Raw genomic sequence first — 113,290 nt, forward strand, 5'->3', positions numbered from 1 at the left:
CGAAGAACTGGTCGAGCCAGAGGTTCAGGCCCTCCAGGTACGGCACCAGGACGAGAGCGCCCCAGATGCCGTAGACGATGCTGGGGACGGCGGCGAGCAGGTCGACGACGTACGCGATCGGGGCGGCCAGCTTGCGCGGCGCGTAGTGCGAGATGAACAGCGCGATGCCGACAGCGACCGGGACCGCGATGACCATCGCGATGATCGAGCTGACGACCGTGCCGAAGAGCAGGACGGCGATGCCGAAGACCGGCGGGTTGCCGGCCGGGTTCCAGTCGAAGGTGGTGAGGAAGTTGCCCTCGTTCTTCGAGATGGCGATGACGGCCCGGTAGGTGAGGAACACGGCGATCGACGCCATGATCGCGAGCAGCAGGATGCCCGAGCCGCGGGAGAGGGCCAGGAAGATCTTGTCGCCCGCGCGCCCGGTGGACCGGGGGCGCTCGGCCTGTTCCGGTGGGGCCGGCGGGGCCGGTGGTGTGTCTATCGGTGTGGTGGAAGCCATGGTCTTTCCGGTCTGTGTGGGGGAGCCGTGGGCTCCCCTGGCGGCGGTGCACCGGATGGTTGGGGCTGGGACGGGGTGGTACGGGGCGGAGCCCGGGTCGGCGGGCCGGTCCGGAGGGGTGCGCCGGGCCGGCCTGCCGGGGTGGCGCGGAGCGCGGAGTGTGCAGCGTGTGGTGTGGCCTCCGCGCTCCGGGCCGTTGTTACGAGAGGCCGTTGATGGTCTCGCGGACCTTCGCGTTGATCTCGGCCGGGATCGGGGCGTAGCCCGCCTCGGTCAGGATCTTCTGGCCGTCGTCGGAGGCGGCGTAGGAGAGGAAGGACTTGACGGTGTCGAGCGTCTCGGGCTTGTTGCCGGTGTCGCAGACGACCTCGTAGGTGACCAGGACCAGCGGGTAGGCGCCGTCGGCCTTGGTGGCGTAGTCCAGCTCCAGGGCCAGGTCCTTGCCGGTGCCGACGACCTTGGCGGCGGCGATGGCCTTGGAGGCGTTCTCCGAGGTGGCCTCGGCCGGGGCGGAGCCGCCGTTGTCGATGGCGACCGTGGAGATGCCCTGGGACTTGGCGTAGGAGAGCTCGAAGTAGCCGATCGCGCCGTCGACCTGCTTCACCTGGGCGGCGATGCCGGACGAGTTGGACGCAGCCTGGCCGCCGGGGGCCGGCCACTTCTTCTCGGCCTCGTACTTCCACTCCTTCGGAGCGGCGGCGCCGAGGTACTTGCCGAGGTTCTGCGTGGTGCCGGAGTCCTCGGAGCGGTGGAACGCCTGGATGGCCTTGTCCGGCAGGTCGACGCCCTCGTTGAGCTTGGCGATCGCCGGGTCGTTCCACTTCTTGATCTTCGTGTCGAAGATCTTGGCGAGGGTCGGGGCGTCCAGCGTGAGCTTGTCGACACCCTCCAGGTGGTAGCCGATCGCGACCGGGCCGCCGACCATCGGGAGGTTGATGCCCTGGCCGGTCTTGCAGGACTTCTTCGACTCGGCGACCTCTTCCGGCTTCAGCGCGGAGTCGGAACCGGCGAAGCCCACGGTGCCCTGGTTGAAGGCGACGATGCCCTCGCCGGAGGAGGAGGAGTTGTAGTTGATCTCCACACCGGAACAGGCGGCCATGTAGTTCTTGACCCAGAGGTCCATGGCGTTCTTCTGCGCACTGGAGCCCGAGGCGCGGAGCTGGCCCTTGGCCTTGCCGCAGTCGATGCTCGACGCCGCGGTGGTCTTGCCGCTGTTGCCGGGCGTGTCGCCGCCGCCGGTGTTGTCGTCCGAACCGCACGCCGTGAGGACCAGGGCGCCGGAGACGGCGAGGGCACCGAGCGCGGTGGCACGAAGCCGGTTCTTGCGCTGAAGCTTCACTTTCGGGTGTTCCTTCCAGGAGCCGCCGTGGTCTGTTTCGTTCTACGACGGCGTGCGATGAGGAGGGGTGCTGTGGCTTGGCGCCGCGCACCTTGTGCGTCCGAAATTAGGCAGAACAGGTGAAGCCGCCTACGGGGGAGAGTGAACGGGAGGTGAACCTTGACGAACGGTGGAGTTCCGCCCCGCCGCCATCGTGTGCGCCCTGTGCGCCGGGGCCCGGTGGGCGCCCCGTCCGGGCGCTTCGGCCGCGTGGTGCGGGGCGGGGCATCCGGAATCGCGGGAGCGTCGCAGGAGGGGCGGGCGGGGCTTGGGGGGAGGGAAAGGACGAAGTCTTTCCGGTGCCGAAGCGGAAGGAGGCGAGGTGGATGGAGGGGTTATCCGATGGCTGAAAAGTGGGGGCGAATAATCGACGTGCGAGGTATTGCCGAAGCGGATTGTCGGATGCGCCGCGGCGTTTTTATTTTTCTTGACATGGTCGCGATCGGGGGTGAAGCTCTGTCGTGCTCGACGCCTTTTGGAAAACTTTTCGAGGAAAGAGGTAGGGGAATGATGAAGCGAGCCCTGGTCGTGCTCACGAGTCTTGCGGCAATCTCCGGTGGCGCGTTGGTCGCCGCTCCCGCCGCGAGTGCCGCGGGGCACGGGTGTGCCGGCAGCCAGATAAACGTCTATCCCGTGACGGAGCGCAACACGGGTGCCGTGATCAGCAACATCTTCCTGTACTACGACGCTTCGACCGGCAGGAACTGTGCGTCCAACGTCCGGACCGCCGCCGGCGGGGCGGGGACGGCCGCGCGGATCTCGGTCTCGATCTGGGCGGACGGCGGCAGCGCGGTCACGGACGACGGCAACTACGCCCAGTACGCCGGGCCCGTCTCGGCCTACGCGCGCGGGAAGTGCATCAACGTCAAGGGTGTCACCTACGCGTCCGGCGGCCGATACGGGTCGGTGCAGCGCAGTGGCCACTGCGGCTGATTCCGGTTCTCGCGATGACGGGTGAGATGGCTGTGTGAGATCTGAGCTGTGTGAGATCTCGATGGGTGAGATCTGATCGTGCGCGGCATTCGGCGGGGCAGAAGTCGTCGCTGAATGCTGCGCACGGCTGTTTCTCTTTTCCGGCGCCTGTGGGCGTCGGTGAGCTGTTTATGCTTATTCCGTCGGCTGTTCCCTTTCCGGCTTCCCGGCCTCGGGCGTGCTGTTCGGTGAGGAACTCGGTCGCCGGTTTTCCGGTCGGACGGTGCCGGGGAGACGTTCCGTTCCCAGGAGAGCTGTTACCAGCCACTTGTCTCTCTCCCAGGTGAGCTGCTCCCGTGCGTCGGCGGGCGGCAGCCACCGGACCGCGGTCACCTCGCGGTTCGGGCTGAACGAGCCGCCCGTCGCCTCGGCGGCCCAGTACCGGACCTCCTTGGGGCGGCCCTCGGTGACATAGCGGGTGGTCGGCAGCTCCGAGCCCGGATCACAGGTCATGCCCGTCTCCTCCAGGACTTCGCGGACGGCAGCCTCGCGAGCGGTCTCCCCCCGCTTCAATTTGCCCTTCGGATGGGACCAGTCATCCCATTTGGGCCGGTAGACGATGGCCAGCTCCACCCCGCCGCCCTCCGCCGCACGGCGCCACAGGACGCACCCCGCCGCCAGGACGGTGTCGTCCTCCGTGCGGTGGTGCGCGCGGCCGCTCATGGGGCCGTCACGGCGGGCTCGTACGGCCAGGTCTCCCGGAACACCGCCCGCGCCGCCTCCACCTCGTGCCGCTGGTCCGCGTGGAGCACCCCCAGCGCGTACGCCGTGGCCGGGGCGATCCGGGGCGTGCGGGCCGCCGCCGCTGCCGCCGCTGCCGCCTCCGCCGCGTCCCGGTGCAGGTCCAGGGCGTGCCCGGCGCCGGTGAGGACCGGGTCGGGGGCGCCGAGGACGACCTCGTGGGCGTACCGGTGGAGCCGCAGCAGCAGACGGGCCTGGTGCCACGCCGCGTCCTGCGCCTCGTTGTACGGCTCCGCCGACGCGTCCGGCGGGAGGGCCGTCACCGCGGCGATCAGCCGCTGCTCGGCACGTTCGGCGGGTTCGAGGAGCGCCTCGGTGTCCCGGCCCGTGGTGCCGGGGGCCAGCGGGACCTCGGAGGCGAGCAGCGCCACGGCGTCGGCGACCGCGTGGAAGCGGGAGGAGCCGAGGGCCTGGAGCGAGGCGGAGTGGGCCCGGGTCCGGGCCAGGGTGAGCTGGCGCTCCAGCAGCGCCCCGGCCCGCGCCGCCCCGACGCCGAGCACGGCCCGGTCCCGGTCGTCCGGGGCGGTGGCGGTCTTCGCGGTCTTCGCGGCGGGCTTCGCTCCGCGCGCCGCCGGGAGGGCGGCCCCGGAGAGCTGGTGCAGGGCGTCGACGAGGCGGGTGAGCCGGCCCGCGTAGGCGTGTTCGCGGGCCAGGGTGCCGGAGAGCCAGGCCAGTTCCGTACGGAGGTGGTCGGCCCAGACCGGGTCGAGCACGGTGCGGAAGGTGTGGAGGGAGCCGCTGATGCGCCGGGCCGAGCGGCGCAGCGCGCGGGCGGCGGCCTCCGCGCCCTGGCCGCCCGCGTCGGAGGGGGCGCTGTGCTCGCGGTGCAGGCGCAGGCTCCGCAGGAAGTCGGCGGCCTGCCCCCGCAGGTAGGGCGCGAGGACGGCTTCGGCGCTCACGCCGTCGGCGGGCCGTCTCCCGGAGGCGTACGGGAACGGGTCCCCGCCCTCGGGGGGCTCCGGGAGTTCCTGGCCCGGGGAGCCCCCGTTCACCGTGGTGGCGCCGGTCGTCGTCTGGTGGTCAGGGCGTCGCACGCCTGCGCCTCCGGGCATCGATGAGCATTTCCTGGACGTGCCGCAGCGGCTGCCCCTCGGCGTCCGTGGCGTGCCGGGTCCAGTTGCCGTCGGGGCCCAGGTGCCAGGAAGCGGTGGTGTCGGCCATACCGGTCTCCAGGAGTCGGCTGAGTGCGGCGCGGTGGGCGGGGTCGGTGACCCGGACGAGGGCTTCGATCCGGCGGTCGAGGTTGCGGTGCATCATGTCGGCGCTGCCGAACCAGACCTCGGGTTCGCCGCCGTTGCCGAACGAGAAGACCCGGGAGTGTTCGAGGAAGCGCCCGAGTATGGAGCGGACCCGGATGTTCTCCGAGAGCCCGGCGACCCCGGGGCGGATGGCGCAGATCCCGCGCACCCAGATGTCGACGGGCACGCCCGCCCGGGCCGCCCGGTAGCAGGCGTCGATGATCGCTTCGTCGACCATCGAGTTGACCTTGATGCGTACGTAGGCGGGGCGCCCGGCCCTGTGGTGGGCGATCTCCTTGTTGATCCGGGCGATCAGCCCGTCGCGCAGGGACTTCGGGGCGACCAGGAGGCGGCGGTAGGTCTCGCGGCGGGAGTAACCGGAGAGCCGGTTGAACAGGTCGGAGAGATCCGCCCCGACCTGCGGGTCCGCCGTGAGCAGGCCGAGGTCCTCGTACAGCCGGGCCGTCTTGGGGTGGTAGTTGCCGGTGCCCACGTGGGAGTAGCGGCGCAGGGTGTCGCCCTCCTGGCGGACGACGAGCGAGAGCTTGCAGTGGGTCTTCAGCCCGACGAGCCCGTACACGACATGGCAGCCCGCCTCCTCCAGCTTGCGGGCCCACTTGATGTTGGCCTGCTCGTCGAAGCGGGCCTTGATCTCGACGAGGACGAGGACCTGCTTGCCGGACTCGGCCGCGTCGATGAGGGCGTCCACTATCGGGGAGTCGCCGGAGGTGCGGTACAGCGTCTGCTTGATGGCCAGCACGTCCGGGTCGCCCGCCGCCTGCTCCAGGAACGCCTGGACGGAGGTGGAGAACGAGTCGTACGGGTGGTGGAGCAGCACGTCCCGTTCGCGCAGGGCCGCGAAGATGTCGGGCGCGGAGGCGGACTCCACCTCGGCCAGGTCCCGGTGGGTGCCAGCGACGAACTTCGGGTACTTCAGCTCCGGGCGGTCCAGCGAGGCGATGGCGAAGAGGCCGGTCAGGTCCAGGGGGCCGGGCAGCGGGTAGACCTCCGCGTCGGACACCTTCAGCTCGCGGACCAGCAGATCGAGGACGTACGGGTCGATGGACTCCTCGACCTCCAGCCGCACGGGCGGACCGAACCGGCGCCGCATGAGCTCCTTCTCCAGCGCCTGGAGCAGGTTCTCCGCGTCGTCCTCCTCGACCTCCAGGTCCTCGTTCCTGGTGACCCGGAACATGTGGTGCGCGAGCACCTCCATCCCCGGGAACAGCTCCTCCAGGTGGGCCGCGATGACGTCCTCGATGGGGACGTACCGCTGCGGGGACGCCTCCAGGAAGCGGGTCAGCAGCGGCGGGACCTTGACCCGGGCGAAGTGGCGGTGGCCGCTGACCGGGTTGCGGACGACGACGGCCAGGTTGAGGGAGAGCCCGGAGATGTACGGGAAGGGGTGCGCGGGGTCGACGGCCAGCGGGGTCAGCACGGGGAAGACGCGCTGCCGGAAGAAGGTGAAGAGGCGGGCCTGTTCCTTCTCGGTCAGATCCGGCCACCGGATGAGCTGGATCGACTCGTCGGAGAGGGCCGGGGCGATGTCCTGCTGGAAGCAGGCGGCGTGCCGGGCCATGAGCTCGCGCGAGCGGGTCCAGATGAGGTCGAGCACCTCGCGGGGCTGGAGGCCGGAGGCGGAGCGGGTGGCGACTCCGGTGGCGATGCGGCGCTTGAGCCCGGCCACCCGGACCATGAAGAACTCGTCCAGGTTCGAGGCGAAGATCGCGAGGAAGTTGGCCCGCTCCAGGATCGGCGTCGTCGGGTCCTCGGCCAGCTCCAGGACGCGTTCGTTGAAGGCGAGCCAGGAGCGCTCGCGGTCGAGGAAGCGGCCCTGGGGCAGCTCGTCGCCGTCCCGGTCGGGCTCGTACGCGTCCGCGTCGGCGTCGAGATCGGGGTCCAGGGCGGCGGCGGTGGAGAAGCCGCCGTTGCCGGAGGAGGAGTGCGCGACGGCGTGCGGCCGGTGCGCGGCGAGAGCGCCGACGGACGGCTGGGCCGGGCCGGCCGTCCGAGCGGGGCCGGTGGACGGCTGGGTGGGCTGGACCGGGACCTCGGAGCTGGGCTGCTGGCTCATGAACCCATTGTTCCGCGTGGAGGGCGAAGCAGGCGCGTCGGAGCCGGGAAAGATCGCGGAAGGCCCGGGAAACCCGGGGTCACGGCCGGGGGAGCCGGTCGGGGCGGTACCCCGGGCTCTCCCGTTGCGGCGGGGGGCTGGCAGAGCTGGCTGCATCCCGTGAGGGTCGCAAGGGTGTCTGAATGGCCGGTAACGGCGACATGACGTCCAGGAAGCGGTGTGCCTGCGGGTCGGTCGCTCGGTGACTGTACGTGACGACTGCCGGATACGTGTTCGCCGCGTACGGGCCTCCGCGCGGTGCCGTACGTGATCGCTGTCGGCGGGCGTTCGCCGTCCGGGCCCACCCCTCGTAGGGCCCGGACGGCGAAGTCGTGGCTCCCGGGTCAGCCGTGCAGGCTGCGCAGGACCCGGAAGGCGGCGAACAGGGCGAGCGCGGCGAGGGCGAGCAGGATGCCGGTCTCGACGAGTTGCAGGGGCCAGTAGTGGGAGGCGGGGTGGTAGTGCACGTAGCTCTGCACGTCGTGTCCGGCCAGGCACTCCCGGAAGTTCGGGGAGAAGGCGGAGCAGGTGCCGTCGGGAAGCGGGTCGCCCCCGGCCGTCACATAACCCTCCTCGACGACGTACGACCACTTCGGGGCGGGGGAGGTGCCCTCCAGGGGGTAGGTGGCCTTCACCATCGGCCAGAAGTGGAAGCGCACCGTGCTGAGCACGAGTGCCACCAGCCCGGATGCGGCCAGGGCCGCCACCAGCGCCGGGACCGTGCGGCGCAGCAGCAGTCCGGCGAGGGCGCCCAGCGCGAGGGCCAGCAGCGCACTGGCGACCGGGACCGTGCCCGTCGCGCCGAAGGCCGTCGCCTCCTCCCAGATGGCCGGGAACGGGTAGTCGAGATGGGTCCTGGACCAGGAGAGGGCGGCGGACAGCACCATGATCCCGCCGACCACCGGCACGGCGAAGGTGACGAGCCGCGCGGCCAGCCAGGCTGCGGGCGAGGCCGACTGGCTCCAGGACAGCTTGATGGTGCCGGTCTCCCACTCCCTGGCGATCAGCGGGCCCGCGACGAAGGCCGCGACGACGGCGGGGAGCACGATAAGGGCGAAGCCCGCGTACATGAGCGACTGGTCGATACGGATCATCCGTTCGACGAAGTCGCGTGCCGGAGCGAAGCAGGAGCTGGTGTCGCTGGACAGGGTGCAGCCGGCGCTCGCGAGGTCCGCGGCGGCCCGCTTGGCCAGGAGGGCCACCGCGACCAGGCCGGCGATCCCCACGGCGACGGCCGCTCCGGCCGCCCACAGGGTTCTCCGGTGCAGGCGCAGCACGACGCGGGCGGGCCCGCGCAAGGAGGTCACAGGAGTGCTCATACGGACGCCACCGCCTGGAGGGTGCGGTCGGGGCCCGCGCTCGGCGTGAGCAGCGGCGGGGCCTCCGGGGAGCGGAGGTGGGCGAGGAGGAGCTCCTCCAGGGAGGGGTCCGTGACGGCCCAGAGCGACTCGTCCACCGGGCCCTCCTTCCGTATGAGAGCGGTGAGCTGACGTCCCGTCGTACGGGATTCGACCACCGTGTGCGGGGCCAGGTCGCGGTCGGCCCGGCCGGTGACCAGGGCGTGGGCGGAGACGATGTCCTCGGCCTCGCCGCCGAGCCGGACGCGCCCGCCGTCGACGAGGAGCAGGAAGTCGCAGGCGCCCTCCAGCTCGGTGAGGATGTGCGAGGACATCACGATGGTGGTGCCGTGCTCGGCGGTCTCGGCCATCAGCACGCCCATCAGCTCGTGCCGGGCGAGCGGGTCGAGGTCGGCCATCGGCTCGTCCAGCAGCATCAGTTCGGGCCGCTTGCCCAGCGCGAGGGCCAGGGCGAGCCGGGTCCGCTGCCCGCCGGAGAGCGTACGGACGCGGGCCTTCGGCGGGAGCGGGGCGGCGATCCGCCGGGCGGTGGCGGCGTCCCACCGCGCCGGGTTGAGCTCGCCCCCGGCCCACAGCGTGTCGGCCACGGTGAGCTGCGGGTACAGGGGCTTGTCCTGGGCGACGTACGCGATCCGCCCGCGTACGGCGGCGGGTTCGGCGGAGCCGAGGACGGCCAGGGTTCCGGCGCCCGGCCGGGCGAGCCCCGCCGCCAGGTTCAACAGGGTGGACTTCCCGGCCCCGTTGGGCCCGACGAGAGCGCAGACGCGCCCGGCGGGGAGGCCGAAGGAGCAGCCGTCCAGGGCCGTGTGCGCACGCCTCCCGTGCCCGTAGGTCATGGTGAGGCCGTGCGCCTCGATCGCGGCACCTGTCATCGGTCCTGGTCCCCCTTGTGCGTGCTGTCGGGCTTCTGCGTGCTGCCGCCGGGCCCGTCCGGGCGGTACGTGCTGTCCAGTACGGCGGTGAAGAGCGCGCCGACGTCGTCCTTCTCCAGCCCGGCCGCCCGGGCCCGGCGGGCCCAGTCGGCGAGTTCGGTGCGCAGCGGTGAGTCGGCGGCGGATGCCCCGGCCGCGCCGCCGAGCGTCCGGCGGACGAAGGTGCCGAGCCCGCGCCGCGCCTCGACGAGCCCTTCGCGCTCCAGCTCCCGGTACGCCTTGAGGACGGTGTTCGGGTTGATGGCGGTGGCCTCGACGACCTCGCGGGCGGTGGGCAGCCGGTCCCCGGGCTCCAGAACGCCCAGGCGCAGGGCCTGTTTCGTCTGCTGGACGATCTGGAGGTAGGTGGCGACGCCACTGCGCCGGTCGATACGGAACTCGACCGCTGCGGATTCTGCCATGCTCACCACCCTTTCACTAATTGAGTAGTGAAAGGGTGTCCCAAAGAAGGGGCGGCGTCAAACCGGACACTGCTGGTGTCCGGTTGACGCCGCCCCTTCCGGGTGTCTGTGGGAGGTCTACCGCGTCCGTGCGGAGCGCAGTTCCTCGTTGATGCGCCGGGCCTCTTCGAGCTGGTCCTCGAGGATGACGATGCGGCAGGCGTCCTCGATCTTGGTGCCCTGGTCCACGAGCTCGCGGGCGCGGGCGGCGATGCGCAGCTGGTAGCGGGAGTAGCGGCGGTGGCCGCCTTCGGAGCGCAGGGGGGTGATCAGGCGGTTCTCGCCGAGTGCGCGGAGGAAGGCGGGGGTGGTGGAGAGCATCTCGGCGGCCCGGCCCATGGTGAAGGCGGGGTAGTCGTCGTCGTCCAGGTTGTCGGTGGCGCGGGTACTGCTAGGGGGCATAGCACCTCTTCTTTCGGGGCCGCGCCGGGTTTCGGCACGGGGACACGTCGGGGGGCCCGAGTGCCATCCGGCACTCGGGCCCCGAGCTTCAACACCATCTGCCGACGTGAGTTACGTCGGCCCTCTTTTTCCGCCGGTCCGCCGGTGAGGGCGGGTGAGCGGGGATCGCGGATGCGTGACCGGGGACCACCTTCCGATCTGGGGCCTGCGGTACCCGAGCGGTGTGTGCCTCGCCCGGGCGATCCTGATGGCGTCTGCTCCTTACCTCGTTCGGTTCGGTTCACTGACGCGGACAGGTCGGAGTACCGCTCCGCGGCCCCTGAAGGCCGCCCGGCCCGGCAATCAGCGGAGGAACCCACCGTTTCCGGCTCCACCACTCCACTGCCGTGCCGTCCTCACTGTCCGGCTACGGGAAAAACACTAGACCCGTCACCGAGGGGATGTCTACTCCCGCCATGACAGATTTTCTTCCTGCCGGAGGTGCGGGGTTCAGGACTCGGTGCGGTACATCAGGTCCACCTCGTGGGTGGCGAACCCCATCCGCTCGTACACTGTGACGGCCGCCGTGTTGTCCGCGTCGACGTAGAGCATCGCGGTGGGCAGCCCCTCGGCGGCCAGGCGGTGCAGGCCGATCGAGGTCAGCGCCTTGCCGAGGCCGCCGCCCTGGGCCTCGGGCAGCACGCCGACGACGTACACCTCGCCCAGCTGCTCCTCCGCGTGCACCTTCGTCCAGTGGAAGCCCACGATCTCCCCGTCCCGCTCGGCCAGGAAGAACCCCTTCGGGTCGAACCAGGGCTCCGCCTTGCGGTCGTCCAGGTCCTGCTGGGTCAGGGAGCCCTGCTCGGGGTGGTGGGCGAAGGCGGCGCGGTTCACGGCGAGCCAGGCGGCGTCGTCCCGGCCCGGCTCGAAGGTCCGTACGGTGACGCCTTCGGGCAGTACGGGCTCGGCGAGGTCGAGGGGGACCAGGCTCCGACGGAGCTGGCGCAGCTCGCGGAAGAGGGAGAGCCCGAGCACCTGGGCCAGATGCCGGGCCGCCGAGCTGCCGCCGTGCGCCCAGACCCGCAGCCGCTTGCCGGTCGCGGCGAGGAGCGCGGCGCCCAGGGCCCGCCCGTGGCCGGTGCCGCGCCGCTCGGGGTGGACGACGAGCTCGGCCGCCGGGGCCTCGACCGGGTCGGTGTCCTCCAACTGCGCGTAACCGGCGAGGGTCCCGCCACTGGTGAGCAGGAAGTGGCGTACACCGACGCGGTGTCCGCCCCGGATACGGAGCCTCCCCTGCTCCGAGACCGCCTGCCTGCCGTCGAACCGGGCCGCCTCGCCGAGGAGTTCGAGGACGGCGTCGGCCTGGGCGGGGTCGAGCGCGTCGAGGGCCTGAATCTCGCGTCCGGGGGAGGGGAGGGGTGCGTCAGTCGTCATGGGACGAGCGTACGGGGACGGGGGGCGCGGGCGGGGGTATGCCGGGGCGCCCGGCGCACGGAAGCCCTTCCCCCTCGTACGGCCTCATAGCGCGAGGAGATGCAGGGCCGCGATCACCAGGAAGGGCAGGGGCGTCCAGGCGATGTACGGGAGACCGCGGGTACGGGGGCCCGCCTTCCCGGTGGGGCGGAGCCCGGGGTGGCGGGCCAGGACCGTGAGGTGGTCGGCCACCTCCTCCACGGCCACCGGCCGCCGCAGCAGGCGGGCCAGTACCGGCGGCGTGAACGCCCCGGCTGTCCGGTGCCCCACGGAGACGAAGCCGTACCGGCGGGGTACGGCTTCGCCCACGTCGGCCCAGGGGATGCGCGCGACCGTGAAGAAGCCGGGAACCGACACCCCGTCACGGTCCGCGGTGATCCTCCACATCCCCAGCCGCCCGAGTATCCACAGGGCCACGGCCACCGCCCACACCCGGAAGAACCAGTCCACCGGCCGGAACGCCGCGAGGTCCTGGCCGTCCTGGCCGTAGAAGAAGGGGGTGAACAGCACCAGCACGCCGAACCACACGGCCGCGAGCACCCGGCAGCCCCACCCCGGCCTCCACACCAGGGGCGCGGAGGCCGGGGTGATCGTCCCGGCGAGTGCCTCGTGACGCAACCGGCGCTCACGGGCCTGCTCGCGGGCCTGTTCGCGGTGCCGGTCACGACGTCTGCTCTGCGGCTGCCCCATGAAGTCCGCCCCCTTCGGTTCGGTTGTGCGCCAGGTGGCCATCGGCCAGGGGAAGGGTGTGCCTTCCGCGCGGCGCTCTCTCCCTCCCCTGTACCCCACGTCGGTGTCCACAGCATGGCTGGGCGCGGTGGACGGAGTTCACGCGGTGAGAGGACGCGGCCGGTGCCGGGTCCGGTGGTGCCGCACGCGCGGGCGGACGCACACGCGGGGTGCGTCCGGCAGGGCGCCTCGAACCGTGCCGGTGGGCCCATTTGGCCGGATGGCAACCAGGTCGTAACCCCGGACACCTGTTGCGCTACGCGCGTTGACCCTAGGCTGCGGCACGCAGGATTCCGGAAGTGACACCACTGACTGACACACAAGGGGACCGATGTCAGCGACTCCGCAGAAGAAACGTGCCTCCCGGCGGGTGCTCGCCGCCGCGGCCGGTCTGGCCACCGTGGGCGCGCTCGTCGCCGCGCTGCCGGCCGGGGCCCATGACCGGGGCCAGGGGCACGGACACGGTCATGGCCACGGGCACGGCCACAAGCCCCGTACCGTCGATGTGCAGTTGCTGTCCTTCAACGACCTGCACGGCAACCTGGAGCCCCCGGCCGGTTCGGCGGGGAACGTCACCAAGACGCACCCGGACGGCACGGTGGAGGCCATCCCTGCGGGTGGCGTCGAGTACCTGGCGACCTCGCTGCGCACCGCGCGGAAGGGCAACCCGTACTCCGTCACGGCGGCCGCCGGTGACATGGTCGGCGCGAGTCCGCTGCTGTCGGGCCTCTTCCACGACGAGCCGACGATCGAGGCGCTCAACAAGCTGAAGCTCGACGTCTCGGCGGTCGGCAACCACGAGTTCGACGAGGGCGCGAAGGAGCTGGCCCGCCTCCAGAACGGCGGCTGTCACCCGGTCGAGGGCTGTTACGAGAAGGGCAAGAAGTTCAAGGGCGCGGACTTCCCCTACCTGGCGGCCAACGTCACCAAGGAGAAGACCGGCAAGCCGCTGCTGAAGCCGTACACGATCTGGAAGAAGAACGGCGTCAAGATCGGCTTCATCGGGGTGACCCTGGAGGGCACGCCGGACATCGTCACCGCCGAGGGCGTCAAGGGCCTCAAGTTCCACGACGAGATCAAGACGATCAACAAGTACGCCAAGGAGCTGGACCGCAAGGGCGTCAAGTCCATCGTCGCCCTGATCCACGAGGGCGGGGCCCCGGCCTCGACGTCGTACAACTACGACTGCGACAGCCCCGGCGCGGGCGACGGCATCTCCGGCCCGATCGTCGACATCGCCAAGGGCATCACGCCGAAGGTGGACGCCCTGGTCACGGGTCACACCCACCAGGCGTACGTGTGCACGGTCCCGGACCCGGCGGGCAAGCCGCGCATGGTCACCTCGGCCGCGTCGTTCGGCAAGCTCTACACGGACACCACGCTCACCTACGACCTGCGCACCAAGGACATCGTCCGTACGTCGGTGAAGTCCGCGAACCACGTCGTGACCCGGGACCAGCCCAAGGCCGGCGACATGACCCGCCTCATCGAGCGCTGGAACCGCCTCGCGGCCCCGATCGCCAACGCGCCCCAGGGCTGGATCAGCGCCGACATCAACGGCCGCGGCTCCACGGCCCCCGAGAAGCCGCTCGGCAACGTCATCGCCGACGCCCAGCTCGAAGGGCTCGCCCCGGCCGACAAGGGCGGCGCGCAGGTCGCGTTCATGAACCCGGGCGGCATCCGCGCGGACCTGGTGTACAAGGCGTCCGGCAGTGAGGGCGACGGGGTCGTCACGTACGGCGAGGCGTTCACCGTGCAGCCGTTCACCAACATGATGAACGTCGTCGACCTGACCGGCGCCCAGCTGGTCACCGCGCTCCAGCAGCAGGTCAGCGGGCCCAACGAGGCCGCCCCGAAGATCCTCCAGGTCTCCAAGGGCCTCACCTACACCCTGGACCTGACGAAGACCGGCGCGGCCCGCGTGGTCACCGACTCCATCAGGCTGAACGGCGAGGCGATCGACCCGGCGCGCACCTACCGCGTCGCGATGAACGAGTTCCTCGCGGGCGGCGGCGACGGTTTCCCGGCCTTCGCCCAGGGCACGAACAAGCTGGTCGGCGCCTCCGACCTGGACCTGTTCAACGCCTACCTGGCGGCCCACTCCTCGGCCGCCTCCCCGCTGGCCCCGCCCGCGACGGACCGGATCACGGTCATCCAGTGATGTCCGTCCCGTCCCGGAGGGTGATCGGTCCGTCCGCCCGCTGAGGGGCGGACACGAGGGCGAGGGCCCGGACTCGGTGGTGCCGAGTCCGGGCCCTCGTTTTTTTGGTCCTGCCGTCAGCGCGTGGTGGTCGGAAGGGTGACGGACGAGGCGGCGGGGTCCAGGGTGACCTTCGTTCCGGCCGGGAAGCGGAGGGTGTGGTCCCGGTCGGTGGTGGCGAGCACGATGCCGATGCGGTGGCCCGCGGGGACGATGTGGTCGAGGGGTTCGAGGTCGAAGCGGAAGGTGTAGGTGCGCTTCGGGTCGACGGGGGTCTGGTGACGGGGGGTCAGCCGGTTGCGGGTGTCCATCCAGCCACGCGTGATGATCTTGAAGTCCTTCTGTTCGGTCGTGAACTCCTTCAGCGGGCGGCAGCCGGTGTTGCCCGGCGCGCTGTCGCCGAAGCACCAGGATTCGGCCGTGGTCCGCATGCTCGTCGGATAGCTGGCCGGATAGGTGGCCGGTCCGTAGTCGACCAGGAAGGCGGAGAGGTACGGGGAGGGGCCGGAGACCTTGGCGCGCACGGTGACGGACGGGGTGCCCGAGATCCGGGTGGGGCCGGTGACCGGCGGGAAGAGGCGGGCGGAGCGGCCGGGGGCGTACGACTCCGGGGAGGAGACCAGGGTCTCGGCGGTCCGGGACGGGTCGTCGGTCCAGCCGGTCTCGCGGGCGCCGGAGAGCTGGGCGAGGCGCGTGGTGCGCGGGACGGCCCCGGGGGCGGGCCAGGTGTTCGCGGTGGACCAGGTGAGGTCGGGGCGCTGGATCTGTACGGACGGTTCCCTGTCGGCGCCGTTCCTGATGCCCTTCAGCTCCTGGTCGAACCAGGCCCCGACGGAGTCCAGCCACTCCTGGCGGCGGACGTCGAGGGGGTCGTCGTGCTGGCCCTGGGTCAGCCACAGGCGGGACTTGACGCCGTTGGCGCGCAGGGCGCGGAAGAGGTCGAGGGACTGCTTGGGGCGTACGTTCCAGTCGTTCTGGCCGGCGATCACGAAGACGGAGGCGCGGATGCGGTGCGCGCGGTCGGCGAAGTCCCGTTCCGCCCAGAAGGCGTTGTGGTCGCCGGTGACGTGGTCCTGGCGGGCGATCATCCGGTCGATCGCTCCGGAGCAGATCCCCGGGTCGGAGCGGGTGAGGACCCTCTTGATGTGCATGTCGGCGTCGTTGCCCGGGTATCCCTTGGGGCCGACGTTCCCGCCGTTGGCGCGGTAGTAGTCGTACCAGCGGGAGACGGGGAGCATGGGGACGACGGTGGTGAGGCCGCGTACGCCGGTCGTGGCGGTGGCCAGGGCGAGCGTGCCCTTGTAGCTGGTGCCCGCCATGGCGGAGCGGCCGGTCGACCAGGGCTGGTCGCGGACCCACTCCACGACCTTGGTCATGGCCTTGATCTCCTCGGGGGAGACGGTGCCGGGGCATCCGGTGGAGCCCCCGGTGCCGAGGGTGGACACGGCCAGGGAGGCGTAGCCGCGGGACACGAAGTGGTTGTCCCAGTAGGGCGGGTACTGGTCGATGTCCTCGGCGGCCTGGCCCGGGGTCCAGGGGGCGAGTTCAGGCCGGGTTCCGGTCACATCGGCCGGATGATGCTGTGCCTCGCCGAAACCTCCGTGATAGGGAGATGCCTCGATGATGGCTGGAACTCGTTGGGTGGTGGCGGGGCGGATGATCTGGACACGGACGCGGTCCTCGACCCCGTCGCTGTCGGAGTCGGTCCCGGTCGGAATGAAGACCGTTTCCTTGATGGCCTGGGCGAAGTCGTGCCGCGAACCGGTAGGAGCGGTTCCGGCGTGGACGACGGACGGAGTGGTGGACACGGCGAGTAGTGCGGCGCCGAGGACGGCTATTCGTCTCGCATTACGCATGGCGTGAAACACTACAAGGAGCCGGATCGGATGGGGCGCCTGATCAGGACGAACCGGTGGCGTGATTTCGTCGGTCCTGCAGCATGAATTGCGCACCGCGGCCGTATTCACGCATAAGGATGCGGCGCGGTGAAGGGGGCGGGTCGTACGGAAAAGTCGGTCATGGTCTGCGGAGAGCAAGCCGAGAGATCCAGAAGAGAACCGCCACCTAGGGTGTTTCCCGGCCATCCGCAGGGTGCGCGGGCCACTCCGCCCCGGAAGTCCGGCTCGCCGTATTCCGCTGCGGGGCACCTTTTGATAAGCGACGACCGACGGTGCGTGAACGGGCCGGGCGCGCGCCGTACCGCCGTGCCGGGGGCGCGGCGGCGGAAGTCGCGGACGCAGGCCGATCAGCGACAGGATGACCTAAACTCATGGCCATGTCTCACTACAGCAACTCCCGGACCCGGCCGGGCAGTAGCCGGATGAAGCCGATAGTCGGCACGTTCGTGGTGCTCTCGGTGCTGGGCGGCTTAGGGTACTGGGGATACACGTCGCTGGCGGCGCCCGGAGAGCCCGACAAAGACGTCCAGGAAGCCACCGAACGGGTTCAGGAGTTCTTGGATGCGTGGGCCGGGAGCAAGGCCGCGGAGGCGGGCAGTCTGACGGATTCGCCAGAGAACGCCGAATCCCTGGTGAAATCGGTCATGACGAACCTGAAGCCGAAAAAGGCGCTGATCAAGGCGTCCTCGTCCGAGGCGAAGAAGATCGACGGCGGAAAAGTTCAGGTGCCGTTCACCGTCGAGATGGATATCGCGTCGGCCGGAAAGCTGACGTATGAGTCGACGGCGAAAGTCCTGAAGAAGGGGGAATGGCAGGTGGAGTTCTCCACGCCGGTCATCTACCCCGAGATGGAGCCGGGCCAGACGCTCGCGCTGAAGACCAACGAGACCCGCGGCACCGTCCTCGACACACACGGCCGCGAGCTGACCGCCCCCTCGCTCGTCGGGGACGTGAACGAGGACGGCAAGGGCATTTCCGGGCTCCAGGCCCGCTACGACAAGGTGCTGTCCGGCGGCGCCGCGCACCCCCGCTCCGTCGTGGTGGTCGACCGCACGTCCGGGCAGCAGGTCAAGGCGGTCACCAAGGCGGGCGCCAAGCCCGGCGAGGACGTACGCACGACGATCGACCCGAAGGTCCAGGCGGCCGCCGCCGAGGCCCTCCAGGGCACGGACAAGAACATCTCCCTCGTCGCCGTCGACCCGAGGAACGGCCATATCCTCGCCGCCGCGAACCGCCCCGGGGGTATGAACCGGGCCCTGGAGGGGCGCTATCCCCCGGGCTCCACCTTCAAGGCCGTGACCGCGACCGCCCTGCTGCTGAAGGGCGTGAAGCCCGGGGACGAGGCGGCCTGCCCGAAGTTCCAGTCCGTCAACGGCCAGCAGTTCGAGAACCAGAAGCAGTTCGTGCTGCCCGCGGGCTCGACCTTCCGTGACTCCTTCGCCAAGTCCTGCAACACCTTCTTCGTCGGCGAGCGGGCCAAGGTGTCCGGCTCCGCCCTCAAGGACGCCGCCCGTTACTACGGCATGGGGGAGGACTGGGACATCGGCACGGCCTCGTACGACGGCTCGGTGCCCGTCCCCGAGTCGGACAACGAGCTGGCCGCCTCCACCATCGGCCAGGGCAAGGTGCTCGCCTCCCCCCTGGGCATGGCCGCCGTGGCGGCGACGATCAAGGAGGGCGAGTTCAAGCAGCCCGTCCTGGTCCCCGACCAGGTGAAGAAGAAGGCCACCGCGCCGAAGCTGCCCGGCGATGTCGTCGAGGCGCTGCGCGACATGTCCCGCGCCACCGTGACGTACGGCGCGGGCTGGGCGCTCAAGGACATCCCCGGCAGCCCGCACGCCAAGACGGGCACGGCCGAGTACGGTGCGGCGACCCCGCCGCAGACACATGCCTGGATGATCGGCTACCAGGGCGAACTGGACGTCGCCTGGGCCGTGATCATTGAAGACGGCGGGTCGGGCGGCCAGGACGCCGGACCCGTGGCTGCCCGGTTCCTGAGAAGCCTCCACTCCTAGGACAGGACAATCCGTGTCGTTCAACGCCGTAGTGAAAGAAGGAACGTTCAACCCCTCCACCCGTCGGGGCGGCACTCTGCGCCTCGCCCGTACCGACGACTTCGACTCCCTCGACCCGGCCGACACCTACTACGCCTACACCTGGAACTTCATCCGCCTGCTCGGCCGTTCGCTGGTCGGCTATGTCAACGGGAGATCCGGCGTCCCCGAACTCGTCCCCGATCTCGCCGAGTCGCTGGGCGAGGCGTCGGACGACGGCCGGACCTGGACCTACCGGCTCCGCCGCGGGGTGCTCTTCGACGACGGCACGCCCGTCACCTCCGAAGACGTCCGTTACGCGGTGCTGCGGTCCAACTTCCCCGGCTCGGTGTACGGGCCGGAGCCGGAGGTGGTCCGCGGCGGCCCCCAGTACCTGGCCCAGTACCTCACCGGCCCCGACGGCGTCGAGGCGCCCGACCCCCACACGGTCGTGTTCCGGCTGAAGGAGCCGTTCGCGGGGTTCGACTACCTCGCGGCCCTGCCGACCACCATCCCCGTACGAGCCGACCGGGACACCTACCCCGAGGAGCGCCCCGGCCCCGACGCCTGCGGGCCCTACCGCACGGCCGAGTACGTCCGGGGCAAGCTGCTGCGGCTGGAGCGCAATCCGCACTGGGACGCGGCGACCGACCCGATCCGCACCGCGCTGCCGGACGAGATCACGGTCGCGCTCGGCGTCTCCGGCGAGGAGGTCGACCGGCTGCTCCGGAGCGGGGAGGCCGATATCGACCTGGCCGGCGTCGGGGTGCAGCCCGAGACCCAGGACCAGCTGCTCGCCGACGCCGGGCTCCGGGAGCGGGTCGACAACCCGCACACCGGGTTCGTCTGGCTGTACTGCATCAATTCCCGGATCGGACCGCTCGCGGACGTGCACGCCCGCCGCGCGGTGCAGTACGCCACGGACAAGCTGGCGATGCGGGAGGCGTACGGCGGCGAGCCGGCCGGGGACATCGCGACCACCCTCCTCCCGCCCGGCATCCACGGCTACGCCCCGTACGACCGCTACCCCGTCGGCCCGGACGCCACCGGGGACGTGGAGGCGGCCCGGCGGGAGCTGCGCCTCGCCGGTCTCCCGGACGGCTTCGAGACGAAGATCGCCGCCCGCCGGGACCGCCGCAAGGAGTACAACGCGGCGCTCGCCCTCTCCGCCGCCCTGGCCAGGGTCGGCATCCGGGCGGAGGTGCTGCCCTTCAGTTCGGGGGAGTACTTCAACAAGGTCGCGGGCGTCCCGGCGTATCTCCGCGAACACGGCATCGGCATCGTGATGTTCGGGTGGGCGGCGGACTTCCCCGACGGCTTCGGCTACCTCCAGCAGATCTGCGACTCGCGGGCCATCAAGTCCGCGGGTAACCAGAACCTCGGCGAACTGAGGTCGACGCGGGTAGACACCCTGCTCGACAGCGGCTCCCGGGTGACGGACGCGGATGTGCGGGCCGGTATCTGGGCCTCGGTCGACCGGGCCGCCATGGACGAGGCGGTCATGTGCCCGTACATGTACGTCAAGTCCGTCATCTACCGGGGTTCCCGGGTGACGAACGTCCGCATGTCCCAGGCTTATGGGATGTATGACTATGCGGTGATGGGCGTCGAGGACGCCTCTTCGGAAGACTGAACCCGTTCCAGCGAGACGAGCACTTTGATCATCACTGAGTGGACCGCATCCGCGCATTCGATCGATCGCTTCGTTCCCGACGTGCGTAGGGATGCCTTCCTGAGGGGGAGTAGGTATGGCAACAGGTGTGACTGTCGGACTGCTGGGGCCTGTCACCCTGCGGAGTGACGGAAGAAGGGTGCTCATCCAGGGGCAGCGCCAGGTGAGACTTCTCGCCACGCTGGCCCTGCAGCCCGGCCAGGTGGTCTCCAAGAGCGCGATCATCGAGGATTCGTGGGGACCCGATTCCCCGAAGACGGTGACCGGGCAGATACAGAACAGCGTCTGGATGATCCGTTCGGCGCTGAAGGAAGCAGGGGTGGACCGCGACATCCTCGCCTCCCACCACAACGGCTACCAGCTCGACGTCCTTCCGCACCGGATCGACCTCTTCGTCTTCCGCACCATGATCCGCGAGGTGCGGGAGCTGATGAAGCGCGGGACCTACGACGAGGCCGCGCTCCACCTGGACACCGCCCTGGAGCTGTGGAAGGGGCCGGCGCTCTCGGACGTCGTCGCGCCGGTCCTGCGCAACCGGGCGGCGGTCCTGGACGGCGAGCGGGCGGCCGCCCAGGAGATCCAGGCCCAGCTGGGCGTCCTTCTCGGGCGGTACGACGAGGCCATCTCCCAGCTGGAGGACCTCATCGAGCGCGAGCCGCTCCGGGAGGACCTGCGGGTGTCGCTGATGCACGCGTACTACGGAGTGGGGCGGCAGGCCGACGCGCTCGACGTGTACCACCGGGCGAAGGAGGTGCTGATCGAGCAGATCGGCATCCGGCCCGGCAGGCAGCTGCGCGAGGCCATGCACGCCGTGCTCCACCAGAACCTGGTCGTCGCCGGGTCGCGGGAGAAGGAGGGCGCGTTCGGCGGCCGGAGCGCGGGCCGCTGACGACGTCCCCCGCGGGGCGGGGCCGGTCCGGGGGAAGCTTCCCACTTCCCCCGGACCGGCCCCGCCCTTACTCTGGACCTAGCTGCATACCTATTCGCACTACGGAAGGTTCTTCCATGTCGCCCGCAGTCCCGAACCCCGCAGCTCCGCACTCCGCGGTCCCCGAAGGCTTCACCGTCCACACCGCCCATGTGGGCGTCCTGGACGACGGCCGGGACGACCTCTGCCTGATCACCTCCGACGTGCCCGCCCGCGTGGCGGCCGTCTTCACCCGGTCCCGGTTCGCGGGCCCCTCCGTGCACCTCTCCCGGGACGCGGCGGCCGACGGCCGGGCCCGCGGCGTGGTGGTCGTCGCCCGGAACGCGAACGTGGCGACGGGACCCCAGGGAGCGGCCAACGCCGCCGCGGTCCAGGAGCTGGCGGCGCGCGCCTGCGGCGCCGAGCCGGGGGACCTGCTCATCGCCTCCACGGGCGTGATCGGGCGGCAGTACCCGATGGACTCCATCACCGCGCACCTCACCGGCCTCTCCTGGCCGCCGCCCTCGGGACCGGACGGACCGGCCGACATGGCGGCCGCCGCCCGGGCGATCATGACGACCGACACCCTGCCGAAGCACGTCTCGGTCAAGGTCGGCGACGCCACCCTCACCGGCATCGCGAAGGGGGTGGGGATGCTGGAGCCGGACATGGCGACGCTCCTCGTCTTCTTCGTCACCGACGCCGAGGTCGAGCAGGACGTCCTGCGGGACGTCTTCAAGCGGGTCATGGACGTCACCTTCAACGCGGTGTCGATCGACACCGACACCTCGACCTCCGACACGGCCGTGCTCTTCGCCAACGGCCTGGCGGGCCCGGTCGACACGGAGGAGTTCACCGGGGCGCTGTACGAGGCGGCCCTGCGGCTGGTGAAGATGATCGCCTCCGACGGCGAGGGCGCGTCGAAGCTGATCCAGGTGGAGGTGACCGGCGCCCGCGACAGCGCGCAGGCCAAGCGGGTCGGCAAGACCGTCGTCAACTCGCCGCTGGTGAAGACGGCCGTGCACGGCGCCGACCCCAACTGGGGGCGGGTCGTGATGGCGATCGGCAAGTGCCAGTCGGACACCGACATCGAGCCGGAGCGGGTGGCGGTGCGGTTCGGCGAGGTCGAGGTCTACCCCCCGAAGGCGGACGAGGCCGAGCGGCGCCCGGTGGTCGCCGACTACCTGCGGGCCAACGACGAGGTGGTCATCGGCATCGACCTCGGGATCGCGGACGGCTCCTTCACGGTGTACGGCTGCGACCTGACCGAGGGGTACGTGAAGCTGAACTCCGAGTACACGACCTGACGGGGCCCGCACGGACGGGTCCGGCCTCCGGCGGACGGGTTCCGCCGGAGGCCGGGCGCGTTTCGGGGCCCCAGGCTGTTCCGGGTCCCGGGCCGTTTCCGGGCTCCCGGCCGTGAGCGGCCGGGCGCCCGCCGGGTCCGAAAGGCCCTAGCCGTTCCCCGCCCCGCGTCCCCCGTCCCGCGCGGCTCCGGCCCCGCCGAGCAGGGCGCCCGCCGCCACGAACAGCACCAGGGCCAGGACCGGCATGTGTCCGGACGGCCGGTCGACGTCGTCGACGTACAGCAGGACCAGCAGGACCCACAGGGCCCCGCAGCCGAGGAACAGAGGGAAGGTGCGGCGCTCACCGAGGAGCCTCATACCGGCCCAGAGGAGCAGGGGCATGAGGGCGCAGGAGAGCAGGAAACCGGCGGCCATGCCGGGCAGCGCCGCCCAGGAGCTCTCCGCGGTCTCCTGGGCGCGGGCCCGGGAGAAGCCGGTGGCGAGGACGGTGTGACAGGCCGCGGTGGCGAGGGCCGTGATGACGGCGGCTTTGACGTGGCGTAAGGGTCGCAAGGTGATGTCCCGGTACGAGGGGGTGGGCCCCCGCCGAGGTGAAGCACCTTGGCGGGGGCCCGGTTTCGGGTATCGCTCGTTCAGCTGTGCGGCGGAGATTCTACGGTTGGTTCAGGACCCGCTGGAGGGCGTTCGCGTAGAGCCGGGCGCCCGAGGTCTTCGGGTGGAAGGACTTCATCGACGGGAGGATGCCGCCGTTGTCGTACTCCGCCTTGCCCCCGAGGACGATGCCGTTGATGGTCTCCGGGTCACCGCAGATCGCCTTGCCCTCGAACTCGGCGGCCGGGTTGACGAACCGCGCTCCGGCGGCCGTCGCGGCGTTGCCCATCTCCGTGGCGAGGTGCGGGGCGAGGACGTCGTTGAGCCACGGCGCCTCTCCCGTACCGATGCCGGGGACGCACTGGCCGTTGGCGCTGAGGAGCTTCGGGTAGCCGACCAGAACGACCTTGGCGTTCGGCGCGCGCGTCTTGATCTCGTTCAGGACCCGGGTGACGCGCGGTTTGACCTGGTTGGTGATCCAGCCGGGCATGAAGTCCTTGAGCGGACCGGTCTTCTCTCCGGTCTTCTCACCCGTGTCCGGGTCGACCTTGTCGATCTCCGCGTCCTGGCAGAGCTTCAGGCCGGCGGCGTAGATGCACTCCTCGATCACCGGGGTGAAGAGCGAGTCGTTGCCCCCGATGGCGACGGTGACCAGGCTGGTGTTCTGGTCGAGGTAGCCGAGGTCCATCTGGGCGAGCGCGTTGCCGTACTGGGTGCGTCCGCCCGCCCAGAGGTTGTACGTCCGGGCCCCGGAACAGGCGACGAAGGACAGATCGACGTTGGTGCCGTAGCGGTCGACGATCGAGCCGACCGATTCGGAGAAGCCGGGCAGGGTCGCCTGGCGGACCCAGGCGTGCTTGGAGCGGTGGCAGCCGTTGCCGATCTCGCTGCTGCCGGTGGTCTCCTTGTAGTCGGTCTCCTTGTAGTAGTCGACGCCGTCGCCGGAGTCCGCGCCCTCACCGGAGGCGAAGGAGTCGCCCATGCCGACGATGTGGTTGGGCTTGGAGCCGACCGGCTGGAAGGCCACGGCGTCCCACGAGATGTCGCGGCCGTCCTCCTGCGTGATGTTGTCCAGGGAGACCTGGGCCTGACCGGTGAACCTGAACGTGCCCAGGGACCGCCACTCGTTGGAGCGGATGCGCTGCGGCGCGACGCGGTTCCTGCTGGTGGAGTCGGAGCCGGAGACCACGTACTTCGCCTGCTGGGAGCGGGCGGCGATGCTCGGCATGTGGACCAGGACGCGGTACCAGCCCTGGACCGAGGCGGGAGCGGTCCACGTCCCGGTGACCTTCATCCGGTTCGCGTCCGCGGAGCCCGCCTTGCGGGTGCTGCTGAACCAGAGGTGGTTACCGTATCCGCCGCTCAGCTGATGAGTGTCCATCCGGCCGGACGCGGTGGCGAAGGTGAAGTCGAACGAGCCGCCGCTGACCGCGCTGGACGAACAGCGTCTGTTGTCACTTCCGGCCAGTGGGGTCCCGGTGTTGACGTTGTCGACGACGACGGTGCCGGAGGGGAGCCCGGAGCTGCACCGGGGCAGGTGCGGGTTGCCGTCGGCCTCCTCGGGATAGGTGTTGTTGAACCGGAAGAGCTCGTTGCCGCACTGGTCGAGCTGGCACTGCTTCCACGTCACCGAGGCGTTCCACCAGCAGCGGAAGTCGGTGCGCTGGCAGGGCCCGGTGGCCGGGGTGTCGTTGCTGGCACCGTCCCTGATCTTGGTGGCGTCGCACTCGTTGGCGGAGGTGCAGAAGAGGTCGGCCGGCGGCTTGACCGACGTCCGGTTCATGGTGGTGGTCCACCAGGCGGCACGGTAGCCGTGGACCATCTTGCCCGGCTCCTCCAGGGCCTCCAGCGGGCGGGCGGCCCAGCCGAGGACCTTCTCCTGGTAGGGCCAGAACTGCGGCCGCGCCGCGTGGGTGTAGTCGTCGCCGCCCGCCGCGTTCTCCAGGAACGGGGTGCGGTTCGCCTTGTACGTCGGGTTGGCGGGGTTGTTGGCCCAGCCGACGCCCCACTTGCCCGCGTTGCTTCCGGCGGACGACTGCGGGTAGAAGCCGGAGTTGTAGGCCCAGAGGGCGAAGAACCAGTTCTCCAGGCCCCTCGGGTCACCGTTGTTGACGGTCATCCCGGCGGCGCGGGTCTGGTTCCACTTCTCCGCGAGGATGTTGACGCCTGCCGCCACGTTCACGGTGTAGTCCAGCGCCACGCCCTCCTGGTAGGCGCGCGGCTTCGAGGGGCGGACCGATCCGTCCTCGTACGGCTTGTTCGGCAGGCGCATCCCGTCGGTGACCTGCGTGATGCCGTAACCGCAGTCGGCGGCCCTCCAGTTGATCAGCCACGGGTCGTTGACCCCGCCGTGCGCGTCGTGCTTGATCCCGTAGTAGTTGCCGATGAGGCTGTTGGCGGTGGTGCCGGGCGCGGCGAAGCGGGTCGCCTGCCACATGTTGGATTCCTGGGCGGTGATGCCGAGGAACACCTGGGCCGGGATGCGGCCGCCGCCGTTCAGCGAGGTGAGGCCACCGGCCAGGGCCTGGGGCGAGTAGGCGCCCATGCCCATGTTCTTCCAGTTGGCGGCCCGCCGGACGTGCTGGTCGAGGGTGCCCTCGATCGAGCGGTTGACGGCCCACTCGATCTGGCGGGGCTTGGGCTGGAACGCCTGCTTCTGCGGGTTGCCGCGCTCGACGGAGCAGGTGCGGACGGACTCCGGCTCGGCGATGGAGGTCGATGCCACGGAGACCCCGCCCGCCTTGGCCTTCGGGGCGGCCCCGGCCTTGCCCTCCTGCGCGGACGAGGCGCCGGAGCGGTCGAGGGCCGGTGAGCTCGCGGAGCCCTGGGCCGGGTCGCCGAGGCCGCCGTCCGGGGCGGCCTCCATCACCGGCTTGCTGCCCGTGGGCAGGTGGTGCAGCCGGATCTTGGCGGTGCGGGCGGTGTCGTACTCCTCGGCGCGGATGCGGTGGTTCTTGCCGTCCGCCCAGCCCGAGTTGACCGCGGCGCGGCCGGTGGTGGAGAGGGTGGCGTCCTTGTCGATGCCACCGGGGTTGCGGATGGCCGAGGGCAGGGCGGCGACGGTCTTCGCCTTGCCGGTGACGAAGGCGGTGCCGTCGGCCGTACGGGCGAGGTCGAAGTCGGTGAGCCCGCCCTCGGCGAGGGTGGTGGCCCTGCCGCCGGAGGGGGCCAGGTACTTCACCTTCGCGGTCGACACGTTGCCGGACCGCTGCCGGTCGAGGTAGGCGAGGCCGCCGTCCCGGGTGACCGACAGGCTGAAGGGCACGTTGTCCGTGGCGGCCAGGTGCTCGGTGGTGCCGTTCGTCCGCACCCGGACGATCGAGTTGCCCGCCGCCGCGGCGATGCCCTGCCGGGTGGGCACGGCGGAGGTGATCTGGCCCTTGAGCTTGACCGGGGCCGAGGTCCGGCCCGTCCGTACGTCGACGGAGATCAGCCGGGTCTCGTTCGTGCCGGGCGAGGTCTTCTCGTCGGAGAACTGCGAGAGGACAGCCTTCTCGCCCTCACCGCAGCCCGGCGAGAAGTAGGCGAGGCTCGCCTGGTGGGGGAGTTTGACGACCTTGCCCGTGGTGAGGTCGACGGTCGCCGTGAAGGCGCCGCGGGCCATCAGGTCCGGCTTGTTGGTGAAAGTACGGGGGGCGTAGGCGACCAGCGCGCGGTCACCGGACTCGGTGACACAGGCGTTGCCGATCCAGGTGTCGGTGTCCGGGAAGCCCGGTTCCCGGAGGGTGGCGGCGGTCTTCCACGCGTAACCGGCGGACTCGTCGGCGATCAGCAGGTGGAAACCGGTGGCGTCACCGGTGGTGGTCCAGGCCGTGTCCCGGGACGTGGCGTGGCCGGAGCCGAGGACCTTGGCCCGCTGTTCGGCGGGGACGCGGTCCTTGTTCCCCGCGTCGTCCTCGGGCGCGGCGGGCTGCGGGGGGCTGGTCCAGCCGGAGGCACGGGCCTCGGCGGGATCGGGGGGAGTGGTTGCCGTGGCCTGCGTGACGGTGCCGAATACCACCGCCGAGGCGATGGCACAGGACACCGGGACACGCGCGGCCCGGAGAACGCGACGTAGGCGCATGAAGAACTTTCCTTGTCGTGGTCAACAGAGGGAGTCCGCCGGACGGGACGCCGCAAGGAACGCGCCTCTGGTCCACGGACGGCCCCACGGTAAAATCGCGCGCTCTTTGCCCGGTCTCCGCACGCTCTTGCGCCGCCGGGCGCGGTGGGCCCCCGCCGCGACGGCCCCGTGCGGGGCCGGGGCGGGAAGAGGTCCACGCAGGTGATGGAGTGTCAGGGAGGTTTCAGGCGGGCGGTGTTCGGGTGGACACCCCGCCCGGCCGGGTCCGGGTCCCCGCGCCACCCGGCCCGTCGTCCGGCCCCTCGTCCGGTCCGCCGCCGGGTCCGTCGTCCGCCTTGAGGCGTACGAGGACGAGCCAGACGAACGCGCACGCCGTACCGGCCAGGACGGTCACCGTCATGGGCCCCACCGTGCGGGCCCCGGCCGAGGCCAGGGCCGCGCCGAGCGGGATCATGCCCCACACCAGGAAGCGCATGGTCGCGTTGACCCGGCCCAGGAGCGCGGGAGGGGTGATCTCCTGACGCAGCGACAGCTGGGTGACGTTGTACATGACGGCGGAGGCGCCCACCCCGAAGAGGGCGACCCCGGTGACCCAGAGCGGTACCCGCCCGGTGAGCCCGGCGAGCACGGTGAAGGGCGCCGGTACGGCCAGGGCCGTGGTGATCGCCCGGGACCGCCCGAGCCGGACGGCGAACCGCTTGACGACGGTCGCCCCGAACACCCCGCCCGCGCCGAAGCAGGCGATCACGACGCCCGCCGCGGCCTCCCCGGCCCCGCGGCTGAGCATGATCGCGAGGAGCAGGGAGACGGTCGCCGACCAGGCGAGGTTGAACAGGCCGGTGGCGACGCCGATACGGAGCAGCACCCGGCGGCCCGCGATGAACCGGACGCCCTCGGCCACATCGGCGTACACCCCGCGTCCCGGTGCCCGGGGCATGCGCACCCGGACGCCGAGGAGGCAGACCGCGGAGACGACGAACGCCCCGCCCGCGAGCCAGAACCCGACGGGCGCGGCCACGATCGCGAGGGCGCCCGCGATCACCGGCCCGGCGACGGTGGCGGCCGATTCGACGCCCATCATCCAGGCGTTGCCGGACACCACCTTTTCCTTGGCGACGAGGGAGGGGAGAACGGTCTGGGCGGAGACGTCGAAGAAGACGGAGGTGACCCCGGCGACGAGCGCCGCCGCGTAGAGGTGCTCCATCCGCAGCGTCCCCAGGGCCCACACGAGTGCGAGGCCGAGGAAGACGGCGGCCCGTACGGCGTCGGCGGTGACCATGACGAGCGTCTTGTGCCACCGGTCCACCCAGGCCCCGGCGGGCAGCCCGACCAGCAGGAAGCCGGCGGTCTGGAGGCCCATGAGGAGGGCCGCGTCCGCCGCCGACGCGCCCACGACGGTGAGGGCGGTCAGCGGGAAGACGGTATGGGCGACGCGGAACCCGAGGTGGGAGCAGAGATGGGAGACGACGAGCCGGACGAAGGAACCGTTCACCGAACGGAGGTTTCCCACATATGGCGGGCGCCTGCCTCGCGGAACCCGAAGTCGGCGTTGACGCGCCGCATGTGGACGTTGGCCTCCGCGTTCCAGCTGTCGACGTGCGTGAGTCCGGGTTCGGCGGCGCGGCAGTGGGCGAGGTTCAGCGCCTTCACGAGCCGTCCGAGGTCACGGCCCCGGTAGGCGGGGTCGACGACGGTGACGGCCTGGAGGGCGTTGTCCGGGTTGGCCGTCGTCATCGAGAGCGCGGTCCAGGCGACCATCCGGCCGGTGGCGCCGTCGAGGATGCCGCACTGGTGGGCGCGGCGGCCGCGGGCGATCCGCATCCGCTCGAAGTCCCGGATACGGGAGATGTGTGCGGGCTGCGGCTCCCAGCCCAGGTCCCCGGTGGGGGCGTCCTGGCTGAGGGTGGACTCCAGGCGCGCGGCCTCGTGGACGAGGTCGTCGGGGACCGTGGAGCCCCAGTGACGGACGGTCAGCCCGTCGGGCGCGGGCCACGGGGCGGGCGCGTCCGTGACGGCCAGGCGGAGGTGGGTGAGGCGCATGATCTCGCGGGCGCCGAGGGCGGCCGCGATGGCGGAGGCCGCACCGCCGTCCCCGGAGCCGCCGACTCCGGAACTGCCGGTTCCGCTGCCCCCGGAGCCGTCCTCGGAGCCGTCCCCGCCTTCCCCTGAGCCGTCGGACCCGGAGGACCCGGCCCCCCCGGAGTCGCTGACCAGGACGAGCCGCGAGCGTCCCCGGGCGGCGGCCCGTTCCCGGGCGAAGGCGACCGCGTGGCGGCCATGGCCGCGTCGGCGGAAGGCGGGGTGGACGACGAGGACGGGTGCCATGCAGGTGTCGAGGTTCTCCTCGACGGGGAACTCCAGCCGGATCGAGACGACGCAGCGCAGCTCCTCGTCGTACCCGGCCCACTCCTCGGTGACCGTGGCGGGCGGCGCGACCCGTACGGAACCGTCGAAGTCCGCCCGGCACGGTGGCGGGAGCTGCGGGGCGTCCGTCTTGTGCGCGAGGACGCGCAGGTCGAACACGTCGTCCCCGGCCCGCACGTCGTCGGGTCCCACGGGGGTGAAGGTCGGGCTCACTCGGCAACTCCCATCGCCTGGATGTCGTACAGACCGAAGGCCGGGTGGACGTACACGTTCGTGACGTCCGGGCTCCGGTAGTGCAGGGTGCGGTCGTGGGCCATCGGCAGGATCACGGCGCGGTCCATCACGGTCTCCTCCACCCGCCGCCAGAGCCGGGCGCGGTGGCCGGGGTCGCGGGCCGAGGTGGCCTCGTCGATCAGCTCGCGGACGACCGGGTCGTCGAGCTCGGCGAAGTTGAAGTTCCCCCCGGCCTCCTTGATCTGGCGGCCGTCGACCAGCGGGGCGAGGAAGCCGTACTCGGTGGGGTAGTCGGCGCCCCAGTCGGTGATGCCGAGACCGAGGCCGAGCTTGCGGACGGTGGCCGGGCTGCCGAGGCCCTCGCGGTAGTACGAGGCGGTGTCGAGGACCTCGACGGCGGCGTCGATCCCGACCCGGGCGAGGCTCGTGGCGAGGGTGCGGGCGACAAGTTCGAACTTCCCCGGCTGGGTGCCGATGACGGTGGAGAAGCCGTCGGGCAGCCCGGCGGCGGCGAGTTCGGCGCGGGCCGCGTCGAGGTCGCCGGTCAGACCGGGCCCGGAGGGGTAGCGGTCGGAGCCGGTGTACGCGGTGAGGTTGGGCGGGAAGAGCGAGGTGGCGAGGGTACCGCCGACACCGTCGCCGCCCCGGGCCTCCAGCAGGGCCGCCTTGTCGGCCGCGAGGAAGACGGCCCGCCGGGCGTGCACGTTGTCGAAGGGCGGGACGGCGGTCTGCACGGTGACGTACTGGAGGAAGCCGGTGGCCGGGTTGTCGGCGCGGGCCCGGAGCGTCTCGTCGGCGAGGATGCGGTCCCGGCCGGTGTGCTGGATGCCCCGGCCCTCGGCGTCCACGTGGAACTCGCCCGCCAGCAGCCGCCGGTCCAGCTCGTCGACCTCCACCCCGAAGTCGACCGTCAGCTCGTCGAAGAGGGCGGGCCGCACCGGGTCGGAGTCCCGGTCCCACCAGCGGCTGCGGGTGAGGTGCAGCCGGGTGCCGGGCTCGTAGCGGGCGATGCGGTACGGCCCCGAGCAGACCGGCCCCTGCCCGTACCGCCCCCGCCGGTCCTGGTGGGCCGGGACCGGCGCGGTGTTCGGCTGGGCCATCAGGAAGTCGAAGTCGGCGAAGGGGCGCCTCAGCCGGAACACGAGGGTGTGGTCGTCCGGGCAGCTGATGGCCGGGCAGCGTCCGCCGCCGTCGTACGGGCCCTGGTAGCCGCCGTGGTCGAGGAGGTCCAGGAGGTAGGTGGGGCCGCCGGGCAACTCGGCCTGGGCGAAGACCCGTTCGATGCCGTAGGCGATGTCCCGGGCGAAGATCTCCACACCCGTCTCGTACCGTACGCCGGGACGGATGCGGTACGTCCAGGTGAGCCCGGAGTCGGACACCTCCCCCGGGCCCGTCGCCAGGTCCGGTACGACGCGCGCCTCGGCGGGGTCGCTCGCGAACGCCATCAGGGTGCGGTGCATGGCGCGTTGCAGCAGCCAGGACCACACGTAGTAGGTGCGTGCCGGGTCCAGGGAGTCCACGTCGGCCGAGGCGACCGTGCGCAGCCGTCCGCCCCGTACGGCCGAGGGGTTCCACACACGGCCGACCGCTGCGTTCCACACCACTAGAGCTCCTTGACGTAGAGGTACTGACGGGACAGGACGCAGCCGCGCGAGACCTTGGCCTCGGTCGACCCGATCCCGTAGTGCACCCTGCTCACTCCGTGCGCGGGGGCTTCGTCGGCGAGGGTGTAGTAGAGCAGTTCGTAGTAGAGGGGCAGCTTGCCCTGGGCCTCGTAGTCGAAGCCCGCCCGGTGCGCGAACCAGTCCGACCCGTGGGAGAGGACGAGACCGAAGCCGATGATCCGGCCCTCCAGCACGGCCCTGGAGACCAGGGCCTTCTCGCCGAGGTGGTGGAAGGCGGCGTCCAGGACGGCCTCCGACCTCTTCGGGTCCCAGCCCGTCATGCCGTACTTGCCGAACAGCTCGGTCTCCAGGGCGGCCAGGCGCGGCACGTCCTCAAGGCGCAGGGGGGCCAGGTCGATCTCGACGGGGGACGCCTCGATGTGCCTGCGCTCGGAGCGCACCCGCCGCGAGCGGCGGGACGGCAGGCTCATGGCGTACTCCGTGAACCCCTTGCCGGGATGGGTGAGGGTGGCGAACTCGCCGGAGACGCACCGGCGGTAGCCGCGCTCCTCCAGGACCCCGCGCACCAGGGTGTCGGAAGCGTCGACGTACGGCAGGGCCGCCGAGCGGCAGCCCTCGGCGACCGCCTGCTCCTCGACGCGGGCCAGCAGCGCGTGCACGGTTCCGGGTCCGGCCCCGGGGCCGGTGAGGAGCCGGGTGCGGCCCAGGTGCCGGCCGCCCGCCATCATCGAGGGCATCAGCGCGTCCAGGGCGGCATCGCCGCCGAGCTCCTCGGTCAGCCCGGCCGCGCCGTCCATGCTCTCCCCGGCGGCGTGCCGCAGCAGCAGGTCCGTGCGGCCGAGGGCCCAGGGCGAGCGGTCGGTGGCCAGGACCACCGGCACGGCCGCGAGCGGCCGTTCGCCGTCGTGGGCCGTGAAGTACCGCATCCACGCGCCGGCGGAATCGTGGAGCACCCGCATCCAGGGCGGCGTGAGGAAGAAGTCCTCCGGCCCCAGCAGAGTGTCCCAGCCGGCCGACCGGGCTTCTTCCGGTGTGTTCCAGCGTTCGATCTCCACAGTCACGGCGGCCATCCTTCGCGCCCCCGCTCTCCGGTCACTCTCCGCCCACTCTCCGGTCGCTCTCCGATAGCGGCCGGAGAGCGGCCGGAGAGAACGCCCCTCCAAGGTGGTCCTGTCCGCCGGCCCGTCCGAACAGGAGACACCCCACCCCATGTCCCGTGTATCCACTGCAGGCGTAGCCACCAGCACGACGACCGCCCACCTCCTCCTCAAGCGGCTCAAGGAGCACGGCATCGACACGGTGTTCGGTGTCGTGGGCCGTGAGGCCGCGTCGATCCTCTTCGACGAGGAGGAGGGCATCGACTTCGTCCTGACCCGCCACGAGTTCACGGCCGGTGTCGCCGCCGACGTCCTCGCCCGCATATCCGGCAGACCAGCCGCGTGCTGGGCCACCCTCGGCCCCGGTATGACGAACCTGGCGACCGGCATGGCCACCAGCGTCCTGGACCGCTCCCCGGTCATCGCGATGGCGGCCCAGTCCGAGTCGCACGACATCTTCCCGAACGACACCCACCAGTGCCTCGACCTGGTGAAGATCGCGGAGCCGGTCTCGAAGTACGCGGTCGAGCTGGAGCGCCCGAAGGAGATCGTCGACCTCGTCGACTCGGCCATCGCCAACGCCATGAGCGAGCCGGTCGGCCCGTCCTTCATCTCGCTGCCCGTGGACCTCCTCGGCTCCGCCGAAGGCATCGACCCCGACGCCTCCTACGCTCCCGCCCGCACCCCGAAACGTCCGGTCGGCGCCACCCAGCCCGGCTGGGAGGAGTACGCGGACGAGGCCGCCGCCCTGGTCCGGGAGGCGAGCAACCCGGTCTTCGTGGTCGGTGCCGCCGCCATCCGCGCCGGTGCCGTCGAGCCGATCCGCCTCCTCGCGGAGCGCCTCAACATCCCCGTCATCACCACGTACATCGCCAAGGGCGTCCTGCCGCAGGACCACGAGCTCAACTACGGTGCCGTCACCGGCTACATGGACGGCATCCTGGGCTTCCCCGCCCTGGAGACCCTCTTCGGCAGCGCCGATGTCATCCTCACCCTCGGCTACGACTACGCCGAGGACCTGCGTCCCTCGATGTGGAACCGCGGCATCGAGAAGAAGACGGTCCGCGTCTCGCCGACCTTCAACCCGGTGCCCCGCATCTACGCGCCGACGGTCGACGTCGTCACCGACGTCCGCGCCTTCGTCGACCACCTCGACGCGGCCACCCAGGAGGTCCCGGCCAAGGACCGGCACGACATCACCCCGCTGCGCGAGCGGATCAAGGAGTTCCTCGCGGACCCGGAGTCGTACGAGGACGGCATGCGCGTCCACCAGGTGATGGACTCCATGAACACCGTCATGGAGGAGGCCGCCGGTTCCGGCCGGGGCACGATCGTCTCCGACATCGGCTTCTTCCGGCACTACGGAGTCCTCTTCGCCCGGGCCGACCAGCCCTTCGGCTTCCTCACCTCCGCCGGGTGCTCCAGCTTCGGCTACGGCATCCCGGCCGCGATCGGCGCCCAGCTCGCCCGCCCGGAGGAGCCGACCTTCCTGATCGCGGGTGACGGGGGCTTCCACTCCAACTCCTCGGACCTGGAGACCATCGCCCGGCTGAACCTGCCGATCGTCACGGTCGTCGTCAACAACGACACCAACGGCCTGATCGAGCTGTACCAGAACATCGGGCACTCCCGGTCCCACGACCCGGCCATCAAGTTCGGCCAGGGCAACTCCGGCAAGGGCGCCGTGGACTTCGTCCTGCTGGCCCAGGCCAACGGGGTCGAGGCGGAGCGCGTCAGCACCCGGGAGGGCCTCCTCGCCGCGCTGCGCAAGGGCGCCTCGCTCGGCCGCCCGTACCTCATCGAGGTGCCGATCAGCTACGACTTCAGCTCCGCCGGTTTCGGGGCGCTGAAGGTCTGATATGTCCGAGCAGCCCTTCCCGGCTGCCTACGGCTTCCTGGCCTCCGCCCGCACGGGCGGGGGCCAGGACCCGGAGGCACCGCGATTCGCCACGCGCGGCCGGTACAGCGAGCTCTCCGAGCGGCTGCGCGCCCAGTCCGTCCGCTTCACCCTCGTCCATCCCGGCGACGACACGTCGGGGGCGTACGCGACGGGCGCGGACACCCTTGTCGTCCTCGCCGGGGAAATCTACAACCGCGCCGAGATCGACACGGTCCTCGACCGTGCGGCGGCCTCGGACGCCGAGCGGGTCCTCGGCCTGGTCGAGCGGTACGGACTGCACGCCTTCCGCCTCGTCAACGGCCGCTTCGCCGCGTTTGTCGCCGAGGGCGAGCGCGTCCTGCTCGCCACCGACCACTCCGGGTCCGTCCCCCTCTACACCCGCAGGACCGCCGGGCAGGTCCTCGCCGCCACCGAGGCGAAGACCCTGGCGGCACCGCACCAGGGCGACCTGGGCTTCCCCGCGGGCGGCGCGCGGCGCGTCCGCAGGCTGCCCGGGCTCCACCAGGTGCCCGCCGGATCGGTCCTGGAGATCGACACCGGGCGCGGCACGGCCGAGACCCACCGCACCTGGGTGCCGCCGGTCTCCCGGCGGATCATGAGCGAGGAGGCGGCGGTCGACGCCGTCCGGCACGCGCTGGAGAAGGCGGTCGCCCGCAGGCTGGCTCCGGCGGCGCCCCCGCTGGTGGTCCTCTCCGGCGGCATCGACTCCTCCGGTGTCGCGGCGCTCGCCGACGCGGCCGTGCTCGGCCCGATCGACACCCTGTCCATGGGGACGGACCGTTCGGACGAGTTCCCGCAGGCCCGGGTCGTCGCCGACCACCTGGGCTCCCGGCACCGCGAGATCACCATCCCCACCTCGGAGCTGCTCGCCCAGCTGCCGCACACTCTTCACGCGGCGGAGTCCCTGGACGCCGAGGTCATCGAGTACCTGCTGCCGCTCACCGCCCTCTACCGGCGGCTGGAGGGCCCGGCCCGCCGGGTGCTCACGGGGTACGGGGCGGACATCCCGCTCGGCGGGATGCACCGGGAGGACCGGCTGCCGCAGCTCGACACCGCGGTCGCCTTCGACATGGACACCTTCGACGGCCTCAACGAGATGAGCCCGGTCCTGTCGACGGCCTCCGGCCACTGGTCGACCCACCCCTACTGGGACCGCGAGGTCCTGGAACTGCTCACCGTGCTGGAGGCCGGTCTCAAACGCCGTTACGGGCGGGACAAGTGGGTCCTGCGCGCGGCGATGGGCGACGTCCTCCCGCAGGAGACCGTCGTCCGGCCGAAGCTCGGCGTCCACGAGGGGTCAGGCACGACCTCCGGGTTCACCCTCCTCGTCCGTGAGGCGGGGGTCCCCGAGGCGGGCGTCGCCGCCGCCAAGACGGCGGTGGTGGAGGAGCTCTTCGACCGGATCGTGGTGGGCGGCGAGGAGCCGGACCGGGTGGACCTGCCGGAAGTGGTCGAGAAGGTGGCGAAGGCGGTGAAGGGATGAGCGACCTCGGGGGCTTCGCGGGCAAGCGGCTCGCGCTCGTCGAGTCGATGCTGCACGACGCCTTCTACGACGGCATCCACGCCGCCCGCGACCAGGGCTGCGAGATCTGGCTGCTCGTCAAGGGCGAGGAGTGGTACACCTCCGGGCGCCCCCTCGCGGAACACCCGCTGGGCCGGGTCGACAAGGTCCTGCACGTCGACACCCACGACTGGCGGGCCGTCGCCGACGCCCTCAGCGACGGGGACGGCAAGCCGCTCGTCGACGGCATCCTGTCGTTCTCCGACTACCACACCGAGGCCACCGCACGGGCCGCCGACCACCTCGGCCTGCCCTCGCAGGGCCTCGGGGCGGTCCGGGCGGCGAACCACAAGCACCTGCTGCGCGCGGCCCTCGGCGACGACCCGGCCAACGTCCGCTGGCGGCTGGTCACCGTTCTGGAGGAGCTGGACGAGGCCATCCACCACGTGGGGCTGCCGTGCATCGCCAAACCGCCCTCGGAGGCCATCAGTTACGGGGTGCGCAAGTGCCGCACCCGGGACGAGGCGATGGCGGCCTGGCGGGAGCTGAACGCCGTACGGTCCTCGCTGCGCGGCCAGCCCCGGCCCGGCCATGTGCTCTTCGAGGAGTACGCGGAGGGGGTCGAGGTATCGGTGGAGTCGATGACCGTCGAGGGCCGCACCCACTTCTTCGGCGTCACCTCCAAGGAGCTGCACGGGACGACGATGCTGGAGGAGGCGCACTCCTTCCCCGTCGCCCTCGAACCGGCCGTCCACCAGGAGCTGCTCGCCTGTGTGGACCGTGTCCTCACCGCGATCGGCTACCGGCAGGGCCCGGCCCACACCGAGGTCATGCTCACCGCCGACGGGCCGAGGGTCGTCGAGGTCAACCCGCGGCTCCCGGCGCACATGATCTCCACCATGGTCGCCGACGTGTGCGGGACCAACCCGCACCTGGACGCCAAACTCCTCGCCCTCGGCATGCCGGTCGCCCCGGGCACACCCGGTCAGGGGCGGACCGGCGGCGCCGCCGTCGTCGTCCTCTTCCCGGACGAGCCCGGCGAACTCACCGCCATCCACGGGATACCGGAGGCCGAGGCGCTGGGGGTCCGGGTGATCCCGCACGCGGCGCCCGGCGACACCGTCGCCACCCGCCTCGACAACTCGGCCTCCGTCGGCTTTGCCTACGCCCACGCCGCCACCGCCGAGGAAGCCCTCGGCACGGCCCGGGAAGCCGCGGCCCGTATCCGTATCGACACCCGTGAGGAGGGCCGGTGAACGGTCAGATCAACTCGTCGTTCTCCCCTCGCTACGCCCAGATCCCGACGTTCATGCGCCTGGCCCACGACCCGCACCCGAAGGGGTACGACGTGGTGGTCATCGGGGCCCCGTACGACGGCGGGACCAGCTACCGGCCGGGGGCGCGGTTCGGTCCGCAGGCGATCCGCTGCGAGTCGGGGCTCATCCACGGCGTGGGCATCGACCGGGGTCCGGGCGTCTTCGACCTGATCAGGTGCGCGGACGCCGGGGACATCGACCTGACCCCGTTCAACCAGCAGGTGGCCATGGCCACCGCGCAGGGACGGCTGGCGGGCATCCTCGCCGACAACGCCGCCTTCCTCATGCTGGGCGGGGACCACTCGCTCACCCTCGCGGGGCTCCGGGCCGTCGCGGCGCAGCACGGCCCGGTCGCCGTGCTGCACCTGGACGCGCACTCGGACACCAACCCGGCGATGATCGGCGGGGAGTACCACCACGGCACCCCCTTCCGGCACGCGATCGACGAGGGGATCGTCGCGGCGGACCACATGGTCCAGCTCGGCATCCGGGGCCACAACCCCCGGCCGGACTCGCTGGACTACCCCCGATCGCACGGCGTCCGCATCGTGACGTCCGACGACTTCGCCGACCTCGGGGTGACCGCCACGGCCGCCCTGATCCGGCGGACGATCGGTGACCACCCGGTCTATGTGTCGGTGGACATCGACGTCTTCGACCCGGCGTTCGCCCCCGGCACCGGGACACCCGCCCCCGGCGGGCCCACGTCCCGCGAGATCCTCGCGCTCCTGCGCAGCGTGGGCGACCTCAACCTGGTCGCCATGGACGTGATGGAGGTGTCACCGCTCTACGACCACGGGGGAATCACCTCGGTCCTGGCGACCGAGGTGGGTGCGGAACTGCTCTACCAGTACGCCCGACTGCACGTGAAGGACAAGGAGAACAACTGATGGCGATCATCGACGCCACGGCGCACGCCGACCGGCTCCGTGCTCTCGTCCAGCGGCTGCCGGAGGTACCCCGCCGCGACCTGTACACGTACCTGGAGACGGCCGGAGAACTGGCGGCCGAGCTCCCCGAGGAGATAGCGGCGGCGCTCGACGGGTTCAACGGCGCGGGCAACGAGGACGGCTACCTCATCTTCCGCGGCCTGCCCGCCGAGCCCGACTTCGACCTGCCGGCCACCCCGACCAGCACCCCTGCCCCGGTCGACCGGAGACGGCTGGCCATGGAGGGCCTGCTCGCGGTCTTCGGCCGTCGGCTCGGTCTGCACACCGGGTACGCGGAGCTCCGCAACGGCACCGTCTACCACGACGTCTACCCGTCGCCCGGCGCCCACCACCTCTCCTCGGAGACCAGCGAGACGCTCCTGGAGTTCCACACGGAGATGGCCTACCACGTCCTCCAGCCGAACTACGTGATGCTCGCGTGCTCCCGCCAGGACCACGAGGGCAAGGCGCAGACGCTGGTGGGTTCCGTCCGCAAGGCGCTGAAGCTCCTGGACGCGGAGACGATCGCGCACCTCCACGAGCGCCCGATGCCCTGCTCGGTGGACGTGGCCTTCCGCGGCGGCGTGGAGGACCCGGGCGACATCGCCCGCGTCAGCCCGCTGTACGGCCCGGCGGACGACCCGCTGCTCGGGTACGACCGGGAGCTGCTGCATCCGCAGGAGCCGGCCGACCAGGAGGCGGTGGCCAAGCTGTCGAAGGCCCTGGACGATGTGACCGAGGCGGTCACGCTGACCCCGGGCGATCTGCTGATCATCGACAACTTCCGTACGACGCACGCGCGTACGCCGTTCACGCCGAGGTGGGACGGGCACGACCGCTGGCTGCACCGCGTGTACATCCGTACCGACTCCTACGGCCAGCTCCCCACGGGCGCCGAGCGCGCCGGGGACGTCATCACCTTCACCCCGCGCGGGTGAGGACACGCGGGGCCGGCCGGGCCCGGCCCCGCGTCTCCGTCCCGCTCCCCGGTCCTCAGGAGAGGGTGAGCGTCCGCAGGTGCTGCGGGCCGACGACCCGTGAGCCGGGCGCGGCGGCCCTGGACAGCTCCTCCGCGGCCGAGGCGCTGACGGAGGCGGCCAGCAGCGAGGGCGTCTCCGTCAGCGCCGTGGCCATGTCGTCGTGGTGGCAGGGGATGAGCAGCGGCGGGTTCCCCAGGGCGTCCAGAAGCCGCCCCAGATACCGGTGGACCGCGGCGTGCGAGGTCATCGGGATCAGCGCGACGTCCGGCCGGATTCCGGTCAGTTCGCGTTCCACGAAGTTGGTGGCTCCCATGAGCAGGATCGACGGACCGCCGTCGACCGACACCTGGTAGGCGAGGGTCTCCCCCTCGACGAGCTCCCCGATGGTGAAGGGCCGCGACGGCGTCGCGCAGTGGTGCCCGGGAGCGAAGTAGCCGTGGTCGGCCGTCTGGCTGTGCAGGCTCCGGAAGACCTCCACGGTGTACCCGTCGAACTGGAGGAACTCCCCGCCCTTGACCTGGATGACGTCCTCGACGCGGTCGCCCGGCGTCTCCATGGCGGTGAGCAGGTGCCGGACCGTTTCGTCGCACACGGTCCTGATCCGCGCGGACGCCCAGCCCGGCCGCGCGAGCAGCTGGGGCACGTCCGTGACGTGGTCGAAGTGCCCGTGGCTGACCATGATCAGCTCTGGCGCCCCGGCGAGGTGCCGCTCCGCCACCCGCTCCACGACGTCCCGGTCGGGCCGCAGGGGCATGCCCGGATCGAGCGCCCCCGCCGGGTCCGTACAGGGCACCCGGCTGATGTAGGGGTCGAAGAGCAGACTGCGCCGCCCGTCGATGACGATCTCGAACCCGGACACCCCGAGCCACCGCAGCTCCACCCGCGTGGTGTACGCCTTCGGGCGCGCCGCCGCCCACCCGGGAGCCGCGGCCCCCGCCCCCGCCCCGACCGCGACACCGGATACCGCCAGAGCCCCTTTGAGAACCGCCCGCCGCCTGGCCAATGCGTCACCCGTTCACGTCCGTATCGATCACCAAGAGTGAAAGTGATGATACGTGAAGCGACGAAAGGGGTGATGTTTTCAGGCTGTTAGGGGGGAAATAGGGCTTCTGTGGATCTGTTCGACGGGTGACCCCGGGGGCGAAGATCCGGTCGGGCACTTCAGACGTTTCAGGCGCGGGCGCTGTACCAGGAGGTGCAGCCGTGGCTCTTGCCGGCCTTCATGACGCAGCCGCGTATCTGGACCTTGGTGCCTTCCTTGAGGTTCTTCGTCTTCTTGACCTGGGCGGGGGCGGTCTTCCCCGCCGTGCCGATGTCGATGATGATCTCGCCCGTGGAGACCTGCTTGACCTGGCCGCGGATGGAGTAGCCGTCGCTCGCCAGGTCGTTCACATACAGCGTGTCGCCGAGGTGACTGGCCACGATGGGGTCGGCGGACCAGTGAATGTTGCCGATGTGCTTGCCGGGGTGCCACATTTCGAGGAACCGGCTGTCCGGGTTCTTCATACCCGAGTCGTTCCAGTGGAGCTCGGGGGCCGCGTGGGCGGCGGGAGCGGTCAGGACGGCCCCCGACAGCGCCGCGACGACGACAGCGGCCACCGCGGTGACGCGCCGGGCGGACGTGATGATGGACATGATGTGCCTCCTTGCTCTGAACTCCGTGGGCCGACCCGGCAGATGCGCCCAGCGCTTCCCCCAGCCGCATAGCTGCAGGTGAGACGGCGCGGATCGACCGGAAACAACTCTAGGCAGACGTGGTGCCGGACGAATTGACCATCAGCGCCACGTGCTTGACGCTCCGCGCCGACATCGCTCACCGCTCTCGTCCTGGCCGGAGAGCGGCCGTGCGGGACCATGTGGCGTACTGCTCAAGGGAGTCTGAGCCGCCCACGGAGCTCGCTGACGTAGGCGCCGATATCGCGCTGTACGGGGAGCCCGTCGTCCCGGGTGCGCTGCCGGGGCCCGTCGGCGCCGGACCGGCACGGCCGGCAGAGCCCGTCGGGGAGGGCTTCGGACGGTCCGGGGGTGCGGCACTCCGTGCACTCGACGAGGAGGCGGCGGCCGGGCGGGGCTCCGCCGGGCGCGGTGCTCTCGGCTGGCAGCGGCGGCGGGACCTTGGTGGTGAGGCGGTGGCGGAGGAGGGCCACGGGGGAGTCGACCTCGGCCGGGAGCCCTGCCGTGAGAGCCGCGGTCAGGTAGTCGACGCCCACGCCCCGGTCCAGCCACTGTGCCGCTCGGGCTTCCAGGGCCGCGCAGTCGTTCGCGGAGAGGGCGAGCCGGGGGTCCTGGCGACCGAGGCGGGCCAGGGCGAGGTAGGCGGGGGAAGGAGTGGGTACGTCGGTGGGGTCCGGGGGCGCCTGTTCCGTACGGGGAGTCTGCGGGACTTGGGCGGCTTGGGGGGCCTCGGGGGCTCCGGCGGCTTCGAGGGCCTCGGGAGCCTCGGAGGCTTCGGCGGCCTCTGCGGCGGTTTCGGTGGCGAGGTAGGTGTTCCACCACTCGTTGTCGCGTGGGGTGCGGGACCAGAAGGTGCGGAAGACCCAGCGCGTTTCGTCGCCCGCGCCGACGGAGCACCGTACGCGTCGCAGGTGTCCGGCGACGGAGAGGGCGTTGAGGGCGGTGGAGATGGCCTGCTGCCCGTAGAGGGGGAGCTGTTTGGCGAGCTGCTTGACGCTCATGGCCGCGCCGTCGGGGAGGTGGTCGACGAACCCGGCGACGTACCGCTCGCGGGTAGGGAGGAGCGCGAAGTCCTGGCGCGTACGGGGTTGTTGGCCGGGGGTGGAGCGTTTGCCGTAACCGGGCTTGGCCATCGGGTACGGGGCGGCGGGTGCGGGGTCAGGCAGGGCGGAGCTAGGCTGCTGTGTAGCCACGGGATCGTCCTTTAGGTTGTGCGCGATCTTGCGGTCAGACCCCGGCCTGGTGCGCCAAACACCTGCCGGGGTCGCTTAGTTCTCGAACCGTAAGCACTCGTGACGCTCCGCCGCAAGCTGTCACGATTAGTCATACTTCCCCGGTTGCGACCAGGGAGGGAGGTGGGGGAGGTTTTCCCAACCCCCTTCTTCTACCCCCCGGTTACAGAAGGCGCTCGAACCTCGAAGCTCGCGTCCCGACGCCCGTGGCCCGGGTCCCGAGCTTCGGGGCGGGGACCCGTCCTCGTACCCCCGAAGGCGTGAACAGACCGGCCCGGGGCTCGAACCCCGGAACCCGGGAACCGGGCTTCGAGTCTCGGGCCCCGGGCCTCGGGATTCGGCGCAGGTCACCGCGCGGGGCGCCCTGTCCCGCCCTCCAGGAGGGGGCCGGTCAGGGGCTTCAGGCGCGGCCGCTGTACCAGGACGTGCAGCCGTAGCTCTTGCCTGCCTTCATCACGCAGCCGCGTACCTGGACCTTCGTGCCTTCCTTGAGGTTTTTCGTCTTCTGCACACCGGCGGGCGCCGTCTTCCCCGCCGTGCCGATGTCGATGACGATCTTGCCCGTGGAGACCTGCTTGACCTGGCCGCGTATGGAGTAGCCGTCGCTCTGGAGGTCGGTCACGTACAGCGTGTCGCCGAGGCTACTGCCCGCGACGGGGTCGGCGGACCAGTAGACGTTGCCGATGTGCTTGCCGGGGTGCCACATGGAAATGAACCGGCTGTCCGGGTTCTTCATCGCCGTCGTGTCCCAGGTGAGCTTGGGGGCCGCGTGGGCGGCGGGGGCGGTCAGGACGGCGCCTGACAGCGCAGCGACGACCACGGCGGCCACTGCGGTGGCGCGCCGGGCGGACTTGATCATGGACATGGTGTCTCCTTGCTCTGTACGTCGGACGGGCTTCATCTGCCGCACGGGCCCTTGCCCGGACGGTCCGTCAAGTGCCGTTCTGGAGGCGGCTTCACTGGCTGGATTCCGCCAGCCGGCGCGGCAGGTAAGCCCAGCACTCTGCGCCCTCCCCAGTCACATAGGCCCAGGTGGGACGCTCGGGTTGGCCAGAAGTAACCATAGGCAGGCGTTATGCGGGACGGATTGACCATCAGCGCCAAGTACTTGACGCTCCGTGCCAAGCGGCTGGTGCGGGGGACCTGCGACAGCCCTCTTCCCTGCCGCCCGAGAGCCGACGACGCCACCAGAGGTCGGAGCGCCACTGCCGACGGCCGGCAAACGGATCGGGAAGAGTGCGCGCGAGGTACGCGGTGTCCAGAGGGGCCACGAGGCGCTTCAGCTCGGACCGGGCCCGGACCGGGAGCTGCTCCAGGACCAGTTCGAGCACGTCGCGTGCGTGCCTCACGTCGTCGAAGGAACAACCGCGGCACGGGCACTCCGCGTCCTGCGGAGAGAGAGGCCGACGCCCGGGCGGTTGCAGAAACGCCCGGTAACGCCGCAGCGCACGGTTCGTGGCACCGGGGTAGACGTAGTAGTCGGACGTGAGCCTCTCCGCGCGATGGATCGCGAGGCTGGTGCGGGCGGAGAGCCCGTGGAGCCGGTCCGGCGGCGGGTCCTCCCAGACGCGAGGACCATGCTGTTCGGCGCGCAGAGCACCGGGCCGTCTACGCGGCATCGGCCTTTCGGTATGCGGTCATGAACCCCATCATGTCAGCCATCCCTCCATGCCCCCGCGGCCAGGAGCAACGGGACACCCCTGAAGCCCGCAGGGGGACGGGGGCCCACCGTACGTCCGGTCTCTTGGCGTGAGGCACGGCTGCCGCGCCAAGGACGGCGAGCCGGAGTCTCCGACGCGAACAGGACCGATGAGGTCAGATACCGGCGCATTCGTCGACGATGGCGCAGGCGCTGCGAATGCCGCGCAGATAGGTGTCGATGCCGTCATCGCCGCGCATGTGGGGCGCGTCCCGGAACCACTGCCGCCACAGGCCGTCCTCCTGGAGGAGACGACCGGCCCGGTCGCTGTGCAGGACGGAGTCCGTGTACGCCAGGGCGCCCATGGCTGTCGGCTGGTCGTAGGCGAGGTCGGGCCGACGCAGGTAGCGATCCAGGTAAGCGGCCAGCAGGTCGGCGTCCTGTGCGGTGCCGAAACTCGACAGCGCCACGCAGTAGGCCCCACCCGCGCAGCAGACCTCGCTCTCCAGCAACAGCCCTCCCAGCCGCCCGCGGAAGTGGTCACGGCGCGAGACGGCGGCGAGCCAGGCTGCGGTGCGCCGCTCGCGCCAGCTTCCCTGGAAGAGGAGGGTGAGTTCGGCGTCCGAAACGGCCCTCGCGTCACGGGCCAGGGCATGAACGAACGGCTCGTACGTCTCGCGCGGCATCCGAAGCACCGCTCCGCCGAGCTTCAGGTAGCGGCGTCCCGGGAGGCAGTAGCGGCGGTACAGAGCCTGTATCTCGGAGTCGTGGCGGATCACCAGCCCATCCTCTCGCGACGTGCACGCGGCTGATGGGGCGGGTGCTGTGCGTCCGCGCGTCAGAACGGCGGATCTTCGGAGCCGCCTCCTGTCCCGTTGTCTGCCGACGCGTGGCCGAGATCGGCCAGGCGAGCCTGCCGTGCACGGGATGCGATGTCGTCCGCGTTCTCCAGGTCACGGGTGTCGTGTCCCCAGGTGTTGAGCGCGGTCAGGCACCGTCACTCACCGTGCGCAGACCGCGGAGGTCGAGCCGGAACCCGAGAGGTGACGGCGCTTCGCCCCGGAGGGGGCGGCATATTGCCGTGCGGACGCAGGGGGCCTGACCTCATAGTGCGGGGATGGATGAAGTCAGCGTTCCTGGGGCCGTGACGTTTTCGGAGCGGTCGAGCGAGCGGCTGGGGTATCCGCGTGATGCCCGGTTGCTGATCATCAACTGCGACGACTTCGGGATGTATCCGGAGATCAACGCGGCGGTGGTCGAGGCGGTGGAGGAGGGCATCGCCAGTTCGTGCAGCCTGATGGTTCCTTGTCCGGGGGCGGCGGAGGCTATGAAGATGCTGGGTCTCCGGCCGTGGATTCCGTTCGGGATTCACCTCACTTTGGTGTGCGAGATGCCGGACATCCGGTGGGGCCCACTGACTGCGAGAGAACGAGTGCCCTCACTGCTGGACCCTGCGGGCGAGTTGTTCCCGCCGACTCCCGACGGCCGGGCGGCCCTGCTCGGCCAGGCCCGTCCTGAGGAGGTCGAGCGTGAGTTCCGTGCCCAGATCGATGCCGTGGCCCGCGCCGGGCTCACGCCGACCCACCTGGACTTCCACTGCCTGGCCGATGGCGGCCGGGACGACGTCCTCGACCTGACCGTCGCGCTGGCGGCGGAGTACGGGCTCGCGGTTCGGGTCTGGCTCGACCCCGGGCGCCGGGCGATGCGGAGACGGGGGTTGCCGGTCACCGACAACGGCTTCCTGGACAGCTTCGCCCTGGACATCGAGGGCAAAGCGGCCCGCTATGTTCAGCTCCTGCGTGACCTGCCCGCCGGACTCAACGAATGGGCGGTGCATCCCGGTCTGGGCGGCAGCGGGTCGCGGGCCGTCGACGGTGGCTGGGACGTGCGGCGGACGGATTACGAGTTTCTGACATCGCCGCAGGCCCGTGAGGCTCTTGAGCGGGAGAACATCACCGTGATCGACTATCGGGGAATTCAGCGAGCCTGGTCCCGGCTCGTGGGTCCTCGGCAACCGACCGGCTTCCGCTCCGTGGACGACGACCGACCGCTGAGCTGAAGGCGTTCAGCCTGCGGCGGCCGGTCGTCCGGCCCGGGTTCGGGCGTTGGCGAGACGGCGAGACGGCGAGACGGCGAACCAGGGACCCCGTCCGCGAGGGCGGGCCCCTTCCGGTCGGGCTCACGCGCCGCGACCACCGGTCAAGGGCGACTCCTCTGCCGGTGCCTGCCCCGGCCGGATCGTGACGATGACCGGCCAGATGAGGCTGTAGATCAGGATCTTGGTCAGCGGGTTCAACCACGCGAGCAGGAGCGCCCCGCGTTCCGTGCCGCCGACGAACCACGTCATGCCGACGAGGAGGGCGCAACTCACCCCGTAGGCAAGGAGAAACCGCAGCCATGACCGCCATTCCCGCAGGACGCGGGCCCGCCCGTACAGGACCGGACGCGGCCTTTCGGGAACTCCCCCGAAGCGCCGCCCGAACTTCTCGTCCGCCCACCGCAGGGTGTCGTGCCCGAAAGCGACGGTGAATCCGAGATAGGCGGCGGACAGCCCGTGCCAGATGGTGACTTCGGCACCGTCCCTGAGGCTGATGACCGTGGCGGCCAGCAGGACGATGTCCAGCAGGGGAACGCAGAGCAGGACGCCGCCGCCGAGCCGCTTCCAGCCCTTGATGTAGCGAGCACTCAGTCCGGCCGCCAACAGGACCCAGAAGAGAACATCACAAGCGATGATCAGGTACAGGATGACTTGTTCACCTCGTGGCGACTTCTTTCCCCGCTCAACCAGGGGAGTTGAGATTCTCCGGCGACAGAGCCAGCCGGCCGCTTGTGACTGGCGCGCGTACGGGGTGGGTCATGATCGGCAGGTCATACAGTTTTCCACGAGCAGCACCTCGTACGGGTGGTGCTCCCGCGCATCTTCCAAAAGTGGCCGGAAACCTAGGCCGTTGTGGAGACTGCCGAAGCCGACCAGGCTGTACGTGTCCCTTCATGGGCACGCGGGGAGGACGAGGGATGGCCCACTTCCGCCTTCTCACTGCTCACGGAGACCTCTCAAGCGCGTGGGCGTCGTGTCCCGCCGAGGCGACTCAGCCTTCGTTGAGCCTGCGCCATCTTGACGTCGCTGGTGAGCGGGGTGGTGTGATCGTTGAGGGCCGTACTCACCCAGGTCGTGGGCGGCTGTCTGCGGTCTGAGGCATCGGGCAGCGGTTTCGGGCGGTCTGTCCGTTTCCAGGTCACGGGGCCGGGCGGGTTCGCAGGCTCGCCGGGTGACGGAGATCAGCGAAGTCGCCGAACGCGTCGCCGCCCGCCGGACGGAACTCAACGAGGAGGAGAAACTCCTTCTCGAGCAGCTCGAGAAGGTCCGCGCCGAGCGCGAAGACCTTGCCGCGAAGACCTTGCCGCGGTGATACGTGCAGGGGGAACGCATGCATGCCCAGCCGGAAGCCGAGAAGGCGACGACCCGGGCCGTACCGGTGCAGGCCGGCGGCCGGGGCGTGCTACCGGTCCCGAAGCGCGAGGCGGGCATGAGCGAGGACGCGTCGCCGCCGGACTACCAGCAGATCATGAGCATCGTGCGCCGCTGGCGTGATGAGCTGATATCCCTGCTCGCCGCCCGCGCTCCGCGCCTGGACCACGCCCTGAAGAAGATCGCGAAACGGGGCGGCGAGGTCGTCCTGACCGACGGCACCCTCATCCCCACCGTCCGCCGCACCGAACGCGACAATCGGCCCGGCTACGGCGAAGGCCGGCCACCGCGGGTCCGTCGCCTTCCCCACCGGCGCGGGAAGCCCGTAAGCGCGGGCCTGGCCGACCTTTATAATCCCACGGTGCACGACATTGAATACATTCCGGCTCAGCAGCGTACATGGTGGATATGGTCAGGAGTGGCCACAATCCTGGCGCTCTACACGCTCTACGCCTCGACCGTGGGGCGGCAGCCGGACACCAGCATCGGGTCACTGCTCGTCGCACTCGGCTGGATGGCCATACCGGCCGCCCCCTGGCTGGCCTGGATGGCCCTCGGACGCACCCGCATCAACACCGACGGCATACAGGTGGTGCGGCCTCTGCGGTCCCGCACCGCCCGCTGGCACGAGATCTCCGCGATCGACGTGGACCAGGTCGGCGGCTACAGAGGGCGTTACGACTACTGGATCAGGATCAGCTGCCACAGCGGCACGTCGTTCCGGCTGCCCGCACCCATGACCTCCGATGCGGGGCGGGACCCGCTGTTCGACGAGCGGCTGCAAGAGATCAGACACCGGTGGAGCGAAGCCCACGGGCCCACTGCCCGAGAGCCTGAATGAACGCGCGCGGCCACTCACCGGCAGTGGCCCTGGCTGGACCCCGTGGGCCTCGTACGCGCCCGGCCCCGTGACCTGGAAACGGACAGACCGCCCGAAACCGCTGCCCGACGCCTCAGACCGCAGACAGCCGCCCACGACCTGGGTGAGTACGGCCCTCAACGATCACACCACCCCGCTCACCAGCAACGTCAAGATGGCGCAGGCTCGTTGAGCACGTCCCTGGCCGCGTAGTAGGCGTGCAGTGCGGCCTCGCTGCCTGATCCGAGGGCGGTCATGATGCGTTGGAAGCGGGAAGACCGGAGGTCACCGGCGACGATGACGCGGGGGTGCTGGCCGGTCGGCGGGCAGTACCCGTCCAGACCGCGAGTCAGATCGCCGGACGGGGCAGTCGGTGCGCTGCCGATGCTGAGGTGGGCGGCATCCGCCGTGATCGTCTGCCGACTGCCGTCCTGTCCCACCGTTTCCGCTGACACCGAGGTGCCCTCCGTGGGCGCCAGCGTCAGGTGCTCGACGGGGAAGAGCACGACACGGGGGTCCTCGCGGACTTCTTCGACCTTGTACGCGTCGGCCGCCGGGTACGCCACGAGCAGGCGGGTTTCGGTGGTCGGGTGGGCGCGCAGGAAGGTGCCGATCGGACGGTCACCGCCGAGGACGAGGAGGGTGCGCCCCTCGGCGTTGTCGGCTTCAGCCTCCCAGAGCGGAGTCAGGGCCAGGCCGCTGGGGGCGGTGATCCAGGTGACGTCGTGGGGCTGGAGGGGGCCGACGCCGGTGGCGACGACTGCGTAAGGGGCCGTGAAGCGGGCGCCGGTCCCGACCGTGACGGTCACGTGGGCTTCGTCGGCGCGAAGTTCGGTGACGCGCCGACCGAGTTCGAGGCGGCACAGCTCCGTGCTCTTCAGCTCAGCGACGATGGCATCGGCCAACTGGGGGCCGTCGGTGTAGCCACCAAGGACGTTGTTCAGGGCCGGGATGCGGTAGAGGTTGCGGCACAACTGGTCCGGCTCGATCAGGATCGAGCGCATGCCGACGCTGGCGGACATGCGGGCGGCAGCGCAACCGGCCGGGCCTCCGCCGATGATGATCAGGTCGGTCGCGAAGGGGATGTCGGCCATGGAAGCTATTCCAGCACCGGAGACGCCGCGTGTGCGGTGAGTTGGCCCATCACATGGCGTGTGCTGACGAGTTGGCCGGTCCCGATCAGACGCCGGGCGACGGTGAGACCGGCGTCGTGCACGTCCGGCCCGGCGTCGCTGGCACAGGCGTCCGTGACGATCCAGGGCGCGTACCCGTGCTCGAAGGCGTCAGCGGCGGACTTCAGGACGCAGCTCTCGGTAGCGATTCCGCAGAAGACGAGGTCGGTCCAGCCGGCCCGGCGCATCAGCTCTGCGGCCTCGGGCGTGAACAGCGTGTATCCGGTCTTGTCGACGACCGCGTGCGCGTGCCCCGCCGCTTCGGCGAGCTCGGGAACGATGTCGGTCTCCGGCGGTCCCTGGAGCCGACGCCACTGGAAAGAGCGCTCGTAAGGGCTGTCGGGATAGTTGAAGTACCGGGTGAAGACGACAGGGCGCCCGGCGGCGGACCATCTGGCGACGAGGTCGGCGACTGCGGGTACGACGTGGCGACTGTGGTGGTTCACGAAGCCGTTCTGCATGTCGATCACGACCAGTGCGGCACTGCTGATGTCCATTCGCGGTCTCTCCCGCCTGTTCTCGGCCGACGCTCTCGCGTAGAGCGTCCTGCGCGGTGCACAAGAAGCGCCAGCTGTACTGCTCGGGCATGGAGGGGTCCTGGCCACTCTCGACCACCTGCTGGAGGTGGCAGGTGAAGCACCACAGGGCCTGGATGGTCAACTCGCAGGTGAACCAGTTCGGCCAGGCTGTACGCGCCTCTTCGAGGGCGCACGGGGAGGGCGAGGGATGGCCCACTTCCGCCTTCCGGCGACTTTCGGTGTCCAGGAAGATGCTCAACGTAACCTTCACGAGCGGCGCGAGGAGAGACGCGATGGGGCAGCACGGGGACGGCAAAGGCGGCTCCGAGGGCGACAGGAAGCAGTCGCCGAAGGAGTCGGACGGTCGGTGGAGCGGGCCGGTGAGCAATCCGCCGAAGAAGAAGTGACCGGGACCGGGGCCGGGACCGGGGCGGGGCTGTGAGCTCCCCCGCAGATCTGCTGGCGATCCTCCGCGAGAAGGGAGCGGCACTCGGGCCGTGGGAAGACGCCGTGTCCTCCGTACGGCGGGAGCTGTTCCTGCCCGACGAGATCGAGGTCGGGGACGAACTCGTCTCCCGCGCCACCGCCCCGGCGAGGTGGCTGGAGGTGGCCTACAGCGATGTATCGGTGACCACCCAGGTCAACGACGGCCGCCCCACGGGACCGGACGAGTACCGGTTGCCGACGTCATCGAGCTCGCAGCCGTCCGTCATGCTGGAGATGCTGTCGCTGCTCGACGTACGGGCCACCGACCGCGTCCTCGAACTGGGCTCCGGTACCGGCCTCAACGCGGCGTGGCTCGCCCACTGCGTCGGTTCCCATCGTGTCGTCTCCGTCGAGATCGATCCCGTAATCGCCGAGCAGGCGGCCAAGAACACCCTGGCAGCGGGTCTTTCCCCGCTCATCGTCCAGGGCGACGGTGAACAGGGCCGGCCGACCGGCGCCCCTTACCAGCGCGTCATCGCCACCTACGCGGTCGCGTCGATCCCGTACGCCTGGGTGGAACAGACGGCGGCCCCGCACGGCCGGATCGTCGCCCCTTGGGGCGGGTCCTTCTTCCCCTACTCCTACGCGGTCCTCGATGTCCGGAACGGCCACGCGGAGGGGCGGTTCACCGGCTACCCGGCCTTCATGCGGTCCCGCAACCCGCGCCCGGCCCGGGGCTTCCTCGACGACTTCCTGCACCATCGCGAGGCCGCCGACTCCACCACGACCGGTATCTCTCCCCTGCGGATCGCCCAGGACCCCGACGCCCTGTTCTACGTCGGTCTCGCTCTGCCCGACGCCTGGCACCTGCCCGTCCCGGCGGACGACGGCAGCGGCGAGATGACCCTCTGGATTCTCGCGGACGACCAGACGTCCTGGGCCTCCGCCGACTACACCCCCGGCCGCCGCGAGTACGCCGTCGCCCAGTACGGCCCCCGCCGACTCTGGGACGAAGCCGAAGCGGCCTACCGGACCTGGGACACCCTCGGCCGCCCGTCCCGCGACCGGGCCGGTCTGTCCGTCACCGCCCACGGACAGTGGGTCTGGCTCGACACCCCGGAAAACGGCCTCTCCGCACTCACCGATCCACCGGGCCGCCGCCGGTAGCCGCCAGGGGCTGAAGACGGCCCTCGGCGGCTACCGGCTCCGGTTCAACTCCTCGCGCCCGAAGGGGTCTTGGCGGTGTTTCGTACGGGGATGGGGGCGTGGTGAGTACGTCGTGCGGCCGGGTCTGGCGCCGGACCCGAGCGTCATCCCGGCGGCGAGGTCTCCCTTGTCTCTCTGGACGCTTGAGGTGGTTCCGCAGAGGCGGAGTTGGGTAGTTGCTGGGATGTCAGCCGCCGAGGAGACCGAGGACGGCCCGCTCGTAGACCGCGTAGACCTGTGGCAACTCGGCCAGTCGGGCGCGCTCGTCGATGCCGTGCAGCCCCTCGTACGGCACCCCGAAGCCGGCTGTGGCGGGGATGCCGTTCCCGGCGAGCAGGTTGCCGATGTTCGACGGCCCCGCCGTCTTCGCCCTGACCGTGAGACCCACTTCGGCGGCGGCGGCCAGCAGGGCGGCGGCGGGCTGCTCGTCCTCGGCCAGGCGAAACGGCGGCCAGGCCGCGACCTGGACGACCTCCGTGGGTGCCGGGCCGGGCAGCTCCGCGTCGAGCTCGGCGACGGCCTTGCGGACCAGCGCCCCGGCGTCGTGGGCGTCGAAGACCGGGGTCGTACGTACGTCGACGTTGATGTCGACCCGGTCCGGGGTGACGGAGAAGCCCTGCCCGCCGTGGAAGGCGGTCACCGACAGCTTCGGCGGCAGCGGGAACCTCGGATCTCCTTCGGTGCAAGGGAGTTCGGCCGCGTCGAGGAGCCGTACGAGGTGGGCGGCCCGGGAGATGGCGCCGATGACGGTCCTGCTGGAGCCGGAGTGCCCGGAAGGGGCGTGCACGGTGATCGACGCCCGCCACAGGCCCCGGCCGCCGACCACCACCTCGTCCATGCCGGGATAGCCGATCATCACCCCGGCGGGGCGGGCCGCGTGCGGGTCGGTGAGGTAGGCGCGGGCGCCGCCGAAGCCACCGGTGTGCTCATCGACGTCCAGGAGTACGGCGAGCCCACCGTGCAGCTCGGCGGCGCGGGGAGCGAGGTCGGCGGCGATGTGGCAGAACAGCGCGGCGGCCAGTTTGGAGTCGGCCGCACCCCGGCCGCGCAGCCAGCCGTCCACGACATCGCCGACAGCCGGAGGGAAGGACCAGGCGGTCTCATCGCCGTACGGGGCGGTGTCCACGCACGCGTCCAGCGTCCACCAGGAGCCCGGCCTCCCACCGGGAATCTCGACCAGCAGCCCCACCAGGGCGCCCGCGCCGTCATGCAGGCGGCGGTGCGGCAGCTCGCGGGAGGTGAGCCAGTCCTCCAGCACGCCGAGGACGGGCCCGTAGTCGTCGATCCCGCCTCGGCTCGGCCGCCGGATCAGCTCGCCCGCCAGCTCGACCACGGAGGCCATGCGATCCTGGGCCACCTGCGACAAGTCCTCGATCACGCTTCTCCCTTGCGCCTGGTTGTGCCGCACCGGCAGCGCGCGAACGGCCTCGATCGTCTCCAGCGGCCGCGCCGAGGCACAAGCCTCCCGCCCCTGGTGGACCAGGCCCACCGCCGCCTCGCGGCCGAGCGTCATCCCGGCGGCGAGTGCCCCGATGGCCAGGGCGGCCACCGGGAGCCCCCACGCCGCGAGGTTCACGTGGTCAACTCCGGTCGCCCCAGCGTGAACCAGACGACCGTACGCCCCGGATAGCGGGGGCCGCCGCTGCCCGTCCCCCAGGCCAGCGCCAGGCTCTCCACGAGGGCGAGCCCGCGACCGTGCTCCTCCTCCGGACCAGCCGTCGGCGCACCGAGGGCGCCGAACGCCCCGTTGACCGGCCCGCCGTCATCCGTAACGGCGACAGTGACCCGCTTCCGGTTGACGGCCACGTGGACCCGGATGAGCGGCGTGCGAGTGTGGCAGTGGGCGTTGGTGACCAGCTCGGTGACGCAGAGCCGGGCGTCGTCGACCAGCCCCGGGTGTCGGCTGACGCCCAGCAGCGAGGAGAGGAAGTCCCTGGCGATCCTGGGGGCGTTGGCGGTGTTGGGCAGGGTGAGGCGGTAGCTCTCGCCGCCGAGTGGGTTCGGCTGTACGGGAGTTGGGGTGGCAGCGGTCATGTTGTTCTCCCCATGCGGTCCGGTGCTGCGAACGGATGTGCTGTTCCTCGCCCGTGGCGATGGCTGTACGGGCGCACGCCCCAACGCGCGCCTGTGCAGCTGCACTTCGGGGTGGCCGAGGTGTTGAGGGAGACCATAGCGTCGAGTCGCACTTGTCGTACCTAGATGGATTATTAAGTAGCCGAATGGATTACGGTGGTGGTGCTGGTCACACTGTGAGGCGACAAGAGGAGAGGCCGATGCCACCAAGGAAGGCGCCCACCGCACGGCAGTGTCGCGTAGGTGCTGAGCTGCGCAAGATGCGGCAGAGCGCGGGACTGGCGCTCGCCGATGCTGCCGCCCTGCTCAGGGTGGAGCGCACCACCATCAGCAACACGGAGTCGGGGCGCTTCGGAGTGAGCGGCGAGCGGGTCCGTAACTGGGCGGGCGGCTACGCGTGCCCCGATGAGGCGTACGTGGAAGCGCTCGCCGCGATGGCGGAGGAGCGGGGCCGGGGCTGGTGGGAGGACTACCGCAACGACCTGACCAGCGAGGCGCTGGATCTGGCCGAGCTGGAGCATCATGCGGTGGGTATCAGGGCGGTGCAGATCATGCATATGCCTGGGCTGCTTCAGACCGAGGACTACGCCCGCGCGGTGCTCGCGGAGACCGTTCCGCCCCCGGCCCCAGCCCGACAGAGGCGCCATCTCTCCCATCGGCTCAAGCGCCGGGATGTCCTCGATCGGGAGAACTCGCCGACCTGCACGTTCCTCATCCATGAGGCGGCGCTGCGGATGAGGTACGGCGCCTCCAGCGTCGCGCGTGGCCAGTTGGAGTACCTGTTGCGTGAGTCGGAACGCGACAACGTCACCGTTCGGGTGGTCCCCTTCGCTGTCGGCGGCTTCCCGGAGGCCGGAAGCTCGACGCAGTATGTCTACGGACCCGTTCCGCAGTTGGATACCGTGCTGACGGACACGGCCACCGGGTCTGCGTTCCTGGACGCCGAGACGCGTCTGGTGAACTATCGGGCGGCGATGGACCGGATCGAGGGGCTCTCTCTTGATCCGCGCAAGTCAAGAGACTTCATTCGTGAGGTCGCACAACAAGTGTGAGGCGTGAAGTACGTGGAAATTCAGTGGCGCAAGTCGTCGAAGTCGTCGAACGCCGAGGGTAGCGCCTGCCTGGAGCTTGCCGAGCATGACGGCGAGATCCTGCTGCGTGAGAGCGACAACCCCGACGTGATCGTCCGTACGACGCGCACCAAGCTCCGGGCGTTCCTGGGCGGTGCGAAGGAAGGCGAGTTTGACGACTTCGCCTGAGCCTTCCCGGCCTGGCATCGAGCGGTCCCCATCGGCGCAGATGGGGGCCGCTCGCTGTTTGTATAACTTGTTTATTCGCCAAGAATCACTCGTTAGACGTCAAACACTTGATACTCGCCCGCACGACACGCTAGCTTCCAGACGTGCCGCCCCGTCATGCGGCGGCCAACTCCCCTTTCGCCTGCGCCCGTTGGGGGAGGTTCAACCGGGGCGCCCCCTTCCCTCAGCTCGTCACGCCGGCCGTGGGCAGGGGGCGTTCCTGGCGTCACGTCAGGAGGCTGCGTCATGCTCGATCACGTCCCCGACCCCGTCGAACCCGTCCCGTTCGCGTACTGGTGCGAGCGGTCCACGTACGGTTCGGCGGACGCGGATCTCGATGAGCCCGACTGCTTCGTGCGGTACTCCGCCGCCACGCCCGACCTGGCGATCCGGCGGATTCGGGAGGAGGCGCGGAACCTGCTCAGCGGGTTACCGGAGGGCGAGCGGCCGGTTCTGGGGTGGGCCGAGGGGCCGGGGCGGGTGCGGGCCATCGGGGCGTTGCATCGCGGGCGTGCCTGCGGGTTCACGTTGCGGCACGGGGACGGGTGGAGCGAGTGGATCGTGCGCCCGTATCCCGTGTTTCCGGTGGATGCGGCGGCCCTGCTGCCCGTTCTGCCCCTGGAGCCCGAGCCGTGCGGGAGGTGCGCGCACTGCGCGTAGGGGGCTGGCCGATACTGGTTCGGCGGGACCGTGGGGGCTCGTGCCGATCTGCCGGGTGGCTTCCGGCGGGCGGCGGGCGGCAGTCGGCAGTCGGTTTCTGTGCGTGGAGAAGGGCCTCATGGTGGATCGGGACCGCATACTTCGGCTCTGCCAGGGTGCCGTCTGGTTGGCAATGTTTTTCCTCTGCGTTCATGTTCTGCAATCGATGTGGATGGTCGTCCTCGTCAGCCTGGCGGCGGGAAGCATCAGCGGCATCCTTCTGCCCCATCTGTTCCATCGGAAGGGCTCCAGCGGGCAGGGCGAGCGGTCCGTCGGTGCTCAGGGCTGACCCTGGCCGGAAGCAGGTGCGGGTGCGGGCGCGGGCTAGATGAATGAGTCCAAGGGCTCGTAGCCGTAGACCGTCGGCGAACGGGGTGGCACACGTCGCTGCCATGGCTGCCCCGCGAGTGCACGGCGTGCCGGTCGTTCTGGCGGTCAGCGGAAACCACGTGGCGCGTGCTCGGCAACTCGGAGGCTGTCTCGGTCGGCGCCCCAGATGGGCAATAGCCTTGAGTCTCCAGTGACTGGAGACAGCAGAGTTGGGGACATGGACGTTACGACCCTCTACTCGATCGGGGAGCTTTCCCGGCGGACCGGCTTGTCCGTGAGGACCATCCGGTTCTACTCCGATTCGGGGGTGGTAGCGCCGACCACCCGAAGTCCCGCCGGTTACCGGCTCTACGACCTCAACGCACTGCTTCGTCTGGAACTCCTGCGCACACTGCGCGAGCTGGGCATGGACCTGGCCACGATTCAACGGGTACTGGACCGCGAGCTCTCAGTGGCGGAAGTCGCCGCGTCGCACGCCGACGCCATGGACGTCCAGATCCGGGTGCTGCAACTGCGTCGGAGTGTCCTGAGAGTCGTGGCCGGACGCAGGTCCGATCCCGAGGAGATCAAGCTCATGCACAGGCTCACGCAGTTGTCCGGCGAGGAACGCCGACGTCTGATCGAGGAATTCATAGACGGCACCTTCGGCACAGTGGATGCCGATCCTGCCGCGACGGCCATGGTTCGCGCTGCCGCTCCCGACCTCCCCGAGGATCCGTCCGGCGAGCAGATCGCCGCGTGGGTGGAGCTCGCCGGGCTGGTCGGCGATGAAGACTTCCGGGCCAGGATGCGCCGCATGGCCATATGGCAGGCCGCTGGGCGCCCGCTCGACATCGAGAGCGAAGCGGGCGAGGAACTGATGGATTTCACCCGTCAGAAAGTGGCCGACGCCATGGAGTCGGGCATCGACCCGCTCAGCAACAGGGCCGTACCCGTCATGGACGACCTCGTGCACCGCTTCGCCGAGGTGTTCGCGCGCACCCCGGACACGGAATTCCGGGACTGGATGGCCCAGCAGTTCGAAGAGGCACACGATTCCAGGGTGGAGCGGTACTGGCGGCTGGTGTGGATCGTCAACGGCTGGCAGGTAGTACCGAACCTGATTCCGGTGTACCCCTGGCTCATCCAGGCCCTGCGAAATGACCGCGCCGCATAGGCACCGCAGTGCAGACCGCTCTCGATTCCTGAACGGGTCCACGGAGTGGTCTGCGTACGTGGCGCGGGGGGCATCCGATGTCGGTGTGTGATGACAGACTTGCAAGAGCCCGGCCGGTGTCGTTGCGCGGATCCTGTGCCGGATTTTCGCCCTCACAGCGGTGATCTGGCACAACGACCACACCGAACAGCCGGTCAAAAGGTCGCTGATCGCTTACGACCACTGATCGTGAGACACCCCTTGGACTCATTCATCTAGGGCAGTGATGCGGGCCCACCGTTACGACCCGGCGCCCGAGCCTCGCCGAAGACGCGCCGGTACGCGCCCGGCGTCGTGCCCAGTGCCGTACGGAACCGGCGTCGGAGGTTGACGGCGGAGGACAGTCCGACCCGGGCCGCGATCGTCTCGACGGGCAGGTCCGTCCGCTCCAGCAGGGCCCGTGCGGCGTCGATGCGCTGCTGGAGCAGCCACTGTCCGGGGCTGGTGCCGAGCTGCCGGACGAACCGGCGGGCGAAAGTGCGCGGCGAGAGCCCCGCGCGGTCGGCCAGCCGGTCGACGGAGAGGTCCGTGTGGTCCAGCCGGGTCAGGGCCCACTCCAGGACCGGTGCCAGCGACTCGTCCGTACCGGAGAGGGCCGGTCCGGCCGCGTACTGGAGCTGGCCTCCCTCCCGGTGCGGCGGCAGGACCATGCTGCGGGCCACCTGGGCGGCGTAGGCGGTGCCGTGGTCGGTCCGTACGAGGTGGAGGCAGAGGTCGATGCCCGCGCCGCTGCCCGCGCTGGTCGCCACGTCGCCGTGGTCGACGTAGAGCACGTCCGCGACGACGTCCACCTCGGGGAATTCCGCCGCCAGTTGGGCCGTGCGCCGCCAGTGCGTGACCGCGCTGCGGCCCGCCAGCAGCCCGGCCCGGGCGAGCACGAACGCCCCCGCGCAGATCGACACGACCCGCGCCCCGCGCCCGTGCGCGGCGCGGAGCGCGGCGAGCGCGTTCTCCGGTACGGGGCCGCCCGGCGGCTCCCAGCCCGGGACGATCACCGTGTCCGCCCGCTCCAGGGCTTCCAGACCCGCTTCGACGAAGAGGGAGGGGCCGGTCGTGGTGCGCAGCCGGCCCGGCCGGGCCGTGCAGACCTCGAAGTCGTAGGCGGCGGGAAGGTCCGGTCGGGCGCCTGCGAACACTTCGGCCGCGCAGGCGAGCTCGAAGGGCGACTGCGGCTCGTTGAGCAGGGCGACCACCTGATGCCGGGATGAGGCCGATGAGGTCATGGCATAAAAGTACCCAACAATGTCATGGCAGACACTCGTCCCGGTGGAGCGTGCCGGGTGAGGGTGGGGCCATGAGTGAAGAGACCCAGACGGTCACCCTGCTGAAGACCGTCGTCAACGTCGATGACGTGGACCCGCACGAGGTGGTCCCGGGAATCCTGCGCCGTCGGCTGCCGGGCACGGAGTACGCCCGGGGCTGGCTGATCGATTTCGCCGCCGGTACGGAGTGGCCCGAGGTCGACGAACACCTCACCGAGGAACGGTACTTCGTCCTGAGCGGCGAGGTGATCGACGGCGGCGAGCGCCATGGGCCGGGCTCGTACGTGGTGTTCGCGCCGGGCAGTGCGCACCGCCCGCGTACGGAGACCGGGGCGCGGATGCTCGGTATCTCCCTGATGGCCGCCTGAGCCGACGGCCGCTCGACGGCGGTTCGGCGGGGCGGGTGCCCCGGCGGCCAGGTGCCCCTGCGGCCGTCCGCCCGGCAACGGGGGTTCGGGCGGGCGGCGGGGGGTGCCGGTGGGGGAGGGGGAGGGAAATGCCGTGCGGGGGGCGCCGCGTCCTTGGCAGACTCGGGCGCATGACGGAGAAGATCACCCGCATCAACCCCGAGCAGTTGCACGACACACCCGGCTACCACCACATCACCGTCGTGGAGGCCGGTCGTACGGCCTATCTGGCGGGTCAGTGCCCGCTCGGCCCGGACGGCGAACTCGTCGGTTCCGGCTCCCACGAGGAACAGGCGGACCAGGTCGCCGCCAACGCGCTCACCGCCCTGGCGGCCGTGAACGCCGAGCCGCACCACGTGGTGCGGTCGGTGATCTACGTGAAGAGTGATGACGGGCCGGTGCTCGCCTCGGTGTGGACCCGGCTCAACGCCTCCGGTCTCGGATCGGCGTTCACCACCGCGAGCACCCTGCTGGGCGTCGCACAGCTCGGCTACCCCGGGCAGCTCGTCGAGGTCGATCTCACGGTGGCGCTGCCGGAGTGAGGCCCGGGGGCGCCCCTGCGCGGGAGGCCGGGGAGTGCCTCTATGCGGTCGGTCACGGTTCAAGGCCGGTGGGTTCGTTCGGTCAGGGGCGGGGCGCGCCCGGGCTTGTTGGCGGAGGTGTGTTCCGTAAGGCCGTGGTCCGCCCTCTTCCCGGTGTGACGTGTGCGCGTCAGAATCCTAGGGCCTGCCCCCCATGGCCCCTGGAGGCGTTCCCATGTCCGTCGTTCCCCCGAAGTACCCTGCCGAATCAAGCCTGTTGAGCACCCGGAGAGGGTTCCTGGCCGGTGCCCTCGCCGTCTCCGCCACCGCTGTCGTCGGGGCCGCCCCCGCCGTCGCCGCCACCCGGAGCACGGGCCGGGCGGCCCGCGCGGTCCGGGGGACGCAGGACTGGATGGGCGCTCTGCCCGACACCACCGCGCTCCAGCGGCTCACGATCCCCGGTACGCACGACTCGGGCGCGCGGTTCGGCGGTCCCTGGTCGGAGTGTCAGAACACCACGATCGCGCAGCAGTTGCAGAGCGGCATCCGCTTCCTCGACGTACGGTGCCGGATCACCGGGGGGTCGTTCGCGATCCACCACGGGGCCGCGTTCCAGAACATGATGTTCGGCGATGTCCTCATCGCCTGCCGGGACTTCCTGGCCGCGCGGCCGAGCGAGACCGTGCTGATGCGGGTCAAGCAGGAGTACTCCTCCGAGAGCGACGCCGCGTTCCGGGCGGTCTTCGACGACTACCTCGACGGGCGGGGGTGGCGGTCGCTGTTCCGGCTGGACCCGGCGCTGCCCTCGCTCGGCGGGGCGCGGGGCAAGGTGGTGCTGCTGGCCGACAACGGCGGTCTGCCCGGGGTGCGTTACGGTGATCCGGCCGTCTTCGACATCCAGGACGACTACATGGCCGAGCCGTTCGCCAAGTACCGCAAGATCGAAGCCCAGTTCCGCAAGGCGGCCCAGCAGCCGGGCAAGTTCTACATGAACTACGTCTCCACCGCCGCCCTGATGCCGCCCCGCTGGAACGCCGACCGGCTCAACCCGCAGGTGCACTCCTTCCTCGGGCGTTCCGAGACCACCGGATGGACCGGGCTCGGCATCATCCCGCTCGACTACCCGAACAACCGGTCCGGGCTGGTGGAGTCGCTGATCCGGCACAACCCCGTGTGACCGGCTCCCGCGGCTCAGGGCGCGTACACGGAGAGCACCGTACCGTCGGCGAAGGTGGCGAACAGGGCCCCGCCGGACAGCATCACGGTGGTGGGGCGTTCGGCGGTGTCGGTCCGCCCCCGGGGCCAGCCGTTGTACGACTGGGAGCGCGTCTCCTTGCCGGTGTCGAGGGCGAGGAGGCGCGCGCCCGACCCCTTCAGCGTCAGTACGGTCTCTCCGGCCACCAGCACCGGATCACCGGGCGTCCACGGCGTCCACCACTTCGCCCGGCCGGTCCGCAGGTCCACCGCCTCCAGGTAGGGGGAGCCCTCCCGGAGCCCCTCGCCCCGGTGCAGGGCGAGGCCGTCGGCGCTCACGGCGGACGGTGAGCCCACCCGCGCGCCGCTGACCTCCTTCAGGGTGGCCGCCTCCCGTACTCCGTCGGGACACAGGGCATGGCGCGCGCCCCGGGCCGGGAGCCGGCAGTGGTCCGGCACCTCGGCCAGGGACTTCCCGGTCCTCCGGTCCAGGGCGTGGCTCCCTGTCGGGCCGTCCACCCAGACGCGGTCCCCCACGATGTCCAGGGACTGCGGGAAGACCCCCGCGATCTCGCGTTCCCACTGCTGCTCGCGGTCCCCGTCCCGGAGCGTGTGGGCCCGGAGCAGTACCCGGGTCGATGACCCCTCGCCGTCCGTCTCCACGTACGAGGTGAAGACCTGCCCTTCGTGGACCCGGGCGCGCGTGGGGAGATAGCCGCTCCGGCCGGGCAGCTCCGCCACCTGCTTGCCGTCGTCGAGGCTCAGCACGGCGAAGCCCTCCCCGTCCGCCGCCGAGACGTAGGCGTACCGCCCGTCGAGATCGAGGCCGCCCACCGAGGCGTTCCCGGTCTCCGCCCCCTTCGCCGGGTAGCGCCACAGGGCGCTGCCGTCGGACGCGTCCCGCGCCTCCAGCCACAGCAGCCGCCGGTCCTCGTCGTGCAGTCGGCAGACGAGGGCTTTGCCGCCGAGCGCGCACTCCAGCGGCTCGCCCGCGTCCTCGAAGGAGGAGGACCACGGAGACCAGCCCTCCGGGAGGCGGTTGCGGTCCCGGGCGCCGGGGCCGAAGTCGGTCATCGCGCTGGTGACGACCGGGGCGGCGGGCTGGGCGGGGTCCGGTTCGGTGGGAGCGGTGTTACGGGGGGACGCGCTTCCCGGGGCCGCCCCCGTCGCCGCTCCTGCCCCGGGGCTCGCGCCCGCGCCGTTGCCCGTGTCACCCGCGCCGGGCAGCAGCGGCGGTACCAGTACGGCGGCCAGGGCGGCGGTCAGCAGGCCCGCGCCGATGCCCAGGGCCCACCGCAGGCGCCGGGAGCGCCGAGGGCCGGGCGCCGCCGGGGCGGTCTCCGGGGGAGCGGAGGGCGGTGGAGCGGGCGTGGGCGGTGCGGAAGGCGGCGGGGGCGCGATCAGGGCCCGGCCGACGGCGAGTTCGTACTCCCCGATCACGGTCCGCACCCCGTCCGGCCAGCCGAAGGGTCCGGTGGGCGGTGGCGGAGAGGCGCCGGGGCGGGGTGCTCCCGCCGCCGGGTCGAGGGCCCGGATCAGCTCGCCGGTGGTCGGCCGCCGCGCCGGGTCCCGGTGCAGACAGGCGCCGACCACCTCCGCCAACTCATCGGGCAGCAGCGAGAGATCAGCCTTTCCCTGCGCGATACGGTGCACGACGGCGGCCAACTCGCTGTCCTGGAAGGGGCCTTGTCCGGTCGCGGCGAAGCAGAGGACGGCCCCGAGGCAGAACACGTCCGACGCGGCGGTCACCGAACGGTCCCCCGCCACATGTTCGGGCGACATGAAGCCCGGCGAGCCCACCATGATGCCGGTCGCGGTGAGCGCGGTCGCGTCGTACGCCTGGGCGATGCCGAAGTCGATGAGGCGCGGGCCGTGCGCCCCGAGCACCACGTTGGCGGGCTTCAGGTCCCGGTGCACCAGCCGCGCGCCGTGGACGGCGGCCAGCCCCCGGGCGAGGGCCACGCCGAGCTTCCGTACGACCGGTACGGGCAGCGCGCCCGCCCGGGCCACCGCCTCGTCGAGCGCGGGGCCGACGACGTACTCCGTTGCCAGCCACGGTCGTTGGGCGTCCGGGTCGGCGGCGACGAGCGCCGAGACGTACGGGCTCCGCACCGCGCGGGCCGCCTGCGCCTCGCGCCGGAAGCGGAGCCGGAAGTCGCCCTCCAGCTCCAGGTCCGCGCGGACCGTCTTCAGGGCCACGAGGTCGGCGGGGCCGCCGCCGGGCGGAAGGGCGAGGTGGACCGTGCCCATACCGCCGGAGCCGAGACCGGCGAGCAGCCGGTAGGGGCCGACGTCGTACGGGGCATGGGCGTCGAGCGGGCGCAGCACGGTGAGCGGCTCCAAGTCGGGCGCGAATGGCGGGACTTCGGTGGGGCGGAGGACGTGTACGGCGGTGGGGACGGTTCCCGGTAGGGCAGCGGGGGGTGGGGTACGGCGGTGGGGCGGAGGACGATGGTCAGGAGGGGCGGAGAACGGTCAGCGGGGCGGAGGCCGACCGGATGGACGGGTGCTGCGGTGGGCGGGCCGGTGGGGGCAGCACCAGCCCCCCGGCCCCCGCCCCGCTCAGCCGGGGATCTCGATCGAGCGGAGAGTCCCGTCGTGGAAGGCGATGAAGAGCACCCCGCCGACCGACAGCACCTGCGTCTCCCACGTGTGCCCGTTGATGTTGTCGAAGTCGTCGGCGGCGTCGGGGCCGGGGTCGGGGGTGGAATCGCCCGGCGCCCCCTCGATCGCGGTCCGCTTCCGCTCGCTGCCACCCTCGACCGGCAGCGTGTACAGGTAGCGGTTGTCGGCGAACACCGCCGTGGACCCGGCGATCGTCGCCTCGGACCTTCCCCCGGTGGGGGTGCCGACGCTGCGCGGCCTGCCCTCGGAGGGCGGGACGCCCAGGGCGGTGAGGTTCACCTCGGAGGCGTACCTCTCCGTTCCGAGCCGGTACTGACCGGAACCGGTGGAGATCGCGTCCCGGGCCGGAGCCGCGGCGTCGCCGACCTTCCGCTGCGCGATGGGCACCTGCTTCAGGGTCTTGGCGTCGAGCACCTTGGTGCCGTCCCCCTCGACGTCGCACAGCACCCGGCCGTCGTGTTCACGGACCGCCGTGCAGTCGGCGCCGCCGGGCAGGGACAGATAGGTCGGCTTCCCGGTCCGCGCGTCGAAGGCGGTCAGGCCGCCCTCGGTCCGGGCGATGAGCCGTCCGGCCACGAACGAGTCGGCCGCGTAGATCCCCTGGGCGGCGAGCGGGCCGTCGGCCGAGGCCAGTGAACGCGTCCAGAGCTCCTTGCCGGTGACGGCGTCGTAGGCGGCGACCACCTGGGCGCCCACGCTGAGACTGCTGAAGAAGGCGACGCCGTCGCCCAGGAAGACGTCCGCCGCGAAGCCCGTGTCCTCCTGCTGCGGTACGTTCTTCAGGTCCTTCTCCCAGCGGACCGTGCCGTCCAGCACGTTCCTGCCCCGCAGGACTGTTCCCTCGGCGGAGACGACCGTGTCGGCGTGGATCACCGGGTGGGTGGGGCGGCCGGGCAGGACCAGACCGCGGGCCGACATCCCCGGCTTCGCGCCGGGAGAGGACGAGGGCGCGGTCCAGAGCGGCTTCCCGTCGGACGCGCTCACCGCCTCCAGGCCGCCGTAGAAGGTCCGGCAGACCAGGGCCTTGCTGTTGAGCGCGCAGGACCAGGGGCGGCCCTTCATCGTGGTGCCCCACGGCTTCCAGCCGTCGGGGCGGGCGGCCTCGTCGGCGGGGAAGTACCGGGTGCGCTCGACGCCGTGCTGGTCCACGCCCGCCAGGGGCGCGGGGGCCCGGGAGGGCGAGGGGGACGGTCCGGCGGCGGGCGGGGCGGCGTCCGAACCGGCCCGGTCCTCCCGGCCGTCCTGCCAGGACCGCAGGCCGACCGCGGCGAGCACGCCGACCACGAGGGCCCCGGCGACGACGGCCGCGACCGTACGGCGGCTGAAGCGGCGGCGATCGGCGGGCGGCCCCGGCGGTCCTGGTGGGGCGGCCGGGGGCGGCGGCGGGCCCGTGACGGTCTGCGCGCTGTGGACCGGGGCGGCGCCCGGCATCGTCGGGACGACGGGTCCGGCGAGCGGGCCCGCATCGGCGACGACCCGCGCCAGTTCGTCCTCGTACCGTGTGATCAGCGCCGCGACCTCCGGCGGCCAGGCAAGGGCGTTCCCCTCCGCCGTGGCCGCGGCCTCCTCCGCCGCGCGGAACCGGGACTCCAGGACGGCCGCGTCCGGGCGGGACGACGGGTCGGGGCTCAGGCAGTCCTCGATCAGCTCACGCAACTCGGCCGGTACGTCGGTGAGTTCGGCCTCCGCCTGCGAGATCCGGTACAGCACCGCACCCACCGGCCCGCTCCCGAAGGGGCTCTGCCCGGTGGCCGCGAAGCAGAGCACGGAGGCGAGGCAGAAGACGTCCGACGAGGCGACCACGTGCTGTCCGCCGAGGACGTGCTCCGGGGACATGTAGCCCGGCGAGCCGATCATCGCGCCCGTCGCCGTCATCGTGGTGGCGCCGAACGCGCGGGCGATGCCGAAGTCGATGACCTTGGGGCCGTCGGCGCCGAGGAGGACGTTCGCCGGTTTCAGGTCGCGGTGCTGGACGCGGGCGTGGTGGATGGAGCGCAGGGCGCGGGCGAGCCGCAGGCCGAGGCCCCGGACCGTCGCGAGGGGCAGCGGGCCCGCCACGCGCACCGCCCGCTCCAGCGTCGGGCCCGCCACGTACTCGGTGGCCAGCCAGGGCACCGCCGCGTCCGCGTCACCGGCCAGCAGCCGGGCGGTGGAGCGGCTGTCGACGGAGCGGGCCGTCCCGATCTCGCGGCGGAAGCGGTCACGGAACGCGGGGTCCCCGGCCAGCTCCGCCCGGATCGTCTTCACGGCGGCGAGCTGAGGCGCGCCGCCACCCGGACCGCCGGGCCGCAGGTCGGCGCCGAGGTGGACCTCGCCCATGCCGCCCGACCCCAGCCGCGCGAGGACGCGGTACGGGCCGACCTGGCGCGGGGAGCGGTCGCCGAGCTCACCGAGCATGCCGACACGCTCCCTGGTTGTCTCGGTCGGCATGGGCGTCTCGGTCGACCCGGGCGTCCCGGTCGGCCCGGGCGTTCCGGTCGTCTCGGTCGGCCCGGTCGCACACGGCGTCCCGGTCGGCCCGGCCGTCCCGGTCGCGCACGGAGAGACCGGTGGCCGTTCCGGCCCCGGTGGAACGGACGCGCATACGACATCCCCCTGTTGACGATGTGTCCGGTGATCTACCTTCACATCCGTCGGGCGGATCGGTCCAGGCCATGGCCGAGAACGAGACCCCGGTCTCAGCCCCCGGGGCCCTACATCCCCGGCGGCGGCGTAGGCGCCCCCGGCAGTCTGATCGCCGCGACCGTGCCGGGCCCGTCGTCCGGGGCCGGGCGGAGCGTGATCTCGCCGCCCGCCTGCTGCACCGTACGGGCCACGATGGACAGGCCGAGACCCGAGCCGGGGAGCTGGCGGGCGGACGGGGAGCGCCAGAAGCGTTCGAAGACGTGCGGGAGTTCCTCGGCGGGGATGCCGGGGCCCCGGTCCCGTACCGTCAGCTCGCCCCGGTGCAGACGCACGTCGATCGTGGCGCGGGGCGGGCTGAACTTCACCGCGTTGTCCAGGACGTTGACGATCGCCCGCTCCAGGGCCGCCGGTTCGGCCCGTACGTACCAGGGGGCCAGCTCGTCGGTGATCGTCAGCTCGGGGCCGCGCAGGCGGGCGCGTTGCAGAGCGGTACGGGTGATGTCGTGCAGGGCCACCACCTGGAGCGGGCCGGGCTGGGCGGCGTCGGGGCGGGCCAGCTCCTGGAGGTCGCCGATCAGGGCGGCCAGCTCCGTCATCTGGGCCTTGACCGAGGCCATCAGCGCCTTGCGGTCGTCCGGCGGGATCACCCGGCCCGTCTCGTCGCTGCGCGCCAGCAGCTCCACGTTGGTCCGCAGCGAGGTGAGCGGGGTGCGCAGCTCGTGGCCCGCGTCCGCGATCAGCTGGGCCTGGCGGTCGCGCGAGGAGGCGAGCTGCGCCGCCATGGAGTTGAAGGAGTTCGACAGGCGGGCGATCTCGTCCTCGCCGTCGACCGGGATGCGTACGGTCAAGTCCTCGGTGCGCGCCACGTGTTCGACGGCCTGGGTCAGCTCGTCCACCGGGCGCAGCCCCGCCCGCGCCACCCAGAGTCCGGCCGCTCCCGCGCCGACGGCGCCGACACCGCCGACGAGGGCCAGCACCCAGGCGAGGGTGGAGAGGGGTGCGTCGATCTCGCTCAGCGGGCGGGCCACCGAGACGGCGAGCTGGGTGTTCGCCTGGCCGGAGCTGACGACCGGCAGCTTGCGGGTATAGACCCGCATGTCCTTGCCCTCGTCGTTCTCCGTCGTGTGCAGGGCGTCGGTCTGCCGCCCGGCCGCCACGGCGACATCGGCGGGCCGGGCCGGTACGGGGGTGGTGTTCGGGGCCGTGCAGTAGCTGCCGTTCGCGGCGACGACCTGCACGGTGTACTGGCCGGGGAACTCCTCGGCCGGAAGCTGGCCGCCGCTCAGACAGGCGGCCAGCAGGTCGCGCATGGCCGAGTGGTCCATCTTCGCGCTGCGCAGGGAGTCGTCGAGCTGGTCCTCCAGCTGGTCCCGGGTCACGAACCAGCACGCCACCGCCACCGCCGCGACCGCCACCGCGACCGCCGTGGCCACGAGGATCGCGAGCCGGGAGCGCAGGGGCAGGGTGCGGAAGCGCCGTACGAGCCCCTTCCTGGCGGGAGCCGCCTCGCCCACCGGGGATTCCGCGGTGCTCACGCCTCGCCGCTCCCGTCCGTGCGGAGCGCGTAACCCACCCCGCGTACGGTGTGGACGAGGCGCGGTTCGCCGCCCGCCTCCGTCTTGCGGCGCAGGTACATCACGTACACGTCCAGGGAGTTGGAGCTCGGCTCGAAGTCGAAGCCCCAGACCGCCTTGAGGATCTGCTCCCGGGTCAGCACCTGGCGCGGGTGGGAGAGGAACATCTCCAGGAGCGTGAACTCCGTACGGGTCAGCTCCACCCGGCGTTCGCCCCGGGTGACCTCGCGGGTGGCCAGGTCCATCCGCAGGTCCGCGAAGGAGAGCACGTCGTCGTCGGGGGACTGCGCGCCCGCCGCCGCTGCCGACGCGTACGAGCTGCGGCGCAGCAGGGCCCGGATACGGGCGAACAGCTCGTCCAGCTCGAACGGCTTGACCAGGTAGTCGTCCGCGCCCGCGTCGAGGCCGGTGACCCGGTCGCCGACGGTGTCGCGGGCGGTGAGCATGAGGATGGGCGTGGTGGAGCCGGTGGCGCGGATGCGGCGGGCGGCGGTGAGGCCGTCCATCCGGGGCATCTGGATGTCCAGGACGATGAGGTCGGGGCCGTACGCCTCGGCCATCGCCAGGGCGTCGTACCCGTCGACCGCCACCTGGGTGCCGTACCCCTCGAAGGCGAGGCTGCGCTGCAACGCCTCGCGTACGGCCGGTTCGTCGTCGACGATCAGGATGCGCTGGGGATCGTCTTCGGCGGGGCTCATCGCGGTGTCGTCCTCTTCTCGTTCCGGCCGGTGGGAGTGTCTCAGCCTCGCACGGTCAGGAGGTGTTCCCCGCGCGCAGGGTGTCCAGGTCGGCCTTGAGCGTGTCCACCGGGATCGCGAAGCCGAGGCCCACGCTGCCCGCCGTCGAACCGCTGCCGGACGCCGACGAACTGGGCGAGTACATCGCGGAGTTGATGCCGATGATCTCGCCGTCCATGTTGATCAGCGCACCGCCGGAGTTGCCGGGGTTGAGGGAGGCGTCGGTCTGGAGCGCCTTGTACGTGGTCGTCCGCTCGCCGGTGTCGCCGTTGAACTGCTGTCCGCCGAACTCGAACGGCCACCGGTCGGTGCCCCGGCCCTGCCCCGAGCTGCCGGAGTCGTCCCTGGCGATGGTCACGTCCCGGTCCAGCGCGGAGATGATCCCGCTGGTGACCGTGCCCGTCAGACCCTCCGGCGAGCCGATCGCCACGACCTGGTCGCCCACCTTGACCTGCGAGGAGTCGCCGAGGGTGGCCGTCTTCAGCCCGCTCGCGCCGCGCAGCTTGATCAGCGCGAGGTCCTTGTCGGGGTCGGTGCCCACGACATCGGCGGTGTAGGTCTTCCCGGTGGAGAGGGTGACCTCGATCTGCTGGGCGCCGGAGATCACGTGGTTGTTGGTGACGATCTCGCCGTCCTCGGTGATCACCACCCCGGACCCGGTGGACCTCCCCGCCGAGGAGGCCGCGCCGATCTCGACGATGGCGGGCGAGACCGCCTCCGCGACGCCCGCGACCGTGCCCTTGCTGCTCTGCGAGACGGTGGTGCCCCGGACCGCGCCGGACGAGCCGGTGGCCCCGTCGGAGCCACTGTTCAGCTGGCCGACGAGGGTCGCCGTACCGCCGCCGACCAGCGCCGCCACGAGGGCGACCGCCGTCAGCAGCACCGCGGGCCGCTTCGCCGGGCGCTCACGGCGGCCGGGGGCGTACGGGGGCGGCGGCGGGTAGCCGTCGTACGAAGTGCTGCCGTACGTCGTGCCGTCGTACGGGTACGAGGTCGGGTCCTGGTCCGTCGTGTATGCGCCGCTCGGGCGGGGGCTCTCCGTCATGTGCATCAGCGTCGCGAGCGAAGATGAGAGGAGCCTGAGTACGTCCTGAGAAGCCCGGAAGAACAGCGTATGCCCGCTGTAAAGACCGACGGTCCCGGGGTTACGCCGTCGGCTCCCCGCACCCGCACGAGCGCCGGATCACCAGCGCCGAGGGGAACTGCTTCAGCCGCTCCCGCCGCGAGCCCACGACCCGGAGCGCGTCGTCCAGCACCAGGTCCACCGCCGCCCGCGCCATCGCCGGGCGGTCCGAGAAGACCGTGGTCAGCGGCGGATCGGTGAGCCCGGCCTCCTTCACGTCGTCGAAGCCCGCCACCGCCAGCTCACCCGGCACGTCGATGCGCAGCTCGCGCGCCGCCCGCAGCACCCCGATGGCCTGGTCGTCCGTGGCGCAGAAGATCGCCGGGGGGCGGTCCGGGCCGGAGAGCAGGCCGAGGGCCACCTGATAGGCGTCGTACCGGTTGTACGGGGCCTGGAACAGCCGGCCCTCCGTCGAGCGGCCGGACTCCTGCATCGCCCGGCGCCACCCCTCGACGTGGTCCGCGACCGGGTCACCGACCGCCGGGGTCTCCTCGGTGCCGCCGAGGCACGCCACGTACGGGTGGCCGTGCTCCAGCAGATGGCGGGTGGCGAGCTGGGCGCCGCCGACGTCGTCCGTGACCACCGCCACGTCGTCGATCGCCTCCGGGCGCTCGTGCAGCAGCACGACCCGGGCGTCCCACGCCTCGATCTCCGCCGCCGCCCGCTCGCTGGGGCCCTGGCTGACCAGGATCAGCCCGGAGACGCGCATCCCGAGGAAGGCGCGGAGGTAGTGGACCTCGCGCTCGTCGCGGTAGTCGGAGTTGCCGACGAGCACCATTTTCCCGCGCTCGGCGGCGGCCTGTTCGACCGCGTGCGCCATCTCCGCGAAGAACGGCTGCCGGGCGTCGGGGACGATCATGCCTATGAGATCGGTCCGCCGCGAGGCCATGGCCTGGGCGACCCGGTCGGGCCGGTACCCCAGCTGCTTGATCGCGGCGAGCACCCGCTCGCGCGTGGCCGGGGCGACCGGCCGGGGTCCGTTGTTGATGACGTAACTGACCACCGCGGTCGACGTACCCGCCAGTCTCGCCACATCGTCCCGCGTCACCTTGGCCACGCGCGGCAGTCTACGCGGATGGACCTATCCCTTGGCAGCCCGGACCGGGGCTTCTTCCGTTTCGGTGGCCGAGGACGACTGCTCCGAACGGGCGACGGGCCCGTCCGCCTTCTGCCGTCCGGCGGCCCGCTCCTTCGCCTCCTCAGCGGCGCGCTCGACCTTCTCCGGTACGACGAAGCGGTAGCCGACGTTGCGGACGGTCCCGATCAGCGACTCGTGCTCGGGGCCGAGCTTGGCGCGCAGCCGCCGGACGTGGACGTCGACCGTCCGCGTACCGCCGAAGTAGTCGTATCCCCAGACCTCCTGGAGGAGCTGGGCACGGGTGAATACCCGGCCCGGATGCTGGGCCAGGTATTTCAGCAGTTCGAATTCCTTGAAGGTCAGGTCCAGGACCCGGCCCTTGAGTTTCGCGCTGTAGGTGGCCTCGTCCACCGAGAGATCACCGTTGCGGATCTCCATCGGGGAGTCGTCGGAGGTGATCTGCTGCCGGCCGGTGGCCAGCCGCAGCCGGGCCTCGACCTCGGCCGGTCCCGCCGTGTCCAGCAGGACGTCGTCAATGCCCCAGTCGGCGGTGACGGCCGCGAGACCGCCCTCGGTGACGACGAGGATCAGCGGACAGCCGGGCCCGGTGGAGCGCAGCAGCTGGCAGAGCGAGCGGACCTGGGGGAGGTCGCGGCGCCCGTCGACAAGGATCACGTCGGCGCCCGGGGTGTCCACCAGGGCCGGGCCCTCGGCGGGGGCCACCCGCACGCTGTGGAGCAGGAGCCCGAGGGCGGGGAGCACCTCCGTCGACGGCTGGAGTGCGTTCGTCAGAAGCAGCAGTGAACTCATCGCCGCCCACCTGCCTGGTTCGGTCGATCGTGTTGCACGGTTCGCTCGCCCATTACGTCGGTCCTCCTCGTTTCCCTGCGAGAGGGGCACTCCCGGGCCGGACCCGGGGGAGTATGCGGCACTGCTTCGTACGTCATGCGGGTGTTGCCGTTATTACGCGCGATCCCGCGCCCCGGGGACCGCTGAGCTTCTCGAAACGTCTCCGTAACAACGCCCGAAAAGCACAAAAGGACCCGGGGGCTGCATTGCCCAGGTCCTCTTCGCAGCAGAATAGCCCACATGAGTTCCGCGTCCGAGGGCCCGATCCGGGGTTCTTCTGTTCCCTTGCTCACGCGGGTACCGCGTTTCGCCACATTGCTGACGGATGACGGCGTACCGGTCGAGGCGGTGTACGAACCGTGTACGGCGGGTTCCGGAGCCCGTACGGAACCGGTGGCCGAGGTCCCCGCGATCGTCGTCGCGCACGGCTTCACCGGCTCGGCCGACCGCCCCGCCGTACGCCGGGCCGCGCGGGTGTTCTCCCAGCGTGCGGCCGTGATCACGTTCTCGTTCCGGGGCCACGGGCGGTCCGGCGGGCGCTCCACGGTGGGCGACCGCGAGGTGCTGGATCTGGCCGCCGCCGTGACCTGGGCGCGGACGCTGGGGCACTCCCGGGTCGTGACGGTCGGGTTCTCCATGGGCGGGTCCGTGGTGCTGCGGCACGGCGCTCTGTATACGGACGGCTCCGAGGGGGATTTCGATGCGCGGGGGGCGTCCGTTCGTGTACCGGTGCGCGAACGGCGCGCGGAGGAGCGCTCGGGGGCGCACTCCGGAGCCCACGCCGACGCGGTGGTCTCGGTCAGCTCTCCGGCCCGCTGGTACTACCGGGGTACGGCCCCGATGCGCCGCCTGCACTGGGTGGTCACCCGGCCCTCGGGGCGGCTTGTCGGGCGGTACGGATTCCGGACCCGGATCGCCACCGACGACTGGGACCCCGTCCCGCTCTCCCCGGTCGCGGCGGTCCCGCTCATCGCCCCGGCCCCGCTGCTGCTCGTGCACGGCGACCGGGACCCGTACTTCCCGCTGGACCACCCGAGGATGCTGGCCGGGGCGGCGGGGCCGGGCGGGGCGGAACTGTGGCTGGAGCGGGGGATGGGGCACGCGGAGAACGCGGCGGACGAGGCCCTCCTCTCCCGTATCGCCGCCTGGGCGACGGCCGCACCGCCCGCGTGACCCATCATGGGGAGCTGACGTACGACATCGACCCACGAACCGACCGAAGGAGTGGCGCCATGGCAGCGGGGACGATCCGCTACTGGGCCGCGGCCAAGGCCGCGGCGGGCACGGCGGAGGAGCCGTACACGGCGGCGACCCTCGCCGAGGCGCTCGACGCGGTGCGCGAGAGGCACCCCGGCGAGCTGAGCCAGGTGCTCCGGCGGTGCTCGTTCCTGGTCGACGGCGATCCCGTCGGCACCCGTGGGCATGAGACCGTACGCCTTGCCGAGGGCGGCACGGTCGAGGTGCTCCCGCCGTTCGCAGGAGGGTGAGCCGCAGGCCATGAGCAGCAACGATCAGCAGTACCCGTATCCGTACGACCCCGAGCGGGCCCAGCAGCCGCCGCAGCCCTACTGGCCCGACGGGACGGCCGGGCAGTCCGCCGTGCCCCAGGAGCCGGGCGCCTTCGACCAGGGCGCGACGCAGACGTGGCAGGCGCCGACCTGGGACACGCAGTACCAGCCGACGATCCGGCGGACCCCGGAGCCGTACGCGGGGCAGGGGCCGGATACGTACGGGGCTCAGGGGCAGGGACAGGTCCAGGGGTACGGGCAGCCGCAGCCGTACGCGACTGGGCAGCAGACGGGTCAGCAGCAGTCCGGCCCGTACGGGGTGCCCGACGCGTACGGGACGCCCCAGCCGCACTCCTCGTACCAGCAGCCGTACCAGGAGCCCCAGCCGCAGCAGCCGTATCAGCAGCCCCAGCCGTACCGGCCCGCCGCCGATACCGCCTACCTGCCCCCGCAGGGTGCCTCCGGCTCCCTCCCGCTCCCGCCCGAGGTCCCGGCCGTCCCCGTACCCGCGGTGGAACCCCCGGCTCCGCAGCAGGCACCGCACGACGGGGACCCGCAGGCGCACCGGACCGGACCCGACACCTCCGGTTACAGCGCGCCCACCACCCTCGGCAACGCCCGGATCACCGACGCCCAGCGGGCCCGGGCCGAGGGCCGGTCGCCGATCATCGCGCCCGGGATGCAGCCCGCCGCGATCACCGCCGGGCTCGGCCTGCTCCTCGCGGGCGGCGCCGCCATCGGCCCGTACGCCCTGCTCGTCCCGCTCGTCCTCCTCCAGGCGGTGACGGCCGCCGGGTGGTTCCGGCTCAACGGCATGTGGCCGGCCCGCCAGGGCATCGCGCTGGCCTTCGCGGGCGGTCTCGCCGCCGATGTCGCCCTCCTCGCGGCGGGCCGGGAGCACGGGCCCGCCGCGCTCCTGGGCGCCCTGGGGATCTGGGTGCTGCTCACCGTGGTCCTCCAGCTCCGCAGCCAGGCGGACGCCGACGACCGGCTGAACGGGCTGATGGCGACGGTCGTCTCGGCGGCCCTCGCGGTGCTGGCCGCCGGGCACCTCGCGGCGGCGGGGGACGCGGTGGTGGTCGGCGGGACCGCGGTCGCGGCGGCCGTCCTCGCCCGGGCGCTGCCGCTCCCGGGCACCGCCTCCGTCGCGGTGGCGCTGCTCGCGGGCGCGGGCGCCGGTATCGCGGCGGGCGGCCTCACGGAGTACGGCACCGGGGGCGCCCTCCTCGGCCTCGCGGCGGCCGGCTGCGCCCTGATCGGGCTGCGGGTGGCGAGCTACGACTACCCGTCCCGCTTCGTCCACATGACGGCGGGCGTGGCGCTGCCGCTCACGGCGGCGGCCCCGGCGGTGTACCTGATCGGCCGCGCGCTGGTCTGACCCGTACGGCCGTGTCACGTACGCGACACGGCCGTACGGGCCTGACGTGCCCTCAACCGGGGTACCCGCCCGGGGAACCGATCGGGTGGCGCCGTACGTCGATCACCCGGGGGCACTGACCGTACGGCCGAGGCGGGGAACGACACACATGCGCGCACTGCGAACACTGCTGGTCCTTCTGGTGGTGGTCGGCGGTCTCTTCGTCGCCGCCGACCGGGCGGCGCTGTACTTCGCCGAGTCCGAGGCCGAGGACCGGGTCAGCATCAGCGGTGGCGTCTCGGGAAGGACCGAGATCTCGATCAAGGGGTTCCCCTTCCTGACCCAGCTCGCCGCGTCGGAGCTCGACCGGGTCGACGTCACCCTCACCGATATGAAGACCGAGGCGGCGGGCCGCGCGATACGGGTCAGTGAGGTACGGGCGCGGCTCCACGACGTGAAGCTCGGCTCCGGCTACTCCACCGCCACGGCGGCCCGCGCCACCGGCACCGCCGTCGTCTCGTACGAGGACCTGACGGCGGCGGCGGAGGACGGCGTCACCGTCGCGTACGGCGGCGACGGCAAGGTGAAGGTCACCGGCACGGTCGAGGTCCTCGGCCGCCCGATCGCCCGCAGCGTGGTCTCCACGGTGACCCGGGTCGACGGCGACACGATCAAGGTGCGCGCGGACAAGGTGCCGGGAGAGGGCATCCCGGGGATCGAGCAACTGGTGCGGTCGCGGACGGACTTCGAGGGCCAGGTCGACGGTCTGCCGAAGGGCCTGGAGCTCCAGGAGGTCCAGGTGACCGGGAACGGCCTGGAGATCGCGCTGAACGGCTCGGACGTCTCACTGACGGGCTGAGCCCCGCGCCGGTCACGCCCATATCCGGATGGTGAGACGCCGATGTCCGGTCCGTAGATGGGCGGCGAGCGAAACGCGGCACGGGACCGGCCGCGCACCGCGCCTCCCCGCTCCACGTCTCGCATCATGGATGATCGCGTCTCACCATGCGACACGACGGTGACATCTCCGCCCGTACCTCCCTACGATCGGACCCATGAAGCGACAGGCGGATCTCACGAAGCGGCGGGCAGTAGACCTGTGCCGCGTCGCCGCCATGCTCTGTCGCACCTCCTGAGCGGGGCGTTCGTTCCGTCCCGCTGCTCCCGGCCCTTCGACCACCAGCGTCAGGGCCGCCCCCGTGCCCCGTACGCGCCGCGCTCCGTCCGTCGGCGTGTATACCCGCACACCCGCACCGCGCACACCCCGCACCCCGTATCACCCCGCCGCAGACTGCCCCGGAGGAGAAGAACATGAGCCGCAGCGACGTCCTGGTAGACGCCGACTGGGTCGAGGCCCACCTCGACGACCCGCAGGTCGCCATCGTCGAGGTCGACGAGGACACCTCGGCGTACGAGAAGAACCACATCAAGAACGCGATCCGGATCGACTGGACCAAGGACCTCCAGGACCCGGTCCGCCGTGACTTCGTGGACCAGGCCGGCTTCGAGAAGCTGCTCAGCGAGAAGGGCATCGGCAACGACACGCTGGTCGTCCTCTACGGCGGCAACAACAACTGGTTCGCGTCCTACGCCTACTGGTACTTCAAGCTCTACGGCCACGAGAACGTCAAGCTCCTCGACGGCGGCCGCAAGAAGTGGGAGCTGGACTCCCGCGACCTGACCGACGCCGTCCCCACGCGCCCGGCCACCGAGTACAAGGCCAAGCCGCAGGACGAGTCGATCCGCGCCTACCGCGACGACGTCGTGAAGGCCATCGGCAGCCAGAACCTGGTCGACGTGCGCTCGCCCGACGAGTTCAGCGGCAAGCTGCTCGCCCCGGCGCACCTCCCGCAGGAGCAGTCGCAGCGCCCCGGCCACGTGCCGAGCGCCCGCAACATCCCGTGGTCGAAGAACGCCAACGACGACGGCACCTTCAAGTCGGACGACGAGCTCAAGGCCCTCTACGAGGACGAGCAGGTCGACCTGTCGAAGGACACCATCGCGTACTGCCGCATCGGTGAGCGCTCGGCGCTCACCTGGTTCGTCCTGCACGAGCTGCTGGGCCAGGAGAACGTCAAGAACTACGACGGCTCCTGGACCGAGTACGGCTCCCTCGTCGGCGTGCCGATCGAGCTCGGCCCCGCCAAGTAACCGACCAGCACCACTTCGACCAGAAGGACAGAACACCATGTGTGGAGCACAGGCCGGCGGCCCCGACGCTTCGACGATCAAGCCCGGTGAGACCACCATCCAGGGCAGCGTGACCCGCGACGGCGAGCCCGTCACCGGTTACGTGCGTCTGCTGGACTCGACCGGCGAGTTCACCGCCGAGGTCCCGACCTCGGCGACCGGACAGTTCCGCTTCTACGCGGCCGAGGGCACCTGGACGCTCCGCGCCCTGGTCCCGGGCGGCAGCGCCGACCGCACGGTCGTCGCGCGGACCGGCGGGCTCTCCGAGGTCGCGATCGCCGTCTGATCCACGGCATGGCCGCCCGACCGGCGGCACCGATACGGCCGAAGGGCCGCACCCCAGGGGGTTGGACGCCACCTGACGCGGGGTGCGGCCCTTCGCGCCGTTCCGTGCAGGCAGTGCGGGGCCGTTCCGCGCCGTTCTGTCACGGAGGCCCGGCGACCTGTTACGGAGGCCCGGCGACCGTCCTACGCTGGAGGTATGTACGCCCGACGCAGGCGGAACTACTTCCTGATGATGGGCGGATGCGTGGCCCTCTTCGTCTCCGCCTGGGCCGTCGTCCGCCTGTGGTCGACGCCCGCCGCCATCGCGATGTGCCTGGTCGCGATGGTGATCCCGCCCGTCGCCGCGGTGCTCGCCAACCGGCGGGGGCCGGAGGACCGGTGGTGGGACGATCCCTCCGGCGACCCGAAGTCCGACGAGTGGTGGGACGAGCTGGACGGCAGGAAGCGGTACTGACAACCCGTACGGGCCCGGGGCACGGGCCCGACGGCCGTACGCGGCGGACGGTCCCGGGGCGGGCTCAGTAGACGAGCGCCTGCGCCCCGTCCGCCATGGCCTCCTGTACGAAGACCTGCGCGCCCGCGATCCGTACGCCCTCCAGCACGTCCTTCTCGGTGATCTCACGCCGCGCCGCGCACTGCGTGCAGAGGGTGACCCGCCCGCCCGCGAGGATCGAGTCCAGCAGATCCGGCAGCGGGGCGGCGTGCGGCAGCTCGAACTCGGCGGCCCGGCCCGGCAGCGCGAACCACGAGGACTCCCCGGTCAGCCAGAGCGAGACCTCCACCCCACTGGCGACGGCCACCGCCGCGACGGTGAACGCCTGCGAGCAGCGCTCGGCGGCCTCGGGCCCGGCGGTCACCTTGATCACAAGCTTCTTCGGCATATGCCGAACTGTAATCGGCCGGGAGGCAACCTCCTTGCCGCCCCGGGGGTCACTTGTGCGCGCAGGTGAGGGAAACCCGCGCCTCAGGTCATTCAGGGGGACCCCTTTGGAACCGAACGACACCATGTCCGCCGCCCCGGTGGAATCCGCGCCGCCCGCCGCGCCCGCTCCTGCCGCGCCCGCGCCGCCCGCGGAGCCGCCGACGGGAGCACCCGCGCCGTCCGTCGCGGCCGCAGCGCCCATGCGCCGCAGGCCACGCGGCCGTACCGCGCTGATCATCACCGCGGCCGCGCTGCTCGGGATCTCGGGCGGCGTCGCCGTGGGCTACGGCATCCAGGCCGAGCGACCGCCGACACCGCTGCCCGCCCTGTCCCAGCCGGGTCTCGGCTACCCGGCGAAGCCGCTGCCCTCGGCCCCGGCCCCGCTGCCCGCCGCCCAGGACCGCCAGGTCACGGCCGACGGCGACCTGCGCGAGCTGCTCGTCGACCGGCCCAAGGGGGCGAAGAAGCTGGGTGGCGGCGACGGCTGGGAGACCCTCTCCGAGTACACCCAGGGGTTCTACTTCGAACCGAACTACATGTTCGAGACGCTCGCCGGGAGCGACTTCCGGCGGGTGGCCTCGGTCGAGTGGCGGCGGGGGCAGTTCGGCAAGGCCGGGGTCGAGCTGATCCAGTTCCGGTCCGGTGACATGCTCGCCGCGTCCGACCACTTCGCCGGCCAGCTGGAGTACATGGACGAGGAGGAGGACGGCGCGGGCAACCCGGGCCATCCGATCAAGGGCAGCGGTGAGGGCCGGTACTTCCTGTACCCGGTCGAGCGGAAGGCCGGCTACCTCCCGTCGTACCGGGCCCGCGCCCTGGCCGTACGCGGAGACATCGTGATGGACATCAACGTCTTCGACACCGCCCCGATCAAGGCGAAGGACATCCGGACGCTGGCCGAACGACAGCTGGAGCGGCTGTGAACGACGAGACGAACCGCACCACGGAGCCCACGGCCACCTCCTCGGCCGCCGCTTCGGCCGCCCCGGCGAGCCGGGTCCGCCGCGTCCTGCTGACCGCGCTGCCCGTCGGCCTGGTGCTCGCGGTGGTCGGCGGTGCGGCCGGCTACACCAACGCCACCGTGGGAACCGCCGAGCGGAAGGTCACGACGACGGTCTGGGACAAGGACCACGCACCGGCCGGAAAGGACCCGGCGGGCAACCCGTCCCGGGGCCGCCACGACACCGAGCTGTCCCAGCACCTGCTGCCGGTGCCCAAGGGCTACCGGCTCGGCCCGGACATCGGCGAGCACGGCAACGACAACGAGATCAGCGGCGCGAAGGCCGCCGCCGCGGTGAAGGAGACGGGCCGCGGCCTGGCGGGCAAGGACCGCCGGAAGCTGGCCGAGCTCGTCGACCGGCTCCGCATCCAGGGCCTCGCGCAGCGCTCGTACACCTCGGAGGACAACAACCTCGTCGCGAACATCCAGATCGTGAAGATGGGGGACAGGTCGGCGGTGCGGGAGTCGTTCACGGAACGCAAGGCGCTGTTGGACTCCTTCGGCGTCCTCCGCAAGGGGCCGAGGATCGAGGGCCACAAGAACGCCGTGTGCTACCGCCTGCCCAAGGGCGACAAGAACACCCTCGACGGCGTCGTCTGCTTCGCGTACGAGGGCGAGATCTCGGTCTCCTTCGAGGCGCAGGGCAGCAAGCCCTTCAGCCCGTCCGGCGCCGGGGACCTGCTGAAGGACCAGCTCGACCACATCACGTCCCCGGGGGAGTACATATGAACGAGCAGACCGTGACGCCCGGGACGGCGACGGCGCCCGAGGTGGCTGAGGTGACCAGGACGCCCGAGGCGCCTGAGGTGGCCGGGACGCCCGAGCCGCGAGAGGTGCCCGAAACCCCCGAAACAGCCGAGACGACCGAGACGGCCGTGCCGCCTGTGCCTCCTGCGCCGCCCCGGCGGGTGCTGCGGGCCGTCGGCCGGTGGACGGCCGCCGTGCTGGCGTTCGGGGTGCTCGGTACCGGTACCGCCTTCGGGATCGCCTCCCTGGAGCGGACCGACGTGCCCGGGCTCGCCACCGAGGGCGACGGCCGCTGGGCGTACCCGAAGCTGTCCCTGCCCGCGCTCCCGGCCGGGTCGCCGCGCCCGTTCAGTACCGGCAACCCGGCCGAGATCCACCACGCCGATCTGCGCGACCTGCTGCTGCCCGCTCCGGCCGGGGCGGTGCCGGACAAGAAGCTGACCGGCGGCTGGATCTCCACGGAGACCTTCGTCGCCGCCTACCGGCCGCAGAACCGGGCGTCGGTCGCCCAGCTCCTGAAGGACGCCGCCCCGCGCCATATCGCGGCACGCGGCTGGACCATGCCGGACGGCACGGTGTCCCGGATCTATCTGGTGCGGTTCAACTCGACGGCGTTCGCGACCCGCCTGATCGACGACCTGTACGTCGGCTCCTCGGCCGGTACGCCGCTGGACCGTACGGAAGCGATGGAGTTCGACGGCTCCTGGGGCTCGGCCAACGACATCGAGAACCTCTCGTCGTTCGTGTTCACCGAGCAGGCCCCCTTCGGAGCCGAGCACGTCCGGCAGGCGTACACCCTGGCGGGCGACACGGTCGCGCTGATCGTGCACGAGCGCCCGGGGAAGCGGGAGACGGAGCGCATCCCCTTCCAGCAGACGGTGATCCTCCAGAACCAGCTGCTCGCCTGAGTACGGCCCCGGGCCGCGCCCGCAGCCGCCACCTGGACGAGAAGGCCGGGCCCCCACCCATTAGGCTGGGGCCCCGGCCATGTCACCGCCGCCACCCGCTCGTCACGAGGAGCCCCCTGTGCTTGAGGCATTCTTCTCCGCCCTGCTGATCCTGGTCTGCGTGGGCGTCATGGCCTTCACGGTGGTCGCCGTGAAGAAGCTGTACCAGGGCCAGCGCTGACCCTCGCCCCGCCCGACCGTTCCGCCCCTCCCTCACAGATCGTCTGAGCCGCTCATGATCGAGATTCCGTCCGACCTCCACCCGGACCTCGTCCCGCTGGCCTTCCTCATCGGCAAGTGGGCGGGCGCGGGCGTGTCCGACTTCCCCGGCGCCGAGAAGTGCAACTTCGGGCAGGAGGTCACGTTCAGCCACGACGGCCGTGACTTCCTGGAGTACGTCTCCCACACCTGGGTCCTGGACGGCGAGGGCAACCAGGTCCGCCCGCTGGAGTCGGAGTCCGGCTACTGGCGCGTCGACAAGGACCGCAAGGTCGAGGTCGTCATGGTCCGTGACCAGGGTGTCGTGGAGATCTGGTACGGCGAGCTGGCGCACCAGAAGCCGCAGATCGACCTGGTCACCGACGCGGTGGCCCGGACGGCGGCCTCCGGCCCGTACAGCGGGGGCAAGCGCCTGTACGGGTACGTCAACAGCGACCTGATGTGGGTCGGCGAGAAGTCGACCCCCGACGTCGAGCTGCGGCCGTACATGTCGGCGCACCTGAAGAAGGTCGTCACCCCCGAGGAGGTCGCCGAGATGGCGAGGAACCTCCCGGACATGCCGGACGACGGCATCGCGTTCTTCAAGTAGACGATCTCGACGGGCTTCGAACAGAGGATCTGGACGAGCCCTCTGGACGGTGCTCACCCGCCCTACACTGGGCCTGTGGTGAGCACCGACTGGAAGACCGACCTTCGGCGGCGTGGCTACCGGCTGACGCCTCAGCGCCAGCTCGTCCTGGAGGCCGTGGACGCCCTGGAGCACGCGACTCCGGACGACATCCTGTGCGAGGTGCGCAGGACGGCGTCCGGGGTGAACATCTCCACGGTGTACCGGACCCTGGAGCTCCTGGAGGAGCTCGGGCTCGTCAGCCACGCCCATCTGGGCCACGGCGCCCCGACGTACCACCTGGCCGACCGGCACCACCACATCCACCTGGTCTGCCGCGACTGCAAGGACGTCATCGAGGCGGACCTCTCCGTCGTCACCGAGTTCACCGAGAAGCTGCGCGGCGACTTCGGGTTCGAGACCGACATGAAGCACTTCGCGATCTTCGGCCGCTGCGAGGGCTGTACGGAGGCGAAGCAGGCGGCGGAAGCGGGTACGGGCGCGGGTGCGGAAGCAAGCACGGGCGCCGATCCGAACACGGCAGCGGAGGACGCCTCCGCCAAGTCGTAGGCTGGGCGCATGAAGAGCCCCCTGCTGTCCCTGCCCGGCGCGGTCGCCGCCGAGGGCCGCGACGAAGGTGTCGCCGCGCACTACGGAGACCTGTTCCGCGAGCAACGCGCCCTCGCCGACGGCACCGGCCTCGTCGACCTCTCCCACCGGGGCGTCGTCACCGTCACCGGCGACGACCGGCTGAGCTGGCTGCACCTGCTGCTCACCCAGCACGTCAGCGACCTCGCCCCGCACCGGGCCACCGAGGCCCTGATCCTCTCCGCCAACGGGCACATCGAGCACGCCATGTATCTCGTCGACGACGGGACGACGGTGTGGATGCACGTCGAGCCCGGCACCCAGGGCGACCTGATCGCCTACCTGGAGTCGATGAAGTTCTTCTACCGGGTCGAGGTCGCCGACCGCACCGAGGACACCGCCGTCGTGCACCTCCCGGCCGGTTCCATCGCCGAGGTCCCCGAAGGCGTCACCGTACGGGAGACCCCGCAGGGCCGGGACCTGTTCCTGCCGCGCGCCGACCTGGAGGCGTACGCCGCCGCCAACGGCCCGGCCGCAGGCATCCTGGCGTACGAGGCCCTGCGCGTCGAGGCGCACCGCCCGCGCGTCGGCTTCGAGACCGACCACCGGACCATCCCGCACGAGCTGGGCTGGATCGGCACCGCCGTCCACCTCCAGAAGGGGTGCTACCGGGGTCAGGAGACCGTCGCCCGCGTCCACAACCTGGGGAAGCCGCCGCGCAGGCTCGTCTTCCTGCACCTGGACGGCAGCGAGGTACACCTGCCCGGCCACGGCACGCCCGTACGGCTGGCCGCCGACGGCGAGGAGGGCCGCCAGCTCGGCTTCATCACCACCTCGGCCCGCCACCACGAGCTGGGCCCGATCGCCCTGGCCCTGGTCAAGCGGAACGTGGCGGTGGACGCGGAGCTGCTCGCGGGGGACACGGCGGCGGCCCAGGAGACGGTCGTCGAGCCGTAGCGGCCGGAGCCCGTCACACCTCGATGATCACTGTGAACGGGCCGTGGTTCGTGAGCGAGACCCGCATGTCCGCTCCGAACCGGCCCGTCGCCACCTGCGCGCCCAGTGCCCGCAGCTGGGCCACCACCTCGTCCACCAGCGGTTCGGCGACCTCGCCGGGGGCGGCGGCGTTCCAGGTGGGGCGGCGGCCCTTGCGGGCGTCCCCGTAGAGGGTGAACTGCGAAATCACCAGGAGGGGGGCATTCACATCCGAACAGGACTTCTCGCCCTCCAGGATGCGGACGGACCAGAGCTTGCGGGCCAGCTGGGCCGCCTTCTCCGGGGTGTCGTCATGGGTGACTCCGACCAGCACACACAGGCCCTCGCCGATGATCTCGCCGACCACTCCGGGCGCCGCGGGGTCCTCGCCCGTTCCGGCCACCGAGACGCTCGCGCCGTCCACTCTCTGTACCACTGCACGCATACAGACCAACCTATCTTGGGCTGAACGGGTACAGAGTGTCTGCGGGGGCACCTTGCAGGGTGGCACCATGCACGATGTCGGTGTGCCGACGCACCGGTCGAGGGGACGGAACAGTATGAGCACCTATGGAGCCGGACAATCTCCCGGGCCCGCACCGGGCGCACACCCGGGCGCCGGTACCGGCGCCCGCACCGACATCCTGCACTCACCCGTACGGCCTGTTCTGCCCGGGCTCGCGTCCGTGCCGGAGCAGGGCGGCGGGGAGGGCGGGTTCGGCGGGCTGCGGCTGCCGGAGCTGCGGACGCTGCGGCGGGAGGCGCAGCGGGACGAGGCCGACCTCAGTTACGTACGGCGGCTGGTCCAGGGCCGGATCGACATCCTCCGCGCCGAACTGGCCCGCAGGCGGGACCCGCAGGCGCCCGTGCCGGAGGCCCCGGTGGTGGACCGGCTCTCGGAGATCCTGGCCGACGCCCCGTCCCGGCACCGCACCTCCGCCCGGCACGTCACGCTGACGACGCCGCGCGGGGACGAGTTCCGGCAGCTGGCCGCCGAGACCCTCGCCGAGGTCGAGCTCTCCGATCTGGCCGCCCGGACGGACGAGGAGCTGCACGACGCGATGGGCCGCCTCGTCCGCTACGAGCAGCAGGTCTCCCGGCGCCGCAGCGAGCTCCAGCGTACGACCGACGATTGCAGCGCGGAGATCGCCCGCAGGTACCGTGACGGGGAAGCCCAAGTGGACGACCTGCTCGCCTGAAGCGATCCTTCCGGACGGCGGGTCCCGCACCCCGCCCGTCCGGCCGATCCCTCCGGACGGCGGGTCCGTACCGACCCGACCGCGTACCGAACGTACCGACCGTCTCCGGAAGGCCACCATGACGTCGACCGACGCCCCCGCCGCGATATCCGCCGCCCCGCCCGTCCTGGCGGAGGTCGTACGGTCCGGGTTCACCGAGGGCCACCACCGGGGCTCGCTGGTCCTGCTGGCCGCCGACGGCAGCGTGGAGTACGCGCTCGGCGACCCCGCCGCCCCGGTCTTCCCCCGGTCCTCCAACAAGCCCATGCAGGCCGCCGCGATCCTCCGGGCGGGCCTGGAGCTCTCCGGGGAGCGGCTCGCCCTGGCCGCCGCCAGCCACTCCGGGGAGCCCTTCCACCGCGAACTCGCGGCGAAGATGCTCGCCGAGCACGGGCTGAGCGCCGCCGACCTCCAGACCCCGCCCGACCTGCCGCTGGACCCGGTCGAGGCGGAGGCGTATCTCGCCGCCGGGAACGTACGCGAGCGCATCACCATGAACTGCTCCGGCAAGCACGCCGCCATGCTCGCCGTCTGCGTCCGCAACGGCTGGGACACCGCGAGCTACCTGGACCCCGCCCACCCCCTCCAGCAGCTGGTGGGCCAGGTCGTGGCCGAGGCGGCGGGCGAGCCGGTCGCCGCTCTCGGCACCGACGGCTGCGGGGCCCCGCTGATGGCGATCGGGCTGACCGGCCTCGCCCGCGCCTTCCGGTCCTTCGTGCTGGCCGGGCCGGGCAGCGCCGAACGCCGGGTCGCGGACGCGATGCGGGCCCACCCGGAGTACGTGGCGGGCACCCGCCGCCCCGACACCTGGCTGATGCGCGAGGTGCCGGGGACCCTCTCGAAAATGGGCGCCGAGGCCGTGCAGGCGGTGGCCCTGGCCGACGGGCGCGCCCTCGCCTTCAAGATCGACGACGGGGCCACGCGGGCGCTCGGGCCGGTGCTGGCCCGCGCGCTGGAGCTGCTCGGGGTGGACGCCCCGGTGGTGGCCCGGATCGGGCGTTCGCCGCTGCTCGGCGGGGCGGCGGAGGTCGGGGAAATTCGCGCGACATTCTGAGACGTGCCTGCTTAGCGTGGGGGAATGAGCCTTGATGTCCGTACCGTCACCGCGTCCGAGTACCCCGACTGGATGCGGGCGGTGCAGAACGGTTTCCTGACGCCCGGTTCCCCGTCCGACGAGGCGGTCGCGGAGCGGCTGGAGGACACCGACCTCTCCCGGGTCCTGGGCGTGTTCGACGGCGGGCGGTGCGTGGGGACGTTCAGCTCGTTCCCCCAGCGGCTGACCCTGCCCGGCGGCTCCACCGTGGTGGCCGACGCGGTCAGCGCGGTGACGATGGCGCCCACCCACCGCAGGCGCGGCCTGCTCCGCCGGATGATGACGGACGACCTGGCCGCCGCCAGGGAGCGTGGGGAGGCCGTCGCCACGCTGGTCGCCGCCGAGTACCCGATCTACGGGCGGTACGGCTTCGGCCCCGCTACCTGGTCCACCGAATGGGAGGTCTCCGTCCACCGCGCCGGGCTCGACCCGCGCCGGTCGGGGCAGCCCGCGGACGGCGGCCGGGTCGAGCTGGTGGACGGCGCCGACATCCGGACGTACGGCCCCGGCGTGCACGCCCGGCTGGCGGCGGTCCGGCCCGGCATCGTCAGCCGGGACGAGCGCTGGTGGAAGAAGCACACGGGCGTGGCGGCCCGCTCGCCCTACGAGAAGTGGGACGAGCCCTTCTACGCCGTCCACCGCGACGCGGACGGCACGGTCGACGGTCTGATGATCTACAGCGCCGACGACAAGTGGAACGACGGCGGCCAGCCCGTGAACACCGCGACCGTACGGGAGTTGATCGCCGCCACCCCGGCCGCCGAGCGGGCCCTGTGGCTCTTCCTCTGCTCCGTCGACTGGATCTCCACCGTCCGCTCGGGCACCCGCGCCCCCGACGACCTCCTCCCCCTCCTGCTCCCGGACCCGCGTGCGGCCCGGCCGGTCACGCACACGGACTGGCTCTGGCTGCGGATGCTGGATGTGGAACGGGCGCTGGAGGCACGGGCGTACGAGAGGGAGGCGTCGCTCGTGCTCGACGTCCGGGACACGTCGGGGCCGGCCGCGGGGCGCTTCCTGCTGGATGCCTCGCCCGACGGGGCGCGCTGCGCACCGACCACCCGGAGCGCCGATCTGGTGCTGGGGGCGGCGGAGTTGGCGACCCTGTATCTGGGCGACGAGTCGGCGCGGCGGCTGGTGGACCTGGGGCGGGCCGACGAACTGCGGCCCGGTGCGGCGGAGTTGGCGGACGCCGTCTTCCGTACGGGGCGGCGGCCTTGGTGCCCGGACGTCTTCTGATCCGGCCGCATCCTCTGCCCCGGACGACTTCTGATCCGGCACTCCGCCATTTTGCTTACGGGGGCGGTCAGCGTGTCCGTACGCGGAACAGCGCCCCCGACGCGGCGACGGCCACGGCGAGCATCCCCCCGGCCCAAGTCAGCGCGATCCAGGGCGTGTTGCCGACCTCCTGGCCCAGCAGCAGCCCGCGCAGGGACTCGATGGCCGGGGTGATCGGCTGGTGCTCGGCGAAGCCGTGCAGCCAGCTCGGCATCGAGTCGACCTGGACGAACGCGCTGCTCGGGTAGGGCAGGAACGACATGAAGAACGTGAACCCGCTCGCCGCCTCCGGGCTTCTCGCCAGCAGACCGATCGCCGCCGAGAGCCAGGACAGCGCCACGATGTAGGCGACCAGGACCGTGGCCGCGAGGAGCCAGCCGTCCCAGGAGGCCGCCGGGCGGAAGCCGATGAGGAGGGCGACGCCGAAGACCACGAGGGTGGCGACCAGGTTGCGGACGGTGCTCGCCGCCACGTGCCCGGCCAGGACCGGCGTACCGCCCACGTCCAGAGAACGGAAGCGGTCGATGATGCCGCCCTTCATGTCCTCGCTGACGGCGGTGGCGGTGGTCGCGGCGCCGAACCCGGCGCACAGGAGGATGACGCCCGGGACGACGTACATGACGTACGAGTCGTAGAGCGCCGAAGTCTTGATCGCGCCGCCGAAGAAGTAGACGAAGATCAGCATCAGCATGATCGGCAGGGCCAGCGACATGATCAGCGCGTCGCTGTTGCGGCGGCTGACGCGCAGGCTGCGTCCGGCCAGGACGGCCGCGTGGGTGAGGGCGCCCGGTGCCCTCACCCGGTGGACGGGTGGCGCCGGTGCCGGGCGGAGGGTGGCCGTGTCAGACATGGGCGGGTACCTCCGAGGTGAGGGCCAGGAAGACGTCGTCGAGGGTCGCGCTGTGCAGGGTGAAGCGGTCGATCTCGGTGCCCGCCGGGTCGATCTCGTGGAGCAGGGCGCGGACGTGGGCGGCGCTGCCGTCCGTGGGCAGCCCGAGCGTGAGCGTCTCGGGGGAGTGGTGGACCGCCCGCCCGGCGAGGCGGAGGTAGCCCTCGCGGCTGGTGAGGACCAGGTCGAGGCGGTGTCCGGCGACCCGGCCCTTGAGGTCGGCGGCGGTGCCCTCGGCGGCGATCCGGCCCTTGTCGAGCAGCGCGATCCGGTCGGCGAGCCGGTCGGCCTCCTCCAGGTACTGCGTGGTGAGCAGCACGCTCGCCCCGCGCCCGGCCAGTTCGCGCACCACCTGCCAGAGCTCCTGGCGGCTGCGCGGGTCGAGCCCGGTCGTCGGCTCGTCCAGGAAGAAGACGCCGGGCTCCGGTGAGCCGGTGAGCCCGGCGGCCAGGTCCAGGCGGCGGCGCATGCCCCCGGAGTACGTGGAGACGGTGCGCCGGGCCGCCCTGGTGAGGTCGAAGCGCTCCAGCAGCTCCTGGGCCCGGCGGCGGGCGGCGGTACGGGAGAGCCCGGTCAGCCGGGCCATCATCCGCAGGTTCTCCTCGCCGGTCTGCGTCTCGTCCACGGCGGCGAACTGGCCGGTGAGGCTGATCGCCCGCCGCACCGCGCTCCGCTCGGCGACCACGTCGTGTCCCGCCACGCGGGCGGTGCCGGAGTCGGCGGTGGTGAGCGTCGCGAGGATGCGTACGCAGGTGGTCTTGCCCGCCCCGTTCGGCCCGAGCAGGGCGAAGACGCTGCCGCGCTCGACGCGGAGGTCGAGGCCGTCCAGGACGCGGGCGGGCGGTTTTCCGTAGGACTTGGTGAGGCCGTACGCCTCGATGGCGTAGCTGTCCCCTGCGGACGGGTTCTGTGCGGATGGGCTGGGCATGGCTGTCGGACCCCCTTCTGCGTATGACATACGCGTTATTGCGTAAGCATTACGCATCTCTAGGATGGGGTCAAGGCGCACGGGGGCACGGAACGCGGGCAAGGGGATGCGATGGCAGGGAAGAGCGGTGCGGGCGGCGGCGACCTGCCTGCCTCCATCGAGGCCGCCTGGGGGCTGCGGGAGCGCCCGGCCAAGGGGCCGAAGCCCGGGCTGAGCCTGGAGCGGATCGTGGCGGCGGCGGTGTCCGTGGCGGCGGCCGAGGGGCTCGCCGCCGTGTCGATGGGCCGGGTCGCGAAGGAGGTCGGCGCCTCCACGATGTCGCTCTACCGGTATGTCTCCGCCAAGGACGAGCTTTACGTCCTGATGCAGGAGGCGGTCATCGGCCCGCCGTCCCCGCTGCCCGCGCTGGAGGCCGGGGCGGGCTGGCGTGCGGCGCTCACCGAGTGGGCGGCCGGGCAGCGCGAGCAGTTCCTGGCCAACCTCTGGGTGCTCCGGATTCCGATCGGCGGCCCGCCCGCCACCCCGAACTCGCTCGCCTGGTGGGAGCAGGGGCTCCAGGCGCTGGAGGGCAGCGGGCTCGGCGAGGGCGACAAGATCTCGGTGATTCTGCTCGTCTCCAACTTCGTGCGCAGCGAGGCCCTGTTGATGAGCGACCTGGCCGCCGCCGTCACCGCGCGAGGGGTCTCCCCCGAGGAGGTGGTCGCGGGCCACGAACGCACCCTGCGGCGGCTGGTCGACCCGGCGCGCCACCCCGCGATCCACCGGCTGCTGGACTCCGGCGTGATGAGCGAACCGGACGACCCCGACTACGAGTTCACCTTCGGTCTGACGGCCCTGCTGGACGGGGTCGAGGCGCTGATCCGGAGAACGGCCGAAGGCGGGTAGCCGGGCCCCTCTGTCGTGCCCGCGACAGCAAGTCCGTTCCAGGTCAAGGGCGTACGCTTCATGGTCATGAGCGGAGAGAAGGCCGGCGGCGGGAACGGAAACGGAAGCGCCGCCGGGGCGGTGGAGGAAGAGGGGCGGGAGCGGTCGGGTGCCCCGGCCCCGGAGCCGGTCCGGGTCAGTCTGCGGGAGCGGAAGAAGCAGCTGACGTACCGGGCGATCTCCGACGCGGCCATCGCGATGTTCCTGGAGCGCGGCTTCGACAAGGTCTCCGTGGCGGAGGTGGCGGCCGCGGCGGACATCTCGAAGCCGACGCTGTTCCGGTACTTCCCCGCCAAGGAGGACCTCGCGCTGCACCGGTTCGCCGACCACGAGGACGAGGCGGCCCGGGTGGTCGGCGGCCGGGACCCCGGCGAGAGCCCGCTGGACGCGCTGCGCCGCCACTTCCTGGCCGGGCTGGACCGCCGCGACCCGGCGACCGGCCTCAGCGACGCCCCCCAAGTGCTGGCTTTCCACCGCCTGTTGTACGGGACCCCGGCGCTGGTGGCCCGCCTGTACGCGTACCAGGGCCGCTCCGAGGCCGCCCTCGCCCGCGCCCTGGGCGGCGGGACCGCGGAACGGCTCGCGGCCGGGCAGATCATCGCCGTCCTGCGCATCCTGGCCGAGGAGAACTGGCGCCGGATCGACGCGGGGGAGAGCGCGGACCAGGTGCACGGGGGCGCGGTACGGGCGGCCGAGCTGGCGTTCGTCCAGCTGAGGACGGGGCTGGAGGGGGCCCGGGGCGTGTCCGGAGGGCGTTAGTCAGCCCTGTCGGCAAACTGCCTTCTGCCGACAGGACCTAGGACCGACACGACCTAGGAATCGCCCTCCGGGACCGCCCCCACGGCCGCCTCGGCGATCTTCATGGCTTCCTCTTCGCAGTCGGCGGCCGGGTGCCGCTCCCCGGCGAGGCCGACGTACACGACGAGGTTCGCCGTACGGACGGAGAGCGCGCAGCTCCTCCAGTCGTCGGCGGCCAGGGGTTCCCAGAACGCCTCGTCGGCGAAGGCGAGTCCGGTCGCGGGCCGTCCGGCCCGGGCGTCGTCCGCGAAGGTCTTTTCCTGGAGCCTCGTGGCGTTCCCGGAGTAGCCGCCGGAGCGGCGCAGGTGCCAGCGGACATCGGCGTGGGAGACGGGGTCCCAGCCGCTCGCCAGGTGCTCGTTCCTCTCGTGCCAGGAGCAGCGGGTCTCGGCCATGGAGGTGTGGTCGCTGGAGTTGTCGCTGCCCTCCCGCCGTTCCGGCAGGGGGAGCCGGGGCGCCGCCTCGGCGCAGGTCGGCACGGTCGCATAGCGGTCGGGCGGCCCGGAGTCGCCGTCCCCGCCGTCGTTCTGTACGTACCACCAGGCCCCGACGCCCAGCAGGCACAGGGCGACCGCGGCCGAGACCGCGGCCGTGACCCGGCCCCTCCGTCGGCGCGGGGCCGGGGTGCTCAGCTCGGTGACGGCGGCGGTGGCGGGCGCGACGACGGCGGTGACGGGGGCGGTGGCGCCGCCCGGTGGCGGCAGGGCCACGGTCCGCTCGGGGTCGGGGCCCCCGGCCAGGAGCCCGTCGACGCCCGCCCGCTGTTCGGCGATCGCCGCGTGGACGGCGGGCGGCCACGGCCGGGCGGCGGGCTCCGCCGGTCCCAGGGCGGCGAGGAGCTGCGCGGGGCTGGGGCGGGCCGCCGGGTCCTTGGCCAGGCAGGCGGCGACCAGGGGGCGCAGTCCGGCCGGTACGGCGTCGAGCGCGGGCTCGGCGTGCACGACGGCGTAGAGCTCCTGGAGCGTCGAGGGCCCGGCGAACGGGCTCCTCCCCGTAGCGGCCAGGACCAGGACCGAACCGAGCGAGAACACATCGCTCGCCGGGGTGAGCTGACGGCCCTCCGCCTGTTCGGGCGACATGAACGCGGGGGAGCCGACGACCAGCCCGGTCCCGGTCAGCTCGGTGAGGTTCCCGCTCTCGGCGGCCCGCGCGATCCCGAAGTCGATGACCCGCACGCCCTCCTCCGACAGCAGGACGTTCTCCGGCTTCAGGTCGCGGTGGATCAGCCCGGCCCGGTGGATCTCGGCCAGCGCCGTCGCCAGGCCCACGGCGAGCCGCCGCACGGCCCCGGTGGGCAGCGAGCCCGAGCGCCCGACGGCCGCGCCGAGCGAGGGACCGGCGACGAACACGGAGGCCAGCCAAGGGGTTTCGGCCTCCGTGTCGGCGTCCAGGACGGCCGCCGTACAGGCCCCGGAGACCCGCCCCGACGCCTCGGCCTCGCGCCGGAACCGGGCGCGGAAGCCCTCGTCCGCCGCGAACCGGGCGTGCACCTGCTTCACGGCGGCGAGCCGCCCGTCCGGCGCGACGCCGAGGAACACCCGGCCCATGCCGCCCCGGCCCAGTTCGGCGAGGAGCCGGTACGGTCCGGCGCGGTGCGGGTCCCCGGGACCGAGCGGGCGGGTCACCGGGCCTTCACCGCCGCCATGGCCTGCCGCCCGGTCTCCGTGATGACGCTCTCGCAGCGGCCCACCGGATGGTCGGGGCTCTCCACCTTGAGGAAGAGGGTCAGGTTCACGTCCCGGCCGTACAGCACGCAGTACTCGCCCTTCGGCTCGGTCCGCAGGGCCTCCTCGACGAAGCCGGGGGCGAGGTCGCGCCGGGTGGTGCCGCGCCGGTAGAACGCTTCGTGCCGTTCCTTCGCGAGCTCGGCACCGGTCCGCCCCCCGGCGCTGTCGTACCGGTTCCAGGAGACGGTGATGTCACCGCCGGAGCGGGTGGTCCATGTGCACTGCGCGGACACGCGTTCCTCGGGGGTCTCCGCGACGGGCCGCGGGACGAACCCGGCGGGCACCTCCACCCGCGTGAACACCTCGGCGCAGGTGGGCAGCGCTGCGGTGTACCGGTCGGCGACCCGGTCCAGCGGCACGTCCCCCGGTGTCGGTACGGGCTCCGGCACCACCAGGTAGTACGCGTCGGCGGCCCAGCCCGTCGCCCCGGGCACCGTCGCGGCGACCGCTCCGCCGACCGCGAGGGCCCCGGCGGTGACGATCGCGGCGATCCGCAGGCGGCGCCGGGGGCGGGGACGCCGGGGAGTCCGTACGGGAGCGGTTACGGGAGCAGGGGTGGCGGCGGGTGCGGACAGGGGTACGGGGGCGGGTGCGGGTACCGGAGCGGGCCCGGCGGGCGGTGCCGTGCGGACGAGCCGGTCCACCTCCGCCCGCTGCGCCGCGATCCGGGCGTGCACGGCCTCCGGCCAGGGGCGGGCGGCGGCGGCCACCGGCCCGAGGCGGTCCGACACCTCCTGCGGGGAGGGCCGCAGGGCCGGGTCCTTGGCGAGGCAGGCGCCGATGAGCCCGCGCAGGCCCGGCGGTACGGCGGTGAGGTCGGGCTCCTCGTGGACGACGGCGTACAGGACCGCGGGGACCGAGCCGCCGTCGAAGGGCGGCCTTCCCGCGCAGGCCACGGCCAGGGTGGCGCCGAGCGCGAACACGTCGGCGGCGGGCCCGGGGGCCCGGCCCTCGATCTGCTCGGGGGCCATGAAGGCGGGGGAGCCGATGAGGGCCCCGGTGTGGGTGATCCGGGTCGCGTGGTCGGCGGCCCGCGCGATGCCGAAGTCGATGACCCGGACGCCGTCCTCGGTGAGGAGGACGTTCGACGGCTTCAGGTCCCGGTGGACGAGCCCGGCCCGGTGGACGTCGGCCAGCGCCCGGGCGAGCCCGGCGGCGAGCCGCCGCCCCGTCTCCTCGGGCAGGACGCCTGCCTCCTCCAGGGCCTCGCTCAGGGTGGGGCCCGGCAGGAACAGGGAGGCGAGCCAGGGCGCCGGGGCGTCGGGGTCGGCGTCGACCACCGGGGCCGTGTACGCCCCGGAGACCCGGCGGGAGGCGTCCACCTCGCGCCGGAACCGGGCGCGGAAGCCCTCGTCGTCGGCGAGATCGGCGTGTACGCGTTTCACGGCGACGAGCCGCCCGTCCGGGGCCGCCCCCAGCAGGACCCGGCCCATACCGCCCTGGCCGAGCACGGCAACGGTCCTGAACGGGCCTATATGTGACGGATCGTCGGACCCCGCTGTCTGCATACCGCCGCCTCCCCCGAGAAGCTTCGCCGGACGGTACGCGATCCTATGCCTCCGCTCCCGTCCGCCCGGTGGCGGCGGCCGGGTGCGGCTGCCGGTGCCCGGCGGCGGCGGTCGGCTCCCGGCGCAGCGTCAGGAACGCGACGGCGAAGGCCGCGACGAGGAGCGCCGCGCCGACGGTGAACGCCAGCCGGTAGCCGCCGGTCAGCGCCTCGGCCGACGGGCTGCCGGCCGCGCGGAGCGCCTCGGTCCGTCCGGCGGCCAGGGTGGTCAGGACGGCGACGCCGAGCGCCATGCCGATCTGCTGGGTGGTGTTGAAGAGTCCTGAGGCGAGACCGGCGTCGTCCTTGCCCGCGCCCGACATGCCGAGCGAGGTCAGCGCCGGGAGCGCGAGCCCGAACCCGGCGGCCAGCAGCATCACCGGGAGCAGATCGGTGACGTAGTCCGCCCGTACGGGTATCCGGGCGAGGAGGCCGAGGGCCCCGATCAGCAGCGCGATCCCGGTCAGCAGGACGGTCCGCTCACCGAAGCGGGTGCAGAGCCGGGCGGAGAGACCGAGCGATACGGCTCCGATGACGACGGCGGCCGGGAGCATCGCGAGACCGGTCGCGGCGGCCCCGTAACCGAGGACCTTCTGCAGATGGAGGGCCACGATGATCTGGAACGAGAACAGCGCGGCCACCATCAGCATCTGGACCGCGTTGGCGCCGGACACCTTGCGCGAGCGCAGGACGCGCAGCGGCATCAGCGGGGTCCGGGCGGTGGCCTGGCGGAGGACGAACCCGGCCAGCAGGGCGAGGGCGAGCGCCCCGAGGCCCAGCGTGCGGGCCGAGGTCCACCCGTACGTCTCCACCTGGACGACGGTGTAGATCCCGAGCATCAGACCGGCGGTGACGAGCAGGGCGCCCGTCACGTCCGCTCCGGCGGCGAGGCCCCGGCCCCGGTCGGCGGGCAGGACGCGGACGCCGACCAGCAGGACGGCGAGGCCGATCGGCAGGTTGATGAAGAAGATCCAGTGCCAGCTCAGGGCGTCGGTGAGGACGCCGCCGAGGACCTGCCCGATGGAGGCTCCGGCGGCGCCGGTGAAGGAGAACACCCCGATGGCGCGGGCGCGTTCGGCCGGTTCGGTGAACAGGGTGACCAGGATGCCGAGCGCCACCGCGGCGCTCATCGCGCTGCCGACGCCCTGGGCGAACCGGGCGGCGACCAGCACGGCGGGCGAACCGGCCGCTCCGGCCGCCAGCGAGGCCGCGGTGAACAGCCCGATGCCGGAGAGGAACATCGGCCTGCGCCCGATCAGGTCGCCGAGCCGTCCGGCGAGCAGGAGCAGGCCGCCGAAGGCGATGAGGTAGGCGTTGACCACCCAGCTGAGCCCGGCGGGTGTGAAGCCCAGGTCGTCCTGGACGGCCGGCATCGCGACGGTCACGATCGAGCCGTCCAGAATGATCATGAGCATGCTCGTGGCGATCACCCCGAGGGCTGTCGTCCGGGTCCGGCGGGTGAGCCGGGGCGGCGAGGCGGTCGGTGTTGCGGGGGTGTGCGGCGTTGCGGTGGACATGGGTCCGCTCCTGTCGGTCGATGCGACAGGAGTGACCGTAGCAGATGGTTTTGTTGCAGACTATTTCTTTCGGTTCTTCTTTCTCTGGTGGTGCGGTGCGGTGGCCGTGAGGGCTCCGGGCGGGTTCACTTGCTGGCCTGGCGCGCCCGGCGGACCGGTCCCGGGCTCTCCGCCGGGGTCGCCAGATGCCCCCCGGCCAGGGCGTTCAGCGCCCGGACCAGGGCCTCGCGGTCGCGTGCGGGCAGGGAGCCCAGGGCCTCCTCGTGGACCCGGTCGACGATCTTCTGGCTCTGCCGGGCGAGCGCCGCGCCCTTCTCGGTGACCGAGATGATCCGGGCCCGCCGGTCCCGGCTGGAGGGGCGGCGCTCGGCGAGCCCGGCGCTCTCCAGGGCGTCCACCGTCACCACCATCGTGGTCTTGTCCATGCCCCCGATCTCGGCGAGCTGGATCTGGGTGCGCTCCTCCGCCAGGGCGTTGACCAGGACGCAGTGCATCCGGGGGGTCAGGCCGACCTCGCCGAGCGCTGCCGACATCCGGGTGCGCAGGGCGTGGCTGGTGTGGTCCAGGAGGAAGGAGAGGTCGGGTGAGGTGCGGGCGGGTGCGGTGGGGGTCATGGCGGCCAGCGTAATGGTTCGATCCGTGATGGATCATCTGGAAAGGGATGGCTGTCGCGTCTGGGGGGGCGTCCTGGATGTCGGGGCGCTCCTCGGGTGCCGGGCGCGCCCTCGGGTCTCGGGTCGCGTCTTGGGTGCCGGGCCGTGCCAGGTGCCGGGCCGCGTCCTGGGTGTCGGGTCGCCCTTCAGGTGCAGGGTCACCCCTCGGTTCGGGCGCCGGGTCGGCGCTCCCCTGCCCCGTACGCGTACGGGCCCAACGCTCGCCGCAGATCCGCCGGTTCGCGGTACAGGGCGCCCGTCATCCCGAGGGCGACGGCCGCGTCGATGTTCTCCTGCCGGTCGTCCACGAACAGGCACCGCTCCGGCGGTACGCCCGCCCGTCCGGCCGCGATGCGGTAGATGGCCGGGTCCGGCTTGGCCACCCCTTCCACCGCGCTGCTCACCACCGCGTCGGCCAGGTCGGTGAGACCCAACAGGGCGAGATCCTCGTCCAGTTGGAGGGTCGCGTTGGTGACGAGCACCAGCGGGACATGGGTGCGCGCCCGGCGCAGCAGCGCGACCACCTCCGCGTCGGCCCGGAACGGCGCCCCGGCGAGCGCGCGCCCGAGCGTGCGGGCCAGGTCCGTGTCCCCGCCGACCCGCCCGGCGAGCCCGGCGGCGATGGCCTCCACCCAGGCGTCCGGGGTGATCCGGCCGAGGAGGAGCGGGAGGTCGGTCTCGGGGGCGTAGGCGATCTCCGTCGTCACGCCCTCGGGCAGGCCCGCCTCCCGCTCCAGGGCGGCGAGGGGCGCGGTGTCGTAGAAGCGGATCACGTTGTCGAGGTCGCAGAGCACGGCGCCGTGGGGGCGGCCGTCGGGTGCCTTTTCCGGAATGGGGATCACCGATATTCGTTGTAGTTATGACGGTTGCTATCTTGATAGATAAGCAAGTTGACGATAGCTTCCTTCTGTACGGCCCGGCCGGGCGTGTGCGGGTGGAAGCGAAGGGCAACGGGGACAGATCATGCGCGACTTCAAGAACCTCGACATGACGATGATGTTCGCCCTCCACGACGCGCTCCGGCGCGAAGTGGAGCGCATCGCACGAATCACCGCCCGGGCGGACGAGGACCCGCGCCATGTGCTGAGCGCGGCGGTCGGCTGGGAGCTGTTCAAGAAGTTCCTGACGGCCCACCACACCGCCGAGGACCTCACCCTGTGGCCGGTGATGTACGCGGCGCTGGCCGACCGGGGTTCCGAGACCGCGCTCCTCGACGCGATGGAGGCCGAACACGCCCTCATCGACCCGCTGTTGACGGATATCGACACCGCGCTGGCCGACCGCGACACGGGGGCCGAACGGCTCGGCGGTCTCGTCGACGCGCTCCGTACCGGCCTCCGCGCCCACCTGGACCACGAGGAGCGGGAGGCGCTCGCGCTCATGGACCTGACCCTGAGCCAGGAGCAGTGGGCGGCCTTCGCCGCCGAGCAGCGGAACCGCATCGGGAGCGACGCCAACCGCTACCTCCCGTGGCTCCTCGACGACATGGACGCCGCCCGCGCCGCCTCCGTCCTCGCCCAGCTGCCCCCGCCCCTGCGCGCCGCGTACGAGACCGAGTGGCGGGCCTCCTACGAGGACCTGCGCATCTGGCCCTCCGGCCCGGTCAGGGACGCCGCGGACCGCTGACCTCACCCGCCCGCCCGGCCCGGTCTCCTTCCGGACCGTCGCAGCCCACCTACGTAAACGTACGGAGACATCCATGCCGACGCAGGACAGAACCGAAGCCGCTCCACCGGGCCCCGCGGAGCCGCCGGGCTCCACCGCTCCGCCCGGTCCCGCCGAACCGCCGGGCTCCACCGCACCCGCTGCCCCGCCCCCCGCCGCTGACCGGCGGCCCGGTCTCGCGCTCGCGGTCATCGCGGCGGCCCAGCTCATGCTGGTCCTCGACAACACCATCGTGGCCGTCGCCCTGCCGAGCATGCGGAGCGCGCTGGGCCTCTCCGACGCCGGACTCGGCTGGGTCATCACCGCCTACGCCCTGGCCTTCGGCGGACTGCTGCTGGCGGGCGGCCGGGCAGGCGACCTCTTCGGCCGCCGCCGGGTGTTCCGTACGGGACTCGTCGTCTTCGCCCTCGCCTCGCTCCTCGGCGGCCTCGCGGGCAGCGGTGAAGTCCTGATCGCCGCCCGGGTCCTGCAAGGCGTGGGCGCCGCCATCGCGGCCCCCACCGCGCTCTCGCTGCTGGCCGCCACCTTCCCGGCGGGACCGGCGCGCAACAAGGCGCTGGGGGTGTACGGGGCGATGGGCGGGCTCGGCTCGGTCGTCGGGCTGCTCCTCGGCGGCGCGCTGACCGAATTCCTCAGCTGGCGCTGGGTCATGTACATCAACGTCCCCATCGCCGTCGCCGTACTGATCGGCACGGCGGTCCTGAAGGAAGGCGGGCGCGAACGCGGTTCGGTCGACGTGCCGGGCGCCCTGACCGCGACCTTCGGGTTCGGCTCCCTCGTGTACGCCGTCACCCGGGCGGGCGAGAAGGGCCTCGGCGACGGCGGCACCCTGATCGGCCTGGCCGCCGCTGTCGTCCTGATCACCGCCTTCGTCGTCATCCAGCGCACCGGCCGGGCGCCGATGGTGCCGGGCGCCGTTCTGGCGGACCGGGGCAGGGCCGGAGCCAACGCGGTCATGTTCCTGGTCGGGGCGGGCATGGTCGCCACCTTCTACTTCCTGACCCTCTACATGCAGCTCGTGAAGGGGTACGAGCCGATGGCCACGGGCCTCGCCTACCTGCCGTTCGCCGTCGGTATCGGCGTCGCGGCCGGTGGTGTCGGCCCGCAGCTGCTGGCCAGGGCGTCCGAGCGCTCGGTCATCTCCGCCGGGCTGGTCACCGGCAGCGCGGCCATGGTCTGGCTCAGCTTCCTGGCACCCGGTCAGCACGCCCTGGCCGTCCTCCTCCCCGCCCAGCTGGTCTGCGGGTTCGGTCTCGGGCTGGTCTTCGTCACGGTCACGGTCATCAGCGTGCGGGGCGTCTCCCCGCAGGACACCGGGATCGCGGCGGGTCTGATCAACACCGGCCAGCAGATCGGCGGCGCGGTCGGCCTCGCGGTCCTGGCCGCGACCGCCTCGGTCATCACCGGGGCCCGGCTGACCGGCGACGGACCCGGCGACCGGGCGGAGGCGCTCACTGCCGGTTACTCCGCCGGGCTCCTGATCGGCGCGGGCATCTACCTGGTGGCCCTGGCCGTCACCCTGTCCACCATCAGGGCCACGGACACCACGGCTCCTCGGGCCCGGCCGCCGCGCTAGTCGGCCTGGCAGCCTTGACCGCTCCGGTCGCTCCGGCTAACCGGAAACGGCCCCTCCTCGCCCCGCCCGGCCCCCACCGGGCGGGGTTCCGGTGTGTGGTGGGCGGGCGGCGGGCCGCTGCGGGTGGAGGCCCGGTCATCGGGGCCCTGGTCCTCCGGGGGCTTTGGGCCGTGATCGGGGCCCGGTCTGGCCGGGTTGCCCGCCGTATACTCGGTCACCCGGTTCCGAAGGGGAGTGACCAACGTGCGAGTCGAGCCCGACGCGGCGCGAGGCCCCGTTCCGGAGACGGCTCCGGCGGCCGGGGCGGAGGCCACGGCCGAGGTCTCCGGTGTTCTGCCGGAAGCGCTCACCGGGTTCATCGGCTATCTCCTGCGCCGGGTGTTCGCCCGGTTCGCGGCCCGCACCGACGGCCCGGAGGACGGCTCCCGGGAGTTCCTCGTCCTCGACGCCCTCACCGGCGGCGACTGGGTCTCCCAGCTCGACCTGGCCGAGCGCCTCGGCATCAACCGGACCATCATGGTGGGCGTCATCGACCGTCTGGAGGGCCGGGGCCAGGTGCTCCGCACCCGTAACCCGGACAACCGGCGTCAGTACATCCTCTCCCTGACCGACGAGGGCCGCTCCGCCGTGGAGACGGGCCGCCGCGCGGTCGCCGAGCGGAACGCGCGGCTCACCGCCGTCCTCAGCGCCGAGCAGGTGACCCGCCTCAACACCCTGCTGGCCCGGCTGCTCCCGCCGGGCACCCAGGACCTCGTGCAGAGCACCGAGCACCTTGTCGAGCAGGCCCACCACCGGCTGCGCAGGCTGGGCGACGAGAAGCTGGCCGGGACCGGTCTGCGGGTGCGCCACTACGGTCCGCTCTCCGTCCTGGCCGCCTCCGGCCCCTGCCCGCAGCAGCGGCTCGCCCAGGAACTGGCCATCACCGGGCCCGCGGCCTCGCAGCTGGTGGACGAGCTGGTCGACGGCGGGCTGGTCCACCGGGGGCGCGATCCGCACGACCGGCGCCGGCACGCCCTGGAGCTCACCGAGCTCGGGCACACCCGGCTGGCGACGGTCGCGGAGGCGGTCGGCCTGCTGGCGGCGGAGGTGGCGGAGCTGCTGGGCCCCGGCGGCGAGGACGAACTGCGGGCGCTGCTCGTCCAACTCCTCGAACCCGCCCACCCCGGGGTGAGTGAGGCGGCGGCCGGAAGGCACGGCTGAGCGAGGAGCGCGGGCCCGCGCCGGGTTCATACGGTACGGGCTTGCGCGCACCGGCTCCCGCACCAGACCGGGCCGTACGGGTTCACGCGCCGACCCGACCCGGCCCGCACCGCCTCCCGTACCGCCTCACGCCGCACGGCCTCACGCCGGAGCGGCCGTGACCCGTACGCGTCGGCTCTCCCCGTCCGAGAGGAACGCCGCCAGCTCCCGTCCCTCCTCCGCGACGGCGGTCCGGTCGGCGCGGGAGAACGGCCGCAGCGGCGCGACCGTCACGGTGCCCGTCCCCGCCTCCACGTCCCAGGTCGCGGCGGTCCGGCCGTCGACCAGGACCACGCGGGCCCCGGCGACCGACAGGCCCCGGTCGGCGTCGTCGACGATCCGGGTGCGGTCGTCGTAGCCGAGGAGCGCATTATCGAAAGCGGGGAGAAAACGGACGGGGGCGGGGGTGTCCGCGTCCGGGCGCGGCGCGTCGGGGAGATCCAGCAGCTCCCGGCCGCGCTCGTCGCGGAAGGTCACCAGCTCCCCGCGGAGCGCGGCGACCGCGCCCGGCAGCCCGGCCAGACCCGACCAGGCCCGTACGTCGGCGGTGGCGGCGGGCCCGAACGCGGCGAGGTACCGCCGTACCAGCGCCTGCCCCACCGGATCGGACCCGTCCGGCGACGGCGGATCGATCTCCCGCCCCAGCCAGGAGGAGACCAGTGCGTTGCGCACCCCCGCCTTTGTCCGCCACACCCCGCGCGGCGGCAGCTGCACCATTGCCAGGACGCCCGCGACCAGCATCTCGCCCAGGGGCCGGGTGCCCGCCTCCGGCCAGCGGTCGGCCACCGCGCGGGCGAGCTCGGCCATCGAACGGGGTTCGCCGTCGGCCAGCACCGCCCGCCCCGCCGCCGCGAGTTCGTCGAGGTCGACCCCTTCGAGTTCGCGGCGGTAGACCCCGAGGACACGTTGGCGCAGCATGGCGTTGTGGCGGGCCCGCCAGGCGAGGACGTCCTCGGCGGCGACGAGGTGGACGGTCCGGCGCATGAGATGGGTGCGTACGACATGACGTTCCGTCAGCAGCTCGGACAGCTCGCCCGGTTGGAATCCACGCAGCCGTGACCAGAGCCCGGTGAACGGCTCCTGCGGCTCCTGGGCCTGGAGTCCGCAGAGGTGCGCGACCGCGTCGAGGGCCGGTACGTCGGCCCGGTCGAGCAGCAACTGCCGTGCGAGGGTTGCCCGGTTGAGGGCCCGGGTGCTGAGGACGGGGGTGCGGCTCATGTCGAGGTCTGCCCGTCGATCGTCTCGCGCAGGATGTCCGCGTGCCCGGCGTGCTGGGCCGTCTCGGCGATGACGTGGAGCAGCACGCGGCGGGCGCTGCGGACGCCTCCGGGCTCGTGCCAGGGCGCTTCGGGCAGCGGGTGTGTCACGGACAGGTCGGGGAGGGCGGCGACGATCTCCGTGGTGCGGGCGGCGACCTCCTCGTACCGGGCGAGGATGCCGGCCAGGGTCTCGCCGGGCAGCACCTGGAACTCGGTCTGCCGGTCGATGGCCCACTGCGGGTACGTCTGCGCGGTACCGGCCTTGAAGTCCTCCCAGGTCACCCCTTCCGGCAGGTCGTAGCGCAGGGCGGAGGGGCCGTCGGCCACGAAGCGCAGCCAGCCCTCCTCGATGGAGGCGACGTGCTTGATCAGCCCGCCCAGGCGGAGCCCGCTGACGGTCGGCCGCTCGGCGATCCGCGCGTCGTCGAGCCCGCGCACCGTGGTGGTCAGGGCGGCTCGCGCCTCGGCCAGCTCGGCGAGGATGTCGGCGCGTTCGCCGTCGACGGCGGGTGACGGGGCGGGGGAGGAGGTCATGGTCATCGGGCCTTTCCGGTGGTACGCGTTCTCCGGCTTTCCGGGGCTGCCGCTTTCCGGTGCTCCGGTGCTTCGGTGCTTCGGCTTTCCGGGTGTGGGTCCACCATCCCAAGAGAAGAGGACAGGTTGTGTCCGCTACTCCGGGCACCATGGATGTCATGCCGAAAACTTCCGCGCGGCTGCTGTCGCTGCTCTCCCTCCTCCAGGCACGCCGGGACTGGCCGGGGGCGCTGCTGGCCGAACGGCTGGACGTCAGCCCGCGTACCGTACGCCGCGATGTGGACCGGCTGCGGGAGCTCGGCTACCCGGTCGTGGCGGCGAAGGGCCCGGACGGGGGGTACCGGCTGGAGGCGGGCACGGCGCTGCCGCCGCTCCTCTTCGACGACGAGCAGGCCGTCGCCCTCGCTGTGGCGCTCCAGAGCGCCACAGCCTCCGGCGCGGGCATCGAGGAGGCGGCGGCCCGCGCGCTGAACACGGTCCGCCAGGTCCTGCCCACCCGGCTGCGTCACCGGGTCGACAGCCTCCGGGTCACCGCGGTCGACCGCCCGGCGGCCCGCCCGGCACCCCAGGCGGACAGCGGTGTGCTCGTGGCGATCGGCGCGGCCGTCCACGCCCGTGAGGTGCTGCGCTTCGACTACAGCCCGGTGTCGGTGTCGGTGCCGGTATCCCCGACTCCGGCCTCACCGCTGACCTCGGCTCCGGCTCCGCCCCCACCGTCAGCTACGCCCCCGGCCCCGGTTCCGCCCCGCCGGGTGGAGCCGCACCATCTCGTCACCTGGGGCGGGCGCTGGTATCTCGTCGGCTGGGATCTGGACCGCGACGACTGGCGGACCTTCCGCGCCGACCGGATCACCCCGCGCACCCCCACCGGCCCCCGCTTCACCCCGCGTGAGCTGCCCGGCGGGGGTGTGGCGGCCTTCGTCACCGCCCGGTTCCGGGGCGGTGACGCCGCCGATACCGGAGGTGGCGTCGGCGGGTGGCCCTGCCGGGGCGAGGTCGTCCTCGGCCTCCCCGCCGCCGACGTGCTGCGCCACACCCACGACGGAGTCGTCGAGGAACTTGGCGCGGACCGCTGCCGACTCGTGCTGGGCTCGTGGTCCTGGCCCGGTCTGGCGGCCGCGATCGGCAGGTTCGACGCCGATATCGAGGTCATCGGACCATCTGAACTCCGGTACGCCTTCGCGCACTTGGCCCGCCGGTACGCCGCCGCCTCGACATCTCCGCTGCCCTGAGGGGCAGTTGTGCTGAGGGCTGGCCCGCCCGAGGTCAGCCGGCCAGCTCGCCGAGCAGCGCCCAGGTGCGGCGCCGGTCGGCGTCCCCGGCGACCTCCGTCCCCGCGAAGACCACTTCCGTGGCGCCCGCGTCCCGGTAGCGCCGCACCTCCGCCGCGACCGCCTTCTCGTCGCCGACCACCGCCACATCGAGGGCCCGTCGGCCGCCGGAGAGCCCGATGGCGCGGATGTAGGACGGGATCTTCTCGTAGAACGCCAGCCGTTCGGCGACCCGTTCCCGTACGGTCTCGACGTCGTCGGTCACCACGCCGTTGACCAGCGCGACGATCCGGGGCGCGGGCCGCCCGGCGGCCTCGGCCGCCGCGGTGACGGCCGGGACGATGTGGTCGGCCAGGGCGCGCGGCCCGGCCAGATAGGGCAGGATGCCGTCCGCCAGCTCCCCGCTGACCCGGAGCGCCTGGGGCCCCATCGCGGCGACGAGCAGCGGCACCCCGCCCTCGGCGCCCGGGACGCGGGCGGGGATCGGGGTGGTCGCGGTGAGCAGCTCGCCGTGGAAGTCGGCGGTGCCGGTCTCCGTCAACTGCCGCAGGGCGGTGAGGAATTCGCGCAGCCGGGCGATGGGCCGCTCGAAGGGAATCCCGAACCCGCCCTCGACGAGGTGCTGGGCGCCGAGCGCCAGCCCGAGGTGGTAGCGGCCGTGGGTGGCGGCCTGGGCGGTCTGGGCCTGGCTGGACACCAGCAGCGGGTGGCGGCCGAAGATCGGGACGGCGGAGGTGCCCACCTGGAGGCCGGGCACCTCCCGCCCGACGATTCCGGCGAGCGCGGGCGAGTCCACGCCGAAGCGCTGCCCGAACCACGCGGACCGCAGCCCGGCGTCGGCGGCCTCGCGGGCGAGTGCCACGGTGGCGTCGATCTCGTTGTCGGCATCGGATGCGTTGAGTGCTACTCCTATGGCCATACCGATGTCAACGGGCGGCGGGCGGAAGCGCATTCCGTACGGGTGTGACGTCTGCTTGTCAGTCGTGTGAACGGAAGCCTGGCGGGGCGGGCGGCGCTGGGCGGGGCCTGTGCCGTACGGCAGTTGTTGACCGGACCTGGACTGTCGCCCGGCCGGGTGCGACCGGGTCCGACCGGCTCCGCCCGGCCCCGCGCGCCCGCCCCGGCCGATCAACCCCCGTACCGCGTAAGCTCCTTCCTGCCCGCTCCCGTACAACGTGTGCTGTATCGCGCTCAGTTACGACCCAGCAGCTCCGCGACCCGGTGGAACCCTTCGGCGCCATGGCCGCGCCCGATGGCCCGGCGGGCGAGGCCCTCGGCCGCGCGCATCACGCTCGCGTCGATGCCGTGGGCCTCGGAGGTGTGGATGACATGGGCCATGGTCGACGCCGTGGAGGTCATCGGGCTGCCCTCGTCGGAGAAGTCCCCCCGGTCCACCTCCTCCGCGACCCCTTCGAAGACCGCCGGGAGAATGGCGCCGATCCCCGCGGCGAAGGGCGCCAGCTCCCCGGCGGTGATCCCTTCGGCCCGGGCCACCGCCAGGGCGTGGTTGAAGCCCGCCATCGCGGTCCAGAAGATGTCGAGCAGGGCGATGTCATAGGCCGCCGCCCGGCAGATCTTCTCGCCGAGGTGGGTATGGGTGCCGCTCAGCGTGTCCAGTACGGGCCGGTGCTCGCGGTAGAGGTCCTCGGGGCCGCTGTAGATGAAGACGCCGTTCGGAGTGCCGATGGTCACGGTCGGCGTCATGATCGCCCCGTCGAGGTAACGGACACCGTGCTCGCCCGCCCAGGCGGAGGCGTCCCGGGCCCGGTCCGGGGTGTCGGCCGTCAGGTTGACGACCGTGCGCCCCTTGAGCGCGCCGGTGACCGCGTCGCGCCGCAGGATGCTGTCCGCCGCGTCGTAGTTCACCACGCAGACCACGGTCAGCGGGCTCGCGGCCACGGCTTCCTCGGCCGTCGGGGCGCTGATCGCCCCGCGCTCGACCAGTTCCCGGTCCCGCCCCGGTGTCCGGTTCCAGACCGTGGTGCGCACCCCGGCAGCCAGGAACGCGCCCGCCAGGGCCCGGCCCATCGGTCCCAGCCCGATGACGGTGACGGCGGCGGACCGGGTGCTTTTTTCGTTCGGCAGAGACATGGCTCAACTCCGTAAAATGATCGGTGGCTTCTCAAGAAATGGGGCGACGATGACGCGCAGCCGGGCCCAGGACATGGATGTCTGCGGGGTGACCGCCGCGATCGCGGTGATCGACGGAAAGTGGAAGTCGGCCCTCATCTGGCAGCTGGCATCCGGCCCGTGCCGCCCCGGCGAGCTGCGCCGGGAGCTGCCGGGCCTCAGCGAGAAGGTGCTGACTCAGGCGCTCCGGGAGATGGAGGCCGACGGGCTGGTGCACCGGCAGGTGCACGACGTCCTGCCGCTGAAGACGACGTACTCCCTGACCGAGAACGGCCAGGAGCTCTCCCAGCTGCTGGACGCCCTCTCCGACTGGGGCCACCGCCGTCTGGAAGGACTGGCGAAGACGAGATCGGCCTCCTGACGCACCTTTCTCCTCTCGCCGCCCTTCTCCTCCCGCCCCTTTTCTTCCTGCCCTTTCTTTCCTGTCACTCAGGGCCCGAACGCCCTCCTCAAGGATCGTTTCGCCGCAGCCCACTGCCAAGTACCCACAAAAAAGTGGGTACGGCCGTACGGGGCTCCGGCCGCCGCGCTGTGCGGGCGAGCCGGTAGGCGTCCGCTTCGCGGATGAGTTCCCGGGAGCGGAAACGGTGCAGCTCGAAGTGCATACCGTTCGCTTCTATGCCCGGACCTCCACGACATCGGCGACCACGCAGCTGACATTGTCGGGGCCGCCGAAGTCGTTGGCGAGGGCGACGAGTTCGCGGACGGCCTGCTCGGGGTCCCCGGCCCCGGAGAGCACCCGGCGGATCTCCTCGGTGGTCACGACGGCAGGCAGACCGTCGGAGCAGAGCAGGTACCGGTCGCCCGCCCGGGCGTCGTGCAGGTGCAGGTCGGGGCTGCCGTCGGCTCCCCGGCCCAGGGCGCGCAGCAGCAGCGACCGCTGGGGGTGGGAGGCGGCCTCCTCCGGGGTGAGGCGTCCTTCGTCGACCATCGACTGCACCAGGGTGTGGTCGTGCGTGATCTGGAACAGCTCTCCGTCGCGCAGGAGGTGTACGCGGGCGTCGCCGATGTGGACGAGGGCCAGCTGGGACCCGGTCCAGAGCATCGCGGTCAGCGTCGTACCGGCTTCTTCGGGTCCGTCCCCGGCGGGGTCGGCCACGGCCTGCCGGGCCTGTTCGGCGGCGCTTTCGGCGGCGTCCTGGAGGACATCCAGGAGGCTGCCCGCCGGGATGCCGTCCGTTTCGAGGTGCCTGAGCGCATCGACGGCGGCGGCGCTCGCCAGCGCCCCTCCGCTGCCGAAACCGTCGGCGACGGCGAGCAGCCGGGGCCCGGCGTGGACGGTGTCCTGATGGTGGCCGCGGACGCGGCCCGGGTCGGAGAGGGCGGCGTAACGGATGTCCAGGGGTGCGGTGGCCGGAGACATGCCGGGGTCCTTCCGTGACAGATGGTCGATGAGGAAGGAGGCGAGGTTCCGCCGGGCGGCGGTGTCGGCTTCGACCTGGGCCCAGAACGTACGGATCTCCTGGGCCGCCGCGGCCGGTTCCAGCGTGCCGATGTGCCGGATACGGGCCAGGGGCATCCCCAGGCGCCGGAGCCAGGCGACCAGCCGGGCCCGCTCCAGCTGTTCCGGGGCGTACAGGCGGTAGCCGCTCACCGGGTCGACGTGGGCGGGGGTCAGCAGTCCGAGCTCGTCGTAGAGGCGCAGTGCCTTCGGTGACAGCCGGGACGCCTTCGCGAACGTACCGATCGTCAGCAGTTCCATGCCCCGTCCCTCCTCATGCCGAGCGCGTCGCCCGGCCCCACCGATGCTGTGGCTTCCCCCAAGGTGAAGGTCAACCACCGGGGTTGAAGGCCGGTCACCGGGGTCGGCCCGGGCGAGGCGGGTGCCGACTCCTGGCGTACGGCGGGCGCCGACTCCTGGCGTACGTTCGAGCCCATGACACGCACCCTGAGATCCCGGCCTGTGACCCGGTGACCCCGTGAGCGGCTGGTGGGACTACTTGGAGGAACGGACCCGCCGAGAGGTCGATGCCGACGTGCTGCGGGACCGCCGGCTGTCGGCCCTGCGGTCCGTCTGGAAGGCGCTGCGCCCGCTGGGGCTGGGCCTGTGGGAAGCCGAGCGGGTGGTCCACGCCCGGTACGAGGCCCTGGGCGACCGCGTACAGCGCACGCCGCCCGATCCGCTGGATCTCCCCGCGCTCGCGTCCCGCGCCGAGGCTCTCCCGGGCCGGGTGGCGGCGGTGGAGGCGCTCTGGGACGGCGATACGGTGCATGACTGGTTCGTCCTCCTGGTCGCGGTTCTCGACGCCCCGGAGGGGGAGGGCCGCCTGGCAACGGTCCTCCACCGGTCTGACGGCCCCCCTCCTGGCCCTGCGGCCGCCGAGGCCGGGCGGGCACTGGCCGACCACCTCGGTGTGCCCTTCCACTTCGCGTCCCCGGACACCCCTGATGACGAGGCGCCGCGCTGGAGGGAGATCCGGCGGCTGACGGAAGGGCCGTGACCGGAGGCGCAGACGGAACGCGCCGCCCGCCAGGAACGCGCCGCCCCCAGGAAGGCCCGCCCCCCAAGAAGGCCCGACCACAAGGTGCCTTGGGCAGTTCTCGCTGCCCGCCCCGCGATCAGCGCAGTCACGGCCTCCGGCGAATAGCCGGGTCCGGTCCGGATTGCCTGGGTACGGATGGGCCGTCGGCCGAACGGAGGGTCTCCCCCGCGACACGGGCACGGTCCCTCGCCTCCGGCGGCGGGGCGAGAGCGATTCCGGCGTTCGTGAGGATTCCCAGGTCCAGGGTCCAGGCGGTCTGTGAGCGCTGCTCCCACAGGGCGAAGGCGGAGCTGATGTGCAGGCGGGCCTGCGACTCGCTCATCCTGGTGACCCGCACCAGATGCGCGAGGGCCTGCCTCTCGACCCCGCGGACCTGCGCATAGCCGAAGTGCGTGACCGTGTGGCAGTCGGTGCAGAGGCAGATCAGCCGCTTGAGGGTCTGTACGCGTGCCGTGTCGTCGAAGACCCACCGCTCGTGGGCCTCCAGCCACCGCCCGGTCCCGCGGTCCTCACCGGCCCCGCAGATCTCGCACCGCTGCCCGGCCCGCCCGGTGATCATGCGGCGGAGGCGTTCCCAGTCCCTCGCGTCCACGCAGGAGCGGACGTTGGTGAACCAGCAGGTGCTGGGCACCAGGTCGACGAAGAGACCACTGCCGAGGCTCCGGTCCTCACCGGGAAGCAGGTCGGGGATGTCCGGGGCAGGCGCCCACCGCTGAAGCTCCGCGATCCCGCTGCGGGGCGCGTACCAGCGCTTGGCAGCAGGGTCCCAGCGTGCCCCGCCCTTCTTCGCCTCGTCCTTCTCGGCGAAGGGAACGTCCAACCAGATCCGTTCACCTGCCATGGGGCACCCTTCTGTTCATTTCCGGGATTCTGGTGGCGGGATCGACCCGAATGAGCGGATCATCCTGGAGAGCCTTCAGCGAGAGCGTGACCTGCCCGGTCCGGGTCTCGGTGATGATCACCTCGGCGGAGATCCGCTGACCTGCTTCGACCACCTCGGACGGGTGGCTGAACCAGCCCCAGGCCAGGTCCGGCACCCGGATGAAGCCGGTGCGGAGGCCGTCCGGTTCGCCGTCGACGTGAACGAAGACCCCGAAGTCGTGAACCTTCGCGACCGTCCCGGAAACGACCTGCCCCACTTCCAGCGCGAGGAGGAAGGACCGCAGGGCCGGAATCTCGCACGCCCTGGCGGAGAGGTGAAGCTGACCCTCGCCCCAACGCCAGACCTCTTCGGCGCTGATCTCCTGGCCGACCTCGAACAGCTCGGACGGATGGTCCGTCCGACGCATCGACGCTTCCTCCTGAGGAATCCGGGCGATCTCGGCTTCCCCGCCCTCGGCGTCCACGAGCCGTACCAGGACGTCCGCTCCGTCGAACCCGATGACTCTGCCCGTTCTCACGGCCCCCGGCAGGAGCTGGTCGATCAAGGACTGCATACGGGGGTCGCGGGTCGGATCGGACACGGGGTGAGCCTAGCCCGTACAGGCTGCACTGGTCCCCGACTTCCGTGACCGGGGTCCCACCGGGCGCGAGAGTTGTCCGTTCCCGAGAGATCTGAATCGATGAGGTGCCCCTGAACTGCGCCTTGTCATTTCAGCTGGGACCCTCGGGAGCGTGGAGGGCCCAGTGGATCTGAACAGCGGCGAGCCTGTTCGGGCGTGAGGTGGGGCCGTCCCAGTAGGTCTGTCCGGCCGAAGGGCTCTGGCATGGGGCTTCTCAGTTCCACTGGGAATCATCTCGTAGGGCGTTGTGGTTCTCCGGCGTCATCACCAGCATCAGTGATCTCCCCGATGCGTCGGTCCAGCGGAAGAGGGCGTCGTTGGAGAAGGTGTGGGACTCACGCTTCTCGCGGAGAGAGGGGACATTGAGCCGGCGCTCGGCTTCTGCGTAGACAGCGTCGATCGTGCGTCGGTGCTGGCTGAGGTTCACCCATTGGCGAGGCGCCCGTCGTGCTCGCCAAGCAGGGTCGGCCACCATGCCGAGCATGGTGACGAACTCCGGGTAGGTGGCGATGAACTCCCTCTCGTGGGAACGAGAAGAAGGAATGGGGCCAAATCCCCCATCCGAGTGATCGGCCGAAGATCTCTGACGGCAAGAAGGCCAACACCGCTGGCATGCGGCGAAATTGAGTAGGCGTCCGAGCTCAGCGGCCCCTACGTTCGGCCGCATGACAGACGAATGCTTTGGACATCCACGGCTCGCCGCGATCTACGACCCACTCGACCCCGATCGCAGCGATCTCGACGCGTACGTCCAGATGACGGAAGAGTTCGGGGCACGTCAAGTGCTGGACATCGGCTGTGGAACAGGCGTGTTCGCGCTTCTACTGGCTGAACGCGGGATCGAAGTCGTGGGTGTCGATCCCGCTCAAGCGTCCATCGACGTGGCCCGAGCCAAACCGGGCAGCGAGCAAGTGCACTGGATCTGTGGCGATGCCGTGGCACTCCCGCCGATGCAGGTCGACCTGGCAACCATGACGGCGAACGCCGCCCAGGAAATCCTGGTTCCGCAGGCATGGCGCGAGACCCTGCGTGGCGCGTACGAAGCATTACGGCCTGGCGGCCGTCTGGTGTTCGAGACCCGGGACCCAGCCAAACGCGCCTGGGAGGAGTGGAACCGCGAAGCCTCATATCGCGTAACGGAGATCCCGGATGTCGGCCCAGTCGAAAGCTGGGTCCAAGTGATCGAGGTGAGCGAGCCGCTGGTGACGTTCCGCTGGACCTATGTGTTCGCTGCCGACGGGGAGGTAATGACGTCGGACTCCACCCTGCGCTTCCGCGAGCGGCAGGAGGTCGAGACGGAGCTGATCGCGCAGGGGTACGTGGTGGAGGACGTATGCGACGCGCCCGACAGGCCGGGCAAGGAGTTCGTCTTCGTCGCGCGACGTCCGTAGCTCAGCCCCCGAGAGACCTCGCCGCGCAGATTGATTGGGACTCGATCACTTCGCCGAGCAGATCCAGCGGGAAACCTCACAAGCACTGGGAACGGACAAGAGTGATCGCGGAGAGTCACAGCAGTCACACGTGGCGCGCGACACTTTTGCAAGCACGTGCTTGCAAAAGTTAGCGCAGGTGTTGCAGTATCGAGTCATGGCATCACTCAACGTCGGCAATCTCGGTGAGTACCTCCGCGAGCAGCGCAATGCCGCGCAGCTCTCGCTGCGGCAGCTCGCCGATGCCGCCGGGGTGTCGAATCCGTATCTCAGCCAGATCGAGCGCGGCCTGCGCAAGCCCAGTGCGGACGTGTTGCAGCAGGTGGCCAAGGCGCTGCGGATCTCGGCCGAGACCCTCTACGTCCGGGCGGGAATCCTCGACGAGCGGGAGCGGGAGGAGCTCGAGACGCGGGCGGTCATTCTGGCCGATCCGTCGATCAACGAGCGGCAGAAGAACGTCCTTCTGCAGATTTACGACTCCTTCCGCCGCGAGAACGGGTTCGTCCCCGAGACGGACAAGGCGGATGGTACGGACGGGGCTGACAGGACGCCCAGGACGGATGAGACGCCCGAGGCGGGCAAGACGCCCACGGCGGCGGACGAGACGCCCAAGACGGCGGATGCCAGGAAAGACGACAACCCTCACAGCTAGCAGCTGGTTCTGATGATCCGGGAGGACCACAGTCATGGCCATCACCGATGACCTGCGCAAGACCCTCACCGACCGCACCCCCCTCTACTTCGCCGCAGGCACCGCCGACCTGGCCGTGCAGCAGGCGCGTAAGGTCCCGGCGCTGATCGAGCAGCTGCGGGCCGAGGCGCCCGAGCGGTTCGAGGCCGTACGCAACACGGACCCCAGGGCCGTGCAGGAGAAGGTGACCACGCAGGCCAAGGAGGCCCAGGCCACCGTGCAGGCGAAGGTCACCGAGGTGTTCGGCTCGTTCGACGCCGCCGACCTGAAGAAACTCGGCGAGAGCGCCCAGGACCTGGCGCTGCGCAGCGTGGGCATCGCCGCCGAGTACGCGGTGCGGGCCCGGGAGACGTACGAGAAGGTCGCCGAGCACGGCGAGCAGACCGTACGGACCTGGCGCGGCGAGACGGCCGACGAGATCGTCGAGATCGCCGCCGTCATCGAGGCCGAGCCGAAGGCCGCGCCCGCGTCGAAGCCCGCGCCCACGGCCACGGCGACGACGAAGGCCACGACCAAGAGCGAGCCGAAGGCCGCCGCCGTGAAGCCTGCTGCCGTGAAGCCCGTGCCCGCTGAGGCCAAGGCCGCCGCGCCCGCTGAAGCCGAGGCCAAGGTCGCGCCCGCCAAGAAGGCTCCCGCTCCGCGGAAGCCCGCGGCCAAGAAGACCCCGCCGCCCGCCGGCAAGTGACCCGGACCCCGCCGTATCCGTACGGCGGGCCCGAAGAGTGACCGGGGCGCGGGGCGGGCACCTTTACCGGTGGCCGGTTCGTTGTCCCGGTACCTTGGCCTTCTCGGCCGCAGGGCGCTCATCCACTCACTAGGCGGTTCACACCATGTTGCTCTCCGCATTCGGCTCACTCCTCCAGCTGCTCTACCTGGGCATGCTGGTGCTGGCCGTGGTCGCCTTCGTCTTCGCGGCGACCGCCCGGGAGGACGCCTACCGTGCCGCCGACAAGAAGAACAAGTCCTTCTGGCTGATCATCCTCGGCGTCGCCATCGCCGTGAACCTGCTGATCCCCTTCCTCTTCCTCCAGCTCGCGGGCGTGGTCGCGTCGATCGTGTTCATGGTCGACGTACGGCCCGCGCTCAAGGAGGTCTCGGGCGGCGGTGGCCGCCGGGGCGGCTCCAGCAGTGACGGGCCCTACGGGCCGTACAACGGCGGGCGCTGAGCGGCAGAAGAAGCGGAAGCAGAAGCAGCGGCGGAAGGTGCGGGGCCGGGGCGCGGGGCGCTCCGGCCCCGCCGCCGTATCCGCTCCGGGTCGCGGCCCAGCAGCAGCACCGCCACGTCGTCCGTCAGCTCGCCGCCGTTGAGCTCCCGCACCTCGGCGACCGCCGCCTCCAGCAGCTCCTCGCCCGCCAGCCCCTGTTCCAGTCGGCTGTTGACCATCGCGACCATGCCGTCCTGGCCGAGCCGCTGACTGCTGCCCGGCCCGACGCGGCCCTCGATCAGCCCGTCCGTGTACATCATCAGGCTCCACTCCCCGCCCAGCTCGACCTGGCGGCGCGGCCACCGTGCGCGCGGCAGCAGCCCGAGCGCCGGGCCGCCGTCCTCGTACGGGAGCAGCCGGGCCGGGCGGCCGTGGCGGGCCAGCAGGGGTGCGGGGTGGCCCGCCAGGCAGAGCCCGGCGCGGCGGCCGTCGGGCGCGATGTCGACCGTGCAGAGCGTCGCGAAGATCTCCTCGCTCTGCCGTTCGTGCTCCAGCACCTGCTGGAGCGTGGAGAGCAGCTGGTCGCCGCAGAGCCCGGCCAGGGTCAGCGCCCGCCAGGCGATCCGCAGCTCGACCCCGAGCGCCGCCTCGTCCGGGCCATGCCCGCAGACGTCGCCGATCATCGCGTGGACCGTGCCGTCCGGGGTGCGCACGGTGTCGTAGAAGTCGCCGCCGAGCAGGGCGCGGCTGCGGCCCGGCCGGTAGCGGGCGGCGAAGCTCAGGTCGGAGCCCTCCAGCAGCGGGGTCGGCAGGAGGCCGCGTTCCAGGCGGGCGTTCTCCTGGGCGCGCAGCCCGGACTCCGTCAGCTGGTGCTGGGCGATGTCGGCGCGCTTCCGCTCGACGGCGTACCGGATGGCGCGGCTCAGCACCCGCGCGTCCAGCTCGCCGCGGAAGAGGTAGTCCTGTGCCCCGACCCGTACCGCCTCGGCCGCCAGCTCCGTGTCGTCCTGCGCGGTGAGCACGAGGACCGCGTGGAGCGGGGCGATGCGCAGGACGTGGGTGAGGACCGCCAGCTCCTCGGCCCGCTGCGGGGCGGGCTCCGGGCGGTGGTCCCCGCCGCCGGACGGGGAGGGGGCGCCCGTGCCCGCGGCCGGTACGGGCAGCGCGAGGTCCAGCAGGATGCAGTCGACGTCGTCGGTGAGCAGCCGGTCCGCCTCGGTGAGATTCCGGGCGGTACGGATACGGACCCGGGTTCCGGCCGCTGCCGAGAGTTCGGGACCCGTGATGCTGCCCGCCGGGTCGTCCTCGATCACCAGCACGGTGAGGTCGGCGCCATGGTGGGGCTCCGCAGCGGGAACGTCACGTTGCTGCGGTACGGGTACGGGCATCGGTTCGGGTTTCCTTCCCTCCCCCCGAGGGCGCGGCGGGACGACGATCGACGCCCTGCCAGTCGGGGACGATAGCGGTCCGCGCCCGGGGAACGGAATGGCACAGAGGGACCGGCCCCCGTCATATGCGCCGTCATAAGCCGCGTCCCGGCACGGATCAGGCGGGATGGGGCGCCGAGGGGGCGGGGGAGAGGCCATGACAAACATCACCCGCGTACGCCCGCGCCCGTACCCGCCGCGTGGCGCCGCTCACGTACGTCCGGTGGCCCTTCCCTCCGGGGGAGGAGGGCCTACTTGTCGGGCCGGACCACGCCGAGGATCTTCATCGAGCCCGCGCCCGCCAGGGTGACGTTGCGGCCGGGGCGCGGGGAGTGGACGATCGAGC

At 71.8% G+C, this 113,290-nt stretch carries 105 protein-coding genes and 2 pseudogenes (2 of these 107 running past the window's edge); 53 read left to right on the top strand and 54 right to left on the bottom strand.

The window, feature by feature from the left end; all coding sequences use genetic code 11:
- Both B7C62_18765 and B7C62_18770 read right to left on the bottom strand, forming a co-directional pair.
- A protein-coding gene (locus B7C62_18765) for a phosphate ABC transporter permease subunit PstC (protein ARF74057.1) crosses the window boundary here: on the bottom strand, positions 1 to 502 show its 5' portion. It extends 500 nt beyond the left edge of the window; 502 of the gene's 1,002 nt are visible here — the first part of the coding sequence; the start codon lies at positions 500 to 502; its stop codon lies off the left edge, out of view.
- Positions 503 to 701: 199 nt separating this feature from the next.
- Positions 702 to 1,841 (bottom strand): phosphate ABC transporter substrate-binding protein PstS, encoded by a 1,140-nt coding sequence (locus B7C62_18770; protein ID ARF74058.1) that lies wholly within the window; start codon positions 1,839 to 1,841, stop codon positions 702 to 704.
- Positions 1,842 to 2,513: 672 nt separating this feature from the next.
- On the opposite strand from B7C62_18770, the gene B7C62_18775 reads away from it, so the two are divergent.
- A complete protein-coding gene (locus tag B7C62_18775) occupies positions 2,514 to 2,813 on the top strand; it encodes a hypothetical protein (protein ARF74059.1) in 300 nt (99 codons plus the stop codon).
- Positions 2,814 to 2,987: 174 nt separating this feature from the next.
- On the opposite strand, the gene B7C62_18780 is transcribed toward B7C62_18775, so the two are convergent.
- The 9 genes from B7C62_18780 to B7C62_18820 all read right to left on the bottom strand — a co-directional run bounded on the left by B7C62_18780 (position 2,988) and on the right by B7C62_18820 (position 12,260).
- The gene (locus B7C62_18780) at positions 2,988 to 3,515 is read right to left on the bottom strand and encodes a hypothetical protein (GenBank protein ID ARF74060.1); all 528 of its coding nucleotides are present in this window, start codon (positions 3,513 to 3,515) and stop codon (positions 2,988 to 2,990) included.
- On the bottom strand, positions 3,512 to 4,492 hold the full coding sequence (locus tag B7C62_18785; protein ARF77250.1) for a metal-binding protein: 981 nt from the start codon (positions 4,490 to 4,492) through the stop codon (positions 3,512 to 3,514). Before B7C62_18785 ends, B7C62_18780 begins: the two co-directional genes overlap by 4 nt.
- Positions 4,493 to 4,613: 121 nt before the next feature.
- The gene (locus B7C62_18790; protein ARF74061.1) at positions 4,614 to 6,905 is read right to left on the bottom strand and encodes an RNA degradosome polyphosphate kinase; all 2,292 of its coding nucleotides are present in this window, start codon (positions 6,903 to 6,905) and stop codon (positions 4,614 to 4,616) included.
- Between the two features lie 383 nt (positions 6,906 to 7,288).
- On the bottom strand, positions 7,289 to 8,251 hold the full coding sequence (locus B7C62_18795; protein ID ARF74062.1) for a hypothetical protein: 963 nt from the start codon (positions 8,249 to 8,251) through the stop codon (positions 7,289 to 7,291).
- An 8-nt stretch (positions 8,252 to 8,259) separates the two neighbouring features.
- Positions 8,260 to 9,174, bottom strand: coding sequence for an ABC transporter ATP-binding protein (locus B7C62_18800; protein ID ARF74063.1), 915 nt, complete (start codon positions 9,172 to 9,174; stop codon positions 8,260 to 8,262).
- Positions 9,171 to 9,635 carry a GntR family transcriptional regulator gene (locus B7C62_18805; protein ID ARF74064.1) on the bottom strand — a complete coding sequence of 155 codons (465 nt, stop codon included), beginning with the start codon at positions 9,633 to 9,635 and terminating at the stop codon, positions 9,171 to 9,173. Before B7C62_18805 ends, B7C62_18800 begins: the two co-directional genes overlap by 4 nt.
- Before the next feature lie 117 nt (positions 9,636 to 9,752).
- Complete coding sequence (locus B7C62_18810; GenBank protein ARF74065.1) at positions 9,753 to 10,076, bottom strand: MerR family transcriptional regulator; 324 nt, start codon at positions 10,074 to 10,076, stop codon at positions 9,753 to 9,755.
- 489 nt (positions 10,077 to 10,565) lie between these two features.
- On the bottom strand, positions 10,566 to 11,489 hold the full coding sequence (locus B7C62_18815) for a mycothiol synthase (protein ARF74066.1): 924 nt from the start codon (positions 11,487 to 11,489) through the stop codon (positions 10,566 to 10,568).
- Between the two features lie 84 nt (positions 11,490 to 11,573).
- Positions 11,574 to 12,260 carry a hypothetical protein gene (locus B7C62_18820; GenBank protein ID ARF74067.1) on the bottom strand — a complete coding sequence of 229 codons (687 nt, stop codon included), beginning with the start codon at positions 12,258 to 12,260 and terminating at the stop codon, positions 11,574 to 11,576.
- A 328-nt stretch (positions 12,261 to 12,588) separates the two neighbouring features.
- Between B7C62_18820 and B7C62_18825 the strand changes: the two genes are divergently transcribed.
- On the top strand, positions 12,589 to 14,418 hold the full coding sequence (locus tag B7C62_18825; protein ARF74068.1) for a bifunctional metallophosphatase/5'-nucleotidase: 1,830 nt from the start codon (positions 12,589 to 12,591) through the stop codon (positions 14,416 to 14,418).
- A gap of 116 nt (positions 14,419 to 14,534) precedes the next feature.
- Here the strand turns inward: B7C62_18825 and B7C62_18830 are convergent, their stop codons facing one another.
- Positions 14,535 to 16,541 carry a hypothetical protein gene (locus B7C62_18830; GenBank protein ID ARF74069.1) on the bottom strand — a complete coding sequence of 669 codons (2,007 nt, stop codon included), beginning with the start codon at positions 16,539 to 16,541 and terminating at the stop codon, positions 14,535 to 14,537.
- A gap of 191 nt (positions 16,542 to 16,732) precedes the next feature.
- Between B7C62_18830 and B7C62_18835 the strand changes: the two genes are divergently transcribed.
- The 4 genes from B7C62_18835 (at position 16,733) to B7C62_18850 (ending at position 22,274) form a co-directional block, all read left to right on the top strand.
- On the top strand, positions 16,733 to 18,370 hold the full coding sequence (locus B7C62_18835; GenBank protein ARF77251.1) for a PbsX family transcriptional regulator: 1,638 nt from the start codon (positions 16,733 to 16,735) through the stop codon (positions 18,368 to 18,370).
- 13 nt (positions 18,371 to 18,383) lie between these two features.
- Entirely contained in the window at positions 18,384 to 20,021 is a 1,638-nt protein-coding gene (locus tag B7C62_18840; protein ID ARF74070.1) for an ABC transporter substrate-binding protein, read from the top strand.
- A 115-nt stretch (positions 20,022 to 20,136) separates the two neighbouring features.
- The gene (locus tag B7C62_18845) at positions 20,137 to 20,949 is read left to right on the top strand and encodes a positive regulator (protein ID ARF74071.1); all 813 of its coding nucleotides are present in this window, start codon (positions 20,137 to 20,139) and stop codon (positions 20,947 to 20,949) included.
- 116 nt (positions 20,950 to 21,065) lie between these two features.
- Entirely contained in the window at positions 21,066 to 22,274 is a 1,209-nt protein-coding gene (locus B7C62_18850; GenBank protein ID ARF74072.1) for a bifunctional ornithine acetyltransferase/N-acetylglutamate synthase, read from the top strand.
- A 147-nt stretch (positions 22,275 to 22,421) separates the two neighbouring features.
- Here B7C62_18850 and B7C62_18855 read toward each other — a convergent pair whose 3' ends face one another.
- The 5 genes from B7C62_18855 to B7C62_18875 form a co-directional block, all read right to left on the bottom strand.
- Positions 22,422 to 22,826, bottom strand: a complete 405-nt coding sequence (locus B7C62_18855; GenBank protein ARF74073.1) for a hypothetical protein — start codon at positions 22,824 to 22,826, stop codon at positions 22,422 to 22,424.
- A 100-nt stretch (positions 22,827 to 22,926) separates the two neighbouring features.
- Positions 22,927 to 26,928, bottom strand: a complete 4,002-nt coding sequence (locus B7C62_18860; GenBank protein ID ARF74074.1) for a NocE — start codon at positions 26,926 to 26,928, stop codon at positions 22,927 to 22,929.
- Positions 26,929 to 27,151: 223 nt separating this feature from the next.
- Positions 27,152 to 28,555, bottom strand: coding sequence for a hypothetical protein (locus B7C62_18865; GenBank protein ID ARF74075.1), 1,404 nt, complete (start codon positions 28,553 to 28,555; stop codon positions 27,152 to 27,154).
- Between the two features lie 946 nt (positions 28,556 to 29,501).
- Positions 29,502 to 31,172, bottom strand: coding sequence for a peptide ABC transporter substrate-binding protein (locus tag B7C62_18870; protein ID ARF74076.1), 1,671 nt, complete (start codon positions 31,170 to 31,172; stop codon positions 29,502 to 29,504).
- Complete coding sequence (locus tag B7C62_18875) at positions 31,130 to 32,221, bottom strand: hypothetical protein (protein ID ARF74077.1); 1,092 nt, start codon at positions 32,219 to 32,221, stop codon at positions 31,130 to 31,132. The genes B7C62_18870 and B7C62_18875 overlap by 43 nt, the downstream gene beginning before the upstream one ends.
- Before the next feature lie 139 nt (positions 32,222 to 32,360).
- On the opposite strand from B7C62_18875, the gene B7C62_18880 reads away from it, so the two are divergent.
- From B7C62_18880 to B7C62_18900, 5 genes are read left to right on the top strand one after another with little or no spacing between them, the layout of a single operon-like run.
- Positions 32,361 to 34,106 carry a decarboxylase gene (locus tag B7C62_18880; protein ARF74078.1) on the top strand — a complete coding sequence of 582 codons (1,746 nt, stop codon included), beginning with the start codon at positions 32,361 to 32,363 and terminating at the stop codon, positions 34,104 to 34,106.
- A 1-nt stretch (position 34,107) separates the two neighbouring features.
- Entirely contained in the window at positions 34,108 to 35,631 is a 1,524-nt protein-coding gene (locus B7C62_18885; protein ARF74079.1) for an asparagine synthase, read from the top strand.
- A complete protein-coding gene (locus B7C62_18890) occupies positions 35,628 to 36,905 on the top strand; it encodes a hypothetical protein (protein ID ARF74080.1) in 1,278 nt (425 codons plus the stop codon). The genes B7C62_18885 and B7C62_18890 overlap by 4 nt, the downstream gene beginning before the upstream one ends.
- Before the next feature lie 53 nt (positions 36,906 to 36,958).
- Complete coding sequence (locus tag B7C62_18895) at positions 36,959 to 37,855, top strand: agmatinase (GenBank protein ID ARF77252.1); 897 nt, start codon at positions 36,959 to 36,961, stop codon at positions 37,853 to 37,855.
- On the top strand, positions 37,855 to 38,832 hold the full coding sequence (locus B7C62_18900) for a clavaminate synthase (protein ARF74081.1): 978 nt from the start codon (positions 37,855 to 37,857) through the stop codon (positions 38,830 to 38,832). Before B7C62_18895 ends, B7C62_18900 begins: the two co-directional genes overlap by 1 nt.
- 55 nt (positions 38,833 to 38,887) lie before the next feature.
- On the opposite strand, the gene B7C62_18905 is transcribed toward B7C62_18900, so the two are convergent.
- The 6 genes from B7C62_18905 to B7C62_18930 all read right to left on the bottom strand — a co-directional run bounded on the left by B7C62_18905 (position 38,888) and on the right by B7C62_18930 (position 44,198).
- On the bottom strand, positions 38,888 to 39,877 hold the full coding sequence (locus B7C62_18905) for an MBL fold metallo-hydrolase (protein ID ARF74082.1): 990 nt from the start codon (positions 39,875 to 39,877) through the stop codon (positions 38,888 to 38,890).
- A gap of 167 nt (positions 39,878 to 40,044) precedes the next feature.
- Positions 40,045 to 40,509, bottom strand: coding sequence for a hypothetical protein (locus B7C62_18910; protein ID ARF74083.1), 465 nt, complete (start codon positions 40,507 to 40,509; stop codon positions 40,045 to 40,047).
- Between the two features lie 233 nt (positions 40,510 to 40,742).
- Positions 40,743 to 41,741 (bottom strand): MarR family transcriptional regulator, encoded by a 999-nt coding sequence (locus B7C62_18915; protein ID ARF74084.1) that lies wholly within the window; start codon positions 41,739 to 41,741, stop codon positions 40,743 to 40,745.
- Between the two features lie 439 nt (positions 41,742 to 42,180).
- A complete protein-coding gene (locus B7C62_18920; protein ARF74085.1) occupies positions 42,181 to 42,645 on the bottom strand; it encodes a hypothetical protein in 465 nt (154 codons plus the stop codon).
- A gap of 229 nt (positions 42,646 to 42,874) precedes the next feature.
- Positions 42,875 to 43,288 carry a hypothetical protein gene (locus B7C62_18925; GenBank protein ID ARF77253.1) on the bottom strand — a complete coding sequence of 138 codons (414 nt, stop codon included), beginning with the start codon at positions 43,286 to 43,288 and terminating at the stop codon, positions 42,875 to 42,877.
- A gap of 307 nt (positions 43,289 to 43,595) precedes the next feature.
- On the bottom strand, positions 43,596 to 44,198 hold the full coding sequence (locus B7C62_18930) for a hypothetical protein (protein ID ARF74086.1): 603 nt from the start codon (positions 44,196 to 44,198) through the stop codon (positions 43,596 to 43,598).
- 338 nt (positions 44,199 to 44,536) lie between these two features.
- Here B7C62_18930 and B7C62_18935 point away from each other — a divergent pair, with 338 nt between their 5' ends.
- A complete protein-coding gene (locus B7C62_18935) occupies positions 44,537 to 45,478 on the top strand; it encodes a hypothetical protein (GenBank protein ID ARF74087.1) in 942 nt (313 codons plus the stop codon).
- A gap of 120 nt (positions 45,479 to 45,598) precedes the next feature.
- Here the strand turns inward: B7C62_18935 and B7C62_18940 are convergent, their stop codons facing one another.
- Positions 45,599 to 46,120: a hypothetical protein gene (locus B7C62_18940; GenBank protein ARF74088.1), complete on the bottom strand. Its 522-nt coding sequence runs from the start codon at positions 46,118 to 46,120 to the stop codon at positions 45,599 to 45,601.
- A gap of 826 nt (positions 46,121 to 46,946) precedes the next feature.
- On the opposite strand from B7C62_18940, the pseudogene B7C62_18945 reads away from it, so the two are divergent.
- Both B7C62_18945 and B7C62_18950 read left to right on the top strand, forming a co-directional pair.
- A pseudogene (locus B7C62_18945) lies at positions 46,947 to 47,234 on the top strand (hypothetical protein).
- A 15-nt stretch (positions 47,235 to 47,249) separates the two neighbouring features.
- The gene (locus tag B7C62_18950; GenBank protein ARF77254.1) at positions 47,250 to 47,729 is read left to right on the top strand and encodes a hypothetical protein; all 480 of its coding nucleotides are present in this window, start codon (positions 47,250 to 47,252) and stop codon (positions 47,727 to 47,729) included.
- A 188-nt stretch (positions 47,730 to 47,917) separates the two neighbouring features.
- Here B7C62_18950 and B7C62_18955 read toward each other — a convergent pair whose 3' ends face one another.
- Positions 47,918 to 48,841 (bottom strand): pyridine nucleotide-disulfide oxidoreductase, encoded by a 924-nt coding sequence (locus tag B7C62_18955; protein ID ARF74089.1) that lies wholly within the window; start codon positions 48,839 to 48,841, stop codon positions 47,918 to 47,920.
- Positions 48,842 to 48,846: 5 nt separating this feature from the next.
- The gene (locus B7C62_18960; protein ARF74090.1) at positions 48,847 to 49,416 is read right to left on the bottom strand and encodes a hydrolase; all 570 of its coding nucleotides are present in this window, start codon (positions 49,414 to 49,416) and stop codon (positions 48,847 to 48,849) included.
- Positions 49,417 to 49,472: 56 nt separating this feature from the next.
- Here B7C62_18960 and B7C62_18965 point away from each other — a divergent pair, with 56 nt between their 5' ends.
- Positions 49,473 to 49,844: a hypothetical protein gene (locus B7C62_18965; GenBank protein ID ARF74091.1), complete on the top strand. Its 372-nt coding sequence runs from the start codon at positions 49,473 to 49,475 to the stop codon at positions 49,842 to 49,844.
- Between the two features lie 103 nt (positions 49,845 to 49,947).
- Positions 49,948 to 51,030, top strand: a complete 1,083-nt coding sequence (locus B7C62_18970; protein ID ARF77255.1) for a protein-L-isoaspartate(D-aspartate) O-methyltransferase — start codon at positions 49,948 to 49,950, stop codon at positions 51,028 to 51,030.
- A gap of 226 nt (positions 51,031 to 51,256) precedes the next feature.
- Here B7C62_18970 and B7C62_18975 read toward each other — a convergent pair whose 3' ends face one another.
- On the bottom strand, positions 51,257 to 52,447 hold the full coding sequence (locus tag B7C62_18975) for a peptidase dimerization protein (GenBank protein ID ARF77256.1): 1,191 nt from the start codon (positions 52,445 to 52,447) through the stop codon (positions 51,257 to 51,259).
- A gap of 194 nt (positions 52,448 to 52,641) precedes the next feature.
- Positions 52,642 to 53,103 (bottom strand): hypothetical protein, encoded by a 462-nt coding sequence (locus B7C62_18980; GenBank protein ID ARF74092.1) that lies wholly within the window; start codon positions 53,101 to 53,103, stop codon positions 52,642 to 52,644.
- A 239-nt stretch (positions 53,104 to 53,342) separates the two neighbouring features.
- Between B7C62_18980 and B7C62_18985 the strand changes: the two genes are divergently transcribed.
- The 5 genes from B7C62_18985 to B7C62_19005 all read left to right on the top strand — a co-directional run bounded on the left by B7C62_18985 (position 53,343) and on the right by B7C62_19005 (position 56,625).
- Entirely contained in the window at positions 53,343 to 54,194 is an 852-nt protein-coding gene (locus tag B7C62_18985; GenBank protein ID ARF74093.1) for a transcriptional regulator, read from the top strand.
- Positions 54,195 to 54,206: 12 nt separating this feature from the next.
- Complete coding sequence (locus tag B7C62_18990; protein ID ARF77257.1) at positions 54,207 to 54,401, top strand: DUF397 domain-containing protein; 195 nt, start codon at positions 54,207 to 54,209, stop codon at positions 54,399 to 54,401.
- 285 nt (positions 54,402 to 54,686) lie between these two features.
- Positions 54,687 to 55,100 carry a hypothetical protein gene (locus tag B7C62_18995; protein ID ARF74094.1) on the top strand — a complete coding sequence of 138 codons (414 nt, stop codon included), beginning with the start codon at positions 54,687 to 54,689 and terminating at the stop codon, positions 55,098 to 55,100.
- A 118-nt stretch (positions 55,101 to 55,218) separates the two neighbouring features.
- A complete protein-coding gene (locus B7C62_19000) occupies positions 55,219 to 55,428 on the top strand; it encodes a hypothetical protein (GenBank protein ID ARF74095.1) in 210 nt (69 codons plus the stop codon).
- Positions 55,429 to 55,686: 258 nt separating this feature from the next.
- Positions 55,687 to 56,625: a MerR family transcriptional regulator gene (locus B7C62_19005; protein ARF74096.1), complete on the top strand. Its 939-nt coding sequence runs from the start codon at positions 55,687 to 55,689 to the stop codon at positions 56,623 to 56,625.
- Between the two features lie 254 nt (positions 56,626 to 56,879).
- On the opposite strand, the gene B7C62_19010 is transcribed toward B7C62_19005, so the two are convergent.
- Entirely contained in the window at positions 56,880 to 57,857 is a 978-nt protein-coding gene (locus B7C62_19010; GenBank protein ID ARF74097.1) for an AraC family transcriptional regulator, read from the bottom strand.
- A gap of 101 nt (positions 57,858 to 57,958) precedes the next feature.
- Here B7C62_19010 and B7C62_19015 point away from each other — a divergent pair, with 101 nt between their 5' ends.
- From B7C62_19015 to B7C62_19025, 3 genes are all read left to right on the top strand, one after another.
- Positions 57,959 to 58,294: an anti-sigma factor gene (locus B7C62_19015; GenBank protein ID ARF74098.1), complete on the top strand. Its 336-nt coding sequence runs from the start codon at positions 57,959 to 57,961 to the stop codon at positions 58,292 to 58,294.
- Positions 58,295 to 58,422: 128 nt separating this feature from the next.
- Entirely contained in the window at positions 58,423 to 58,875 is a 453-nt protein-coding gene (locus B7C62_19020; protein ID ARF74099.1) for a hypothetical protein, read from the top strand.
- 214 nt (positions 58,876 to 59,089) lie between these two features.
- Positions 59,090 to 60,031 carry a phospholipase gene (locus B7C62_19025; GenBank protein ID ARF74100.1) on the top strand — a complete coding sequence of 314 codons (942 nt, stop codon included), beginning with the start codon at positions 59,090 to 59,092 and terminating at the stop codon, positions 60,029 to 60,031.
- A gap of 14 nt (positions 60,032 to 60,045) precedes the next feature.
- Here the strand turns inward: B7C62_19025 and B7C62_19030 are convergent, their stop codons facing one another.
- The 7 genes from B7C62_19030 to B7C62_19060 all read right to left on the bottom strand — a co-directional run bounded on the left by B7C62_19030 (position 60,046) and on the right by B7C62_19060 (position 70,620).
- Complete coding sequence (locus B7C62_19030) at positions 60,046 to 62,391, bottom strand: hypothetical protein (protein ID ARF74101.1); 2,346 nt, start codon at positions 62,389 to 62,391, stop codon at positions 60,046 to 60,048.
- Between the two features lie 219 nt (positions 62,392 to 62,610).
- Positions 62,611 to 65,103, bottom strand: coding sequence for a hypothetical protein (locus B7C62_19035; GenBank protein ARF74102.1), 2,493 nt, complete (start codon positions 65,101 to 65,103; stop codon positions 62,611 to 62,613).
- 263 nt (positions 65,104 to 65,366) lie between these two features.
- Positions 65,367 to 66,833, bottom strand: coding sequence for a two-component sensor histidine kinase (locus B7C62_19040; GenBank protein ARF74103.1), 1,467 nt, complete (start codon positions 66,831 to 66,833; stop codon positions 65,367 to 65,369).
- Complete coding sequence (locus B7C62_19045) at positions 66,830 to 67,570, bottom strand: DNA-binding response regulator (protein ID ARF74104.1); 741 nt, start codon at positions 67,568 to 67,570, stop codon at positions 66,830 to 66,832. Before B7C62_19045 ends, B7C62_19040 begins: the two co-directional genes overlap by 4 nt.
- 55 nt (positions 67,571 to 67,625) lie before the next feature.
- Entirely contained in the window at positions 67,626 to 68,660 is a 1,035-nt protein-coding gene (locus B7C62_19050) for a serine protease (GenBank protein ID ARF74105.1), read from the bottom strand.
- A gap of 94 nt (positions 68,661 to 68,754) precedes the next feature.
- Positions 68,755 to 69,789 (bottom strand): LacI family transcriptional regulator, encoded by a 1,035-nt coding sequence (locus B7C62_19055; GenBank protein ID ARF74106.1) that lies wholly within the window; start codon positions 69,787 to 69,789, stop codon positions 68,755 to 68,757.
- Between the two features lie 24 nt (positions 69,790 to 69,813).
- A complete protein-coding gene (locus B7C62_19060) occupies positions 69,814 to 70,620 on the bottom strand; it encodes a transcriptional regulator (GenBank protein ID ARF74107.1) in 807 nt (268 codons plus the stop codon).
- 324 nt (positions 70,621 to 70,944) lie between these two features.
- Here B7C62_19060 and B7C62_19065 point away from each other — a divergent pair, with 324 nt between their 5' ends.
- The 8 genes and pseudogenes from B7C62_19065 (at position 70,945) to B7C62_19100 (ending at position 76,453) form a co-directional block, all read left to right on the top strand.
- A complete protein-coding gene (locus B7C62_19065) occupies positions 70,945 to 71,832 on the top strand; it encodes an alpha/beta hydrolase (GenBank protein ID ARF74108.1) in 888 nt (295 codons plus the stop codon).
- A 59-nt stretch (positions 71,833 to 71,891) separates the two neighbouring features.
- The gene (locus B7C62_19070; protein ID ARF74109.1) at positions 71,892 to 72,146 is read left to right on the top strand and encodes a molybdopterin synthase sulfur carrier subunit; all 255 of its coding nucleotides are present in this window, start codon (positions 71,892 to 71,894) and stop codon (positions 72,144 to 72,146) included.
- 10 nt (positions 72,147 to 72,156) lie between these two features.
- A complete protein-coding gene (locus B7C62_19075) occupies positions 72,157 to 73,545 on the top strand; it encodes a hypothetical protein (protein ID ARF74110.1) in 1,389 nt (462 codons plus the stop codon).
- 148 nt (positions 73,546 to 73,693) lie between these two features.
- Positions 73,694 to 74,383 carry a hypothetical protein gene (locus B7C62_19080; GenBank protein ID ARF74111.1) on the top strand — a complete coding sequence of 230 codons (690 nt, stop codon included), beginning with the start codon at positions 73,694 to 73,696 and terminating at the stop codon, positions 74,381 to 74,383.
- A pseudogene (locus B7C62_19085) lies at positions 74,380 to 74,660 on the top strand (hypothetical protein). Before B7C62_19080 ends, B7C62_19085 begins: the two are co-directional and overlap by 4 nt.
- A gap of 175 nt (positions 74,661 to 74,835) precedes the next feature.
- On the top strand, positions 74,836 to 75,675 hold the full coding sequence (locus B7C62_19090) for a sulfurtransferase (protein ARF74112.1): 840 nt from the start codon (positions 74,836 to 74,838) through the stop codon (positions 75,673 to 75,675).
- Positions 75,676 to 75,712: 37 nt separating this feature from the next.
- Complete coding sequence (locus B7C62_19095; GenBank protein ID ARF74113.1) at positions 75,713 to 76,000, top strand: hypothetical protein; 288 nt, start codon at positions 75,713 to 75,715, stop codon at positions 75,998 to 76,000.
- 195 nt (positions 76,001 to 76,195) lie between these two features.
- Positions 76,196 to 76,453, top strand: coding sequence for a DUF3099 domain-containing protein (locus B7C62_19100; GenBank protein ID ARF74114.1), 258 nt, complete (start codon positions 76,196 to 76,198; stop codon positions 76,451 to 76,453).
- Between the two features lie 64 nt (positions 76,454 to 76,517).
- On the opposite strand, the gene B7C62_19105 is transcribed toward B7C62_19100, so the two are convergent.
- Positions 76,518 to 76,880, bottom strand: coding sequence for a sulfur reduction protein DsrE (locus tag B7C62_19105; GenBank protein ARF74115.1), 363 nt, complete (start codon positions 76,878 to 76,880; stop codon positions 76,518 to 76,520).
- Positions 76,881 to 76,986: 106 nt separating this feature from the next.
- Between B7C62_19105 and B7C62_19110 the strand changes: the two genes are divergently transcribed.
- From B7C62_19110 to B7C62_19135, 6 genes are all read left to right on the top strand, one after another.
- Positions 76,987 to 77,844 carry a hypothetical protein gene (locus B7C62_19110; GenBank protein ID ARF74116.1) on the top strand — a complete coding sequence of 286 codons (858 nt, stop codon included), beginning with the start codon at positions 76,987 to 76,989 and terminating at the stop codon, positions 77,842 to 77,844.
- Entirely contained in the window at positions 77,841 to 78,650 is an 810-nt protein-coding gene (locus B7C62_19115; GenBank protein ARF74117.1) for a hypothetical protein, read from the top strand. Before B7C62_19110 ends, B7C62_19115 begins: the two co-directional genes overlap by 4 nt.
- Positions 78,647 to 79,576 carry a hypothetical protein gene (locus B7C62_19120; protein ARF74118.1) on the top strand — a complete coding sequence of 310 codons (930 nt, stop codon included), beginning with the start codon at positions 78,647 to 78,649 and terminating at the stop codon, positions 79,574 to 79,576. The genes B7C62_19115 and B7C62_19120 overlap by 4 nt, the downstream gene beginning before the upstream one ends.
- A 274-nt stretch (positions 79,577 to 79,850) precedes the next feature.
- The gene (locus B7C62_19125; GenBank protein ID ARF74119.1) at positions 79,851 to 80,423 is read left to right on the top strand and encodes an FABP family protein; all 573 of its coding nucleotides are present in this window, start codon (positions 79,851 to 79,853) and stop codon (positions 80,421 to 80,423) included.
- 75 nt (positions 80,424 to 80,498) lie between these two features.
- Entirely contained in the window at positions 80,499 to 81,011 is a 513-nt protein-coding gene (locus B7C62_19130) for a transcriptional repressor (GenBank protein ID ARF74120.1), read from the top strand.
- 9 nt (positions 81,012 to 81,020) lie between these two features.
- Complete coding sequence (locus B7C62_19135; GenBank protein ARF74121.1) at positions 81,021 to 81,986, top strand: folate-binding protein YgfZ; 966 nt, start codon at positions 81,021 to 81,023, stop codon at positions 81,984 to 81,986.
- Positions 81,987 to 81,999: 13 nt separating this feature from the next.
- Here B7C62_19135 and B7C62_19140 read toward each other — a convergent pair whose 3' ends face one another.
- Positions 82,000 to 82,449, bottom strand: coding sequence for a D-tyrosyl-tRNA(Tyr) deacylase (locus B7C62_19140; GenBank protein ID ARF74122.1), 450 nt, complete (start codon positions 82,447 to 82,449; stop codon positions 82,000 to 82,002).
- Positions 82,450 to 82,690: 241 nt separating this feature from the next.
- Here B7C62_19140 and B7C62_19145 point away from each other — a divergent pair, with 241 nt between their 5' ends.
- The 3 genes from B7C62_19145 (at position 82,691) to B7C62_19155 (ending at position 85,571) form a co-directional block, all read left to right on the top strand.
- On the top strand, positions 82,691 to 83,203 hold the full coding sequence (locus tag B7C62_19145) for an ABC transporter substrate-binding protein (protein ARF77258.1): 513 nt from the start codon (positions 82,691 to 82,693) through the stop codon (positions 83,201 to 83,203).
- A 118-nt stretch (positions 83,204 to 83,321) separates the two neighbouring features.
- Positions 83,322 to 84,296 (top strand): asparaginase, encoded by a 975-nt coding sequence (locus B7C62_19150; protein ID ARF77259.1) that lies wholly within the window; start codon positions 83,322 to 83,324, stop codon positions 84,294 to 84,296.
- Between the two features lie 24 nt (positions 84,297 to 84,320).
- Entirely contained in the window at positions 84,321 to 85,571 is a 1,251-nt protein-coding gene (locus B7C62_19155) for a GNAT family N-acetyltransferase (GenBank protein ID ARF74123.1), read from the top strand.
- Positions 85,572 to 85,638: 67 nt separating this feature from the next.
- Here the strand turns inward: B7C62_19155 and B7C62_19160 are convergent, their stop codons facing one another.
- Both B7C62_19160 and B7C62_19165 read right to left on the bottom strand, forming a co-directional pair.
- Complete coding sequence (locus B7C62_19160; GenBank protein ARF74124.1) at positions 85,639 to 86,460, bottom strand: multidrug ABC transporter permease; 822 nt, start codon at positions 86,458 to 86,460, stop codon at positions 85,639 to 85,641.
- Positions 86,453 to 87,427, bottom strand: a complete 975-nt coding sequence (locus B7C62_19165; GenBank protein ARF74125.1) for an ABC transporter — start codon at positions 87,425 to 87,427, stop codon at positions 86,453 to 86,455. The genes B7C62_19160 and B7C62_19165 overlap by 8 nt, the downstream gene beginning before the upstream one ends.
- Before the next feature lie 111 nt (positions 87,428 to 87,538).
- Between B7C62_19165 and B7C62_19170 the strand changes: the two genes are divergently transcribed.
- Both B7C62_19170 and B7C62_19175 read left to right on the top strand, forming a co-directional pair.
- The gene (locus B7C62_19170; protein ID ARF74126.1) at positions 87,539 to 88,312 is read left to right on the top strand and encodes a TetR family transcriptional regulator; all 774 of its coding nucleotides are present in this window, start codon (positions 87,539 to 87,541) and stop codon (positions 88,310 to 88,312) included.
- Between the two features lie 60 nt (positions 88,313 to 88,372).
- Positions 88,373 to 89,110, top strand: a complete 738-nt coding sequence (locus B7C62_19175) for a TetR family transcriptional regulator (GenBank protein ARF77260.1) — start codon at positions 88,373 to 88,375, stop codon at positions 89,108 to 89,110.
- Between the two features lie 53 nt (positions 89,111 to 89,163).
- On the opposite strand, the gene B7C62_19180 is transcribed toward B7C62_19175, so the two are convergent.
- The 5 genes from B7C62_19180 to B7C62_19200 form a co-directional block, all read right to left on the bottom strand.
- Positions 89,164 to 90,696: a serine/threonine protein kinase gene (locus B7C62_19180; GenBank protein ARF77261.1), complete on the bottom strand. Its 1,533-nt coding sequence runs from the start codon at positions 90,694 to 90,696 to the stop codon at positions 89,164 to 89,166.
- A gap of 74 nt (positions 90,697 to 90,770) precedes the next feature.
- Positions 90,771 to 92,384, bottom strand: a complete 1,614-nt coding sequence (locus tag B7C62_19185) for a hypothetical protein (GenBank protein ARF74127.1) — start codon at positions 92,382 to 92,384, stop codon at positions 90,771 to 90,773.
- A 43-nt stretch (positions 92,385 to 92,427) separates the two neighbouring features.
- Positions 92,428 to 93,939, bottom strand: coding sequence for an MFS transporter (locus B7C62_19190; GenBank protein ID ARF74128.1), 1,512 nt, complete (start codon positions 93,937 to 93,939; stop codon positions 92,428 to 92,430).
- A gap of 125 nt (positions 93,940 to 94,064) precedes the next feature.
- Positions 94,065 to 94,553, bottom strand: a complete 489-nt coding sequence (locus B7C62_19195) for a MarR family transcriptional regulator (GenBank protein ID ARF74129.1) — start codon at positions 94,551 to 94,553, stop codon at positions 94,065 to 94,067.
- 197 nt (positions 94,554 to 94,750) lie between these two features.
- Positions 94,751 to 95,440 (bottom strand): hydrolase, encoded by a 690-nt coding sequence (locus B7C62_19200; protein ID ARF74130.1) that lies wholly within the window; start codon positions 95,438 to 95,440, stop codon positions 94,751 to 94,753.
- Between the two features lie 115 nt (positions 95,441 to 95,555).
- Between B7C62_19200 and B7C62_19205 the strand changes: the two genes are divergently transcribed.
- The 3 genes from B7C62_19205 (at position 95,556) to B7C62_19215 (ending at position 99,033) form a co-directional block, all read left to right on the top strand.
- Positions 95,556 to 96,218: a hemerythrin gene (locus B7C62_19205; GenBank protein ARF74131.1), complete on the top strand. Its 663-nt coding sequence runs from the start codon at positions 95,556 to 95,558 to the stop codon at positions 96,216 to 96,218.
- A 73-nt stretch (positions 96,219 to 96,291) separates the two neighbouring features.
- Positions 96,292 to 97,833: an MFS transporter gene (locus B7C62_19210; GenBank protein ID ARF74132.1), complete on the top strand. Its 1,542-nt coding sequence runs from the start codon at positions 96,292 to 96,294 to the stop codon at positions 97,831 to 97,833.
- 234 nt (positions 97,834 to 98,067) lie between these two features.
- Positions 98,068 to 99,033 (top strand): transcriptional regulator, encoded by a 966-nt coding sequence (locus B7C62_19215; GenBank protein ID ARF74133.1) that lies wholly within the window; start codon positions 98,068 to 98,070, stop codon positions 99,031 to 99,033.
- Between the two features lie 141 nt (positions 99,034 to 99,174).
- Here B7C62_19215 and B7C62_19220 read toward each other — a convergent pair whose 3' ends face one another.
- On the bottom strand, positions 99,175 to 100,290 hold the full coding sequence (locus B7C62_19220) for a hypothetical protein (protein ARF74134.1): 1,116 nt from the start codon (positions 100,288 to 100,290) through the stop codon (positions 99,175 to 99,177).
- On the bottom strand, positions 100,287 to 100,871 hold the full coding sequence (locus B7C62_19225; protein ARF74135.1) for a hypothetical protein: 585 nt from the start codon (positions 100,869 to 100,871) through the stop codon (positions 100,287 to 100,289). The genes B7C62_19220 and B7C62_19225 overlap by 4 nt, the downstream gene beginning before the upstream one ends.
- A 152-nt stretch (positions 100,872 to 101,023) precedes the next feature.
- Between B7C62_19225 and B7C62_19230 the strand changes: the two genes are divergently transcribed.
- Complete coding sequence (locus B7C62_19230; GenBank protein ID ARF77262.1) at positions 101,024 to 102,097, top strand: DNA-binding transcriptional regulator; 1,074 nt, start codon at positions 101,024 to 101,026, stop codon at positions 102,095 to 102,097.
- A gap of 34 nt (positions 102,098 to 102,131) precedes the next feature.
- Here B7C62_19230 and B7C62_19235 read toward each other — a convergent pair whose 3' ends face one another.
- Both B7C62_19235 and B7C62_19240 read right to left on the bottom strand, forming a co-directional pair.
- Positions 102,132 to 103,055, bottom strand: coding sequence for an LLM class F420-dependent oxidoreductase (locus B7C62_19235; protein ID ARF74136.1), 924 nt, complete (start codon positions 103,053 to 103,055; stop codon positions 102,132 to 102,134).
- Positions 103,056 to 103,327: 272 nt separating this feature from the next.
- Entirely contained in the window at positions 103,328 to 104,227 is a 900-nt protein-coding gene (locus B7C62_19240) for a dehydrogenase (GenBank protein ARF74137.1), read from the bottom strand.
- Between the two features lie 49 nt (positions 104,228 to 104,276).
- On the opposite strand from B7C62_19240, the gene B7C62_19245 reads away from it, so the two are divergent.
- Positions 104,277 to 104,627: a transcriptional regulator gene (locus B7C62_19245; protein ARF74138.1), complete on the top strand. Its 351-nt coding sequence runs from the start codon at positions 104,277 to 104,279 to the stop codon at positions 104,625 to 104,627.
- Between the two features lie 255 nt (positions 104,628 to 104,882).
- On the opposite strand, the gene B7C62_19250 is transcribed toward B7C62_19245, so the two are convergent.
- Positions 104,883 to 105,968: a hypothetical protein gene (locus tag B7C62_19250; GenBank protein ARF74139.1), complete on the bottom strand. Its 1,086-nt coding sequence runs from the start codon at positions 105,966 to 105,968 to the stop codon at positions 104,883 to 104,885.
- A 217-nt stretch (positions 105,969 to 106,185) separates the two neighbouring features.
- Here B7C62_19250 and B7C62_19255 point away from each other — a divergent pair, with 217 nt between their 5' ends.
- On the top strand, positions 106,186 to 106,707 hold the full coding sequence (locus B7C62_19255) for a hypothetical protein (protein ID ARF74140.1): 522 nt from the start codon (positions 106,186 to 106,188) through the stop codon (positions 106,705 to 106,707).
- 127 nt (positions 106,708 to 106,834) lie between these two features.
- Here the strand turns inward: B7C62_19255 and B7C62_19260 are convergent, their stop codons facing one another.
- Positions 106,835 to 107,590 (bottom strand): DNA primase, encoded by a 756-nt coding sequence (locus B7C62_19260; GenBank protein ID ARF74141.1) that lies wholly within the window; start codon positions 107,588 to 107,590, stop codon positions 106,835 to 106,837.
- On the bottom strand, positions 107,580 to 108,149 hold the full coding sequence (locus tag B7C62_19265) for a hypothetical protein (protein ARF77263.1): 570 nt from the start codon (positions 108,147 to 108,149) through the stop codon (positions 107,580 to 107,582). The genes B7C62_19260 and B7C62_19265 overlap by 11 nt, the downstream gene beginning before the upstream one ends.
- 767 nt (positions 108,150 to 108,916) lie before the next feature.
- Here B7C62_19265 and B7C62_19270 point away from each other — a divergent pair.
- The 4 genes from B7C62_19270 to B7C62_19285 all read left to right on the top strand — a co-directional run bounded on the left by B7C62_19270 (position 108,917) and on the right by B7C62_19285 (position 111,538).
- The gene (locus B7C62_19270) at positions 108,917 to 109,642 is read left to right on the top strand and encodes an SAM-dependent methyltransferase (protein ARF74142.1); all 726 of its coding nucleotides are present in this window, start codon (positions 108,917 to 108,919) and stop codon (positions 109,640 to 109,642) included.
- A 196-nt stretch (positions 109,643 to 109,838) separates the two neighbouring features.
- On the top strand, positions 109,839 to 110,333 hold the full coding sequence (locus B7C62_19275) for a transcriptional regulator (GenBank protein ID ARF77264.1): 495 nt from the start codon (positions 109,839 to 109,841) through the stop codon (positions 110,331 to 110,333).
- Positions 110,334 to 110,367: 34 nt separating this feature from the next.
- Positions 110,368 to 111,057 carry a hypothetical protein gene (locus B7C62_19280; GenBank protein ID ARF74143.1) on the top strand — a complete coding sequence of 230 codons (690 nt, stop codon included), beginning with the start codon at positions 110,368 to 110,370 and terminating at the stop codon, positions 111,055 to 111,057.
- Positions 111,058 to 111,202: 145 nt separating this feature from the next.
- Positions 111,203 to 111,538 (top strand): hypothetical protein, encoded by a 336-nt coding sequence (locus B7C62_19285; GenBank protein ARF74144.1) that lies wholly within the window; start codon positions 111,203 to 111,205, stop codon positions 111,536 to 111,538.
- Here B7C62_19285 and B7C62_19290 read toward each other — a convergent pair.
- Positions 111,511 to 112,905: a phosphatase gene (locus B7C62_19290; GenBank protein ID ARF74145.1), complete on the bottom strand. Its 1,395-nt coding sequence runs from the start codon at positions 112,903 to 112,905 to the stop codon at positions 111,511 to 111,513. The genes B7C62_19285 and B7C62_19290 overlap by 28 nt on opposite strands.
- 290 nt (positions 112,906 to 113,195) lie before the next feature.
- On the bottom strand, positions 113,196 to 113,290 hold the 3' portion of the coding sequence (locus B7C62_19295; protein ID ARF74146.1) for a glycoside hydrolase. The gene runs 1,042 nt beyond the window's last position; 95 of the gene's 1,137 nt are visible here — the last part of the coding sequence; its start codon lies off the right edge, out of view; it ends in the stop codon at positions 113,196 to 113,198.

This window comes from Kitasatospora albolonga, assembly GCA_002082585.1.
Lineage (GTDB): Bacteria > Actinomycetota > Actinomycetes > Streptomycetales > Streptomycetaceae > Streptomyces > Streptomyces stephensoniae.

Excerpts from the sequence above, each read along its gene's own strand:
- B7C62_18780 (ARF74060.1), bottom strand. The coding sequence starts at position 3,515 with ATGAGCGGCCGCGCGCACCACCGCACGGAGGACGACACCGTCCTGGCG.
- B7C62_18790 (ARF74061.1), bottom strand. The coding sequence starts at position 6,905 with ATGAGCCAGCAGCCCAGCTCCGAGGTCCCGGTCCAGCCCACCCAGCCG.
- B7C62_18800 (ARF74063.1), bottom strand. The coding sequence starts at position 9,174 with ATGACAGGTGCCGCGATCGAGGCGCACGGCCTCACCATGACCTACGGG.
- B7C62_18805 (ARF74064.1), bottom strand. The coding sequence starts at position 9,635 with ATGGCAGAATCCGCAGCGGTCGAGTTCCGTATCGACCGGCGCAGTGGC.
- B7C62_18810 (ARF74065.1), bottom strand. The coding sequence starts at position 10,076 with ATGCCCCCTAGCAGTACCCGCGCCACCGACAACCTGGACGACGACGAC.
- B7C62_18815 (ARF74066.1), bottom strand. The coding sequence starts at position 11,489 with ATGACGACTGACGCACCCCTCCCCTCCCCCGGACGCGAGATTCAGGCC.
- B7C62_18820 (ARF74067.1), bottom strand. The coding sequence starts at position 12,260 with ATGGCCACCTGGCGCACAACCGAACCGAAGGGGGCGGACTTCATGGGG.
- B7C62_18825 (ARF74068.1), top strand. The coding sequence starts at position 12,589 with ATGTCAGCGACTCCGCAGAAGAAACGTGCCTCCCGGCGGGTGCTCGCC.
- B7C62_18830 (ARF74069.1), bottom strand. The coding sequence starts at position 16,541 with ATGGCCGGGAAACACCCTAGGTGGCGGTTCTCTTCTGGATCTCTCGGC.
- B7C62_18835 (ARF77251.1), top strand. The coding sequence starts at position 16,733 with ATGTCTCACTACAGCAACTCCCGGACCCGGCCGGGCAGTAGCCGGATG.
- B7C62_18845 (ARF74071.1), top strand. The coding sequence starts at position 20,137 with ATGGCAACAGGTGTGACTGTCGGACTGCTGGGGCCTGTCACCCTGCGG.
- B7C62_18850 (ARF74072.1), top strand. The coding sequence starts at position 21,066 with ATGTCGCCCGCAGTCCCGAACCCCGCAGCTCCGCACTCCGCGGTCCCC.
- B7C62_18860 (ARF74074.1), bottom strand. The coding sequence starts at position 26,928 with ATGCGCCTACGTCGCGTTCTCCGGGCCGCGCGTGTCCCGGTGTCCTGT.
- B7C62_18875 (ARF74077.1), bottom strand. The coding sequence starts at position 32,221 with ATGGCCGCCGTGACTGTGGAGATCGAACGCTGGAACACACCGGAAGAA.
- B7C62_18880 (ARF74078.1), top strand. The coding sequence starts at position 32,361 with ATGTCCCGTGTATCCACTGCAGGCGTAGCCACCAGCACGACGACCGCC.
- B7C62_18885 (ARF74079.1), top strand. The coding sequence starts at position 34,108 with ATGTCCGAGCAGCCCTTCCCGGCTGCCTACGGCTTCCTGGCCTCCGCC.
- B7C62_18890 (ARF74080.1), top strand. The coding sequence starts at position 35,628 with ATGAGCGACCTCGGGGGCTTCGCGGGCAAGCGGCTCGCGCTCGTCGAG.
- B7C62_18895 (ARF77252.1), top strand. The coding sequence starts at position 36,959 with ATGCGCCTGGCCCACGACCCGCACCCGAAGGGGTACGACGTGGTGGTC.
- B7C62_18900 (ARF74081.1), top strand. The coding sequence starts at position 37,855 with ATGGCGATCATCGACGCCACGGCGCACGCCGACCGGCTCCGTGCTCTC.
- B7C62_18910 (ARF74083.1), bottom strand. The coding sequence starts at position 40,509 with ATGTCCATCATCACGTCCGCCCGGCGCGTCACCGCGGTGGCCGCTGTC.
- B7C62_18920 (ARF74085.1), bottom strand. The coding sequence starts at position 42,645 with ATGTCCATGATCAAGTCCGCCCGGCGCGCCACCGCAGTGGCCGCCGTG.
- B7C62_18935 (ARF74087.1), top strand. The coding sequence starts at position 44,537 with ATGGATGAAGTCAGCGTTCCTGGGGCCGTGACGTTTTCGGAGCGGTCG.
- B7C62_18955 (ARF74089.1), bottom strand. The coding sequence starts at position 48,841 with ATGGCCGACATCCCCTTCGCGACCGACCTGATCATCATCGGCGGAGGC.
- B7C62_18960 (ARF74090.1), bottom strand. The coding sequence starts at position 49,416 with ATGGACATCAGCAGTGCCGCACTGGTCGTGATCGACATGCAGAACGGC.
- B7C62_18980 (ARF74092.1), bottom strand. The coding sequence starts at position 53,103 with ATGACCGCTGCCACCCCAACTCCCGTACAGCCGAACCCACTCGGCGGC.
- B7C62_18985 (ARF74093.1), top strand. The coding sequence starts at position 53,343 with ATGCCACCAAGGAAGGCGCCCACCGCACGGCAGTGTCGCGTAGGTGCT.
- B7C62_18995 (ARF74094.1), top strand. The coding sequence starts at position 54,687 with ATGCTCGATCACGTCCCCGACCCCGTCGAACCCGTCCCGTTCGCGTAC.
- B7C62_19000 (ARF74095.1), top strand. The coding sequence starts at position 55,219 with ATGGTGGATCGGGACCGCATACTTCGGCTCTGCCAGGGTGCCGTCTGG.
- B7C62_19005 (ARF74096.1), top strand. The coding sequence starts at position 55,687 with ATGGACGTTACGACCCTCTACTCGATCGGGGAGCTTTCCCGGCGGACC.
- B7C62_19015 (ARF74098.1), top strand. The coding sequence starts at position 57,959 with ATGAGTGAAGAGACCCAGACGGTCACCCTGCTGAAGACCGTCGTCAAC.
- B7C62_19020 (ARF74099.1), top strand. The coding sequence starts at position 58,423 with ATGCCGTGCGGGGGGCGCCGCGTCCTTGGCAGACTCGGGCGCATGACG.
- B7C62_19025 (ARF74100.1), top strand. The coding sequence starts at position 59,090 with ATGTCCGTCGTTCCCCCGAAGTACCCTGCCGAATCAAGCCTGTTGAGC.
- B7C62_19035 (ARF74102.1), bottom strand. The coding sequence starts at position 65,103 with ATGCCGACCGAGACAACCAGGGAGCGTGTCGGCATGCTCGGTGAGCTC.
- B7C62_19045 (ARF74104.1), bottom strand. The coding sequence starts at position 67,570 with ATGAGCCCCGCCGAAGACGATCCCCAGCGCATCCTGATCGTCGACGAC.
- B7C62_19050 (ARF74105.1), bottom strand. The coding sequence starts at position 68,660 with ATGCACATGACGGAGAGCCCCCGCCCGAGCGGCGCATACACGACGGAC.
- B7C62_19060 (ARF74107.1), bottom strand. The coding sequence starts at position 70,620 with ATGAGTTCACTGCTGCTTCTGACGAACGCACTCCAGCCGTCGACGGAG.
- B7C62_19070 (ARF74109.1), top strand. The coding sequence starts at position 71,892 with ATGGCAGCGGGGACGATCCGCTACTGGGCCGCGGCCAAGGCCGCGGCG.
- B7C62_19075 (ARF74110.1), top strand. The coding sequence starts at position 72,157 with ATGAGCAGCAACGATCAGCAGTACCCGTATCCGTACGACCCCGAGCGG.
- B7C62_19080 (ARF74111.1), top strand. The coding sequence starts at position 73,694 with ATGCGCGCACTGCGAACACTGCTGGTCCTTCTGGTGGTGGTCGGCGGT.
- B7C62_19090 (ARF74112.1), top strand. The coding sequence starts at position 74,836 with ATGAGCCGCAGCGACGTCCTGGTAGACGCCGACTGGGTCGAGGCCCAC.
- B7C62_19095 (ARF74113.1), top strand. The coding sequence starts at position 75,713 with ATGTGTGGAGCACAGGCCGGCGGCCCCGACGCTTCGACGATCAAGCCC.
- B7C62_19100 (ARF74114.1), top strand. The coding sequence starts at position 76,196 with ATGTACGCCCGACGCAGGCGGAACTACTTCCTGATGATGGGCGGATGC.
- B7C62_19105 (ARF74115.1), bottom strand. The coding sequence starts at position 76,880 with ATGCCGAAGAAGCTTGTGATCAAGGTGACCGCCGGGCCCGAGGCCGCC.
- B7C62_19120 (ARF74118.1), top strand. The coding sequence starts at position 78,647 with ATGAACGAGCAGACCGTGACGCCCGGGACGGCGACGGCGCCCGAGGTG.
- B7C62_19125 (ARF74119.1), top strand. The coding sequence starts at position 79,851 with ATGATCGAGATTCCGTCCGACCTCCACCCGGACCTCGTCCCGCTGGCC.
- B7C62_19135 (ARF74121.1), top strand. The coding sequence starts at position 81,021 with ATGAAGAGCCCCCTGCTGTCCCTGCCCGGCGCGGTCGCCGCCGAGGGC.
- B7C62_19140 (ARF74122.1), bottom strand. The coding sequence starts at position 82,449 with ATGCGTGCAGTGGTACAGAGAGTGGACGGCGCGAGCGTCTCGGTGGCC.
- B7C62_19150 (ARF77259.1), top strand. The coding sequence starts at position 83,322 with ATGACGTCGACCGACGCCCCCGCCGCGATATCCGCCGCCCCGCCCGTC.
- B7C62_19155 (ARF74123.1), top strand. The coding sequence starts at position 84,321 with ATGAGCCTTGATGTCCGTACCGTCACCGCGTCCGAGTACCCCGACTGG.
- B7C62_19160 (ARF74124.1), bottom strand. The coding sequence starts at position 86,460 with ATGTCTGACACGGCCACCCTCCGCCCGGCACCGGCGCCACCCGTCCAC.
- B7C62_19165 (ARF74125.1), bottom strand. The coding sequence starts at position 87,427 with ATGCCCAGCCCATCCGCACAGAACCCGTCCGCAGGGGACAGCTACGCC.
- B7C62_19170 (ARF74126.1), top strand. The coding sequence starts at position 87,539 with ATGGCAGGGAAGAGCGGTGCGGGCGGCGGCGACCTGCCTGCCTCCATC.
- B7C62_19175 (ARF77260.1), top strand. The coding sequence starts at position 88,373 with ATGGTCATGAGCGGAGAGAAGGCCGGCGGCGGGAACGGAAACGGAAGC.
- B7C62_19180 (ARF77261.1), bottom strand. The coding sequence starts at position 90,696 with ATGGGCCGGGTGTTCCTCGGCGTCGCGCCGGACGGGCGGCTCGCCGCC.
- B7C62_19185 (ARF74127.1), bottom strand. The coding sequence starts at position 92,384 with ATGCAGACAGCGGGGTCCGACGATCCGTCACATATAGGCCCGTTCAGG.
- B7C62_19190 (ARF74128.1), bottom strand. The coding sequence starts at position 93,939 with ATGTCCACCGCAACGCCGCACACCCCCGCAACACCGACCGCCTCGCCG.
- B7C62_19195 (ARF74129.1), bottom strand. The coding sequence starts at position 94,553 with ATGACCCCCACCGCACCCGCCCGCACCTCACCCGACCTCTCCTTCCTC.
- B7C62_19205 (ARF74131.1), top strand. The coding sequence starts at position 95,556 with ATGCGCGACTTCAAGAACCTCGACATGACGATGATGTTCGCCCTCCAC.
- B7C62_19210 (ARF74132.1), top strand. The coding sequence starts at position 96,292 with ATGCCGACGCAGGACAGAACCGAAGCCGCTCCACCGGGCCCCGCGGAG.
- B7C62_19220 (ARF74134.1), bottom strand. The coding sequence starts at position 100,290 with ATGAGCCGCACCCCCGTCCTCAGCACCCGGGCCCTCAACCGGGCAACC.
- B7C62_19225 (ARF74135.1), bottom strand. The coding sequence starts at position 100,871 with ATGACCATGACCTCCTCCCCCGCCCCGTCACCCGCCGTCGACGGCGAA.
- B7C62_19230 (ARF77262.1), top strand. The coding sequence starts at position 101,024 with ATGCCGAAAACTTCCGCGCGGCTGCTGTCGCTGCTCTCCCTCCTCCAG.
- B7C62_19235 (ARF74136.1), bottom strand. The coding sequence starts at position 103,055 with ATGGCCATAGGAGTAGCACTCAACGCATCCGATGCCGACAACGAGATC.
- B7C62_19240 (ARF74137.1), bottom strand. The coding sequence starts at position 104,227 with ATGTCTCTGCCGAACGAAAAAAGCACCCGGTCCGCCGCCGTCACCGTC.
- B7C62_19245 (ARF74138.1), top strand. The coding sequence starts at position 104,277 with ATGACGCGCAGCCGGGCCCAGGACATGGATGTCTGCGGGGTGACCGCC.
- B7C62_19250 (ARF74139.1), bottom strand. The coding sequence starts at position 105,968 with ATGGAACTGCTGACGATCGGTACGTTCGCGAAGGCGTCCCGGCTGTCA.
- B7C62_19260 (ARF74141.1), bottom strand. The coding sequence starts at position 107,590 with ATGGCAGGTGAACGGATCTGGTTGGACGTTCCCTTCGCCGAGAAGGAC.
- B7C62_19270 (ARF74142.1), top strand. The coding sequence starts at position 108,917 with ATGACAGACGAATGCTTTGGACATCCACGGCTCGCCGCGATCTACGAC.
- B7C62_19275 (ARF77264.1), top strand. The coding sequence starts at position 109,839 with ATGGCATCACTCAACGTCGGCAATCTCGGTGAGTACCTCCGCGAGCAG.
- B7C62_19280 (ARF74143.1), top strand. The coding sequence starts at position 110,368 with ATGGCCATCACCGATGACCTGCGCAAGACCCTCACCGACCGCACCCCC.
- B7C62_19285 (ARF74144.1), top strand. The coding sequence starts at position 111,203 with ATGTTGCTCTCCGCATTCGGCTCACTCCTCCAGCTGCTCTACCTGGGC.
- B7C62_19290 (ARF74145.1), bottom strand. The coding sequence starts at position 112,905 with ATGCCCGTACCCGTACCGCAGCAACGTGACGTTCCCGCTGCGGAGCCC.